This is a genomic window from Oscillospiraceae bacterium MB08-C2-2 (genome assembly GCA_035621215.1).
GTDB lineage: Bacteria > Bacillota > Clostridia > Oscillospirales > Ruminococcaceae > WRAV01.
Map to the genome: position 1 here is coordinate 2,306,485 of CP141729.1, position 115,343 is coordinate 2,421,827.

97 protein-coding genes, 4 tRNA genes, 1 other RNA gene and 3 pseudogenes (1 of these 105 running past the window's edge) are annotated in these 115,343 nt (G+C 51.9%); 66 read left to right on the forward strand and 39 right to left on the reverse strand.

What is annotated here, in order from left to right; translation table 11 throughout:
• The 5 genes and pseudogenes from U6B65_10330 to U6B65_10350 form a co-directional block, all read left to right on the forward strand.
• Positions 1–2,455, forward strand: the 3' portion of a protein-coding gene (locus U6B65_10330) for an ATP-dependent helicase (GenBank protein ID WRS26731.1). It extends 107 nt beyond the left edge of the window; 2,455 of the gene's 2,562 nt are visible here — the last part of the coding sequence; the start codon falls outside the window, past its left edge; the stop codon is at positions 2,453–2,455.
• 388 nt (positions 2,456–2,843) lie between these two features.
• Positions 2,844–3,035, forward strand: a pseudogene (locus U6B65_10335) (AAA family ATPase).
• Complete coding sequence (locus tag U6B65_10340; GenBank protein ID WRS26732.1) at positions 3,016–4,026, forward strand: ABC transporter substrate-binding protein; 1,011 nt, start codon at positions 3,016–3,018, stop codon at positions 4,024–4,026. Before U6B65_10335 ends, U6B65_10340 begins: the two are co-directional and overlap by 20 nt.
• Complete coding sequence (locus U6B65_10345) at positions 4,023–5,063, forward strand: iron ABC transporter permease (GenBank protein WRS26733.1); 1,041 nt, start codon at positions 4,023–4,025, stop codon at positions 5,061–5,063. The genes U6B65_10340 and U6B65_10345 overlap by 4 nt, the downstream gene beginning before the upstream one ends.
• A complete protein-coding gene (locus tag U6B65_10350) occupies positions 5,060–5,866 on the forward strand; it encodes an ABC transporter ATP-binding protein (GenBank protein WRS26734.1) in 807 nt (268 codons plus the stop codon). The genes U6B65_10345 and U6B65_10350 overlap by 4 nt, the downstream gene beginning before the upstream one ends.
• Before the next feature lie 250 nt (positions 5,867–6,116).
• Here U6B65_10350 and U6B65_10355 read toward each other — a convergent pair whose 3' ends face one another.
• The 3 genes from U6B65_10355 to rpsT form a co-directional block, all read right to left on the reverse strand.
• The gene (locus U6B65_10355; protein WRS26735.1) at positions 6,117–7,682 is read right to left on the reverse strand and encodes a diguanylate cyclase; all 1,566 of its coding nucleotides are present in this window, start codon (positions 7,680–7,682) and stop codon (positions 6,117–6,119) included.
• A gap of 269 nt (positions 7,683–7,951) precedes the next feature.
• Positions 7,952–8,155: a hypothetical protein gene (locus U6B65_10360; protein ID WRS26736.1), complete on the reverse strand. Its 204-nt coding sequence runs from the start codon at positions 8,153–8,155 to the stop codon at positions 7,952–7,954.
• A 104-nt stretch (positions 8,156–8,259) separates the two neighbouring features.
• Entirely contained in the window at positions 8,260–8,520 is a 261-nt protein-coding gene (gene rpsT / locus U6B65_10365; protein WRS26737.1) for a 30S ribosomal protein S20, read from the reverse strand.
• Positions 8,521–8,764: 244 nt separating this feature from the next.
• Between rpsT and gpr the strand changes: the two genes are divergently transcribed.
• The 5 genes from gpr (at position 8,765) to hemW (ending at position 14,750) form a co-directional block, all read left to right on the forward strand.
• Positions 8,765–9,652: a GPR endopeptidase gene (gpr, locus tag U6B65_10370; GenBank protein WRS26738.1), complete on the forward strand. Its 888-nt coding sequence runs from the start codon at positions 8,765–8,767 to the stop codon at positions 9,650–9,652.
• Positions 9,653–9,854: 202 nt separating this feature from the next.
• A complete protein-coding gene (locus tag U6B65_10375; GenBank protein ID WRS26739.1) occupies positions 9,855–11,027 on the forward strand; it encodes a stage II sporulation protein P in 1,173 nt (390 codons plus the stop codon).
• A gap of 194 nt (positions 11,028–11,221) precedes the next feature.
• Positions 11,222–11,608, forward strand: coding sequence for a hypothetical protein (locus U6B65_10380; GenBank protein WRS26740.1), 387 nt, complete (start codon positions 11,222–11,224; stop codon positions 11,606–11,608).
• A gap of 231 nt (positions 11,609–11,839) precedes the next feature.
• Positions 11,840–13,648: a translation elongation factor 4 gene (gene lepA, locus U6B65_10385; GenBank protein WRS26741.1), complete on the forward strand. Its 1,809-nt coding sequence runs from the start codon at positions 11,840–11,842 to the stop codon at positions 13,646–13,648.
• On the forward strand, positions 13,641–14,750 hold the full coding sequence (gene hemW, locus U6B65_10390; GenBank protein WRS26742.1) for a radical SAM family heme chaperone HemW: 1,110 nt from the start codon (positions 13,641–13,643) through the stop codon (positions 14,748–14,750). Before lepA ends, hemW begins: the two co-directional genes overlap by 8 nt.
• Positions 14,751–15,578: 828 nt before the next feature.
• On the opposite strand, the gene U6B65_10395 is transcribed toward hemW, so the two are convergent.
• Positions 15,579–16,067 carry a Chromate resistance protein ChrB gene (locus U6B65_10395; protein WRS26743.1) on the reverse strand — a complete coding sequence of 163 codons (489 nt, stop codon included), beginning with the start codon at positions 16,065–16,067 and terminating at the stop codon, positions 15,579–15,581.
• Between the two features lie 301 nt (positions 16,068–16,368).
• Here U6B65_10395 and asnA point away from each other — a divergent pair, with 301 nt between their 5' ends.
• Both asnA and U6B65_10405 read left to right on the forward strand, forming a co-directional pair.
• Positions 16,369–17,382, forward strand: a complete 1,014-nt coding sequence (gene asnA, locus U6B65_10400; protein ID WRS26744.1) for an aspartate--ammonia ligase — start codon at positions 16,369–16,371, stop codon at positions 17,380–17,382.
• Between the two features lie 484 nt (positions 17,383–17,866).
• The gene (locus tag U6B65_10405) at positions 17,867–19,948 is read left to right on the forward strand and encodes a glutamine synthetase III (GenBank protein ID WRS26745.1); all 2,082 of its coding nucleotides are present in this window, start codon (positions 17,867–17,869) and stop codon (positions 19,946–19,948) included.
• A gap of 380 nt (positions 19,949–20,328) precedes the next feature.
• On the opposite strand, the gene ptsP is transcribed toward U6B65_10405, so the two are convergent.
• From ptsP to U6B65_10450, 9 genes are all read right to left on the reverse strand, one after another.
• Positions 20,329–22,044: a phosphoenolpyruvate--protein phosphotransferase gene (gene ptsP, locus U6B65_10410; protein ID WRS26746.1), complete on the reverse strand. Its 1,716-nt coding sequence runs from the start codon at positions 22,042–22,044 to the stop codon at positions 20,329–20,331.
• A gap of 228 nt (positions 22,045–22,272) precedes the next feature.
• Entirely contained in the window at positions 22,273–23,193 is a 921-nt protein-coding gene (locus U6B65_10415; protein ID WRS26747.1) for a class II fructose-bisphosphate aldolase, read from the reverse strand.
• Between the two features lie 116 nt (positions 23,194–23,309).
• Entirely contained in the window at positions 23,310–24,398 is a 1,089-nt protein-coding gene (locus tag U6B65_10420; protein ID WRS26748.1) for a PTS fructose transporter subunit IIC, read from the reverse strand.
• Between the two features lie 77 nt (positions 24,399–24,475).
• Complete coding sequence (locus U6B65_10425) at positions 24,476–24,787, reverse strand: PTS fructose transporter subunit IIB (protein WRS28940.1); 312 nt, start codon at positions 24,785–24,787, stop codon at positions 24,476–24,478.
• Positions 24,788–24,805: 18 nt separating this feature from the next.
• Positions 24,806–25,258, reverse strand: a complete 453-nt coding sequence (locus U6B65_10430; GenBank protein WRS26749.1) for a PTS sugar transporter subunit IIA — start codon at positions 25,256–25,258, stop codon at positions 24,806–24,808.
• Between the two features lie 84 nt (positions 25,259–25,342).
• On the reverse strand, positions 25,343–25,603 hold the full coding sequence (locus U6B65_10435; GenBank protein WRS26750.1) for an HPr family phosphocarrier protein: 261 nt from the start codon (positions 25,601–25,603) through the stop codon (positions 25,343–25,345).
• Positions 25,600–27,618 (reverse strand): PTS sugar transporter subunit IIA, encoded by a 2,019-nt coding sequence (locus U6B65_10440; GenBank protein WRS26751.1) that lies wholly within the window; start codon positions 27,616–27,618, stop codon positions 25,600–25,602. Before U6B65_10440 ends, U6B65_10435 begins: the two co-directional genes overlap by 4 nt.
• A gap of 631 nt (positions 27,619–28,249) precedes the next feature.
• Positions 28,250–29,344 carry a hypothetical protein gene (locus U6B65_10445; protein ID WRS26752.1) on the reverse strand — a complete coding sequence of 365 codons (1,095 nt, stop codon included), beginning with the start codon at positions 29,342–29,344 and terminating at the stop codon, positions 28,250–28,252.
• 724 nt (positions 29,345–30,068) lie between these two features.
• Positions 30,069–30,926, reverse strand: coding sequence for a peptidylprolyl isomerase (locus tag U6B65_10450; protein ID WRS26753.1), 858 nt, complete (start codon positions 30,924–30,926; stop codon positions 30,069–30,071).
• A 239-nt stretch (positions 30,927–31,165) separates the two neighbouring features.
• Between U6B65_10450 and U6B65_10455 the strand changes: the two genes are divergently transcribed.
• The gene (locus U6B65_10455) at positions 31,166–31,345 is read left to right on the forward strand and encodes a hypothetical protein (protein WRS26754.1); all 180 of its coding nucleotides are present in this window, start codon (positions 31,166–31,168) and stop codon (positions 31,343–31,345) included.
• Positions 31,346–31,409: 64 nt separating this feature from the next.
• On the opposite strand, the gene U6B65_10460 is transcribed toward U6B65_10455, so the two are convergent.
• The 3 genes from U6B65_10460 to rlmB form a co-directional block, all read right to left on the reverse strand.
• Positions 31,410–32,252 (reverse strand): class II fructose-1,6-bisphosphate aldolase, encoded by an 843-nt coding sequence (locus U6B65_10460; protein ID WRS26755.1) that lies wholly within the window; start codon positions 32,250–32,252, stop codon positions 31,410–31,412.
• Positions 32,253–32,863: 611 nt separating this feature from the next.
• On the reverse strand, positions 32,864–35,149 hold the full coding sequence (locus tag U6B65_10465; GenBank protein ID WRS26756.1) for a hypothetical protein: 2,286 nt from the start codon (positions 35,147–35,149) through the stop codon (positions 32,864–32,866).
• Positions 35,150–35,165: 16 nt separating this feature from the next.
• Entirely contained in the window at positions 35,166–35,933 is a 768-nt protein-coding gene (rlmB, locus tag U6B65_10470) for a 23S rRNA (guanosine(2251)-2'-O)-methyltransferase RlmB (GenBank protein ID WRS26757.1), read from the reverse strand.
• Between the two features lie 357 nt (positions 35,934–36,290).
• Between rlmB and U6B65_10475 the strand changes: the two are divergent.
• Positions 36,291–36,701, forward strand: a pseudogene (locus U6B65_10475) (cupin domain-containing protein).
• 11 nt (positions 36,702–36,712) lie between these two features.
• Here the strand turns inward: U6B65_10475 and U6B65_10480 are convergent.
• From U6B65_10480 to dnaA, 10 genes are all read right to left on the reverse strand, one after another.
• Positions 36,713–36,973 (reverse strand): hypothetical protein, encoded by a 261-nt coding sequence (locus U6B65_10480; GenBank protein ID WRS26758.1) that lies wholly within the window; start codon positions 36,971–36,973, stop codon positions 36,713–36,715.
• Between the two features lie 770 nt (positions 36,974–37,743).
• Positions 37,744–38,976 (reverse strand): IS256 family transposase, encoded by a 1,233-nt coding sequence (locus tag U6B65_10485; protein WRS26759.1) that lies wholly within the window; start codon positions 38,974–38,976, stop codon positions 37,744–37,746.
• A 195-nt stretch (positions 38,977–39,171) separates the two neighbouring features.
• Positions 39,172–41,715 (reverse strand): DNA gyrase subunit A, encoded by a 2,544-nt coding sequence (gene gyrA, locus U6B65_10490; GenBank protein WRS26760.1) that lies wholly within the window; start codon positions 41,713–41,715, stop codon positions 39,172–39,174.
• Positions 41,716–41,720: 5 nt separating this feature from the next.
• The gene (locus tag U6B65_10495) at positions 41,721–42,323 is read right to left on the reverse strand and encodes a YcxB family protein (protein WRS26761.1); all 603 of its coding nucleotides are present in this window, start codon (positions 42,321–42,323) and stop codon (positions 41,721–41,723) included.
• A gap of 188 nt (positions 42,324–42,511) precedes the next feature.
• The gene (gyrB, locus tag U6B65_10500; GenBank protein ID WRS26762.1) at positions 42,512–44,443 is read right to left on the reverse strand and encodes a DNA topoisomerase (ATP-hydrolyzing) subunit B; all 1,932 of its coding nucleotides are present in this window, start codon (positions 44,441–44,443) and stop codon (positions 42,512–42,514) included.
• Between the two features lie 503 nt (positions 44,444–44,946).
• Positions 44,947–45,219: an extracellular matrix/biofilm biosynthesis regulator RemA family protein gene (locus tag U6B65_10505; protein ID WRS26763.1), complete on the reverse strand. Its 273-nt coding sequence runs from the start codon at positions 45,217–45,219 to the stop codon at positions 44,947–44,949.
• A gap of 3 nt (positions 45,220–45,222) precedes the next feature.
• Complete coding sequence (gene recF, locus U6B65_10510) at positions 45,223–46,326, reverse strand: DNA replication/repair protein RecF (GenBank protein WRS26764.1); 1,104 nt, start codon at positions 46,324–46,326, stop codon at positions 45,223–45,225.
• Positions 46,316–46,540, reverse strand: a complete 225-nt coding sequence (locus U6B65_10515; GenBank protein ID WRS26765.1) for an RNA-binding S4 domain-containing protein — start codon at positions 46,538–46,540, stop codon at positions 46,316–46,318. The genes recF and U6B65_10515 overlap by 11 nt, the downstream gene beginning before the upstream one ends.
• Complete coding sequence (gene dnaN / locus U6B65_10520; GenBank protein WRS26766.1) at positions 46,530–47,639, reverse strand: DNA polymerase III subunit beta; 1,110 nt, start codon at positions 47,637–47,639, stop codon at positions 46,530–46,532. The genes U6B65_10515 and dnaN overlap by 11 nt, the downstream gene beginning before the upstream one ends.
• A gap of 521 nt (positions 47,640–48,160) precedes the next feature.
• A complete protein-coding gene (dnaA, locus tag U6B65_10525) occupies positions 48,161–49,492 on the reverse strand; it encodes a chromosomal replication initiator protein DnaA (protein ID WRS26767.1) in 1,332 nt (443 codons plus the stop codon).
• A gap of 600 nt (positions 49,493–50,092) precedes the next feature.
• On the opposite strand from dnaA, the gene rpmH reads away from it, so the two are divergent.
• From rpmH to U6B65_10605, 16 genes are all read left to right on the forward strand, one after another.
• Positions 50,093–50,227: a 50S ribosomal protein L34 gene (rpmH, locus tag U6B65_10530; GenBank protein ID WRS26768.1), complete on the forward strand. Its 135-nt coding sequence runs from the start codon at positions 50,093–50,095 to the stop codon at positions 50,225–50,227.
• A gap of 237 nt (positions 50,228–50,464) precedes the next feature.
• Positions 50,465–50,830: a ribonuclease P protein component gene (gene rnpA / locus U6B65_10535; GenBank protein WRS26769.1), complete on the forward strand. Its 366-nt coding sequence runs from the start codon at positions 50,465–50,467 to the stop codon at positions 50,828–50,830.
• 8 nt (positions 50,831–50,838) lie between these two features.
• Positions 50,839–51,090 (forward strand): membrane protein insertion efficiency factor YidD, encoded by a 252-nt coding sequence (gene yidD / locus U6B65_10540; GenBank protein ID WRS26770.1) that lies wholly within the window; start codon positions 50,839–50,841, stop codon positions 51,088–51,090.
• Positions 51,087–52,169: a YidC/Oxa1 family membrane protein insertase gene (locus U6B65_10545; GenBank protein ID WRS26771.1), complete on the forward strand. Its 1,083-nt coding sequence runs from the start codon at positions 51,087–51,089 to the stop codon at positions 52,167–52,169. The genes yidD and U6B65_10545 overlap by 4 nt, the downstream gene beginning before the upstream one ends.
• 45 nt (positions 52,170–52,214) lie before the next feature.
• Positions 52,215–53,357: an RNA-binding cell elongation regulator Jag/EloR gene (jag, locus tag U6B65_10550; protein WRS26772.1), complete on the forward strand. Its 1,143-nt coding sequence runs from the start codon at positions 52,215–52,217 to the stop codon at positions 53,355–53,357.
• 218 nt (positions 53,358–53,575) lie between these two features.
• Positions 53,576–54,943, forward strand: a complete 1,368-nt coding sequence (gene mnmE, locus U6B65_10555) for a tRNA uridine-5-carboxymethylaminomethyl(34) synthesis GTPase MnmE (protein ID WRS26773.1) — start codon at positions 53,576–53,578, stop codon at positions 54,941–54,943.
• Positions 54,944–54,979: 36 nt separating this feature from the next.
• Positions 54,980–56,866, forward strand: a complete 1,887-nt coding sequence (gene mnmG, locus U6B65_10560) for a tRNA uridine-5-carboxymethylaminomethyl(34) synthesis enzyme MnmG (protein WRS26774.1) — start codon at positions 54,980–54,982, stop codon at positions 56,864–56,866.
• Positions 56,859–57,569 carry a 16S rRNA (guanine(527)-N(7))-methyltransferase RsmG gene (gene rsmG / locus U6B65_10565; GenBank protein WRS26775.1) on the forward strand — a complete coding sequence of 237 codons (711 nt, stop codon included), beginning with the start codon at positions 56,859–56,861 and terminating at the stop codon, positions 57,567–57,569. The genes mnmG and rsmG overlap by 8 nt, the downstream gene beginning before the upstream one ends.
• 121 nt (positions 57,570–57,690) lie before the next feature.
• Positions 57,691–58,545 carry a ParB/RepB/Spo0J family partition protein gene (locus U6B65_10570; GenBank protein ID WRS26776.1) on the forward strand — a complete coding sequence of 285 codons (855 nt, stop codon included), beginning with the start codon at positions 57,691–57,693 and terminating at the stop codon, positions 58,543–58,545.
• Between the two features lie 371 nt (positions 58,546–58,916).
• On the forward strand, positions 58,917–59,681 hold the full coding sequence (locus U6B65_10575) for a ParA family protein (protein ID WRS26777.1): 765 nt from the start codon (positions 58,917–58,919) through the stop codon (positions 59,679–59,681).
• A 15-nt stretch (positions 59,682–59,696) separates the two neighbouring features.
• Entirely contained in the window at positions 59,697–60,641 is a 945-nt protein-coding gene (locus U6B65_10580) for a ParB/RepB/Spo0J family partition protein (protein ID WRS26778.1), read from the forward strand.
• 75 nt (positions 60,642–60,716) lie between these two features.
• Positions 60,717–61,997, forward strand: a complete 1,281-nt coding sequence (gene serS, locus U6B65_10585) for a serine--tRNA ligase (protein WRS26779.1) — start codon at positions 60,717–60,719, stop codon at positions 61,995–61,997.
• A 65-nt stretch (positions 61,998–62,062) separates the two neighbouring features.
• On the forward strand, positions 62,063–62,773 hold the full coding sequence (locus U6B65_10590; GenBank protein ID WRS28941.1) for an acyl-ACP thioesterase domain-containing protein: 711 nt from the start codon (positions 62,063–62,065) through the stop codon (positions 62,771–62,773).
• Positions 62,774–63,527: 754 nt separating this feature from the next.
• Positions 63,528–65,003, forward strand: coding sequence for an IMP dehydrogenase (gene guaB / locus U6B65_10595; GenBank protein ID WRS26780.1), 1,476 nt, complete (start codon positions 63,528–63,530; stop codon positions 65,001–65,003).
• Positions 65,004–65,171: 168 nt separating this feature from the next.
• Positions 65,172–65,248, forward strand: a tRNA-Met gene (locus U6B65_10600).
• Positions 65,249–65,296: 48 nt separating this feature from the next.
• Positions 65,297–65,371 (forward strand) — tRNA-Glu (locus U6B65_10605).
• Between the two features lie 279 nt (positions 65,372–65,650).
• On the opposite strand, the gene U6B65_10610 is transcribed toward U6B65_10605, so the two are convergent.
• Positions 65,651–67,012: a DUF1015 domain-containing protein gene (locus tag U6B65_10610; protein ID WRS26781.1), complete on the reverse strand. Its 1,362-nt coding sequence runs from the start codon at positions 67,010–67,012 to the stop codon at positions 65,651–65,653.
• A 289-nt stretch (positions 67,013–67,301) separates the two neighbouring features.
• Between U6B65_10610 and U6B65_10615 the strand changes: the two genes are divergently transcribed.
• The 8 genes from U6B65_10615 to U6B65_10650 all read left to right on the forward strand — a co-directional run bounded on the left by U6B65_10615 (position 67,302) and on the right by U6B65_10650 (position 77,189).
• Positions 67,302–68,330, forward strand: coding sequence for an ATP-binding cassette domain-containing protein (locus U6B65_10615; GenBank protein ID WRS26782.1), 1,029 nt, complete (start codon positions 67,302–67,304; stop codon positions 68,328–68,330).
• Positions 68,327–69,031, forward strand: coding sequence for an ABC transporter permease (locus tag U6B65_10620; protein WRS26783.1), 705 nt, complete (start codon positions 68,327–68,329; stop codon positions 69,029–69,031). Before U6B65_10615 ends, U6B65_10620 begins: the two co-directional genes overlap by 4 nt.
• Positions 69,032–69,125: 94 nt before the next feature.
• Complete coding sequence (locus tag U6B65_10625; protein WRS26784.1) at positions 69,126–70,685, forward strand: GldG family protein; 1,560 nt, start codon at positions 69,126–69,128, stop codon at positions 70,683–70,685.
• Between the two features lie 3 nt (positions 70,686–70,688).
• Entirely contained in the window at positions 70,689–72,068 is a 1,380-nt protein-coding gene (locus U6B65_10630) for a DUF4340 domain-containing protein (GenBank protein WRS26785.1), read from the forward strand.
• Between the two features lie 404 nt (positions 72,069–72,472).
• Entirely contained in the window at positions 72,473–74,626 is a 2,154-nt protein-coding gene (locus tag U6B65_10635; GenBank protein WRS26786.1) for a Tex family protein, read from the forward strand.
• 60 nt (positions 74,627–74,686) lie between these two features.
• Positions 74,687–75,121: a PH domain-containing protein gene (locus tag U6B65_10640; protein WRS26787.1), complete on the forward strand. Its 435-nt coding sequence runs from the start codon at positions 74,687–74,689 to the stop codon at positions 75,119–75,121.
• A gap of 121 nt (positions 75,122–75,242) precedes the next feature.
• Positions 75,243–76,685, forward strand: a complete 1,443-nt coding sequence (locus tag U6B65_10645; protein WRS26788.1) for a PH domain-containing protein — start codon at positions 75,243–75,245, stop codon at positions 76,683–76,685.
• Positions 76,686–76,700: 15 nt separating this feature from the next.
• Positions 76,701–77,189, forward strand: a complete 489-nt coding sequence (locus U6B65_10650) for a prolyl-tRNA synthetase associated domain-containing protein (GenBank protein WRS26789.1) — start codon at positions 76,701–76,703, stop codon at positions 77,187–77,189.
• A gap of 64 nt (positions 77,190–77,253) precedes the next feature.
• On the opposite strand, the gene U6B65_10655 is transcribed toward U6B65_10650, so the two are convergent.
• Positions 77,254–78,456 (reverse strand): EpsG family protein, encoded by a 1,203-nt coding sequence (locus tag U6B65_10655; GenBank protein WRS26790.1) that lies wholly within the window; start codon positions 78,454–78,456, stop codon positions 77,254–77,256.
• Positions 78,457–78,608: 152 nt separating this feature from the next.
• Positions 78,609–78,854 carry a hypothetical protein gene (locus U6B65_10660; GenBank protein WRS26791.1) on the reverse strand — a complete coding sequence of 82 codons (246 nt, stop codon included), beginning with the start codon at positions 78,852–78,854 and terminating at the stop codon, positions 78,609–78,611.
• 714 nt (positions 78,855–79,568) lie between these two features.
• On the opposite strand from U6B65_10660, the gene rimI reads away from it, so the two are divergent.
• From rimI to U6B65_10695, 7 genes are all read left to right on the forward strand, one after another.
• Entirely contained in the window at positions 79,569–80,024 is a 456-nt protein-coding gene (rimI, locus tag U6B65_10665; protein WRS26792.1) for a ribosomal protein S18-alanine N-acetyltransferase, read from the forward strand.
• Between the two features lie 25 nt (positions 80,025–80,049).
• Positions 80,050–81,075: a tRNA (adenosine(37)-N6)-threonylcarbamoyltransferase complex transferase subunit TsaD gene (gene tsaD, locus U6B65_10670; GenBank protein WRS26793.1), complete on the forward strand. Its 1,026-nt coding sequence runs from the start codon at positions 80,050–80,052 to the stop codon at positions 81,073–81,075.
• A 419-nt stretch (positions 81,076–81,494) separates the two neighbouring features.
• Positions 81,495–83,264 carry a phosphoenolpyruvate carboxykinase (GTP) gene (locus tag U6B65_10675; GenBank protein ID WRS26794.1) on the forward strand — a complete coding sequence of 590 codons (1,770 nt, stop codon included), beginning with the start codon at positions 81,495–81,497 and terminating at the stop codon, positions 83,262–83,264.
• A gap of 246 nt (positions 83,265–83,510) precedes the next feature.
• Positions 83,511–83,855 (forward strand): hypothetical protein, encoded by a 345-nt coding sequence (locus tag U6B65_10680; GenBank protein ID WRS26795.1) that lies wholly within the window; start codon positions 83,511–83,513, stop codon positions 83,853–83,855.
• A 974-nt stretch (positions 83,856–84,829) separates the two neighbouring features.
• Positions 84,830–85,150, forward strand: coding sequence for a DUF1292 domain-containing protein (locus tag U6B65_10685; protein ID WRS26796.1), 321 nt, complete (start codon positions 84,830–84,832; stop codon positions 85,148–85,150).
• A gap of 48 nt (positions 85,151–85,198) precedes the next feature.
• A non-coding RNA gene (ssrS, locus tag U6B65_10690) (6S RNA) lies at positions 85,199–85,392 on the forward strand.
• Positions 85,393–85,696: 304 nt separating this feature from the next.
• On the forward strand, positions 85,697–86,173 hold the full coding sequence (locus U6B65_10695; GenBank protein WRS26797.1) for a restriction endonuclease: 477 nt from the start codon (positions 85,697–85,699) through the stop codon (positions 86,171–86,173).
• A gap of 138 nt (positions 86,174–86,311) precedes the next feature.
• On the opposite strand, the gene U6B65_10700 is transcribed toward U6B65_10695, so the two are convergent.
• Positions 86,312–87,910, reverse strand: coding sequence for an ATP-binding cassette domain-containing protein (locus tag U6B65_10700; GenBank protein ID WRS26798.1), 1,599 nt, complete (start codon positions 87,908–87,910; stop codon positions 86,312–86,314).
• A 410-nt stretch (positions 87,911–88,320) separates the two neighbouring features.
• Complete coding sequence (rsmA, locus tag U6B65_10705) at positions 88,321–89,184, reverse strand: 16S rRNA (adenine(1518)-N(6)/adenine(1519)-N(6))-dimethyltransferase RsmA (protein WRS26799.1); 864 nt, start codon at positions 89,182–89,184, stop codon at positions 88,321–88,323.
• A gap of 119 nt (positions 89,185–89,303) precedes the next feature.
• Between rsmA and U6B65_10710 the strand changes: the two genes are divergently transcribed.
• The 12 genes and pseudogenes from U6B65_10710 to U6B65_10765 all read left to right on the forward strand — a co-directional run bounded on the left by U6B65_10710 (position 89,304) and on the right by U6B65_10765 (position 101,672).
• A complete protein-coding gene (locus tag U6B65_10710) occupies positions 89,304–89,807 on the forward strand; it encodes a deaminase (GenBank protein ID WRS26800.1) in 504 nt (167 codons plus the stop codon).
• A 341-nt stretch (positions 89,808–90,148) separates the two neighbouring features.
• Positions 90,149–90,883, forward strand: a pseudogene (locus U6B65_10715) (ATP-dependent Clp protease proteolytic subunit).
• A 280-nt stretch (positions 90,884–91,163) separates the two neighbouring features.
• Positions 91,164–91,391, forward strand: coding sequence for a YlzJ-like family protein (locus U6B65_10720; GenBank protein WRS26801.1), 228 nt, complete (start codon positions 91,164–91,166; stop codon positions 91,389–91,391).
• Positions 91,392–91,878: 487 nt separating this feature from the next.
• A complete protein-coding gene (locus U6B65_10725; GenBank protein ID WRS26802.1) occupies positions 91,879–92,148 on the forward strand; it encodes a hypothetical protein in 270 nt (89 codons plus the stop codon).
• Between the two features lie 80 nt (positions 92,149–92,228).
• Complete coding sequence (locus U6B65_10730) at positions 92,229–93,104, forward strand: undecaprenyl-diphosphate phosphatase (GenBank protein WRS26803.1); 876 nt, start codon at positions 92,229–92,231, stop codon at positions 93,102–93,104.
• Between the two features lie 57 nt (positions 93,105–93,161).
• Positions 93,162–95,942 (forward strand): DNA translocase FtsK, encoded by a 2,781-nt coding sequence (locus U6B65_10735; GenBank protein WRS26804.1) that lies wholly within the window; start codon positions 93,162–93,164, stop codon positions 95,940–95,942.
• A 510-nt stretch (positions 95,943–96,452) separates the two neighbouring features.
• Positions 96,453–98,402 (forward strand): YgiQ family radical SAM protein, encoded by a 1,950-nt coding sequence (locus U6B65_10740; GenBank protein ID WRS28942.1) that lies wholly within the window; start codon positions 96,453–96,455, stop codon positions 98,400–98,402.
• 5 nt (positions 98,403–98,407) lie between these two features.
• Entirely contained in the window at positions 98,408–99,418 is a 1,011-nt protein-coding gene (locus tag U6B65_10745) for a ComEC/Rec2 family competence protein (GenBank protein WRS26805.1), read from the forward strand.
• 12 nt (positions 99,419–99,430) lie between these two features.
• On the forward strand, positions 99,431–99,658 hold the full coding sequence (locus U6B65_10750) for a DUF3006 family protein (protein ID WRS26806.1): 228 nt from the start codon (positions 99,431–99,433) through the stop codon (positions 99,656–99,658).
• Positions 99,659–100,037: 379 nt separating this feature from the next.
• Positions 100,038–100,113, forward strand: a tRNA-Thr gene (locus U6B65_10755).
• 91 nt (positions 100,114–100,204) lie between these two features.
• A tRNA-Tyr gene (locus U6B65_10760) sits at positions 100,205–100,289 on the forward strand.
• 219 nt (positions 100,290–100,508) lie between these two features.
• The gene (locus tag U6B65_10765; GenBank protein ID WRS26807.1) at positions 100,509–101,672 is read left to right on the forward strand and encodes an iron-containing alcohol dehydrogenase; all 1,164 of its coding nucleotides are present in this window, start codon (positions 100,509–100,511) and stop codon (positions 101,670–101,672) included.
• A gap of 114 nt (positions 101,673–101,786) precedes the next feature.
• On the opposite strand, the gene pyrE is transcribed toward U6B65_10765, so the two are convergent.
• From pyrE to U6B65_10785, 4 genes are read right to left on the reverse strand one after another with little or no spacing between them, the layout of a single operon-like run.
• Positions 101,787–102,371 carry an orotate phosphoribosyltransferase gene (pyrE, locus tag U6B65_10770; protein WRS26808.1) on the reverse strand — a complete coding sequence of 195 codons (585 nt, stop codon included), beginning with the start codon at positions 102,369–102,371 and terminating at the stop codon, positions 101,787–101,789.
• A gap of 21 nt (positions 102,372–102,392) precedes the next feature.
• On the reverse strand, positions 102,393–103,244 hold the full coding sequence (locus U6B65_10775) for a dihydroorotate dehydrogenase (protein ID WRS28943.1): 852 nt from the start codon (positions 103,242–103,244) through the stop codon (positions 102,393–102,395).
• 40 nt (positions 103,245–103,284) lie between these two features.
• Entirely contained in the window at positions 103,285–104,025 is a 741-nt protein-coding gene (locus U6B65_10780; protein ID WRS26809.1) for a dihydroorotate dehydrogenase electron transfer subunit, read from the reverse strand.
• Between the two features lie 40 nt (positions 104,026–104,065).
• Positions 104,066–104,824 (reverse strand): immunoglobulin-like domain-containing protein, encoded by a 759-nt coding sequence (locus tag U6B65_10785; GenBank protein ID WRS26810.1) that lies wholly within the window; start codon positions 104,822–104,824, stop codon positions 104,066–104,068.
• A 196-nt stretch (positions 104,825–105,020) separates the two neighbouring features.
• On the opposite strand from U6B65_10785, the gene U6B65_10790 reads away from it, so the two are divergent.
• On the forward strand, positions 105,021–105,188 hold the full coding sequence (locus U6B65_10790) for a hypothetical protein (GenBank protein ID WRS26811.1): 168 nt from the start codon (positions 105,021–105,023) through the stop codon (positions 105,186–105,188).
• A gap of 60 nt (positions 105,189–105,248) precedes the next feature.
• Here U6B65_10790 and pyrF read toward each other — a convergent pair whose 3' ends face one another.
• The 4 genes from pyrF to rpmB all read right to left on the reverse strand — a co-directional run bounded on the left by pyrF (position 105,249) and on the right by rpmB (position 108,592).
• Positions 105,249–106,106: an orotidine-5'-phosphate decarboxylase gene (gene pyrF, locus U6B65_10795; GenBank protein WRS26812.1), complete on the reverse strand. Its 858-nt coding sequence runs from the start codon at positions 106,104–106,106 to the stop codon at positions 105,249–105,251.
• On the reverse strand, positions 106,093–107,286 hold the full coding sequence (locus U6B65_10800) for a dihydroorotase (GenBank protein WRS26813.1): 1,194 nt from the start codon (positions 107,284–107,286) through the stop codon (positions 106,093–106,095). Before U6B65_10800 ends, pyrF begins: the two co-directional genes overlap by 14 nt.
• On the reverse strand, positions 107,234–108,232 hold the full coding sequence (gene pyrB, locus U6B65_10805) for an aspartate carbamoyltransferase (GenBank protein ID WRS26814.1): 999 nt from the start codon (positions 108,230–108,232) through the stop codon (positions 107,234–107,236). The genes U6B65_10800 and pyrB overlap by 53 nt, the downstream gene beginning before the upstream one ends.
• Positions 108,233–108,403: 171 nt before the next feature.
• Complete coding sequence (gene rpmB, locus U6B65_10810; GenBank protein WRS26815.1) at positions 108,404–108,592, reverse strand: 50S ribosomal protein L28; 189 nt, start codon at positions 108,590–108,592, stop codon at positions 108,404–108,406.
• A 501-nt stretch (positions 108,593–109,093) separates the two neighbouring features.
• Between rpmB and U6B65_10815 the strand changes: the two genes are divergently transcribed.
• The 8 genes from U6B65_10815 to U6B65_10850 all read left to right on the forward strand — a co-directional run bounded on the left by U6B65_10815 (position 109,094) and on the right by U6B65_10850 (position 115,328).
• Complete coding sequence (locus U6B65_10815) at positions 109,094–109,777, forward strand: site-2 protease family protein (GenBank protein ID WRS26816.1); 684 nt, start codon at positions 109,094–109,096, stop codon at positions 109,775–109,777.
• Complete coding sequence (locus U6B65_10820; GenBank protein ID WRS26817.1) at positions 109,777–110,490, forward strand: segregation/condensation protein A; 714 nt, start codon at positions 109,777–109,779, stop codon at positions 110,488–110,490. The genes U6B65_10815 and U6B65_10820 overlap by 1 nt, the downstream gene beginning before the upstream one ends.
• A 178-nt stretch (positions 110,491–110,668) precedes the next feature.
• A complete protein-coding gene (gene scpB, locus U6B65_10825; GenBank protein WRS26818.1) occupies positions 110,669–111,244 on the forward strand; it encodes an SMC-Scp complex subunit ScpB in 576 nt (191 codons plus the stop codon).
• 24 nt (positions 111,245–111,268) lie between these two features.
• The gene (locus U6B65_10830; protein WRS26819.1) at positions 111,269–111,943 is read left to right on the forward strand and encodes a hypothetical protein; all 675 of its coding nucleotides are present in this window, start codon (positions 111,269–111,271) and stop codon (positions 111,941–111,943) included.
• Entirely contained in the window at positions 111,912–112,313 is a 402-nt protein-coding gene (ytfJ, locus tag U6B65_10835) for a GerW family sporulation protein (protein WRS26820.1), read from the forward strand. Before U6B65_10830 ends, ytfJ begins: the two co-directional genes overlap by 32 nt.
• Before the next feature lie 151 nt (positions 112,314–112,464).
• Positions 112,465–113,631 (forward strand): D-alanyl-D-alanine carboxypeptidase family protein, encoded by a 1,167-nt coding sequence (locus U6B65_10840; protein WRS26821.1) that lies wholly within the window; start codon positions 112,465–112,467, stop codon positions 113,629–113,631.
• A 366-nt stretch (positions 113,632–113,997) separates the two neighbouring features.
• The gene (locus U6B65_10845) at positions 113,998–114,933 is read left to right on the forward strand and encodes a pseudouridine synthase (protein ID WRS26822.1); all 936 of its coding nucleotides are present in this window, start codon (positions 113,998–114,000) and stop codon (positions 114,931–114,933) included.
• Positions 114,934–114,947: 14 nt separating this feature from the next.
• Positions 114,948–115,328 carry a hypothetical protein gene (locus tag U6B65_10850; GenBank protein ID WRS26823.1) on the forward strand — a complete coding sequence of 127 codons (381 nt, stop codon included), beginning with the start codon at positions 114,948–114,950 and terminating at the stop codon, positions 115,326–115,328.
• Positions 115,329–115,343: the final 15 nt, after the last annotated feature.

Here is a 115,343-nt window from a genome sequence, read left to right on the forward strand (position 1 = left end):
TTCCGCCCGGATCGCCGCCATCATCGCCTCTGGGAAAGCGTTACCCGAGGAAATTCTTTGCCTAACCTTCACCAACCGGGCCTGCCGGGAAATGCTGGAACGGGTGGAATCGGTGGTCGGTGCCGCCGCTGCCGGAATAACGGTGCGCACCGTTCACAGCTTCTGCTACCATCTGCTGCTGGAATATGGCCCTCTAACCGGGGAAAAGCCCTCGGCCATGGGCATCTGCGACGAGGAGGATTCGGCGGAAATCATCGGTGAGGTGCTGGCCGGGGTGCCGGGGGTGGAAAAAATTGACCCGGCCCGGGTCCGCTCCATGATTCGGGCGCTGGCCTCCTTTATGGAAATGGTCAAGCACCAGATGTACCGGGAGAAAACCCGGGATATTCCCCTTGCCGCCGCTCAGGTGCTGGAACGGGAAGGGGAGTTCCTCAAGACCACCGTCTGCGTAGATAACTATACCCCAGACCCCAAGTTTTTCCGCTTTCTGGCAACCAAGGGTGCGGCTCTTATGGAGAGCTACCAGCGGCTTCTGCTGGAACGGAGCCTGTATGATTTCCACGACTTGGTCTTGCAGGCGGGGCTTTTGCTGGAGCATCCTGCTGTTTCCGCACTGGTGCACCAGCGATACCGCTACATACACATTGATGAGGTGCAGGATATCAGCGATATTGAGTATTCCATCCTAACCCGCATGGCCCCTGAGGCGGTTTTTCTCCTGTGCGGGGATGTGAACCAGACCATTTACAGCTGGCGTGGTTCGGTGCCTCAGCAGATTCTGCCCCGGTTTCAGCGGGATTTTTCCCCGCAGGAGGTGCGGCTGGAGGTCAATTACCGCAGCAGCCCCGGCCTTGTAAATCTGGGGGAGCGAATTGCCGCTCATGCTTTCAGCCATACCACATCGCCGCCTGTTTCTTATACCCGGCAGGAGGTAGCCGTTGCTGCTCTCAAAACCCAGCAGGAGCAAATTCAGTGGATGTTTGACCGGCTGATCACCTTGAATTTGCAGGGGGATTACTCCCGGGTGGCCATTCTTTGCCGAAGCAACGCCTTGTGCGCCGCCATTGCTAAGGGCTTTGCCCAGTGCCAAAAAAACCACACAGGGGAGCCGGTGCGCTTTATGCTGGCCGAGGAATTCCGCCTGTTCCGCACCAAGGAGGTCAAGGATTTGCTGGCCTTTATGCGGGCTGTGCTGATTCCGCAGGAGGATACCGCTCTTGGGCGGATTGTGCTGGAATACGCTCCCGGCATCGGCGGCACAACACTGGAGGCCATCCGACGTCAGCGGGAGGGGATGGGCATCCGCCTTTCGGATTATCTTTCCCCTGTGACCCATGCCCATGGCGATTATCTTGAGCCGCTGACACAGGCGCTGGATGCGGGGAATGTGGTGGTTTTTGATGTGGAATCCACCGGTGTGGATGTCTATCAAGATGAGATCATACAGTTTGCGGCGATTCGAACCAACAGCACCGCCCAAACGTTGGAATCACTTGAACGGTACCTCCGCCCGGAAAAGCCGGTGGGGGCATCTTTTGCGGTACACGGCCTCTCCGATGCTTTTCTGGCGAAAGAGGGCCTCTCTCCTAAGGAAGGGCTTGCAGAGCTGACCGCCTTTTTGCAGGGGAAAATTGTTGTGGGCCACAACGTGGGGTATGATCTTTCCATTCTGGAAGCTCAGCTCCGCCGCTATGGCCTGCCGCCGCTGGAAATCGCCGGGGTTTACGATACCTTGGAGTTGAGCCGCCGCTATCTGCCGGAGCTGCCCAACCACAAGTTGGCGACAGTTTCGGCCTATTTTGAAAGCGCCGCCAAGCCCTCCCACGATGCTATGGACGACATTCTGGCCACGGCACAGGTGCTGGCCGGGCTGGCAAGCCGGTTTATTCTGCCGCAAGAAACAGCCCGCCGGAGCGCTTTTGGGGAATACCTTGCCCGCTTTTTACCTCTGACCGATGCACTGATTCTTCTGCGGGAAGAAGCCACTCAAACGGATATTCCCGGCCTGTGTGCCTATGTGATGGAGACCTTTGATTTTGCGGGGAAGTACGCAAAGGAACCTTCCCGACTGGAAAATCTCGGGCGCTTCTGCCGCTTTATGGCCGACCCCATGTTTGATCAGGGCTGGTGGAAGCAAAGCCTTTCCCTTGTTTTGGAATACGCCACCCTTTCTTCCAGTGAGCTGGATCGGCTGAGCAAATCCTCCCGAAAGCTTTCCATTATCACCATTCATCAGGCCAAGGGCTGTGAGTTCGACACGGTCTTTCTCCCCTCTATGATGGAAAACCGCTTCCCTGGTGTGGTTGCTCTGCGCAGCGGCACGTTGGAGGAGGAAGCCCGGCTCTTTTATGTAGCGGCCACCCGGGCCAAAAAGCGGCTGTTCCTTTCGTGGTATAAAACCAACGAAAACAGCGGTGCTTCCATGAAGGCCAGCCGCTTTCTTGATCTGCTTTAGAAGGTTGCTATGGCAGTGGCATGCTCAATAGAAATTGCATATTTTACACCCGGCGGCACTGCCATAGCACAAATATTTTACAAGGCAGCTTGACTATATTGTGGCGATTTTCATCCCATATCTTGACAGCCTCAAGATGAGGTGGTATGCTAAAGCGGCAAAAGTTAAACGCGGGAAACATAACTGGATTTATACTTATTTACACGCAATGCGTGTTTGCGGGCGAGCCCGCAGCTTCAAAATCACGTAACAGTTTTGAAGCTATGTGAGTATATACCTTGAGAAGGCGAGAAATTGCCACCTTTGGTTTGCCCTATATGTTATCTTAAGAAAACATATAGGGCAATTGTTTATCCGGTACCAAAAAAGAAAGATCGTGAGGCTGAACATGTATAAAATCGCAATCTACGGCAAGGGCGGCATCGGTAAATCCACCACCACCTCCAATGTGGCGGCCGCTTTTTCCACCATGGGCTACAGGGTCATGCAGATCGGCTGTGACCCTAAGGCAGATTCCACCCAGAACCTGAGCGGCGGCCGCAAGGTTCCTACCGTTCTGGATGTTCTGCGGGAAAAAGGCCCCGGCGGAGGAATCTCCTTCGGAAGGTAAAATTGTCATCGAAGATCAGCTGGGCAGAACCATCGAATTTGATCAGGCACCCACCCGCACCGCCACCACCATTATGCCTTTCCCTTCCATTTACTTCACTGTGGCAGGCTCCGCCGAGCGGCTGGTGGGCATGAACCCTTCTTCTCTGGTGGCTTATAACAACAGCACCCTGAAATATCTCTCCCCCGAGATGGCTCAGGTCAGCACCGACTTTGTGGATACCAGCTTTATTGTCAATGTGGAAGAAGCCCTCAAGCTCAAACCCGATGTGGTGTTCCAGTGGACCTATATGCCCGAGGAAATCGAAAAGATGGAGGCCGCCGGCCTCAAGGTTATCGCCCTCAAATACGGCAGCCTTGAAGACCTGCAAACTTGGATTCGCATCATCGGCAAGCTGGTGGAGCGTGAAGAGCGTGCTGAGGAAATCATCACCCTCTTTAACGAAAACATCGCCGAAACCGATGCTATCATGGAAAAGCTCCCCAAGGAGGATTATGTTTCCATGATTCAACTCACCGCCGACCTGACTGTGGCAGGAACCGGCTTCTCCAACTTCTGGATCGATAAAAGCGGTTCGGTAAACCCCGGCAAGGATCTGGAAGGGGACGACCGCAAAATCGATATGGAGCAGGTTCTCCAGTGGAACCCTCAAGTCATTTACATCGGCAACTTTACCGATATTATGCCCGCGGACCTGCTGGAAAACAAGCTGGCCGGTCAAGATTGGTCATTGGTGGACGCTGTAAAAAACAAGCGTGTCTATAAAATCCCCATTGGCAGCTACCGCTGGGACCCTCCCTGTGTAGAAACACCCCTTATGGTCAAGTGGATGGCCCAGAAAAATCACCCCGAGCTGCTGGCCGATATGGATATGAAGCAGGAAGTACGGGATTTCTATAAGGAAATCTATGAGTTCGACATCACCGACGCCATGATCGATGAGATTCTGGGCAACCAATGAGAAGCCCGGCCGCCCTACAGCCAAAACCCAAGCTTTCCGGCCGGGCTGTCCTTTTGCTTCTGCTGGGAGCTCTTGGTGTGATCTTTGTTTTTTCCCTCTGCATCGGGCGCTATGCGGTGAGCCCTGCTGAGGTTGTGCGAATTCTCTTTTACTCCGCCACCGGCCGAAGCCATCTGCTTGACCCCACACAGGTCAGCGTTGTGCTTTCAGTGCGCCTGCCCCGCATTCTGCTGGGTATTGTCATCGGTATGGGCCTTTCAGCGGCGGGCGCTGCCTATCAGGGCATTTTCGGCAACCCATTGGTCAGCCCCCATGTGTTGGGGGTGGCCTCCGGGGCCGGATTCGGCGCTTCGCTGGGCATTCTCTTTTCCGGCTCTGTGATGCTTATTCAGGGAATGTCTCTGGCCTTTGGCCTGCTGGCTGTCATCACCGTGATGCTGCTTTCCCGAATCGGCAACAAAACCCAGCTTTTTGTGCTGGTGCTTTCCGGGGTGATTGTAACCGCCCTGTTTGATGCCCTAGTCTCCCTCATCAAATACACCGCCGACCCGCAGGATAAGCTGCCTGCCATTGTAATTTGGCTGATGGGCAGCCTTGCCAGCGCCTCTTACCGGGATTTGATGACGGGAGCGGTAACCATTCTCGTTTGTCTTGGGGTTCTTTTGGCTCTGCGCTGGAAAATGAACCTGCTCTCGTTGGATGAGGAGGAGGCACAGGCGCTTGGGGTTAATGTGGCACAGGTGCGGGGCATTGTGATTGTGGCCTCCACTTTGATCACCGCCAGCGCCGTTTCGGTTTGCGGCATTATTGGCTGGATTGGGCTGGTTATCCCTCATATGGGCCGCATTATGGTGGGCAACGATCATCGGATTTTGCTGCCGGTCTCTACGGTTCTGGGGGGAATCTATCTTGTCCTCATTGACAATCTGGCTCGAACCGCCACCACTGGGGAAATTCCCCTTTCCATCCTGACTGCTATTATAGGTGCGCCCTTTTTTGCCTATATGCTAAGAAAAAAAGGAGCGGAATCCGTATGAAGCTGGAAGTAAGACAGGGCAGCTTTGATTATAAGGATAAGGCTGTTTTAAAGGATATCAATCTGGTTGTGGAAAAGGATCAGATTCTGACCATTCTCGGCCCCAACGGGGTAGGCAAAACCACCCTGCTCAAGTGCCTTATGGGCTTTCTGAAATGGAAGCAGGGTGAAACCCTCATTGACGGCAGGCCCTTTGCTTCTCTTTCCCGCAAGGAGCTTTGGCAGAAGATCAGCTATGTGCCCCAAGCCAAAAAGAACGCCTTTGCCTATTCGGTGGAGGATATGATTGTCATGGGGCTCAATTCCCATCTGGGCTTCTTTGATTCCCCCGGCAAAAAGGACTACCAAAAGGCACAGGAAATTATGGAGCGGATTGGAATTTTCCACCTTGCCAAAAAATCCTTTGGAAAAATCAGCGGTGGTGAGCTGCAAATGGTTCTCATCGGCCGGGCGCTGATTTCTCAGCCGGAGGTTCTAATTCTGGATGAGCCGGAATCCAATCTGGATATGCGCAACCAGCTCAAGGTATTGGGGCTGATTGAGAGCATCAAGCGAGATTTTCACGCAAGCTGCATCATCAACACCCATTTCCCCAACCATGCTCTGAAAATTTCGGATAAAACCCTGATGCTGGGCTATGGCAACCTGCAGCAGGTGGGCGATACCCGGCAGGTGGCAACCGAACAAAACATCGAGCGGTTTTTCGGGGTTCGCTCCAAGATTCTGCCGGTGGATATTAACAGTGTCTGCTTTAGTGCGCTGTTCCCCTATGAAATCACCAATCTGGAACGGCACGGCGCCTGACAAAGCACCGCCTTGCTTTTGGCACATGAAAGGCCTTCCCTTTTTGTGGGAAGGCCTTTAGACTGTGGACAAATATAGAAATAGTTTAAGTGTACAGTCTTTGTGATTCGTAATTCTGACCCAGTCGAATTCATTTCGACGCAGGAATCCCACTTTTTGTGCCGAAGCGGCGCAATCCGGGGGGACTATGGGGGGCATTGGATGCCCCCCATAGAGGGTGTAGACTTTTGTCTACACCCTCAGGCCTTTTCTATATCTTCTTGTCTGTGTTGGCAGCAAGTGGCGTTTCAAAGGGGCGGCAGAAGGGGGCCTCCTTATGGCCTTTTTTCTTCCGGTACATGTTTTCATCCGCTTGGGTAAAGACCGCTTCAAAATCCCCGGCAGCATCCTCCAGAAGGGAATATCCCATGGAAATATGCAGCTCCCCATAGGGCCTTACCTGCTTTTGGGCACATGTCTGGTCTACTGCTTCTATAAATTGCTCCGCCTGTTCACGGCTGCTTCTTTTGATGCCCACAAAGAATTCGTCGCCGCCGATCCGGGCCAGAAAAGCCCCCTTGGGCAGGCACTCCCGGAGCACCTCTACGGCATCCACCAGCAATGTGTCTCCCACCAGATGCCCCAGCTTATCGTTGGCCGATTTCAGCCTGTCAATATCCCCCACAACCACCGCCAGGGGGAGGTTCTCTGCCGCCGAAAGTTCGGCAATGCTGTGCAGATAGGTGTTGCGGTTATAAACCCCGGTGAGCTGGTCATAGAGAGCGGTATTTTCAATCATACGCTGGAGAGTATATATTTTGGTGATATCTAAAATCTCGATGATATAGCCCTGAATGGACTGGCTTTTGGTGTAAATCTCATCGGTGATCATATTGTAATGGGTTTCCTGCCCCGCCCGAACCAGCGAAAGAATTTCCGGGTTATAGGGGGAGATTCGGCCGTTCTCCCGCTGAGTCCATCGGCGAATAAAGCCATCAAAACTCCCCCCGTATTGGGGCAAGCCCAGTTCCAGCAGCTTATCACGGCCATTGTCGTTGTTATCCAGTATTGTTCGGTTGGGGTCCAACACAAAAATCATGGAGGTCAGGCGCTTATAGATATAAGCCCGGGAGGTGATGACCACACTGGCCGAGGGGTTTTTTTGAAAGGCCCAGTAGTGAAACAAAAAAGTCAGCCCGCCTGATACAATGGATAAATCCAGCGGAACCCGGATCAGCTTTGTCGTTACCGGGATATTAACCAAAACAGTCAGCAGGCTGCCCAGCAGCATCAGCTGTATGCTCCCCCGCATATTGGGGGGCACAAGGAAAAATATTTTCAGCAGATAAATAATGGCCGCCAGAACAAATCCATAAGAAAACACCCAGTGGAAATAAAATCCCCCGGCCCAATCAAACTGCGCCCAACGCAGCGGATAATAGGGGAAATCGCCAGAGTGATAAAAAAGATGCAGCTTTTCATTGGTCACAATAAAAAAGCTGCTGATGAAGGCCGGAATGTAACACAAGAAAATGTGCAGCCGGCTGACTTCCTTTTGCGTAAACTGCTGCCAGATGTGCATAAACAGAGCCACCGGCATAAAGGCAACACCGATAAAACAAAACCGGGCATACCGCAGGGCCAATTGCGGATCGGGGATCACAAACTGCGCCATATCAAAAAAGGCCCACACAAAAAGAGCGGCACAAGCCTGCTGATAATAACGGACTTCGGCTCCGCTGTCATGGGAATGCCTGCGTGCAAGAAAAAACAGCACCACCAGCAATAGGCACACCGTTCCCGAAATTATTGTATAAAGTATATTATCAACCGCCATATGGCTCACCTTCTTTTCTGCTCATAAGGTTGAGTCTGCGTAACTTAATTATTTTACCATAAAATATGCCCATACTCAATGCGCTTTAAAACAGTCATGCTGATACACGGCATAATTTTGAGTATTTTGCTTCAAATCGCCGGGTAATGGCTCTTGTTCAGGTGTCCTCCGCAAAAAGTTTTCAAAATAAAAAAGCTGCTCCATTTCAGTTTAATTGAAATGGAGCAGCTCCTATTTCGTTTCTGTTAAAGCACGCCACACACCAGGCCTTACGCCCAGCCGCAGTCGTAATAATCTTTCCATTTTTCCCGATAGGCCCGATCGCTGGAGGTGCGGCTGACTACATAAACCCCCACCAGCACCAGCACAACAATGGCACCAATAAAGGCACTGGCCACGCCTGCATCCGCAGCGGCGGTTTTCTTGCTTCGAACAAAAGGGAAGGGCCGTGCACCGGAGATTGCTTCTTTCATGGCTATTGCCTCCTTCTTGTTAGTCCCAAGTCAAATATATGCCAAAAAGCAGCCCACTAACGGAAAGCGGACTGCTCATTCTGCTTTAGCGATTCAAAAGGGACTTAGCCTGCCTGATTCAGCTTGAGAGCAAGCCGGGATTTTTGACGGGCTGCATTGTTCTTGTGCAAAATTCCCTTGGTAACGGCGCTGTCAATCTTTTTGATTGCGGCACGCACAGCCAGGGCTTTATCTTCAGTTCCCTGCTCAAGAGCTACATCCGCTTTTTTAACAGCGGTTCTTAAGTCGGAACGGACAGACTTATTCTGCAGAGTTTTTGTTGCGATGACCTTTACTCTTTTCTTAGCCGATTTGATGTTGGGCATTGTTCCACCTCCTCACTCTGCGACAGTTTACCATGGTATGGTACCACGTTTTGTCCCTTAATGCAAGTGCTTTTGCGTTAATTTTTAACATTTACCTGCTTTTGGAAAGCATTGCCGAAAAAAATCTTCAATCATAGCTCTACGGGGCATAATTTCCGCCCAAAAAGCGGAAAATAAATTGAGCCGGCAGCAGTGCAAAACCTTTTTCAGCCGGTTCAAATTTACATTACAGGAGTGGAATGCCATGCCTTTTCGAACCGACCTTGCTATGGAGCAAACCGAGCCCCATAAAAACAATTTACCTGCGGGGGTTACTGTAGATGATTATACCACAGGAAATTTAAATATCAACCGGGTAACCATTGCCGATCAGGCCGGAGGCGATATAATTGGCAAACCGCCGGGGGATTATGTCACCATTGTGGCCCCGCCCTTTTCCAGTGCTTCGGTTCTTTCGGATGAGGATATCGAAAACGTAGCAAAGGAAATTGCCGCCATGCTTCCCAAGGAAGGCCTTGTGCTGGTGGTGGGCCTTGGCAACAACGATATCACCCCCGATGCCATCGGCCCCCGCACCGTGCGGCAGGTGCTGGCCACCCGCCACATCACCGGTGAGCTGGCCCGCCAGAGCGGCTTGGAAGGTCTGAGACCCGCCGCCGCCGTCACCCCCGGGGTGCTGGGTCAGACCGGCATTGAGACCTCCGAAATCATCCGCTCTATAGTCAAGGATATCCACCCCTCCGCCGTGATCGTGGTGGATGCACTGGCGGCCCGCAGCACCTCCCGGCTGGGGAACACTATACAGATTGCCAACTCCGGTATCTCGCCCGGCTCCGGTGTTATGAACAAGCGCAAGGAGCTGAGCCTCAAGACCTTAAAGGTTCCTGTGGTTTCCATCGGGATTCCCACTGTGGTGGATGCCACCACCTTGGCCTGCGATCTGCTGGAGGATGATCAAAATGCCGTGGATAGCCGCCGGGAGCAGTTTGAGCCAAGGGGAGAGGCGCTTATGATTACGCCCCGTGAAATTGATGTGCTCATCGGTCATGCCTGCAAGGCGCTTTCTATGGCCATTAACAAGGCACTCCAACCGGAGCTTTCGTTGGAGGATATCTCCTTCTTAGCCTCCTAGGGCCTTTTAAATCAGGCTTTTCAGGACAGACTCTCTCAGCAGGAAAAACCCCGTATATCTGAGAGGGCAGGCGAATATCTATAGAGGTAGAGGATTGTTGTCCATTTCATGTCCCACGGCTTTTTTGCTTTTGCGGGGCCTTGGCATGAAAAAGCGCTGCACCGCCCCCGGGCGGCTGCAATCTGCCTTTGGAGGTTACGCCTTGAAAAGTCGTTTGAAACAAACAGGAAGTTCTGCCATGCCGGTGATCATGGGCTTTTTGCTTTGCATTTCTATCTTAGCCGGCACACTGAGAATGCATGAATACTCTTTGAGTGATCTGGGGGAAAAGGCCGCCGTTTTTTCCGCCCTGCTTTCTATGTCCGAGGCTGGGCTGGATGTTCTGCGGGAGCGTTTTCAGGATCAGCTTCTGCCCACCGTGCCGGTACCGGATCACCCCTATACCGCCCGCCCGGCTCAGCCCCAGCCACAAGAGCCGGAGGCTTCCTCCTTGCCTAATGCATCGAATAGCGATTCGGCCACCGAATTCCTGCCTACGGAGGATAACCCGCCACCTGTTCCCACCCAATATGCTGATTTGCTTCTGGCGGAAGATTTTGGCGGCGGCCCGGATAAGGGGCTGGCTAAATATGGAAGCGCCTATATCAAAAATGAAACCAAGAATTCCGCCGAGGCGGTGGAGAAACTGCTGATGCAGGATTTCCCCATTGCTTTTGAGGATACCGAGGAGCCTCAGGTGCTGATCTTCCATACCCATGCAACCGAAAGCTTTGAACCCTATGACCGGGATGAGTATGACACCCGCAACACTTGGCGCTCCGTCAACGATGAGCGGAACATGGTGGCGGTGGGGAATGCCTTTGTGCAGGTGCTGGAAGAAAACGGCATCGGTGTGCTTCACGATACCACACAGCACGATTACCCCTCCTATAACGGCTCCTATGAGCGGAGCCGGGTGACCATCCAGCAGTATTTAGAGGAATACCCCTCTATTAAGGTGGTGCTGGATCTTCACCGGGATGCTATCCAGCGGGAGGGCGGCGAGATTGTCAAGCCGGTGGCGGAAATTGATGGCCAAAAGGCCGCTCAGATTATGATCATATCCGCCTGCGACGACGGCACTATGGATATCCCCGAGTGGAAGCAGAACTTCCGCTTTGCCGCCGAATACCAAAACTATATGGAATCGGCCTATCCGGGGCTGACCCGTCCGGTCTATTTCTGCTACCGAAAATACAATATGGATCTGTCAACCGGATCTTTGCTGTTAGAATTCGGTTCCAATGCCAATACTCTTGAGGAAGCGGTTTATTCCGCCCAGCTTTCCGCTCAGGCGCTGGCCGATTTAATCCATGACAACGTACTTTCTTTTTAGAGAAAAAGAAAGTACGCAAAGAAAAACCTACTTTCTTTTTAGAAGAAAAGAAAGTAGGCAAAGAAAAATCCATTCTCTTTGTTCTCTACGGCAGGCTTATCTTTTACCTAAGACAAAGTTTGATGAGCTTCACTGCCCTTACTCCTTCCAGCAAACACCTGTGGAATACTCCAAACAGAAACGGACGTGAAAATTTGAAGCAAAAGACAAGGCTTTTTGCTGCGGCCTTTTTAATTTCTCTTCTCATTATTGGTATGCTCTGCGGCTTTATGGCTGTGGATTTCAGCACCCAGCGCTACAGCGCTGAGGTTTTTGGGGAGCTGCTCCTTGTTTCCGCAGTGGGGGAGAAAGGGATCACCTTTTCCCTTTTGGGGCAGGAATATTTCCTTTCCCGGGAGCTTCCCCAAGCTGCAAAACAACCGCTGGAGGCCATTACCGGCTGGCTGCCGCCGCACCTGACCCTTTCCAGCCGCCTAACCCGGCTGGGCTTGGAGGCTTGGGAGCTTTACCGCCAGCAGCCGGAAGAAGACGCTTCCTTTCCTTCCACTTATTCAGCCCCGGAAGCAGGCAGCAGGCCCTGATCAATTTTTTACTCCCAGCCCTCACAGGCAGTATACCTGTGAGGGCTTTTTATGGTATAATATCTGCTAAAGTAGATATTATACCACTCGTTGATTAAAGATTTATTTATATGGTCATGGTTATGCCACAAAAAAAGTGATACCATTGAGTGAGAAGATAGAGAATTCTCGCTGGGCTGCGCCCGATGAAAGGGGCGAAGCCTCCGGCGACATTTTTAAGGAGTATACTGTATGTCAGACCGCAAAGAACACATTCGCAATTTTTGCATCATTGCCCACATCGACCACGGGAAAAGCACCCTGGCCGACCGTATTCTGGAAAAGACCTCCACAGTGGCTCTGCGGGATATGTCGGAACAGCTTTTGGATAACATGGATATCGAGCGGGAGCGGGGCATCACCATCAAGGCCCGGGCTGTCCGCCTGAAATACCATGCGCAGGACGGAAAGGATTACACCTTCAACCTGATCGATACCCCCGGACATGTGGATTTCAACTACGAGGTTTCCCGCTCGCTGGCTGCCTGCGAGGGGGCTATTCTTGTGGTGGATGCTTCACAGGGCATCGAGGCACAGACTCTGGCGAACACCTATCTGGCTATTGAGCACGATTTGGAGGTTGCACCGGTTATCAACAAAATCGATCTGCCTGCCGCCGACCCGGAGCGAGTTGCCCAAGAGGTGGAGGATATCATCGGCATCCCCTGTCTGGATGCACCCCGGATTTCCGCCAAAAACGGTGTGAACATTGAATCGGTGCTGGAGCTTGTGGTTCGGGATATCCCACCGCCGAAGGGCGATGAAGAGGCTCCTCTGCGGGGCCTGATTTTCGATTCTTACTACGATACCTACCGGGGAGTTATTGTTTATCTGCGGGTGCTGGATGGTTCTATCCGGGCGGGCATGACCATCCGTATGATGGCCACCGGTGCCGAATTTGATGTGGTGGAAGTGGGCTTCATGGGTGCTACCTCCCTGATTCCCTGCCCGGAGCTGCTGGCCGGAGACGTGGGCTATATTGCCGCCAGCATCAAGAATGTGCAGGATACCCAAGTGGGCGATACTGTCACCGATGCCGAGCACCCGGCCAAGGAGGCTCTGCCCGGCTACCGCAAGGCGGTTCCCATGGTGTTTGCCGGTATATACCCGGTGGATGGTGCCCGCTATGGCGACCTGCGTGAGGCTTTGGATCGCTTGCAGCTCAACGATGCCTCCCTTTCCTTTGAGCCGGAAACCTCGGTGGCACTGGGCTTCGGCTTCCGCTGCGGTTTTCTGGGGCTGCTGCATATGGAAATTATTCTGGAGCGGTTGGAGCGGGAATACAATCTGGATATGATTACAACCGCCCCCAGCGTTATTTATAAATTCCACATGACCAATGGGGAAACCATCTTCATCGATAACCCCACCAATTACCCCGACCCGGCCCACATTTTGAGCTCCGAGGAGCCCTATGTCAAGGCCAGCATTTTTACCCCCGCCAGCTACATCGGTGCCATTATGGAGCTGTGCCAGCAGCGCCGGGGCATTTATATGGATACCAAATATCTGGATGCCGACCGGGTAGAGCTGCATTATGAGCTGCCGCTGGGTGAAATTGTCTATGACTTTTTTGATGCGCTCAAATCCCGCACCAAGGGTTATGCTTCCTTTGACTACGAGCTGGCGGATTACCGCCCTGCCAAGCTGGTCAAGCTGGATATCCTGCTCAACGGCGACGTTGTGGATGCGCTGAGCTTTATTGTATTTTTGGACAATGCCTATGGCCGTGCCCGGCGCATGGCGGAAAAGCTTAAGGAGCACATTCCCCGGCAGATGTTTGAAATCCCCATTCAGGCGGCGGTAGGCGGCAAGATTATTGCCCGGGAAACGGTCAAGGCCATGCGCAAGGATGTGCTTGCCAAGTGCTATGGCGGCGATATCACCCGTAAAAAGAAGCTGCTGGAAAAACAAAAAGAGGGCAAAAAGAAAATGCGCCAGCTAGGATCGGTGGAAGTGCCGCAGGATGCCTTTATGGCGGTGCTCAAGCTGGATGAATAGGCCGGTTGGGCTTTACCTGCACATTCCCTTCTGCCTTTCCAAATGCCCCTACTGTGATTTTTATTCGGTACCCTTTACCCCGGAGCTGGCGGATGCCTATCTGGCGGCTGTGCTCCGGGCTATTGATGCATGGCCGGGGCAAGAGCGGGCGGATACCCTCTATCTGGGCGGCGGCACTCCCTCCCTTATGGGGCCGGAACGTCTGGGTGCGGTGGTGGAGGCTGTCTCCAAGCGGTTTGGCCTGCAAGAGCAGGATGAAATTACCTTGGAGGCCAACCCCGGCTCACTGGAGCTTGCAACCCTTAAAGCCTTTCGGCAAGCGGGCTTTAACCGTCTTTCGCTGGGGGTGCAGTCCCTCAATGACCGAGAGCTTGCCCTGCTGGGCCGCCGCCACTCTGCAAAAGAGGCACTGGAAGCCATTGACTGGGCATTGGAGGCAGGCTTTCCTCAAATTTCCGCTGATTTGATGCTGGGCATCCCGGAGCAGACCCCCTCCACGCTGGCCACCTCTATGGATGGGCTGGCTCGGTCGGGGGTTTGCCATATTTCGGCCTATCTGCTGAAAATCGAAGAGGGAACACCCTTTTTCAGCCAAAATAAAGCCGCCCTCTGCCCCGATGAGGATCAGACGGCACAGCTTTATCTGGATTGCTGTGAAGGCCTTGAAGCGCAGGGCTTTGGGCGGTATGAAATTTCCAACTTTGCCAGAAACGGTCTTGTGGCAAAGCATAATTTGAAATACTGGGAGTGTGTGCCCTATCTGGGAATCGGGCCGGGTGCTCATTCCTTTATGAATGGGCAGCGCTTTTATTTCGGGCGGGATTTGCAGGGCTTTTTGCAGGCACTCAATCCTTGGGCGCTCACCACAGCGGATGGCACCGGGGGCGACTGGGAAGAATATGCCATGCTGCGCCTGAGACTAGCCTCGGGCCTCGATTTAGCCGAGCTGGAACGGCTTTATGCCATGGATACACAACCTATCCTTAAGCGGGCGGAGCCTCTGATTCAGGCCGGACTTGTGACCTGCGAAAATAGGCGGCTGGCTCTAACTCATGCCGGGTGCTTGCTTTCCAATGCCATTACCACAAAGTTACTTTCTTGAGGCTTCGCCTCTTTCGTCGGGTATAGGCAGTGAAAATTCTTGCCCCTGTACACGATGGTTATAGTTTCGTAAACCTTGTTTGCAATTTAAGAAAACCCTTTTCTTTGAACCCTTTCTTTTTCTAAAAGAAAGGGGGCCCGTGCGGCACAAGCACGACCTAGGGTGAACATTTCCATCACTGTTGAATCTGGACAGGGGAGGGTTCCAAGGGAGGACGCACCTCCCTTGGCAATTCTTTGCATCCTTTCTCATTGCAGAGAAAGGATGTGCCAGTCCGCACGGCATGAGTGCGGAAGTGATGCGTTTCAACTTTGTAAGGCCAAGAAAAGAAATGCTTATAGCATAATAGCCCCATGGCGCTTGCATTGTTCTCGACAGGGGAATTTTGCTTCTACTATAGAAAAGCAAAAAAACGTATTTTTATTTTCTCGGCCTCTGGCGGGAATGGAGTAAAACGCTCCCAAACGCCAAAGAATGCTTTTTTCTTTTATGCTTTTTTTTCTTAGATATCAGCAAACAAAGCTTCAAAACTTGGCACTCATGCCGTGCCGGGCACACACTTTCTCCACGATGAGAAAGTGTGCAAAGAATCGCCAAGGGGCAAGCCCCTTGGTACCCCGCCGCCGAGATGTAGCAATGCTAAAAATGTTAAGCTTCGGTCGTGCTTATGCCGCACAGGCAGTGGCTTTCTTTTTGGCTGAAAAAGAAAGCCACCAAAGAAAAAAGCCTCCTCTGGCGGCAGGCAAACCATCGTTGCCCTTGGTTCTGTCATCGTGTGGAAGGGCAACGATTTTAAATCATCTAAGCCCGAAGCAAGAGGCACGGCCTCTATAATCCCAGCCGCTTGGCTGTATCCAAAATATCCGCTACCATTTCCTCCAGAGCCGTGGCCTCGGATTTAAAATAATCCCGCTGTTTGACCTTGGTATAGCGCTTGATCATCCGGCCAATATGATCGGGCAGAGCAGGGTCGGTGAGCAGATTATGGCGGATACTTTCCATCAGGTTGGCGCAATCCCGCATCAGTTCGCCGTATTCCCCTTCCGATTGAAGCCGGAAGCGGCTGACAAATTCCTGTTCATCCTCCGGGTCAAGAAAGGTGATCTCAATGAGGGAGGCCTCTCCCTTCATACTGCGTATCTTAGCGGCAAGAGCCCGAAAAGCGGCTATGCTCTTTTGGTTTTTGGGCAAAACAGCCACGCCCTGCTTGAAATAGGCAACACCCATTTCCTTGAGCTTTCGCCACACATACACCCGGTTTTTAGATGGGTTCACCGGCACATTATAGCCCAGCGCCACCCATTTTAGCTGTTGCATAGCATCCCCTTTTCCGGCAGGCGGCCTTTTGCCGCATTTTGCCCTTGGCTGTGATGATTCACAGGCCTCTATCTCTAATTGTAACAACTGTTAGCTTTTTGTCAACACCAAAGAGGGATTTTCCCGAGGAATCCTACTTTTTCATTGACATAACCACTCTCTTGGAAGTACTATTAGTATTGTGTATATAACCAATCCGCTTGGGCCAAGTTTGGGCATTTTGAATTGGGCTTTGCCCTTGCCTGAATGCCTGTTATTTTTATTGTTAAAACGGCGGATTTACCGCCAAGGAGGTTTTCATATGTCGTCATCCCCGCTGCAAATCCCAAAGGGCTATGCCTCTCCCTTAGGAGTAATCCAAACCGAAAAGGCCATCAAGCTAATCAAGGATACCTTTGAGCGCAATTTGGCAAAGGCTCTGCACCTGACCCGTGTTTCCGCCCCCTTGTTTGTGCGGCCCGAAACCGGCCTCAACGACAATCTCAACGGCACCGAGCGTCCGGTTCAGTTCGATGTGCTGGATATTGGCGCCGATGTGCAGGTTGTGCAGTCGCTGGCCAAGTGGAAGCGTCTGGCCCTCAAGCAGTATGGCTTTGAGCAGGGTCACGGCCTCTATACCGATATGAATGCCATCCGCCGGGATGAAGTTCTGGATAACCTGCATTCCGTTTATGTGGATCAGTGGGACTGGGAGGCTGTTATCTCCCGGGAATACCGCAATGAAACCTTTTTGCAGGATATTGTCCGCCGGATTGTTATGGCACTGCATATCACGCAGGATACCCTGCTTTTGCAGTTCCCCCAAGTGGCACCGGTGCTGGATGGCAGTGTAACCTTCCTTTCCACTCAGGAGCTGGAGGATGCTTATCCCGAGCTGACTCCCCAAGAGCGTGAAAACAAGGTGGCCAAGGAATATGGTGCCGTGTTCCTCACCCAAATCGGCGGCGCCCTGAAAAACGGCAAGCCCCACGATGGCCGTGCCCCCGATTACGATGACTGGAGCCTCAACGGTGATCTGCTGGTCTGGAACCCAGTTTTGGAGCGTTCCTTTGAGCTTTCCTCCATGGGTATTCGGGTGGATGCACAGTCCTTGGATGCACAGCTTCGCACCGCAGGCTGTGATGACCGCCGGAGTCTGCCCTTCCATAAGGCACTGCTGGCCGACCACCTTCCCCTGACCATCGGCGGGGGCATCGGCCAATCCCGTATGTGTATGCTGCTGCTGGGCAAGGCTCACATTGGTGAGGTACAATCCTCCGTTTGGCCGGAGCAGATGATTGCTGACTGCGAGGCCAATGGGATTCACCTACTGTAAGAGACATCGTCTCATTCGTCGGGCTTAGGTAGGCGAAAGAACCTTACCCTAATGCACGGTGGCATTGCAATTCAAGGGAAACCCTTTTCTTTGAACCCTTTCTTTTTCTAAAAGAAAGGGTGCCCGTGCGGCACAAGCACGGCCTAAGCTGAGCATCTTCGATGCTGCTGAATCTGGGCAGGGGAGGGTTCCAAGGGAGGACGCACCTCCCTTGGCGATTCTTTGCATCCTTTCTCATCGTGGAGAAAGGATGTGCCAGCCGCACGGCATGAGTGCGGGAGTGATGAATCTCAGCTCTGTAAAGCCATGAGAGATACCTTTACAGCATGATATTTCCTTGGCAATTCTTTACAACCTTTCTCATTGCTGAGAAAGGTTGTGCCAGTCTGTGCGGCATGCGCGCAGGCGCCAACATTTCAGGTTAAGTAAAAGTAAGAAAACAAACTGTTTTCTCTTTCAATAAGCGCAGAAAGGATCGGCATATATGAAAATTGGAGAAATTTTTGCCACACAGGTTTTTAATGATGCTGTTATGCGGGAACGACTCCCTAAAAAAATCTACCAAAGCCTGAAGGAGACCACCCGGCTGGGCGCACCCCTCAATCAGGAGATTGCCGATGTGGTGGCCGCCGCCATGAAGGATTGGGCCACCGGCCTTGGGGCTACCCATTATTCCCACTGGTTCCAGCCGCTCAACAACCTTTCCGCCGGAAAACACGATTCCTTTATTTCCACCACCCGGGATGGAAATGTTGTCACCGAGTTTTCTTCTTCCGCTTTGGTGAAAGGGGAGCCGGATGCTTCCTCCTTCCCCAGCGGCGGTCTGCGGGCCACCTTTGAGGCCCGTGGCTACACCACATGGGACCCCACCTCGCCTGCCTTTGTGCGGGATGGTACACTCTATATCCCCACCGCCTTCTGCTCCTATACCGGCGAAGCGCTGGATTCCAAAACACCGCTGCTGCGCTCCATGCAGGCTCTCAACAAGCAGGGACTGCGGCTTCTGCGTGCCTTGGGGCATAATGGTTCCCGCATGGTTTATGCCACCGTGGGAGCCGAGCAGGAATACTTCCTTATCGATAAGGAAAAGTATGAAAAGCGCCTTGACCTGAAGCTTTGCGGCCGCACCCTGCTGGGTGCCAAGCCCGCCAAGGGGCAGGAGCTGGAGGACCATTACTGCGGGCGCATTCGCCTGCGGGTTGCCAGCTACATGACCGAGCTGGATAATGCCCTGTGGGCGCTGGGTGTAACCTCCAAAACCAAACACAACGAGGCCGCTCCTGCCCAGCACGAGCTGGCCCCCATCTTTGAGCCGGTGAACACAGCGGTTGACCACAACCTGCTGACCATGGAGGTTATGCGGGTAACCGCCAAGCGCCACAACTTGGCCTGCCTGCTCCATGAAAAGCCCTTCGAGGGCATCAATGGTTCCGGTAAGCACAACAACTTTTCCATCTCCACCGACGATGGCCTGAACTTTCTGGACCCCGGCCAGCATCCGGAGGAAAACAAGCTGTTCCTCATTACTCTTTGCGCTCTGATCGAAGGGGTGGATACCTATGCCGACCTGATCCGCATGACCGCCGCTTCCCCCAGCAACGACCACCGCTTGGGTGGATACGAAGCGCCTCCCGCCATTATTTCCATCTTCCTTGGCGAAGCGCTTACCACCATGCTTTCCAACATTACAAAGGGCAGTACCGCCGGTGCCCACTCTTGCAGCAACCTTTACACCGATGTGGATGCCCTGCCCAATCTGGAGCGGGATGATTCCGACCGGAACCGTACCTCTCCCTTTGCCTTTACCAACAATAAGTTTGAATTCCGGATGGTGGGTTCTTCCCAGTCCATTGCTTTCTGCAACACGGTGCTGGATGCAGTGGCGGCGGATGTATTCTCCCGCTTTGCCGACCGTTTGGAAAAGGCGGAGGATTTGGAGCTGGAGATTTCCCACATTATTTCGGAAACCATCTGCAACCACGGGCGCATCCTTTACAATGGCAACAACTATACCCAGCAGTGGGTGGAGGAAGCCCAGAAGCGGGGATTGCCCATTATCAGCAATTCCGCACAGGCGGCCGAGGCCATCGTAAACCCCCGCAATGTGGAAATGCTGGAGAGCCTTGGCATTCTCAGCAGCACCGAATGCCATGCCCGGTATGAAATTCATCTGGAAAACATCGTCAAGGTGATCACCATGGAGGCAGAAACCATGCAGCAGATGGTTCGCCAGCAGATTCTGCCCTCTCTGACTCGCTTTATCGGGGATACAGCCGCCAGCTACAACGAGCTTGCCGGGGCTGGCTTTGAAAATGCTCAGCTTCATGGGCTTCTGGAAAAGCTTTCCGGTCTGCTTTCCGCCATTCATTGTGAATCGGTTGCTCTTGAAGCGCTGGAACATACCGATCATGCGGTATTCTCCCTCAAGGAACTGGCTAACTATATGACCGATACCATCCGCCCTCAAATGCATGCTCTGCGCACCGCCTGCGATGCAGCGGAAGCGCTGGTTGCCTCGGATGTGTGGCCCATTCCCACCTACACCGATCTGCTCCACCGTATCTGAGGCTTCGCCTCTTTCGTCGGGCTTAGAACAGTTAATTTCTTACCATTGTGCACGATGGCCTTACAATAAGGAGAATCCCTTTTCTTTGTTACCTTTCTTTTTCTAAAAGAAAGGGTGCCCGTGCGAAAGTGAGAAACGCTCACTTTGTTAAGCCAAGAAAAAGAAATGCTGTGGCATAATAGCCCCATGGCACTTGCACTTATTCTTGATGGCTTAGAAATCATTTATTTCCCCTCAAAAGGCCGGACATATAAAAACCCGCTTCTTACTCCCTTGTTCGGAGAAGTAGAAGCGGGTTTTTATTTTATATGCCAGCAACGCCATCGGGCGCAATCTTAAAATTTTTGTTTATCTAAGTCTGACAAGAGGGGATTTGTACCTTAGGCGCCAAACACCTTATGGCGAATGGCGGAAGCCATCTGGCGCACAGCATCGGGATCATCCATTTCCAAAGCCTTGTCAGCCAGCTCTTCCATTTCCTTGCGGCTTACGTTGCAAACCAAATAGCGCACTCTTTCCACAAGGCCGGAGGCGGCGCTCAGCTTGCTGACACCAAAACCAATCAGCAGGGGAACAAAATCCAGATCGCCTGCCAGCTCGCCGCAGACACCAACCTCGGTTCCCACCTTGGCCCCGGAACGGATGGTGTGGGCAATCAGCCGCAGCACAGCCGGGTTATAGGGGTTATAAAGATTCTGGATGTTGGGGTTGATGCGGTCGGTGCAGGTAACATACTGGGTCAGGTCGTTGGTGCCGATGCTGATAAAATCACAGTGGGGGGCAAATCGGTCGGCCATAACGGCGGAGGCAGGTGTTTCCACCATAATGCCCACAGGCACTTGCGAATCAAAGTCAATGTTCTTTTCAGCCAGCAAAGCCTTGGCTTTTTCCACAAGTTTCTTGCCTTCTGTTAATTCCCGCAGCTCAGTGATCATGGGGAACATGATGCGAACCTTGCCATGGGCGCTGGAGGCCAGTATGGCCATCAGCTGATCCAGGAACACTTCCTGCCGGTCAAGGCAGACACGGATAGCCCGATAGCCAAGGAATGGGTTTTCTTCTTTTTCCAGACCGAAATAAACCAGTGCCTTATCGCCGCCGATATCCAAGGTGCGGATGATAACCGGACGGCCCTTGGCTGCCTTAACCACAGCGGAGTAGGCCTCCCGCTGCTCCTCAAAGGTAGGGTAACGGGTAAAGGCGCTGTATACAAACTCGGTGCGGAAAAGGCCAATACCGTCGTATTCAATGGGCTCCAGAGGAACCATATCCTCGGCGTTGCCCACATTGGCGCAAATCTGAATCTGGAAACCATCGGTGGTAATACCTTTGGTCAGGTTGGCGGAACGGATTTTCTCCCGGACAGCCTGCTCACCCTTGATAACCGTCTGATAGCGCTTGATGGTTTCTTCATCGGGATTGATATAGATATCGCCGGTGCTGCCGTCCAGAATGGCCTGCTGGCCCTCCTCAAAGACATTGTAAATATCCTGCACGCCGATGATGGCGGGCTTGCCCAAGGTTTTGGCCAGAATAACAGTATGGGAGGTCACGCCGCCCAGCTGGGTGACCATACCGGCCAGATGGTTTTTATCCAGCTTGAGGGTATCCACGGGGGAAAGATCCTCTGCCACCAGCACACAGGGCTCATGGGGCAAAACCAGCTCGGTGACACCATGGATACGGTCGATCAGCATTTGGCCTACATGGCGGATATCATCAGCCCGCTGGCGCATATAATCGTTTTTCATACCGGCAAACATCTGTGCCAGCTTATCGGTCTGGCCCTGAATGGCGGCCGGGGCACTTTCGCCCTTTTCAATCTCTTTAAAAATGGGGGTGATGAGGGTTTTATCCTCCAGCATCATCAAATAAGCCTTGATGATTTTGGCATCCTCCTCGCCCAAACGCTCCAGCATTTCGCTGTGCAGGGCACGTGTTTGCTCCAGACACTGAGCCAGAGCCAGCTCCAGCTTGCTTTTTTCCTCTGCGGGGTCAACGGGGCCTGTTTGAGCCTCCACCTTTGCCTTTTTCAGCACAATGATTTTTCCCTGGGCTACACCAGGGGCGCCGGGCCTTCCTGTGAGATGTGTCATGTTTTTTTCCACTCCATTTCTTCGGCAAAAACACCGGGTAATTAATTTTAAAAATACAACAATATGTTTAGAATTCAAGATCAAAATCTATTCAAAACAGGCGGTTTCACCTGGAATTTTCACAAAAAAACCCGCCAGAACGGCAAAAGGCGAAAAGCCAATTTACCGTTCTGCGGGTGAAACGAACACCAAAAGGGGGCTTTATCTCAGCAAAAACAAGCAGGCGAATTATTCACCGGTCTTATCGTAAATAATTTCCTTATCCTTTTCACGGCAGGATTCCCATGTAAAGTTGCTGCCTTTGCCGCTGGTTTTAAGAACCCGCATAAAGTGCTGAGCGGATTCCTTAATGGCGTTTTCATATCCCTGAAGAAGGGGCATAAGATCGGTTTTGGGATTAGCGGCCAGAGTTTTGACCATATAGTCACGGCCAGCGGTCCAGATATCGGTGCAGATGTTCACCTTGTTGATACCGGCTTCAACAGCCTTGGTCATGTTCTCATCACCGGAACCGGAACCACCATGAAGAACCAAAGGCATATGGCCGGTAGCTTCCTTGATTTCACGAATCAGGTCAAAATGCAGGGTGGGAACAAAGCCATCGGGATATTTGCCGTGTGCGGAACCAACAGCAACAGCCAGCGCGTCAACGCCGGTCTTCTCTTTAAAGTAAACAGCATCGGCAGGCTTGGTGAAGAGGTCGGCAGTCTGGCCGTCACCGTCAGCAGCCTGTCCAACATGGCCGATTTCGCCTTCAACAGAAACACCCTGAGGATGGCACAGGTCAACTACTCTCTTGGTGCGGGCAATGTTTTCTTCCAGATCATAAACAGAAGCATCGATCATGATGGAGGAAAAGCCCCAGCGGAAGGTATGGGTGATGCGCTCCCAAGTTTTGCCGTGGTCCAGGTTCAGAGCAATGGGCACAGGTGCATTCTCGGCCAGGCTCTTGATCATGGGAGCCATAATATTGGCATGGCCGTGGCCGGACATCTGGCCCTCGCCGATGTTAAGGATCAAAGGCGCATTCTCAGCAATAGCGGCATTGATAACGCCACGGGCCAGCTCCATGCTGACGACATTAATTGCGGGAACACCGTAATAATTTTTACTAGCATCGTCCAGGAAAACTTTCATTGGTACATACATATTGCTTGACTCCTTCTCCAGGCTACAGCCTGCTTTTGAATTTACCCAATAAGGAACCCCCAAAGGGCCTTTGAGGCCCTTCGGGGAGGAGGGTCGAACTTGTGTTTTCTTTTTTCTTAGAAATCGAGATCCAAGGAATCCAGTTCAGACAGATCCTCTTTGCTGTTATCGATTTCTTTGGCGCCCATGCGCAGAATGAAGTAAAGAACAGCGGTTACAGCAGAACCGATGACAAGAGCCAGCAGGAAACCGCCGGGGTTATCCATAACGGGAACAACAAAGATACCGCCATGGGGAACGGGAGAGGCAACGCCCCAAATCTGGGTCAGACCACCAGCAACAGCTGCGCCGGCACAGGTGGAGATGATGACACGGATCGGGTCGGCAGCGGCAAAGGGAAGCACACCCTCGGTGATGAAGCAAAGGCCCAGAGGAACAGCAGCCTTGGCGGTTTCGATCTGTGCTTTATCCCATTTCTTTTTGCCTTGGATCAGAACGGTAGCGGCGATACCCAGAGCGGGAGTCATACCGCCAACGATCTTAGCAGCGGTGGGGGCAGTGATGCCCTCAGCCAGAAGGCCGTTGCAGAAGGCAGAAGCTGTCTTGTTGACAGGGCCGCCCAAGTCAAAGCCCATCATGCCGCCGATGATTGCGCCCAAACCGAACTTGGCGCCGCCGGCCTGCATGTTTTTCAGGCTGTTGGTAATGGCTTCAGTTGCCATGGCAACCGGCTTGCTGAGCCCCAAATAGAAGGCAAAGCCGATGACAAAGCAAGTCAGGAAGGGAATGATCATAACAGGCATCAGACCCTGAATGGATTTGCCAACCTTCCAGGTCTTCATCCAAAGGATAAAGTAACCAACAAGGAAACCGGCCAGAATGCCGCCCAGGAAGCCGGCCTTCAGGTTGTTGGCGATCAGGCCAAGAGTCAGGCCAGGAGCCAAACCGGGGCGATCGGCGATGGAATAGGCAATAAAGGCGGTCATTACAGGCACAACAAAAGTCATAGCCGCAGAACCAATGGAGTTGACCATCCAAGGAATGGTGCCCTCCATTTTGCTGATGTCGGGAATTTCAGCGGCAGAAAGACCCATCAAAAGTCCAAACACACGAGCCAGAGCCATACAAAGACCACCGGCGACGACTACAGGGATCATGTAAGAGATACCTGTCATCAGGTGCTTTTTAACAGTATTCAATTTCACCTCAAAAAACCTCCAACCTATAATTTTTCTAAACGTGGTTTTTCCAAAAAAGGTTCCTGAAAAGGCTGATTTTGTGCTTACTCATTGACCTTGGCTTCGATTTTCTGAATCAAAGCCTTGGGGGATTTCATAACCACAGAAACGGGGATTTCAACCAGCCGTTTGCCTTTGAAACGATCCTTGCCGCTTATCGCAATATCCGCAGCGATAATAACTACATCGGCCTGGGCAATTTCATCAGCAGTCAGCTCATCCTCAGTTCCGATGGTTCCCTGAGTCTCTATCTTAACCCAGTGCCCCAGCTCCTCGGCAGCGTTGACCAGCTTCTCCTTGGCAATGTATGTGTGGGCTATACCCGCAATACAAGCCGTGATTCCTACAATGCGCAAGTTCATCCACTCCTCTTTCTAGATATTCTGGAACAGTTCTAAAAGCTCGTCTTTATCCTTAGCGGACATAAGGGAGCTGCAAAACCCATCACGAGCCAGCATTCTGGCAACCTGTGACATCAGCTTGACAAAATAGTTGTTCTTGTCGTTGCCGTCCACAGCGAACAAAATAATAACCTGAACCGGCTTCCCGTCGATGGTTTCCCACTCGATGGGGTTTTTTAGCTTGGCAACAGCGATGCAGGTCTTTGCCACAACTTCCGATTTGCCGTGAGGGATGGCAACGCCGTTACCAATACCAGTTTTGCCTTCGCTTTCCCGCAGGTATACATCATCAATAAAAGCCTGTTTATCGGTGACGCTTCCATCCTCAAAAAGCAGCTGGGCCAGCGCATCCAGAACCTCGGCCTTGTTGGCAGCATCCAAATCGGTGACAACAGCATTTTGATTGATTACTTCACTGACCGACATATTCTATCTCCTCTTCATATAAACTGTGCATCCAAAAGCCGTGAGAACTTTTGGAGCGCCAGATGGGGGTATACTCCATCCGGATCAGGCGTTTTGCAGAACCTTCAGCAGAGCTTCTATAGCGGCCTCTTCATCCGCACCATCGGTGGTGATGATAATGGTTTCGCCTTTTACAGCGCCCATGCACAGGATGGAAATAATGCTCTTGGCCTCGAAGATATCGTCTTCGCCTTCCTTTTGCAGCTTGATATCACAGTCAAAGGTCATGGCTGTTTCGCAAAAATCGGTAGCCGGCCTTGCGTGAAGGCCCTCTTCGTTGTGTATAGTATAGCTGGCAGTTTTCATGGGTAGGTGTCTCCTCTTTTCACAATGGCATTGATATACCGGGCAAAGACCACCGGATCGGTCATCTTCCGGAGCTTATTCATCCCCTCACGATCCTCCAAAAGAGCAGCGAAAGCGGAATAGAATCTTAGAATATCCTTTTTCTCGGGGCTTGCGTCGGTCAGATTGAAAGCCAGCAGAAACACGGTATCCACAAGGCTTTCCTTAGACCACAAAATCGGCTCCCGCAGCACCGCCACCGCCACCATAGGCCGCAGCACATGCCGGGCGGCTCCGTGAGGGATGGCCACACCGGGCCCCACCTCGGTCGAAACAGCTTTTTCACGAGCCAGCACCGATTCCAGAAATTCCGGGGTGACATGCCCGGCCTTTTCAAGTGCCCGGCACATATCCTCCAACAGCTCCCATTTGGTGGCCGGCGGCCTTTGCAGAAAAATCAGTGCCGGTTCAAAGAGCTCCAGAACCTTTTCCTCCCGGGTTCCAATGGAATCCCGCTTGCCCCTGCGCAGGGCGTGCATTTTATTTTCCACTGCCTTCACATCGGAGGCAAGCAGAAAATTATCCACAACCACCACATCCTTGCCCCCAAAGGTTTTTTCCATGGGCAGGGTGGAGATGATAAAATCACAGTTGCTTCGCCGGGCCTTTGCCTCTTCGCTGGAGGAGATAACCCCTTCCACCGTGATGCCTGCCACAGCCTTTTCCAGCCGAATTTTCAGCAGACGATAAACGCTCATGCCGTAGTTGCACAAAATCAGCACCCGGCTGCGGAAGGTGATACGCTCCACTGCACCGCCAATGTGCAGAGCCAAAAAGCCCAGCTCGTTTTCATTGACATCCAGCCCCATGCGGCTTTCAAAAACCACACTGGCCGACCAGGCCGCGGTATAAATCTTGGGGTATTTTTCCTTGATCTGGCTCAACAGGGGGTTTGCAATATGCACACCCTGTGCCAGCCGGGCCACCGCCGAGCGGAGATACAAAAACAGGTGATTGGAAAGCACCACATCCACCGAAAGCTCCAACCCCAAAATGCGGCTGGTCATATCGATGATTTGGGCTGTCAGGCTGCAAAGAATCGGATATTGGAGCTGAAACACCTGGCGCAGGGCCGGTGTATTAAAGCCCTGTATCTCTGCCACACCCAGCTGGTTTCGCAGGTATTCCTGCTCGCCCCCGGGAAGGGAAAGCTCAAAACGAGCCTCCAACTGGCGGATCAGATGCTCGGCCAGCACCCCGTTGTGATGCATATCCAGATCGTTGCCGGTGAGGGGAGGGGGAAATACCGCCTTGCCCTTTCGGTTTCGGAGAATACACAGAGAGGTGTGAAAAAGCAACTGCTGCTTGGCCTGGTAGCTGAAATAAAAACCGTAGCTCTGCTCAAAACCAGTGATGATCTGCACAATGGGGGCAGCATCAAAGCCATCCAGAAACCAGCGCAAACCTGCAACGGTTTCTTCCAGATTGCCAAAGCTTGTGCCCCGCTGGGTGCCGCCATCCTCAATAAGGCCGCTCTGCTCCAGCGTACTGTACATATCCCACATGGCCATGCGCCAGCGGTATTCATCGCAGTCGATAGAAAAACCCAGCCCCCGGCGGCGAATAACCGAAATGCCCCGCAGGCTCAGCCAGCTTTCGCCCTCATCCAATGCCTTGGAAGCCATACTGCGGGAAAGATACATCTGTTCCCCCACCTGTGTGAGGGTAATAGAGGAAGCTTTTAGCAGCAGGCAGGCCGTGAGAAGGCCACGCTGGGATTTATAATCCATAGGAAGCTGCCAACGCAGAGGAGCGCCTGCAAGCTGATCCAGCTGCGCCTTGGTGCCGGTAAAGCAAACACCCCGATTGGGGCGGGTGATGAGCTGTTCCAGCCCGGGATACTCTTGGCGGATAGCCGCCAGATCGCCCCGTATGGTTCTGGAGGAAACCTCCAGCCGATTGGCAATTTGATCAATGGTGATAAAATCGCCGGCTTCGTATAAAATAGTTAGGATATCCCTCTGCCGATTGTTCATTTGTTTCACTCCCGCTCATTCTTTCTACGGAAGCTGCTATTTCATGAGAATTTCACAGCTTCAGAGGAAAAACACCAGCAGCGCTTTGTTGCCGCATTGGTATTTTTGATCGCAGAAATCATTCCAACTGAACAACTTGTTACTCATTATAACAGAGAGTTTCCCCCCATAAGATATCATAATTCTGTCACATTTGCAATTAATCCAATTTTACTTCTTCCGCATTCAGAATAATTGTCAAAAATAGGAACCCATTGCGGTAAAAATACCTGTTACCGCTTTTCTAGGCGATATTTTCAGCTATTTTCCTTTAGTATTCCAGAAAAAACAGGTCTTACCAATGAAAAATAAAGGCAAAATATCCGCCAATTTCCTTTAAATGCGGAAATTATACTGATTTGCTCAATCAAAGAAGCGGAACTTGTCCTCTTTTTGACCCGGCATAGCGGCAAAAATAAGGCAAATCCTTATCCTTTCTTCTCAGCTGTATGCTGCTTCTGTTCATTTGCCGGCAATGGAAACCACACTATGTAAAAAGCAGCAGCAAGGTTTTTGTTCCTGCTGCTGCCGGGAAAATACCTATTGCCATTACAGGCAGATTTTGAAAGGCTGGGGGTATCCTTCATGGCGTTTAAAAGGTTTGAATCTTTTTGATGGTTTTTTCGGTGAGAGACTCTGCCTTTTTAAAATCCATTGCGGCAATATAATAGCTTTCCAGCTCATCGTGGTGGGTTTTGGCTTCGGCCAGCAGATTCTGGGCCTGCTCCACCATCTGGGCCGCCACCTTACGGTTAAAGGAAATGCGCTTACGCTTTTGCTTGAAGCTGTGGTTATCGGTAAAGCGCTGGTAATTGATGATGCGGTAAGGGTCAAAAGCCTCTTCGTAGTTGTGAAAGCGGTTGGAGGTCATAAAGCCAATGCGCAGCTTGGGGATAAAAAGCTGCTCCAGCTTATCAAAGGGTGCCAGCGGGCAGTAGCAGGAAATCACATCATAGCCTGCTTCCAGCGCTTTAGAGCGCATGGCGGTGAGCATCAGGCGGGAAACAGCGCCATAATCATCGGTAATCAGATAAACACGATCGCACAGTTTTTTAGCTGTATCGGTAAAGGAAACCACTCCCTTATTGGTGACAGCGGTTAAAAACCGTACCCGCTCCTTGGGAACAGCGTTTTTTAAGGGTTTGAATTCTTTCAGTGCCAGCCTTGCGCAGTGACTGGCTAGCTTTTGCGTGTTGACACATTCCAGAGCCAATCGGTATGTATCGCTCATCAGAGAACCGGCAGCAGCCAAAAAACGGCAGCAGTGCTCGTGGCAGCGGGAGCATCTTTGCGCCAGCGGAATAATCTCATCCCGGCAGGCAAAAAGCTTGCTGTCATCCCAGCAGCTGGTCAGATCGATAATGGATTCGAACGCCCCCGGGTATTTTGGATCAATGACATGGGGGGAGGTTCCATCGGCGATACTGAATCGGCGGTTGTGATCGATAACAGCGTCCAGCGAATCCACATCTGAGGAGCAGTGAATCATTTCCAGCGGCTCGCCCTCTTGATCCAGATTTGCGGCAATGGTTTTCATCATAGTCGACTTTCCGCTGCCGGGGCCTCCTTTAATAATCAGCGAACGCCAGCCATCCCTTGTATCCGCCAACTGATCAAATCTTGAAACAAACCCCTGCGGAGTGTTGGCGCCTAAGAAAAAGTGCAGGGCTTTTTCATTTTGTTGCATGAACAGGCCTCCTTGAAAAAATAGTATCCTTCCCGGCCCTCCTTGGGATTGGGGAAGACTAATGGGAACGGGCTTGCGCCTTCCCGCTCCTGTTTGCTTTGCCGCCTTTTATGCCCGCCCCCTTACACTAAAAGAAAAAAGGAGCACTTGCCGGGACTCTCTGCCAAAAGCCTGAAACGCTTCGGGCTCACCAGCATGGTTAAAGGGTGGCTTTCGCTGGGTTTTTTGCACGGCTGTGCACAGAGCTTCAGTCGAATCCTATACCATTTTGAAGCAGCCGCTTAAGGAGGTTTTTCAACAGTCAAGAAGAAATATGTTTAAAGCTCAATGTATGTATACTTCTAGCCGATGAAAAGCGCTTCCGTAGGCTTTGGCGCAAACTGGGCTTGGAACCATAGGGGGCCATTCACATTGCCTGAAAATGATCCCTTACCTATTTTTATGGTATTCCAAAAGAGCAAAACATGTGCCAGCAATTGGCTGTTGGCAGCAAATATCTTCACTTAAAGGGAACAAAAAAGAAGACCAACACGTTTTCGCGGGGGATAAGCTGTATAGGCACAAAAAGAAAACCCGCCTCACCAATTTGGCAAGACGGGTTGAAAGCTCAATTACAGAGAAAAAGCAGAGTGCTTATTTAATAGCCGCTGAACAAACCAAAAAACAGTTCATTCAATGCCTTTGGGGCAACTGCGCTTCGCAAAGCGCGGTTGTTCAGTGGACATTATTTGGAAGCCTCGCTGGAAGCATCGGCCTGAGAAGAAGCTGCTGCGGAATAATCAGGGGCGTTTTCAATGGTGATGGTTTCGATGACAACCTTTTCTACAGGGCTGCCGGAATTGCCGTTCACCTCAACCGCTGCAATCTGATCCACAATATCCATGCCTTCAATAACCATACCGAAAACAGTGTGGGCGCCATCCAACCAAGGAGTGCCGCCAACTTCGGCGTATTTGTTGACAATTTTCTCAGGGCAGTTGATCTGCTTGAGCTGGTTCAGAAGATCAGCGCTGACAACAGGAGCCTGCACAATGAAGAATTGGCTGCCATTGGTATTGGCACCTGCATTGGCCATGGAAAGAGCGCCGCGGAAGTTCCAAAGATCAAGGCTGAATTCATCCTCAAAAGGAACTGCCTTGCCGGAGGCATCCTTGAAGATGCTTTCGCCGCCGGTGCCGTTGCCCAAAGGATCGCCGCCCTGAATCATAAAGTTCTCAATAATGCGGTGGAAGGTCAGGCCATTGTAATAGCCCTCCTGCGCATGGGTTACAAAGTTCTGCACTGTCTTGGGAGCCTGCTCGGGAAAGAGCATGATGCGGATAGTGCCCATACCGGTTTTCATCACAGCAATGGGCTGATCGGCAGCGGGCTTCTCAAATTGAACCAAGTTAATATCCTCCTCTTTAATGGTTTGGTTGTGTTCGGCGGCCTCACTGACAGTGGGGTCACCCTGCGAAACAGCAGGCGGCTCAGAACTGTTTTCAGCCTGAGAAGAAGAGGACTTGTCGTCCTGCTTGGAGCAGCCGCTGATCAAAGCAGCCGTAACCATTAATATGGAAAGAAGCCGAATGGGTTTTTTCACTGTTTTATCCAATCCTTTCACAAAAACGTTATATTTACCTTTTTGTCTCAATACAGGCATTATTCCCCTTTTCAGGAAGAAAAATCATATAATGAAACCGATACAAATCACATTATACTATAAAACTGAAAATTTGGCAAACCTTCTTTCTTTTGAAAAACTTACTTTCTTTTTAGAAAAAAAGAAAGTAAGCAAAGAAAAACCACATTATTTTCCCCGCCGGAGGCTGGAGAAGAACCATGAGGGAAACCAGCTCCACCATAAGGTGCCTACATTATTCACAAAAAATGCAAGCGCCTGAAAGAAGGCAAAGAAAAACTTCCTTTCTTTTTGATAAAAGAAAGGAAGCAAAGAAAAACCTTGTGCCTTTTCCAGCCTTAACTTCACAGACAATCAAAAGCAAGGATGGAGCAGCTTAAATTCTCGTGTGCAAAGGCAAGAATTCGTACCAGCCTAAGCCCGAAGTAAAGGAGGCAATGCCTCCTAGCGAATACCGTAGGTCTGGATTTTACCGGAAACAACCTTGGCTACATAGTCACGGCCGGTGCCGCACAGCTTGCGGGTATCGTATTCATCGGGCTTTGCCTTGATCACATCGTTGACGCCATCGGCAAAGGCCTGCCGCAGGTCGGTATCGATGTTGATCTTGTTAACGCCCAGAGAAACGGCCTTGCGGATATCACCCTCGGGGATACCGGAGGAACCGTGAAGAACGATAGGCATATTCAGCAGCTTTTTGATTTCAACCAGGCGGTCAAAATCCAGCTTGGGAACACCCTTGTATTTGCCGTGAGCAGTACCGATAGCAATGGCCAGAGAATCCACGCCGGTTTCATCAACAAAGCGCTTGGCTTCCTGCGGGTTGGTGTACATAGCGTCCTTTTCGCTGACCGAAACATGCTCTTCCACACCGGAAAGGCGGCCCAGCTCGGCTTCAACCGAAACACCGGCAGAATGAGCAATACGTACAACCTCTTTGGTAACGGCGATGTTTTCTTCCAAGGAATAGTGGGAGCCATCGATCATGACCGAAGTCCAGCCGTTGGCGATGCACTTAACCACAATATCCAAGTCAGAGCCGTGATCCAAATGCAGAGCGATGGGGACACTGGCTTCCCGAGCGGCAAAACGAACCATCTGAGAGAGAAATTTCAGTCCGGCGTATTTGATAGCGCCCTGTGAAGTCTGCAAGATAACGGGAGCGTTTTGCTCCTCAGCGGCGGCCACAACTGCCTGTAAAATCTCCATGTTGCTTACATTGAAGGCGCCTACGGCGTATCCCTTTTGATTGGCAAGATCCAGAATTTCCTTACCTGTTACTAACATAGTTCCATCCTCCTTTAAAATGTTGTTCCTTAGAGCCCCAAAACCTAAGCCCCCGAAAAACCCGGAAGCTATCAATTTATCTACTTCCTCATTATAACGAAAAAACACGTTAAACGCAATTGAAAAACCTAAAATTCCGCTTGCGGAAACACAAGTGAGCTCAGAAAAACGCAAATTCTAAAAGCAAGAAAGCTTTTCTATCCAGTGGAAGCGCAGGAAATTTAACCTTCTAAGCCTGAAGTGGTTTTTCTTTGCATCTTTTTTTGGTTTTATAAAGTTAAAATCCAACACTTCCGCACTCATGCCGTGCGGCTGACACACACTTTGAGGCGCTTACATTTTCTACGGAAAATGCAGAAGTGGCTTTCAGCCACGAAGCGCCTCATGGGGGAACTCGTTCCCCCATGGTCCCCCTCCAGCCTCCGGCGGAAATAAAACCACAGGTTGCCTTTCTTTTAAAAAACAAAGGCAACAAGGAAAGGGGGGTTCCCCTAATTAAAAACAGTGCTCACCAAACGAAAGCTTTCGGGCGCAAAGACTTGGAGTTCCGCTCTGCTTAACCCGAAGTGGTTTTTCTTTGCCTACTTTCTTTATTTCAAAAAGAAAGTAGGTTATGCCTGCTTGAGCTGCTGGAATAGGAAAATCACAAGGAACCAAATGAGCTGATACCCAATAAGCAGAGAAAAGCTGACAGAAGAAATCGAACCCACAAAAGCCAAGAAGGAAATAGCCCCATAGCCCACCACAATCTGCGCCAACTGAAGCACAGTGGCCGCCAGTATGGAGGAGCGGGCGTTGATACAAGCGATAATCGCTTTCAGCAGAACGCTGGCACGGCCGGTATAGGCAAGCTTGGCCATGACTTTTTCCTTGGGGGCACGCATCTCGTCAAATTCCCGGTAGCGGTCTCCCGACATGAGGAGAACATCCTCCTGCGGGTAACCATAAACCTCCCAGATTTTCTGGGGGTTGATGTTGGCATCGGTGGTGTGCAGAACGATTTTGGTACCTTTTCCGGCCAGAAGATCCATCTGCTCGGCCAGATCCTGCACACAGTGGTAGCTGACCACAAACATGGCGGAAATTTCCCCGCTGCAAGCCAGATACACAACCTCGTTTTCACCCACTGTATACTTTTGCTCATAATCCAGCGAAGGGGCCTTGACCCCATGGTTTTTCATCAGCTCCCGGTTGCCAATCAGCACCCGCTTGGAATCCACCCATGCGGAAAGCCCCATGCCGTTTTCGCAGACAATGTTATCCACCGGGCGCAAAAGCTTTTTATCTCCGCCGATCATCTGCATAAACACCGGGTGCAGGGCTCCCTGACAGGCACAGGCTACACTGGCCGCATCAATAATGGCCTGATCCACACGCCCCTCGGCAAAGCTTTTGATGCCGTGAAGCTTCACATAGCCATCGGGGAACAGATCGGTATCGGTGAGCACCACCGCTTTGGTGTCACAAAAATCCTCTACCGCTTTGGTGCCGGAAACCATCCCGCCCTCAGGAGCAAGGCGCTTGGTGAGCTTTCCAAGGGGAATGTTCTCAATAAAGGTGGAAGAAAAGGCCGCACTGACACACAAAACAGCGGCCAGGGCCGTTGTGGCCATCACAAGGCTTTTGGTGAGAAAATAGGTGACCACAGCCACCACCAACGCACCACCCAAGCAGACAGGAGCCACGGCTTTGTAAATGCCCACATCGTATTTATCGCTGTAAGAGAGAGCCAAAAAATCAGTAAAGAAGGTAGCAGGTGCACTGTAAACCACAGTGGGATGCCGCCGCACCGAATCCCGGACATACTCAGCCGAAAAGCTTTCGGATTCCACCAAAGCTGCTGTGCGCTTGGGCCGCTCGGAACCGATGATGCGGAAATTCCGCTGAATCCGGTTGATCATAGACATCTTGCCCAGCGCATTAAACAGCATGGACATAGCCGATGAACAGAAAAGGAGGCTTACACCGGTGGTGGTCATTTGCTCGGGATTGGCCACCAGCACCACGCCCTGTGCCACAGCAGCCAGCACCGCAAAGGCAGGCAGAGCATCCGAATTGGCACGGCCCCGGAAGAGATTAATCAGCCCGCCGCCCATAGCCGAGCTGTTAACCAACGCCAAAGCGGCAGTCAGCACCACGTTCACCAGCAAAAACACCTTCATATTTTCTTCTGGGAACATGAATACAGGCAGGGGAAGCTTTTGATTGTTCAGGGAAAAGGCCAAATACACCAAAATTCCGGTAAGGAGCAGGGTAATTGCCGCCCGCAGAACCAGCCAAAGCTTTACATTGGCAATATCCCGGGCCACGTCAATGCGGTCACCGGGGGAATTGTATTCGCTGTAATCCACCTTGCCGCCAGGCTCGTCCTCTAAGTATTCGTCCTCGTATTCATCCCGGTAATGGGGCTCCTCCTCGATGGGAAACTCCTCCGGGTCTAGGGGAGCGGTTTTTTCCAGCTTGGGCAAAACACGAGTCTGCCCATAGCCAAAATCCTCCTCCACATCGGGATCAAAGCCGCTCATAATAGGCCTCTGCTCATTTTTGCCGCTAAAAATCTGCACATCCTCCTCCGGCTCTTCCAAATTAAACTGAAAGCCGCCAGCGGAAGGGCCTTTGGGTATTGTGGTGCCTTCCTCCCTGCGCAGACGAGCCTTTTCGGTGATGGATTTGGAGCGCCTTCCGCTGGTCAGCGGGTTGGGATGAGGCAGCTCTTCCTGCTCATCCATAGGAAAAGGAAAGGCTTTTACGGGGGACTCTTGCCGCCGGGAGGAAGGAATGGGGAAATCCTCCGGCTCGGGAGCAGGCGGAGCCGCCGGTGCCTTGCCGGCCCGGGCCATGCTTTTGCGGCTCTTGATTTCGGATAGTATATCGTCTACGTTGTATTGTTTATCCATGGAATCTCACCTCATTCTATCGGCTGCTGAGCCCCAGACGCTGGCGGGCGATCTCATAGAGTACGATGCCGGCGGCTACCGAGGCATTCAGGGATGAAATTTTTCCCCGCAGGGGAAGGGATACCACAAAATCACTGCGCTGCTTTATCAGATGGCTGACCCCACTGCCCTCAGAGCCGACTACCAGCGCCACAGGCCCGGCAAAATCGGTCTGGCACCAGGGGGAGCCATCCATATCGGCGGCGTAAATCCACACGTTCCGTTTTTTCAGTTCCTCGATGGTGGTGGCCAGATTGCTGACCCGAACCACCGGCAAATGCTCCACTGCTCCCGCCGAAACCTTGGAAACAGCAAAGGTAAGCCCTGCACTGCGCCGTTTGGGGATGATGATTCCGTGGGCACCTGCGCCCTCGGCGGTGCGGATAATAGCCCCCAAATTGTGAGGGTCCTCAATGCCATCCGCAATGACGATAAAAACAGGCTCGTCCCCGGCACGGGCAAAAATATCCTCCAGCTCGCTGTATTGCGCCCCGGCGGTCATGGCGATGATACCCTGATGATTGCCATTCATGCAGAGGTTATCCAGCTTGATGGGGCTGACTTCCTTAACCGGTATACCCCGTTCCCGGGCCATGGCCGCAATTTTTGGCAGGCTGCCTTCGCCGCCGCCCTTGCGGATAAGAATGGTTTCAATCTCTCTCCCGGAACGCAGAAGTTCGGTTACGCCGTTTCGGCCGATTACAATATCCTCCCGCAGTGTCTGCTGGGTATCCTGGTCCCTCATAAATTCTCCTATATTCTGTGTTTAATCAAGTTTTGTTATTTCAATACAGAAAAAATCCGTACCCATTTATTAGGCCAGACTTTTCCACTTTTCTACAGTATAACATAGAATCACCCAGTTGTGTATCCCACAACTTTTCTTTTTAACAAAAAGAAAGGATGCAAAGAAAAACCCCTTTTAACAAAGGGGTACAACTCTTGCAAAAAACAGGCAAAGGGAAGGCACTTCCGGCGGCTTTTCATATTTCCTAGATGCAACAGCCACAATTTATATATCCTCTTTGCAAACAGCGCATAAACTGATAGTAACCAACATGAAAGGAGTCTAATCATGGATCAATGTCAATCGTCCTCCTGCTTATCGGACCACGGAGGAAAACCTTTCGCCGTTAATCTAACAGACATAACCCAGCAAAACAATACCTACCGCACTGCTCTTTGGACAGGGGAGCACCTCCAACTTACACTTATGTGTATTCCACCCTGCCAAGATATCGGGCTGGAGACACACCCTCATCTCGACCAATTTATCCGCATTGAAAGCGGACAGGGAATGGTAAAAATGGGAAACACAAAAGATAATCTGGATTTTTGCTGCCCGGTAAGAGGTGGCTTTGCCTTTATTATTCCGGCCGGAAAGTGGCACAATTTAATTAACACTGGCCCAGCTCCTATTAAGCTCTATTCCATCTATGCCCCTGTGCAGCATCCCTTCGGGACAGTTCATCGAACCCGTGAAATAGCTGCGGCTGCTGAGCATGACCACTAAAATCTGCTGTTTTACAGCTTCAGCAGAGCGGCTGTAATAGCGGCACCCACTGCCGCCGCAGAACCCAGCTTAATGGCGGCGATTCCCAGGCGAACCTTTGTATAGCCCTTGCGGCGGGGCTTAAGCCCAGACAAATAGGCCTGTGCTTCCTCTTTGAGCTGCGCAGGCTCTTTTTTGCCTAAATTCTCCCTGATAAACAAAATAGCCCGCTCAAAGCAGGGGTTATCGGTCTCCAAAACTTCTATGATGTTTTTATTCACACCCTTAATCATCTCAAGGTTCCCCCTATGTTTATTTTCCAAGGCTGCCCTTTTTCCTTGGTTATTGTTCCCATGGGGGATAAAACTATGCACCGGCCTATTTTTAAAATTATTCATTCCCCGTGTTTATTCATACACAAAATCCAATACTTGACACCTCTTCCTATACTTTATGTTGTAGTTTTACAGGAGTATTGCATTGTTTCCATTTTCAATTTTCTTTGAGTATACAGCCCTTTTCTGCATATTATACGGATTGTAAACCAAAATCCCGAGTATTCCAGACTGAGTTGTTGAAAAGTCTGTGGAAAATGTGGAAAAGACTGCTTGTCACGTTGGAAAAGAAAATTTTCTTCCACGCCCGGGGGTGTATGAGGCTTGTATATTGTGAAATTTTACGAAAAGTTAAACCGCCTTTACCAAGAGGCTTCGCCTGTAACTTTGAACTTTGGTGAGTGAAAAGCTTTTATAATACGCAAAATATTATCCTGCATAATTCAGGGAGAATGCCAACAGACATAGTCCCCAACCAAGCCTTAAATCCACGTTAAACCTAAGTTAGGCTCTGGGAGGGTACCAAGGGGGGAGCGCTCCCCTTGGCGATTCTTTGCACACTTTCTCATCGTGGAGAAAGTGTGTGCCCGGCACGGCATGAGTGCCAAGTTAACGGGTTTTGCTTGGTTCTGCCATCGTGTATAAAGATAAGGTTATGAATTAACCCGGTCTGAAGGTAGTGTCAAGAATTATGCGCAAATTAGTTTGCAGCCTGTAATGGAATAAGGTCAACCAGCCAATGATTCGTCGTCCATAGTCGCCTCCAGATGCTTCATGTTCATGTACTTCTTGTTGCCCCATTGGGTGCCGGCAACATGTCGCAGCCGTGCACAAACCAGCATAAGGGCAGAGTTTCCGTCAGGAAAAGCGCCCACTACGTGAGTGCGGCGGCGAATCTCACGGTTAAGGCGTTCGATGGCATTATTGGTGCGAATACGCGTCCAATGCTCAAAGGGAAACGCCATGTAGGTGAGCGTCTCTTCCACACTGTCCTCAACTTTTTTGGCGGCCTCCTTCAGTTTCAAGTCTTTCAAGGCGGCAATCACATCTTTGGCCTTTGTCAGTGCAGCAGCCTTGCTTTCCTGAGCATGGATGGCTTTGAGCATTTTGGCAACCAGCTTCCCCTTGGAACGGGGAACAACGGAGAAGATATTGCGGTAAAAATGGACGGTGCAGCGCTGGTATTTTGCATCGGGAAAGACTTCATACACAGCCTCCAGCATGCCAAGAGACTTGTCCCCGACAACGAGCTTCACACCCTCAAGTCCACGTCCCCTGAGCCACTGAAAGAAGCTCAGCCAGCTTGCTTTGTCCTCTTTCATTCCCTCAGCAGCGCCCAAAACTTCGCGGTAGCCGTCCGCGTTCACCGCAATCGCTACCAGGATGGCCACGTTCTCATATTCTCCGCCCCAGTTGCGACGCAGATAAATGCCGTCTACGTAGACATACGGGTATTTGCCGCCTTGCAAGGGACGGTTACGCCAGTCCTCAATGTGGACGTAGGCTTTCTTGTTCAGCTCACTGATGGTGGAGGGGGATACCTTACTGCCCCACAGAGCTTCCGTGATATCCTCCACACGGCGTACAGACACTCCCGCCAAATACATCTCGATCAGGGCTTCCTCCACACTGCTTTCTCGGCGGCGGTAGCGCTCAATGATAGCCGTCTCAAAGGTTACGCCTTTCAGTCGCGGTACATTCAAGGTTACTCCTCCGGAACTGGTGGTAAGGTTGCGCTGGTAGTGGCCACTCCGCCATGCCTGCCGCTCCTCGTTACGCTCATACCGGGCAGCCTGTGTCAGCTTTTGTGCCTCGGCCTCCAGCAGCCCATTGAGCGTTTCTTCCACGCTCTCTCGCACTAATTCCTTGATTTGCCCCTTGATTGCTTCCTCATTTAACTGTACAATTCTCTCAGACATGGTTTGCTGTCTCCTTTCAGAATGGTGGTGTGGTAACTTCATTCTATCAAAGACTGCAAACTATGTCTCTTTTTATCCCTTTTTAAATTTGCGCAACTTATTCTACCTTATCGGTCTGAAGGAAGAGGCATAGCTTCAATTGGTTTTTCTTTGCTTACTTTCTTTTTTCCTAAAAAGAAAGTAAGCCCCGGAGGTGTAAACACTTCCGGGGCCTGTATATATTGCTTGGGCTTTTGCTTATTCTTCCGTTTCTTCCTGAGCATCGGCAGGGGAGGCGGTTTCTTCCGCTTGGTTTACTTCAGGGTCTGCCTGTGATTCCTCAGCGGCATCCTCGGCATTTTCCCCAACAGTTTCTTCCACTTCCTCCTTGGGAGCACGAGCTAGGGTTACCACCTTGGCTTCCCCACCCACACGCATAACACGAACACCCACGCCATAACGGGACTGAATGTTAATCTCTGCGACAGAAATACGGATAATAACGCCATTATCGGCGATAATCACCACATCGTCATCCTCATCGACCATCTGAACACCGGCAACCAACGAGTTACGGTCCACATAGTAGTTGCGGATACCCTTGCCGCCACGGCTTTGGAGGCGGTATTCGCTCATGCGGCTGCGCCGGCCGGAGCCTGCCTCGGAAACGGTGAGCAAAGTGGCATCCTCTCGAACCTGCGCCATACCCACAACACGGTCATCATCCGAAAGGGTGATGGCCTTAACGCCGCGGGCGGTACGGCCCACACAGCGGACATCCTCTTCCTTAAAGCGGATGCTCATGCCATATTTGGTGGCAATGAGCAGCTCATCCTCGCCGCTGGTGAGACGGGCGGAGCAAAGCTCATCCCCTTCATCCAGAGAGATGGCGTTAAGGCCGCTTTGCCGCACATTGCGGTAGGCAGAAAGATGGGTGCGTTTGATGATGCCCTTTTTGGTCAGCATCACCAAGTAGTGGTCATCCTCATACTGGCTGACACGGATCATGGCGGAAATTTTCTCATCCGGGTCTACCTGAAGGAGATTTACAATATTGGTGCCCTTGGCTGTACGGCTGGATTCACCGATTTCATAAGCCTTTAGGCGATAGCATTTGCCCTTGTTGGTGAAGAACATGATGTAATCGTGGGTGGAAGCAATAAACAGCTCCTCCACAAAATCCTCTTCCCGGCGGGTCATGCCGCTGACACCACGGCCGCCACGGCGCTGGGTTTTATAAACATCGATGCTCTGGCTCTTGATGTAGCCAAAGTGGGTCATGGTGATGACGCAATCCTCAACGGGGATCAGGTCTTCAATATCCACTTCACCGCTGACAGTCTGAATCTCGGTGCGGCGGGCATCGTTGTATTTAGCCTTCATCTGGGCAATTTCTTCCTTGACGATGGAAAGCACCCGGTTGTGATCAGCCAAAATTTCCTGATATTCCTTGATTTTGGTTTCCAGCTCAGCAAATTCAGCCTCCAGCTTTTCACGCTCCAAGCCGGTGAGACGGCTCATGGTCATCATGGCAATGGCCTGAGACTGCTCTTCCGAAAGGCCAAAGCGCTCCATGAGCCTTTCCTTGGCGATGGCGGTGGTTTTGGAGGAACGGAAGATATTGACCACTTCATCCAGATTATCCTGGGCAATGATCAAGCCTTGCAGAATATGGGCCCGCTCCTGGGCCTTGCGCAGATCAAAACGGGTGCGCCGCTCGATGATTTCTGCCTGGAAATCGATGTAATGCTGCAGCATTTCCCGCAAAGACATGACCTTAGGCTGGCCGTTATGCAAAGCGATCATGATCACGCCTTCGGTGGATTGAAGCTGGCTGTAGGAATACAGCTGGTTCAAAGTAACCTGTGCGTTGGCATCCCGCTTGAGATCAATGACGATACGCATACCCGCCCGGTCAGAATGGTCGGCAATGTTGCTGATGGTCTCAATGCGCTTATCCTTGACCAAAACAGCGATGGATTCGATCAGCCGAGCCTTGTTTACCCCATAGGGCAGCTCGGTGACAATAATCTGCTGGCGGCCGTTTTTTGCCTCCTCGATTTCGCAGCAGCCCCGCAGAACAATTTTTCCACGTCCGGTGGCATAGGCGGAGCGAATGCCGCTGCGGCCCATGATAATTCCCCCGGTGGGGAAATCGGGGCCGGGGATGCATTCCATCAAATCCTCGAGATTGGCCTCGGGGTTATCGATGAGCAGGCAGACCGCATCAATCACTTCGCCCAAGTTGTGGGGCGGGATGTTGGTGGCCATACCAACGGCGATACCCATGCTTCCGTTGCAGAGCAGGTTGGGGAAGCGGGAGGGGAGCACCGAAGGCTCCATAAGGCGGTCATCGTAGTTGGGAGCGAAGTTAACGGTTTCCTTCTCGATATCGGTGAGGAGGGAAACGGAGATTTTGCTCATTTTGGCTTCGGTATACCGATAGGCGGCCGCTGGGTCACCATCCACCGAACCGAAGTTTCCGTGACCATCCACCAAGGGATAGCGCAGGGAAAAATCTTGAGCCAGACGCACCAAAGCGTCATAAACCGAGGCGTCACCGTGGGGATGATACCGCCCCAGCACGGAACCAACGGTATCGGCGCACTTGCGGTAAGCCTTTTCCGGGGTCAGGCCGTTTTCAAACAGGGTATAGAGAATCCGGCGGTGAACCGGCTTGAGCCCGTCCCGCACATCTGGGAGCGCCCGGGATACAATAACCGACATAGAATAATCGAGAAAGGATTTTTTCATCTCATCCTCAATATCAACGTGTATAATGCGTTCCTCTTGATTTTGCATTTCCATCATCCTCGCCTGTTTTTCTCAGAGCCTTCGATGTATGTGTAGGTCACCGATGCACGGGATTTCACAATAGCACGAAGCTCATCCAGCTGTTTTTCCTTAAAAAGCGCTTTGGGAACATAATAGCGCTCGCCTTTTTTCTGCTCGATATAAAAAAGCTGCTTATCCTCCAGCACGGTGGTTTCGTGATCAAAGTTGAGGCTGCTTTTTGTTTTGCCGCAAAAACTTTGGATTTCTTGGGGGGAAACCGTCAGGGTCATATTTTCGCCCTCTGCCAGAAGGACGCCCACCTCCCGCTTATTCCGCCAGATGGGCATAAAATAAACAAGAACCCCGGCCACCAGCATGACACCGGCAGAGGCCAGCTTTTCGTATTGATCCTTTGTCACCATCCAGCTCCAGAAGCTTTCCGCCAGAAACACGGCTATAAAGCAAAGAATCAGATCCCGCTTGCGAAAAGCCCCGGAATGCTTATCCAGCATCTGGCAGGCTTTGCCGTAAAGCTTTGCATCCACCGGGTAGCTAAGGGTAACCCCCAAAGCCTGCTGGGAATCCTCTGTGCCTTCCGGCGGCCTCTGCTCCATATCCTGCTGTTTATCGCTCATAAAACACTTTCCTTCCTTGCGGTTTTGCCTCTTTTCCGAGACATCACTATGGAAAATATGTCCCCTCACCACTCGATAGGTAAAGCTAAAGCCAGCGAGCGACAAAGAAAACGGTTATCTTTGATTTTGCCATCGAGCACAAGGGTAAGAGTTTTAATTAACCTAAGCCCGACGAAAGAGGCGAAGCCTCAAACATCCAAGTTGCGGACATATTTGGCATTTTGCTCGATAAATTCACGCCGAGGCTGCACCTTATCACCCATGAGAATGGTGAACACCTCATCGGCTGCAGCGGCATCCGAAAGCGTAACCTTGAGGATAATACGGTTTTCCGGGTCCATGGTAGTTTCCCACAGCTGCTCCGGGTCCATCTCACCAAGACCTTTGTAGCGCTGAATTTCCACCTTGCTTTTGCCAGCTTCGTTCATCTGGGCCATAATTTTATCCCGTTCCCGGTCGGAATAGGCATAGTGATGCTCCTTACCCCGGGAAAGCTTGTAAAGAGGCGGCTGGGCAATATAAATATGCTCCTCCGCCACCAGCTCCTTCATGAAACGGAAAAAGAAAGTGAGCAGAAGGGTGCGGATATGCGAGCCATCCACGTCGGCATCGGCCATAATAATGATTTTGCCATAGCGGAGCTTTTCCAGATCAAATTCTTCACCGATGCCGCAGCCCAAAGCGGTTACAACGGGCATTAGCTTATCGTTGCCATAAACCTTATCCAAACGGGCCTTTTCCACGTTGAGCATCTTGCCCCACAAAGGCAGAATGGCCTGAAACTGCCGGTCACGGCCCATTTTAGCCGAACCGCCGGCGCTGTCTCCCTCAACGATGTAGATTTCGGTGTTTTTGTTATCCCGATCAATGCAGTCGGCCAGCTTTCCGGGAAGGGAAGCCCCCTCCAGAGCAGTCTTGCGGCGGGTCAGCTCACGCGCCTTCCGGGCGGCCTCTCTTGCTCGGGCGGCATTGAGGGATTTTTCCAGAATAGACCGGGCTACAGCCGGGTTTTCCTCAAAATAGGTGGTGAGCTTTTCGCTGATCAGGCCTTCCACCAGTGTCCGAATCTCAGTATTGCCCAGCTTGCCCTTGGTCTGGCCTTCAAACTGAGCCTCTTGCAGCTTAACCGAAATAATGGCTGTAATGCCCTCCCGAACGTCATCGCCGCTCAGGTTGGAATCCTTTTCCTTGAGAATATTATTTTTCCGGGCATAGTCGTTCATAACCCGGGTTAAAGCCATTTTGAAGCCGATTTCATGGGTGCCGCCCTCGCCGGTATGGATGTTGTTGGCGAAGGAAAGGAGCAGCTCGTTGTAGCTGTCGTTATACTGAATGGCCACCTCGGCGCTGCTGGTGCCGCTCTGGCCGGTCAGGAAGATTACATCGTCATGAATAAGCTGGGCACCCTTGCGCTTGTGGATATGCTCCACAAAACTGATAATTCCGCCCTCATACTGCAAACGGCTAACCACCGGCTCCCGCTCTCTGGAATCGGTGATGGTAATGGCAATGCCAGCATTGAGGAAAGCCTGCTCCCGCAGACGATCCAACAGCACATTGTAATCAAAATCAACCGATTCAAATATTTCACTATCCGGGCGGAAAGCAATGGTGGTGCCTCGCTCTTCGGTATCCCCGGTCATTTTCAAATCCTCAACAGCCACACCCCGCTCAAAGCGCTGGTAATACCGGTGCTGGCCGTCGCAGACCTCCACCTCCAGCCACTGGGAAAGGGCGTTTACCACCGAAGCACCCACGCCATGCAAACCGCCGGAGACATTGTAGCCACCGCCGCCGAATTTGCCGCCAGCATGGAGCACAGTGAAAACAACGGTAACAGCGGGAATGCCCAGCTTGGGCTGAATGCCCACGGGGATGCCTCGGCCATTATCGCTGACCTTGATGATATTATCCGGCAGAATTTCCACGGTAATGTGATCGCAGAAGCCCGCCAGAGCCTCGTCTATGGAATTATCGACGATTTCATAAACCAAATGATGCAGACCCCGGGCTCCGGTGCTGCCAATATACATACCCGGGCGCTTGCGGACTGCCTCCAATCCTTCCAGCACCTGAATCTGGTTACCGTCGTAATGCTGTATATCCGGGGTATCGTTCATGCAAAAACATCCTCTCTTCGGGGGACTTCGTCCCTTTCGTCGGGCTTAGGTAAGCAAATAATGTTTCCTTCGTGCTCGATGGCAAGGAATTTCATCCCTTTTGTCGGGCTTAGGCCGATTAAAATTCTTACTTTACTGCACGATGGGGGCTTCGCCCCTTTCGTCAGGCTTAGGTAAGCAAATAATGTTTCCTTCGTGCTCGATGGCAAGGAATTTCATCCCTTTTGTCGGGCTTAGGCCGATTGAAATTCTTACCTTACTGCACGATGGGGGGACTTTACCCCTTTCGTCAAGCTTAAGTGGGTAAATATTATTTCCTTTGCGCTTGATGGTATAAAAATTGCCATCCAAAAGAGTATTGCACAGCAAAATAACGTTACTTTAAGGGGGCTTCGCCCCTTTCGCCGGGCTTGACTTTATCTATTTCATAACCTTCACTCGATGATAAATGCTTAATATTGGTTTTTCTTTGCCACCTCTCTTTTTTTCAAAAAGAAAGGTGGTCACAGGTTAGCCAGCTCCTGCACAAAGGAAGCACGCTTGCGCAGGGTGGAGGGGGATATCTGCGAAAGATAAACCTGATACCCCTTTTTTTTATGGCCGCAGACCACAAAGCTTTTGGGAAGCTCCTGGGAAACCTCAATTACCTGACCGGATTGCTGGGCTTGTTTCAGATAGGCCCGGGTAATCCGGGAAATGGAGGTATTATCCAAATCTAAAATGGAAATGATATCCTTTGTCTGCACAACTGTATCCTGCCCAAGATATAAATACATAAATCAGTTTTCCTCCAAGCGGCCGTTTTTGATATGAAAACTTTTGCCCTGTGCAAGCCCCGCCAGATACCCCCGGTCACAGCAGGTGATGAAAACCTGACGGCCGGTGAGATGGTTCAGCAGATATTCCCGGCGGCCGGTATCCAGCTCACTCATAACATCATCCAGCAAAACCACCGGACTGCTGCCGGTGCTCTGCTTGATCAAGCCGCATTCCGCCAGCTTGAGAGCCAATACACAGCTTCGCTGCTGCCCCTGTGAGCCAAAACCCCGGGCGCTTTTGCCGTCAATGAGAATTTCCAGATCATCACGGTGAGGGCCTTTTTGAGTATGGGCAAGGCGAATATCCTCGCCCCGGCTTTCTTCCAGTGCTTTTCTCATTCTGTGGCGGAGCTCCTCCGCCTTGACTCCCTGCACTTCCCCCACTGAGCTTTGATAGCCCATGGAAAAGCTTTCTTTTCCGGAGGAGATACCGCTGTAGATTTCCTTGGCTTCCCGCTCCAGCCCGGCGATATACCGAGACCTCATAAACATCATGTAACCGGCAATGCGGCAAAGCTCTTCATCCCATATATCTAAACTATCCAATAAGGAGGGGTGGCGGGCCACATCTTTGAGCAGAGCGTTGCGCTGACGCAGCACCCGACTGTAGCCTTCAAGCAGGCTGATGTATTTGGGATATACCTGACAAAGGCTTGTATCAATTAAGCGGCGGCGTTTTTCCGGCCCATCCTTGATAAGGGAAAGATGATCGGGGGAAAAAACAACACCCAGAAACTCTCCACTGAGCCGGGAAGCCCGTTCCAGCTTGATTTCGTTAAGAAAAGCCGTTTTTTTTCCTTCCGACAGCTGCAAGGAAGCGGATTGGCTGCGGCCCCGGGCATAAAAATCCAGTTCCAGCTTACCGGCCTCTTGCCCGAAGGCAATCAAATCCGATTCGCTGCTGCCCCGAAAGCTTCTGGCTCCGGTAAACATCCAGACCGATTCCAGCAGGTTGGTCTTTCCTTGGGCGTTATCGCCCCAAATCACGTTCACACCTGCATCCGGCAAAAGCTCCGCCTGCTCCACATTGCGGAAATGGCGGAGAAAAAGCCTTTCAACCCGCATGAGCACATACCTCAAGCTGGGTATCGCCGGCAGTGATTACATCCCCTGCCACGATTTTTTTGCCCCGCATAAGGCAGATCTCCCCATTCAGGGTAACCTCTCCGTTTTGAACCATTTCTTTGGCCATCCCGCCGGTTTCGGCGATTCCTGCAAATTTCAGGAGAGAATCCAGCTTGATAAAGGGGGTTTTGATTTCAATTTTTTCACACTTCATTTTTAAGCCTCACAGGCAGCACCAGGAAAAGGAAATCATCCCCCTCCATGGGAACCACCTTGATGGGTGAAAGGGGGCCGTTCAGCTCCAGCTTCACCTGATCCGAGCCGGAAGCCTTGAGAGCATCCAGCAGATATTTGTTATTAAAGCCCATCTCCACCTTTTGGCCGGTTAACGAACAGCCCAGCTCGTCATAAGCCTTGCCAATGGCAGTGGAGCAGGAAAGCTTGATGAGATTTTCTTCAAAGGTAACCCGCAGAGGGCTGCGGAGCCGGTCGGAAATCAGCAGAGAGGTGCGCTCCACACTGTCGATCAGCTCACGGGTGGAGACCACCACCGAGGTGGTATTGTCTTTGGGGATGGAAGCGTTGTAATCCAAAAATTCGCCTTCCAGCAGGCGGGTAATGATGGAATAGGGGCCGATGTCGCAAACCATATGCTTTTTGGATACAGTCAGGCGGGCAGGGTCTTCGTCTTCTTCATCCAGTAGCTTGCCGATTTCAGAGAGGGTTTTTCCCGGAACCACAAAGCTGATGTCCAAATCTCCTTCAACAGGCTCCTTCCGCAAGGCCAAACGGTAGCCGTCTACCGATACCACAGTCAAAAGGTTTTGTTCCCAGTTAAACAGGCTGCCCATATGGATGGGCTTATCGTTGCTGGTGGAAATAGCAAAGAGGGTTTGGTCGATCATGGATTTCAGCTTATCCTGCGGAATGGAAAGGGGAGAACCGTCTCCCACAGCGGGCAGCTCGGGGAACTCATCGGCCGGAGTGCCTAAAATGGTAAATTCTGTCATTCCACAGATAATCTTGGTCAGATATTTTTCATCGCACTCTATGCTGATTGTATCACCAGAGAGCTTCCGCAGCATGTCAGAAAATAGCCGGGCGGAAAGAACGATTTCACCGGCTGTCTGAATTTCAGCTTTTATGCTGGTGGTGATACCCATCTCCATATCGTAACCGCTGAGCTGGAGAGCACCGTCCAAGGTTTTCAGGTGGATGCCTTCCAAGGCAGGGAGGCTGCTTTTGGAGGGCACGGCTCTGCCTACATTCATAACAGCTTCACTGAGCAGCTGTTTTTGGCAAATAACATGCATTGGTTTTCAGCTCCTTGTGTTGTAGTTGGGGTTTCTCTTTCCACCGGGAAGGGCTCGCCCTCCTTTTTGGAAAGAATAGAACAGAATAGATATTATTATTTTAGTAGTAGTAGTAGGGGCGGTGGAAATGTCAATAGTATATCTCAAGCCTTCTCCCGAGCGGGTATGTGGCCTTTGAAATTTTTGAAAGCGCTGTGCAGTAAAATTGGAGAAGTTGAAATGCACTTTTTCTTCCACTTTTCTCCCAAATTTTTATTGGGGAAAGTTTAAGGGTTGTGGAGAAATTTGTGTAAAAAATCCCGCCAAAAATTTTCCTCAAAAAAACAGTGGAGACCGTTGAATGTTAAAATGTTGAAAGGCTTCGCCTTATACTTCGGGCTTAGGTTAAATAATTCGCTATTCTTAGTGCTCGATGGCTTTACTTTAGAGGTTTTGCCATTGAGTGAATAGTTTATGATTTCTGCTTATGAATGCCCAAAACGGTTTTTTTTGGGTACTTTCTTTTAGAAAAAAGAAAGTACCTACGTGTTTCTAATATTTTTGATGATATCCTGCACCATTTCCTTATAGCGGGTATCCTTAGCCATATTCTTTTCTACCTGCTGGAGGGCATAAACCATAGTGGAATGGTCTCGGCCGCCGAATTCTTCACCGATGGCGGAAAGGGACATTTGGGTAATTTCCCGGATGATATAAATGGAAATCTGCCGAGCGTTGGAGATATTGGCGTTGCGCTTGTTGGAGCGGATATCCTGAGCGGAAAGGCCGTAGGTGCGGCCAACCTCGGAGATAATGCGGCCCACTGTAACGGGTACCGGCTGGTTGTCGTTGAGGATATCCCGCACAGCATTCTGCGCAATCATAATGGAGGGAGGTGAATCGGCCAAAAGCTTATAAGCCTTGAGCTTTTTCACGGTGCCTTCCAGCTGGCGGATGTTGGTGCGCAGGCGGTTGGCGATGTATTCGCAAACCTCGGTGGGAATCTCCAGATCCAGAAGCTCTGCCTTGCGGCGGATAATGGCAATGCGGGTTTCAAAATCCGGGGGCTGGATATCGGCTAAAAGGCCCCATTCAAAGCGGGTGCGCAGCCGGTCTTCCAGGGTTTTAATCTCTTTGGGCGGCCGGTCGGAGGTGAGCACAATCTGCTTGTTATCCTGATATAAGGTATTAAAGGTATGGAAGAACTCCTCCTGGGTGCTTTCCTTACCGCCAATAAACTGGATGTCATCCACCAAAAGGATATCCGCCATGCGGTATTTATCGTGAAAAGCCTTGGTGGTTTCCCGCCCGATGGCGTCAATCAGCTCGTTGGTGAATTCCTCACCCTTAACGTATATGATTTTGCGGTCCGGCATATTTTTTGAAATTTCGGAGCAGATGGCGTAAAGAAGGTGGGTCTTACCCAGCCCCGAAGCGCCGTAGATAAACAAAGGGTTATAGGCTCCCGCCGGGTTGGAGGCCACGGCCAGAGAGGCTGCGTGAGCAAATTTGTTGGAAGAGCCTACAATAAAGGAGCCGAAGGTATATTCATATTCGCCGCCTTGATAAGGCACGTCCGCATCAAGGCTTGGAGCAGGCTCGCTGACAGGCGAAACCACTGCCTTGGCATCCTCACAATCCACCCGAATCACGCAGTCAAAGCCCAGAGTTGCTTCAAAAGCTCTCAGAAGCAAATCAAGGTATTTTTCTTCAATAATATTCTTTTTAAATTCGGATTTTACCTTTAAAAAGGCGGTGCTCCCATCGAATCTGATTGGCTCAATATCCTTAATCCATAAGGAATAAGCCACTTCGGACAGCTCCCGGGCGCAATAATCCTGAACCGCGCTGAATACTTGGCTAAAGGATTCCAAAGACTCCATCTCTCCCCGTTTCCTCTCAATTTTTGTGTTCTGATTTCATTTTTAAGGACGCCCTGGATGGGATCAGTTGTTTTGGCGCTGCTTTAAAGCAGATGAGGGTGTCTCCTCTTTGCCTGAAACTCCTTTTCGGGGGCGGAATTCAGCCGGGAAGAGCAGGCCTTGGTGAGGGCGTTTCTTCCAATGTTGAAAACCTGAAAAAAAAACCGAAAAAATCGGTTAATAAAAAATAAAATCAACAAACAGTTAACAATTTGATTTTACCATAAAAGGGGCTGATTTTCAAGAGGCGGCAATTTCCTTTGCTTTTCGCTTTCGGATACGGTGTTTGCGGGAAAATAAGGGTTGACATAAAGGCCAAAGTTACTATATAATACTGATTTGTAGTACTCTTTGTTTTTAAAGGGTTCGCTGCTTATTTCAAAAGCCATTTTTAAGTGGCGCAGCGGAAAACATTTTCGCTGAAATGTGTGGAGTTGATTCACCGGGGTGCCGGGGCCTTCCTTTCATTTGTGTTTAAGGGGGAAAGCGGGCCTTTGTTCACTTTCGGTCTGATCTGCAACAAGCACAGCCTTGAAAGGAGGTCTTGGGAGAATGAAAAGAACCTATCAGCCTAAAAAGCTTCATAGAAAAAAGGAACACGGTTTCCGCAAGAGAATGGCAAGCCGTAACGGCCGCAAGGTACTGGCTCGCAGAAGAGCAAAAGGCAGAGCTCGCCTGACCCACTAATAAAAGTAGGCCACACCAGTTGTGGTCTTATTTTTACGGGTACGCAGTGCAGGCAGTCTCTTTATTTAAAACAGGACAAGGTGGGGCAGTCCCCTGCTCCACTTTTTGTTTTAATTAATGAAGTTGGCAGTTTCTTTGCCGGGTGCATCCGGCCGGGAAGAACCATTAAGAAGCATTGCTTCTTAAAAGATGAGGCCATGTTTTGTCTGCATTCTCGAAAGGTTGTCTTTGATTTCTATGATTAACACCATTTCCCTGACCGAGAACCGGGATTTCAAGAGGGCATACTCCAAAGGCAAAACTGCTGTTCATCCCCTTATGGCAGTTTATGTCGTCAAAAACCGAAAGCCCCTGAACCGTCTCGGGATTACCACCAGCAAGAAAATCGGGAGCGCTGTGGAGCGCAACCGGGCTCGCCGGATTATCAGGGAAGCCTTCCGTCAGGTGGAAAGCCAACTGCCAACCGGCTTAGATATTGTTGTGGTGGCACGGCGCAAAACTGTTTTTGCCAAAACAGCCGGTGTAACGGGCGGGCTGCTGGCCTCCTGCAAAAAGCTCGGTCTTTTAGATGGGGGAAGGAAAGCGCCTTCCGAACCGCTATGAAAAAATGTATGCTTCTTTTGCTTCGGGGATATAAGCGATGGATTTCTCCACTGCTTCCGCCGAGCTGTCGATTTCACCCCACCTGTTCAGTTTACGCCTATGAGGCCATCGAGCGTTTTGGCGTATCTCGGGGTGGGTTTCTTGCCATAAAGCGGCTGCTTCGGTGCAATCCCTGGTTTCCCGGGGGGTGTGACCCTGTTCCCACCCAGTGGGAGCAAAGGCGCCGCTCTCAAAAATCCGCAGCGGAGGATACAAAATGAAATTTATCAATTCTCTGTTGGGTTACCCTTTGGGCTGGATTATGTGGCTTTGCTACAAAATCACCTCCAATTATGGAGTAGCCCTTTTTATCTTTACTCTGGTAACCCGCATATTTATGGTGCCCACTGCCATTAAGCAGCAGAAAACCTCGGCCAAAATGGCTATGCTGCGCCCGAAAATGACTGAAATCCAGACCAAATATGCCAATAACAAGGAAAAGCTCAACGAGGAACTGATGAACCTCTATCAGAAAGAGGGATACAGCCCCATGGCTGGATGCCTCCCCATGCTGATTCAGTTCCCTATCCTGTTTGGTCTCATTGATGTTATATATAAACCCATGACTCATATTCTGCGCCTGAGCAGTGAGGTCATTGAGATCGGTGCCAACATTGTCCGGGCAACGGTTGCCGATCCTGCCAAAATCGCAAATCATATTCAGCTGTATGTAATTAATGGGGTGAAGCATGATCCCAGTGTCTACAGCGCTATGGGTGATTCGGCGGTTTCTGCCATTCAGTCCCTTAATTTGAATTCTTTTGGCATTGACCTGACTACACAGCCCACTTGGGATATGTTTAAAACCATTTTTACCGATTTTAACCCTGTACTTCTCATTCCCATCTTCTCAGGGATTACTTCTTTGGTTATGTCCATTATTTCTCTGCGCACCACAGCCGCCACCACCGACCCTGCTGCCGGAGCCAGCATGAAGGGCATGATGCTCACTATGCCCATTATGTCTCTTGTGATTGCATTTCAGGTGCCCGCCGGTGTTGGCCTTTACTGGGCCTATTCCAACTTGATCGGCGCTGTTCAGAGCGTGATCATGAACAAAATCTACAATCCTAGGGAAATGGCTGCAAAGGCACAGGCTGAGTATGAGGCCCAGCAGGAAAAAGAGCGCCAAGAGCGCATTGAGGCTAAAAAGAAAGCAAAAGAGGGCAAGCTGGAGGATCAGACAAAGGCTATGACCCAAAAAGAGCTCAATCGCCGTAAGCTGGCAGAAGCCCGCCAGCGGGATGCAGAGCGCTATGGCGAGGAATACGCCGATGTTACCGACGAAGACCTCAAATAATCCGGCCTTGTCATGGCCCATTGTGAATAAAAAGGAGGCTAAACCTTGCTAAGGGAAATTATAGAAACCGGCAAGACAGTCGACGCTGCTATCGATTCAGCCTGTGAAAAATTGGGATGCCCTCGTGAAGATATTGAATGGGAAATTATCAGTTTGCCCAGAAAAAGCTTTTTAGGTCTTGTGAACACACCGGCTAAGGTTCGTGTCAGTGTTCCGGTTAAGGATGTCCCGGCCCCCAAGCCCAGAGCTGTTCGTGAACCGGCTCGTCAGGCAAGTCGCCCTGCTCCTGCTCCGGCAGCTGCACCGGTTAAGGCACCCGCTGCTCCTAAAAAGGAAGCTGCCCCTGCCCCCGTACAAGCGGAAGCGCCTGTGCAGACAGCGCCGAAAGCCCCCCGCCCTGTTGGCGATAAAGAAAAGCTGGCCACTGAGTATGTTTCGGATATGATCCGTGCGTTGGGTGTGGAGGCCGAGGTTACCACCGAGCTCCACGAGGAGGATATGGTGGTGAACGTAGCCGGAAACGGCTTAGGTGTTATGATTGGCCGCCGGGGTGAAACCTTGGATGCCATTCAGTATTTGGCAGGTCTTGTGGTTAATCGTTTGGAGGGTGATTATCTCCGGGTGACCATTGATTGCGGCAATTACCGCAACAAACGGCGGACAACTCTGGAAGCGCTGGCTAAGAAAATCGGCGCTCAGGTTGCCAAAACCGGCAAAAGCGTGACCTTGGAGCCTATGAATCCTTTCGAACGCCGTGTGATTCACGCCACTGTTTCAGAGATTCAAGGCGCTTCTTCCACTTCCATTGGTGAAGGTGCAGGGCGCCGTGTGGTTATTTCTTCCAGCGATGCACCAGCCCCGGCTCCTCATTCCTCCGGCGAGCGCCGTGAGCATAAGAGCGAGCCTCGGGATCGGGACCGCAGAAGAAGCCGCCGCGGCGGACCAAGCGTTCCCCGTCGGGATTATCTGGATATTAAGGATGGCGGTTTCCGCACCACCGGGTCTTCTGAAAAAGAAAATCGGCCTTTCCGTAAACCCGATCCAGAGCCGCCTGTTCGGCAGGAAGAAAAAACTTCCGCAGAAGGATTTGTTCCCAACCGGCCAGTTGCTGAAAAAGCTCCGGCTAAAACACAGCCTAAGATCGAGCTGGAAACAGCCCCTCTTTACGGCAAAATTGATCTGGAATAACCTTGACCACAGGATTTTCACAGCAATGTGGGAATCCTGTTTTTTCTCGTACTTTCTTTTTGAAAAAAAGAAGGTACGCAAAGAAAAACCACTTTGAGCATGGGGCAGCAAAAATTCTTGCCTTTGTACCCGATGGCTATCCTTCTATATTGTTTTTCTAAAAAATAGGTGATGTGCAAAATAAGCGACAAAGCCCCCTTGGAAAGGAGATGCAACCCATGGAAAACTCAACAATCGCCGCCATTTCCACCCCCTTTGGGCAGGGCGGAATCGGAATCGTGCGCGTCAGCGGCCCGGATGCTTTTCAGGTGGCTGAGGCGGTCTTTCGCCCCTTTGGCGGAAAATCTGCTGAGGAAATGGAAGGCTATACCGCCGCTTTGGGCCGGGTGTTTGATGAACAGGGGGATTTGGACGATTGTATCCTCACTGTTTTCCGGGCACCACGAAGCTATACCGGTGAGAATGTGGCGGAGCTGAGCTGCCATGGTGGCTCCTATAACCTCCAGCGGGTGCTGCGCCTGTGCTTGGAAAAGGGAGCGGCTCCTGCACAGCCGGGGGAGTTTACCCGCCGGGCTTTTTTAAACGGCAAGCTGGATTTGACACAGGCCGAAGCCGTGATGGATGTGATTGCTGCCCAGTCGGATGCGGCTCTGCGGGGGGCGCTTTCCATGCGGGATGGCGCTTTGACCAAAGCCATACAGGCTCTTTGCGGGGAGCTGCTGGAGCAGGCTTCTCATCTGGCGGCATGGGCTGATTACCCGGAAGAAGAAATTGAAGAGGTGGAAACACAGGCGCTCTCAGTTGCTCTTTCCACCACTCAGAAAAAAATAGATCGGCTTCTTGCAAGCTTTGATAAGGGAAAGATTTTGAGAGAGGGAATTTCTGCTGTCTTGGCAGGAAAACCCAATGTGGGAAAATCCACTCTGATGAATTTACTAGCCGGTGCGCGCCGCAGCATTGTAACGGCCATACCCGGTACCACACGGGATGTGGTGGAAGAAACCGTTCGGGTGGGGAAGGTCATCCTGCGCTTAGCGGATACAGCGGGGCTTCGCTCCACCAACGATCCGGTGGAAGCAGTGGGAGTGGAGCTTGCCCGGGATCGCTTGGAGGAAAGCGGCCTGATACTGGCGGTTTTTGATAGCTCGGTTCCTTTGGAACAGGAGGATTTGCTATTGCTGGAGCAGTGCCGTTCCCGGCCTGCTGTGGCGGTGGTTAACAAAAGCGATTTGCCCTCCAAGCTGGAATTGGAAAAGGTGCGGGAGGCCATTCCTTTAACGGTTATGGTGAGCGCCGCTACCGGTACCGGAGCTGCTGCGCTGGAACAGGCCATTGAACGGGCTGTGGGCATAGCCGGGTTGGATGCGGCGGCCCCCATGCTGTTTAGTGAGCGTCAGCGGAGCTGTATCAGCAAAGCACGAGAGCAGCTTGAGCAGGCAACTGAGGCTCTTGCTTTTGGCATGACCTTGGATGCGATCAGCGTTTGCTTGGATTGCGCTTTGGATTCTCTTTTGGTGCTGACCGGCCAAAAAGCCACCGAGCAGGTGGTGGAGCAAGTTTTCGCCCGCTTTTGCGTGGGTAAATAGATCGCAACTTTTAGAAATACAGGGGTGCAAGGATAGATGGAGTATAACGCTGGCAGCTATGATATAGCGGTAATTGGAGCGGGACATGCCGGGGTGGAGGCAGCTTTGGCGGCGGCACGGCTGGGAGCCACAGTGGCTCTCTTTTCCATATCGTTGGATGCGGTATCCAATATGCCCTGCAACCCTTCCATCGGAGGAACCGCCAAGGGGCATTTGGTGCGGGAGATCGATGCTTTGGGCGGTGAAATGGGTAAGGGTGCGGACGAGGTTTTCATTCAGAGCCGTATGCTGAACCGGGGGAAAGGCCCTGCTGTTCACAGCCTGCGGGTACAGGCTGACCGAACCGCCTACCGTCTGCGTATGAAGCGGGTGGTGGAGGAACAGCCTCGCCTTTCTCTCAAGCAGGCTGAGATTGTGGAGCTGCGATTGGATGAGCAGGGGAGAGTCTCTCAGGTGGTGACCCACTTGGGGGCTGTCTACCAAGTTAAGGCCGCTGTGATTGCAGCGGGAACCTTTCTCAACGCCCGGATTTATGTGGGAGATTATTCCTTTGAAAGCGGCCCGGATGGCCTCCACAGTGCCAGGGGACTTTCAGCATCGCTGGAAAATCTTGGAATTCCCCTGCGCCGCTTTAAGACCGGAACCCCCGCCCGGGTACACAAGGATTCCATTGACTTTTCCCAACTGGAAGAGCAGCAGGGGGATGAGCCGGTGGTTCCCTTTTCCTTTGGTACCACAAAGCCTCTTTACAATCAGGCGGTCTGCCATATCGCCTATACCAACGAGGCCACCCATGAGGTGATCAAGGCCAATCTCCACCGTTCGCCGCTCTATGGTGGAAAGATTCACGGCATTGGTGCTCGGTATTGCCCCAGCATCGAGGATAAAGTAGTCCGCTTTGCGGATAAGCCGCGCCATCAGGTTTTTGTGGAGCCTATGGGCCTTGATACCCGGGAGATGTATTTGCAGGGGCTTTCTTCCTCCTTGCCCGAGGATGTACAGATTGCCCTTTACCGCACCATCAAGGGCTTTGAGCACCTTGAAATTACCCGCAATGCCTATGCCATTGAATACGATTGCATTGACCCAACCCTTTTGGCACCTACGCTGGAATTTCTCAGCATTGAGGGGCTGTATGGGGCAGGGCAGTTTAACGGAACCTCCGGTTATGAGGAGGCAGCGGCCCAAGGCTTGATGGCGGGCATCAACGCCGCCTTGAAGGTATTGGGGCGGCCTGCCTTTACGCTGGATCGCTCCACTTCCTATATCGGAACATTGATCGATGATTTGATTACCAAAGGTTGTATGGATCCTTACCGCATGATGACCTCCCGTTCGGAGTTTCGCCTGCTTTTGCGGCAGGATAACGCCGATACCCGCCTAACCCCCTTGGGCCGGGAGCTAGGGCTCATTGATGACATCCGCTGGGAAATGTTTCATGTGAAACAAGCCCACAAGGAACAGGAAATCCGCAGACTGGAACAAACCACCGTTGCCCCCAGCCCGGAGCTGAACAAAATGCTGGAAGAAAGAGAAACCTCCCCTATATCCACTGGGGCAAAGCTGGCGGATTTACTGCGGCGGCCGCAGGTGAGCTATGAGGATTTGGAGCCCTTTGATAGGGAGCGAAAGTCTCTTGCACCGGGTGCCTCCGAGCAGGCAGAGATTGAAATTAAATATGCCGGGTACATCCAAAAGCAGAAGGCGCAGGTGGAGCAGATGCAGCGTCTGGAAAAGGTGCCTCTGCCCATAGGGCTGGATTACAGTCAGGTGGGTGGGATTCGGTTGGAGGCCAGAGAAAAGCTGGGCCGCATTCAGCCAGTCAGCTTGGGGCAAGCATCCCGGATTTCCGGTGTAACACCGGCCGATGTTGCCGTGCTGCACATTTACTTGACCCAACGAAAGGGGGAAGCCCATGCTTGATCGGGAGAAGCTGATTCACTGGGCGGGGGAGCTGGGCATTGAGCTGGCCCCTTCTATGGTGGAGCAAATGGATGAATACGCCTCCTTTCTGGTGGAATACAACCAAAAGGTGAACTTGACCGCTATCACCCAGCCGGTAGAAATTGCAGTCAAGCATTTTCTAGATAGCTTGCTTCTGCTGCGGGCAGGGGAGCTGAAACAGGGTGCTACGCTTTTGGATGTGGGAACCGGCGCAGGCTTTCCGGGGGTACCGCTGAAAATTGCCCGTCCGGATTTGCAGGTAACCCTTATGGATAGCCTGCAAAAGCGCATTGTCTTTTTGGAAGAGCTTTCCAGAAGGCTGGGGCAGGATACCCGCTGTATCCATGGCCGTGGTGAGGAATTGGGCAATAAGCCTGTTTATCGGGAAAGCTTTGATTGGGTAACCGCTCGGGCGGTGGCAGGCTTGCCGGTTCTTTGTGAATATTGCTTGCCTTTTGTCCGAGTAGGGGGAACCTTTGCGGCCCTAAAAGGCCCGGATGCCGCACAAGAGTTGGCCAAGGCAGAAAGGGCAATTGAGTTTTTAGGTGGAAAAGTGCAAAAACTTGTCCCCTTTGATTTGCCTTTGGATAACCACCGTGTGTTGGTGCTCATAAAAAAGATTAGGCAAACACCGCCAAAATACCCCAGAAACGCTGGGAAAATTACAAAAACGCCTCTGTAAAGGGGCGTTTTTTGCTGTGTTACGGCGTTTTCTGCGATGAAAACTTCTGGCATCCTTGGCGTGTCTTTGCTATACTGAGTATGGACAAGCTTCTGATTCGTTTAGGATGGCGGTGAAAAGCATGACTATACCAATGCTCACGAAACGAAACAAAGAGATCAACCGGGTTGTAATGCTGCCCTTGGAAAAGATTGTCTCCAACCGGGCACAGCCACGGAAATATTTTGAACAAGGAGCCATTGAGGAGCTGGCGGCCAGCATACAGAGTAACGGCCTGCTCCAGCCTGTAACAGTGCGAAAAACAGCCAGAGGCGATTATGAGCTGATTGCGGGCGAACGGCGAACACGGGCTTACCGCTTTTTGGGCCGTGAATCTATTCCTGCCATTGTCGAAGAGATGGATGACAGCCGATCAGCGGCTTTAGCGCTGGTAGAAAACCTCCAGCGTATGGATTTGCACTATTTGGAGGAAGCCGCAGGCATTGCGGCCCTTATGGAGCAAGAAGGGCTGACCCAGCAGCAGGTGGCCGCAAAGCTGGGGAAGGCACAATCCACCGTTGCCAACAAGCTGCGCCTGCTCAAGCTGGATAACACCGTTTGCCGCCAACTTTTGGAGGCCAATATGGGGGAGCGCCATGCCAGAGCACTGTTAAAGCTGGAAAACCCCGAGCTTCGGCAAAAGGCCGCCCGCCATATGGCGCGCAATGCGCTAACTGTGGAGCAGTCGGAAAAATACATAGAAGGGCTTATGGCGCAGGCCGCTAAGCCCAAGGGTACCCGGCTGTATATTGTGAAGGATATTCGCCTGTTTCTCAATACCATTGAAAAAGCAGTGGGCATTATGCGGCAGGCCGGTATTTCGGTGGATTCCCAAACCCGGGAGGAGAGCGGTTATCTAGAAATTGTGGTGCGTGTGCCCAGAGGGCAGGCTTATCAGAGGAAGGAGCCTCCCATGCAGCAGCTTTCTATCTTATAATGTATACTGGTGTTTTTCTGCCGCAGGTTGAAGTTATATTTGGCCTGCAGCTGAAATAAAAAGGATTCCTGCTGATTACAAAAAGGGCCGTCCCATTGGGGCGGCCCTTTTTGTGCATTTGGGGGAGGGGGAGAAGACTTTTCCACAACTTTATTGTTCCATGTGGAACAACTTGTCCGCCAAACCCCAGAATAGAGTGGAATTTTATGGCGAATGGTGTTATAATAACCTTATATTTACTACAAGTCTATCCTTTTCTGAACCATACAGGTGCTTTTTTAGAAGCAGAGAGCCAAAACCGCCTTTTGCCGGTCTGTTTTTCCCCCTAAAAGAAGAACCGGCCGAGAATCAGCAACACAAGGAGTGCGTCAATGGGTAAAATCGTAGCAATTGCCAATCAAAAGGGTGGTGTGGGCAAAACCACCACAGCCATCAATTTGGCGGCAGCGCTGGGTGAAATGGGACACACTGTTTTGCTCATTGATATTGATCCCCAAGGCAATGCCACCAGTGGAATGGGGGTAAAAAAGCGGGATATTCTGCAATCCACCTACAATCTGCTGATTGGCGATGCCACGGTGGAGGAAACCTTGGTGCGCACCGAGTTTAAGAATGTGGATTTGCTCCCCTCCAATATCAACTTGGCCGGTGTGGAAATTGAGCTGGTGGAACTGGATCAGCGGGTTTTTCGTCTGCGGCAGGCTATTGCGCCGGTCAAGGAGCAGTATGAATACATTTTCATCGACTGCCCGCCCTCTCTGGGGCTGATCACTCTCAACGCTTTGTGTGCCTCCAGTGGAATATTGGTGCCGATACAGTGCGAATACTATGCGCTGGAGGGGCTTTCTCAGCTGATGGCCACCGTCCGTCAGGTGCGGCGGATGTACAACGAGGATTTGGAGCTGGAAGGCGTTATCCTGACTATGTTTGATAGCCGCCTGAATCTGACCCTTCAGGTTGTGGCAGAGGTTAAGAAATATTTTCCGGGTAAGGTCTATAAATCGGTAATTCCCCGGAATGTGCGTCTGGCGGAGGCTCCCAGCTATGGCCAGCCGATTTTGTATTATGAGCGGAGCTCTAAGGGGACACAGGCCTACAATGATTTAGCGGCCGAATTTCTGACCAATCAAAAATAAAGGGGAGGGAGCTCCATGAAAAAACGAAGTGGCTTAGGCAAGGGTTTAGATGCCCTTTTTGTTGACAACAATACAGATAATGGCTCTATCACCACGCTGCGTGTATCCGAAATCGAGCCCAATAAGGATCAGCCCCGGCGCCAGTTTGATTCAGAGGCACTGCGGGAATTGGCCGATTCCATCCGGGATCACGGTGTTTTGCAGCCGCTGGTGGTTCGATCTTATAATGGAGCTTACCAAATTGTGGCAGGCGAGCGCCGGTGGCGGGCCGCCCGTATGGCGGGGCTTTCTCAGGTGCCGGTGGTAATCCGGGACTTGAGCGATACCGAAACCCTTGAAATTGCCATTATTGAGAACCTCCAGCGTGAGGATTTGAACTTGGTGGAGCTTGCCAAGGGCTATAAAGTACTGATGGATGAGCACGGCTATACTCAAGAGCAGGTGGCTGCACGGGTGGGGAAATCCCGGCCGGTGGTAGCCAACACAGTGCGTATCCTGAGCCTGCCGGAGGATGTTTTGGAGCATGTGGGCTCCGGGAAAATCTCCATGGGTCATGCAAAGGCCTTGTTGGCCTTGGAGGATACACAGCTGATCAAGCAGACGGCCTCCCGTGTGGTGGAGGATGGCCTGCTGGTGCGGGAGATTGAAAAGCTGGCCAAATCTCGCCGGATGCCGGAGCCAACCATTACCCCGAAGGCGCCCTCAGAGCCTTCTTCCCAAAAAGAAAGTGCATGGGGCAACAATTATTATAAAGAAGTGGAGCTGGCTCTCACTGAGGAGCTGGGCCGCAAGGTAACCATCACCGGTCAGGGAAGCAAATCGGTGATACAGGTGGAGTTTTATTCCAACGAGGAGTTGGCCAGTTTCGCTTTTCGCCTGAGCGGCGCTCAAGGGCAGAAGAATCCCTTTGCCGTCGAGGCCATCAAGGCTTCTGACCAAGAACCGTCTCAAGAAGACTAAGCCTCGCCCATTAATAAATGTGAAAACCAAAGGCTTTTTACCCTTTGGCTGCAAATAGAAAGGAAATGAGATCACATGCTGGATATTAAACGCATTCGTACCAACCCGCAGGAGGTTAAGGAGGCCGTTGGGCGCCGTGGAGCCGATGTCAGCGCTCAGGTTGATGAAATTATTGAGATTGATCGCCAGCGGCGTGAAATTTCTGCCAAGGCAGATGCCATCAAGGCGGAGCAGAATAAGGCCAGCAAAGAAATCCCCGCCATGAAAAAGGCAGGTCAGGATACCACAGAGCTGATGGCACGTATGAAAGAGCTTTCCGATGAGGTTAAGGTTCTGGATGAAGCACAGGCCGGGCTTTCCGCCAAGCAGGATGATATTCTTTACAGCATTCCCAATGCACCCCATTCCAGTGTACCCGATGGCTTGGATGACAGCCAGAACGTAGAGGTACGCCGGGTTGGAACCCCACGGGAATTTGATTTTGAAATTAAGGCGCACTGGGATATTGGTGCTGACCTGAATATATTGGACCCGGAGACAGCGGGGAAGGTGACCGGTGCCCGCTTCCATTTTTACCGGGGTCTGGGCGCCCGCTTGGAGCGTGCGGTCATCAATTTTTATCTGAACAGCCACAGCGACAATGGCTATACCGAGATTTTCCCGCCCTTTATGGCAAACCGTGCCTCTATGACCGGTACCGGCCAGCTCCCTAAATTCGGCGATGATATGTTCAAGCTGGAAGGGCTGGATTATTACCTGATTCCCACAGCGGAGGTTCCGGTTACCAACATGCACCGGGATGAGATTCTGGATGGAACAAAGCTGCCCATTAAATACTGTGCCTATTCCGCCTGCTTCCGCAAAGAGGGAGGAAGCGCCGGTCGGGATACCCGTGGCCTGATCCGCCAGCATCAGTTCAACAAGGTGGAGCTGGTGAAGTTTGCTTCCCCTGAGGATTCCTACAACCAGCTGGAGCAGCTGACTGCCGATGCAGAGGCCGTTCTCACTGCTTTGGGCCTGCCTTTCCGTACAGTGGCCCTCTGCGCTGGCGATCTGGGCTTTTCCTCCGCCAAAACCTACGACATCGAGGTCTGGATGCCCTCCTACGGCCGGTATCTGGAAATTTCCAGCTGCTCCAACTTTGAGGATTTCCAAGCCCGCCGGGCGGCCATCCGCTTTAAGAACACCCCCAAGGATAAGGCACAGCTTGTGCATACTCTCAATGGTTCCGGTGTGGCTGTTGGCCGTACTGTGGCCGCTATTCTTGAAAACTACCAGAACGACGATGGTTCTGTCACCATTCCCAAGGCATTGGTACCCTATATGGGAACCGAAGTGATTTCGGCCGCCCGGTAATAAAGGGCTGGCCTGCATTTTTAGAAAGGGGGAGAAAACCTCTGTTTTACACCAAGGATATTCAAATCAAATACCCGGAATGCGATGTCAATAACCAGCTTAAGCTTTCCGGGGTGATGCGGTATATGCAGCAGGCCGCAGGGGATCATATGGAATATCTCCAGCTCCCTTATGACATGCTTTATGAAAAGGGTATGGTTTTTCTTCTGACTAAGCTTTGCCTGAAAATTCACCGGATGCCCTCGGCTTATGAAACAATCCGGGTGGGAACGGCCCCGGTCAGCACACAGGGCCCCCGCATTTTCCGTGAGTTTGTTATGGAAACAGGGGAAGGGGAGCGGCTGATTTCCGGGCTTTCCGCTTGGGTGCTGTTTGATCCCGCCCGCCGCAAGCTTCTGCGCCCGGCCAAATTCCCTTATCCCATGCCCTTTGAGCCTTCTTCCCTGGAAGGGGCAGTCACCGATATCGAACTGCCCTCTCGGGAAGCGCTGACACAGGAGTTTTGCTCTAGTATTCGGGTAGGCTATTCCCATCTGGATTGCAACCAGCATGTGAACAACTGCGTTTATGGCGATTTTGTCTGCGATATGCTCCCCTTTGAGGAGCTGCGCACCCGTGGGCTGGATACCGTTGCCATCCATTTCCAGCATGAGGCCCGGTGGGGGGATACCATCTCCATGACCAGCGGCCCACTGGGGGAGGGGCGTTATCTTGTTTCCGGGGGCCATGAGCGGGGAACTTGCTTTGAGGCCCTAGCCTGCCTACTTTCTTTTTAGAAAAAAGAGGCTTCGCCCCTTGCTTCGGGCTTTAGTCAGCGAAAATCCATGCCCTTGTACTCGATGGCAATGCAATTGAGGGAAGCTCTTTTCTTTGAACCCTTTCTTTTGCTAAAAGAAAGGGTGCCCGTGCGGCATGAGCACGACCTAAGCTGAACGAACCGAACACTGTTAAATCTTGGCAGGGGAGGATTCCAAGGGAGGATGCACCTCCCTTGGCGATTCTTTGCAACCTTTCTCATCGTGGAGAAAGGTTGTGCCAGTCTGCGCGGCATGAGCGCAGAGAAGTGGCCTTTTACTTCGGGTTTAGAAAACTAGTGTCCCTGTGTTTTCCACTCGATGGCATAGCTTTCTTTCTCTTATTTGCTGAAAAGGAGAGTCATAAAAGAAAAAAGCATCCTGATCCTCATCTCGAGCGCAGGCTTGCAAGAGCCATGAGGTGTCAATTTGCCATAAGTTTTCACCCATATGTGTGCTCCGGTAGTGGACATTTACGAAGATGCTCAAAAGGCCTAAACAACGGTTGCACAGCGCCGGAGAACATGCTATTATAGGGGTTACCACCAAGCCGACCGTCGGCAGGGGAAGGAATTTCTCTGGCCGGAGTGTTTGTGGAATACCGGATTGATCCTGTGGCCAAGGCCACAGGTTTTCTTTAAACCCTTTTCGTCCTTTCGGGGTATTGAAAGGTCATAGCTAAAGGAAAAACCGCTGTAGGCCACAAGAGCCGCATAAAAAAAGGGAGGAGAAATTTATGCTCAATACCAATTTCAATGAAAAGTTTACCAAAGAGGGCTTAACCTTTGACGATGTCCTGCTGATACCCGCTGAATCGGATATCGTTCCCAGCCAGGTGGATCTAAAAACGATTTTGGTTAAGGACATTACCCTCAATACCCCGCTTATGACAGCGGCTATGGATACTGTCACCGAATCCAAAATGGCCATTGCCATTGCCAGAGAGGGCGGAATCGGTGTTATCCATAAAAATATGTCCATTGAGCGGCAGGCCGATGAGGTGGATAAGGTAAAGCGTTCCGAAAACGGTGTTATCGTAAATCCTTTCTTTTTGTCTCCCGAGCATTTTGTCTACGATGCGGATAAGCTGATGGGGAAATACAAAATTTCCGGCGTGCCGATCTGTGAGCAAGGCAAGCTGGTGGGCATTCTCACCAACCGTGATCTGCGCTTTATGGAGGATTACAACGTCCGCATTAAAGAGGTCATGACCACCGAGAATCTGGTGACCGCTCCGGTTGGCACCAATTTGAAGCAGGCGCAGGAGATTCTGCGCAAGCGCAAAATCGAGAAGCTCCCCATAGTGGATGAAAACGGCTATCTTAAAGGCCTGATCACCATTAAGGATATCGAAAAAGGCGTTCAGTATCCTCTTTCTGCCAGAGACAGCAGCGGCCGCCTTCTCTGCGCCGCCGCCATTGGTGTAACCGCTGATGTTCTGGAGCGTGTGGAAGCCTTGGTTAAGGCGCAGGTGGATGTGCTGGTATTGGATTCCGCTCACGGTCACAGCAAGAACATTATGGATGCTGTGCGCCGGGTAAAAGAAGCGTATCCCGACATTCCTCTCATTGCAGGTAATGTGGCTACAGCCGCCGCAACAGAGGCTCTGATTCTGGCAGGCGCTGACGCCGTTAAGGTGGGTATCGGCCCCGGTTCCATCTGCACCACTCGTGTGGTAGCCGGTATCGGCGTGCCCCAGATCACCGCTGTTTACGATGCGGCCTGCATGGCTGCTAAATACGGCAAGCCGGTCATTGCAGACGGCGGCATCAAGTATTCCGGTGACGTGGTTAAGGCGCTGGCCGCCGGAGCCAATGTGGTTATGCTGGGCTCTGTGCTGGCAGGCTGCGAGGAATCCCCGGGTGAATCCGAGATTTATCAGGGCCGCCGTTTCAAGGTATACCGTGGCATGGGCAGCTTGGCCGCTATGGCGGAGGGCAGCAAGGACCGCTACTTCCAGGAAGACAGCAAAAAGCTGGTACCAGAAGGCGTTGAAGGCCGGGTGCCTTATAAAGGAACGGTTTCGGAGAGTGTATACCAGCTCCTTGGCGGTGTCAAAGCGGGAATGGGCTACTGCGGCAGCAAGACCGTTGAAGAGCTGCAGGAAAAGGCGCAGTTTATTCGCATCACTGGTGCTGGTCTGAAAGAAAGCCACCCCCACGATATCTATATCACAAAAGAGGCTCCCAACTATTCTGTTAACGTGCAGTAAAGAGAAGCCTTATTTCCCTGAAAAGCGTTTCTTTAAGCCGCCAAAAACGGCTTAAAGAAACAGGCGGGGAAAAAACAGAAAAAAGGTTTGGATTCTTCAAAAAAACAGTTGACAAGTCCAAAAATGTGCGGTATAATTAATTTCGCTTGGTGAAAAAAGGCTATTTATGGCGGCATAGCTCAGTTGGCTAGAGCATTCGGTTCATACCCGGAGTGTCGTTGGTTCGAATCCAATTGCCGCTACCATAGTATCCGGCAGGATATTTCTTCTGAGCTGTATCCTGCCTTTCATATGGCCCGTTGGTCAAGCGGTTAAGACACCGCCCTTTCACGGCGGTATCACGAGTTCGATTCTCGTACGGGTCACCAGCAGAAAACGCTCTCACTTTTGTGAGGGCGTCTTTTCTTCGCTTATAAGGATGCAAAATAAACTGTCTTTGGTCACAAAAAGGCCCTCAACCTTTATCACCACCTTCGGACTTCTGGCGGAGATAAAAGTAAAGGGCCTTTTGCTATACAGGGAGCTTGTCATCAAGGAAGAAGTTCCCCAAAGAATAAAAGCGGTTTTTCTTTGCCTACTTTCTTTTTTTCGAAAAAGAAAGTAGGTTTTTCTTTGCCTATTTCCTTTTTTTCGAAAAAGAAAATAGGTTATAAAATCTTGTTCATCAAATGGCCGGTAATCAGCTTGGGATAAAAGTAGGTGGATTTCTGGGGCATCTTCTCACCGGCACCCGCAACCTGTGCAATCTCGGAAACCTTAGTGGGGTTCATGATCACGGCGCAGTTGGCTTCACCGGCATCCACAGCGGCCATAGCTTCTTCGGCATCCCGTGTATAGGAAAGGTTGATCTGGTTGGCCATGTTTTCTTTATCAATGCCCATCAGGCGCTCCAGCACCAGAATGTGCAAAACAGCCACATCCAGCCCCTGATAGCCCTCGGATTTATCGGGCAGGAAGGCCTTCATGGTGGAGGCATCCCGCAGAGCCAGCACAGCGGATTTTCTGCCGCCCAAATATAGTGCGAAGGCAGTTTTGCCCTGTGCTGCAAAAGTGTCCAGAGAGGGCTGTACATCGCCGCTGGTGAGGGTTACATCAAAGTATTCCTCGCAGCTTTTCAGAATCGCTTCTGCATCAAAGCTTTCCAGCCCACGAACAAGGCGGTGGATCGGCATGACCACCAGGCCCGGCTCCTCCATGGCAACCAGTGTCATCATCAGATAGTCACTGCCATGGTTCGGGTCGCCGCCCTGCTCCGCCATATGGTTGCGGTAGTTCAGGCCGGTTTCGTAGCGGTGGTGGCCGTCGGCAATGTAGAGCTTCTTATCGGCAAAGGAGGCGGCCAAATCGGCAATAGCCGCCGGGTCGGTAATTTCCCACACCCGGTGGATGATGCCGTCATCAGTGGTAAAGGTGACAGCAGGATTGCCCGAAGAAAAGGCATCCAACGGGTCGGCAATGCGGCGATCCTCATCAAAATAGAGGGAATAAACCGAGCTAAAATTGCAGCCTGTGGCGCACATCAGGTTGAAGCGGTCGGCCTTGGCCTTGGAAAGAGTCTCCTCGTGGGGGAGGACTACACCCTCAGAAAAGGGAACCAGCTTGACCAAGCAGCAAAGGCCCTTTACGGTTTTGCGCTGGCCCAGTACGGTGAATTCCTCCTGATAGATATACAGGGTAGGGGCGTTATCACAGGCAAGAAGGCCGTTATCCAGCCATTCCTGCAAGGTGCTGCCAGCCTGTGCATAAGGATCAGAGCCCTCCCGGGGCAGCTCCAGCCGGATCAAATTGTGGGGATTGCGGGCAAGATAGCCCTTGCGCTCCTCCTCGCTGATGATGTCATAGGGGGGGCACACAAGCTCGGAAAGCTTGCCTGCCTTGGGGGTGAAGCGCATAGCGCCAAAGGCTTTTATTTCTGCCACGTTGGAAACCTCTCCTTTTATTGGTTTTTCAGGTTCAAACAGATGCACCGGGCCATTTTGCAGGAAGCCCGGCTTTTGCTTTCTTTTCAAGAGTAAGCAACCTGCGGGGAAATGTCAAGCCCCGGGGAAGAATTTATCCCAATACAGGGGTACTCTGGTGAAACTTTTTCATTTTTTTTACAATTTCGCCGAATTCTTTGGTATAATAAGGAATGTACGGGCAAAAACCCATCGGGGAGGCCGTGGGAAGGGGCCCCGTTAACCCTTTCTCCAGCCTCATGCCCTTCTGCCAAGGCCTCGGATTCTTTTCCGGGGCCAAGCTGTCAACATAAGTTGCGGCCGGGCGTTTCTAACCGGCTCAAATGGAGGAAAATACACTATGATTGAAATAAAAAACCTCACCAAGCGGTATGGGGACAAGAAAGCGGTGGATAACATCAGCTTTACTGTTCAGGATGGTGAGATACTGGGCTTTCTGGGGCCAAACGGCGCCGGGAAATCCACCACTATGAACATCATCACCGGCTATCTTTCATCCACCGAAGGCACCGTTACAGTGGATGGAGATGAAATTCTGGAAAGCCCCCAAAAGGTAAAGGCCAAAATCGGCTATCTGCCCGAAATGCCCCCTCTGTATTTGGATATGACGGTTCGGGAGTATCTTACCTTTATGTTTGACCTGAAAAAGGTCAAGCTCCCTCGCCGCCAGCATCTGGAGGAAATCGCCGGAAAGGTGGGGATTACCGATGTGTTTAACCGCATGATCCGCAACCTTTCAAAAGGCTACCGCCAGCGTGTTGGCTTGGCGCAGGCTCTGCTGGGCAATCCACAGCTTTTGATTCTGGATGAGCCCACCGTGGGCCTTGATCCCAAGCAGATTATCGAAATTAGAGGCCTGATCAAGGAGCTGGGGGAAAAGCATACCATTATCCTTTCTTCCCACATTCTGCCGGAGGTGCAGGCCACCTGCCAGCGGGTTATTGTCATCAACAAGGGCCGCATCATGGCGGATGATACCCCCGATAACCTTTCCAAATCTATGAGCACCGATCACCGCCTCACTGTTCGCATTGCAGGCCCGGAGAAAAAGGTATACGCCCTGCTGACCGGCTTGCCCCACATGCTTCAAGTGGACAAGCTGGGCGAAAAGGAACCGGGTGCCTTTGAGTTCCTGCTGGAGTCGGAGAAGGAACAGGATGTGCGCCGGGAGCTGTTCACAAGGCTGGCTAAAGAAAACTGGCCTTTGCTGGGACTGCGCTCCAACGATATGAGCCTTGAGGATATCTTCCTCCAGCTTACAAAAGGGGAAGAGCCTTCTGCTTCGGAAGATGCCCCTGAAGCCGAGGAAGACATACAGGCAGACCTGCCCGAAGCTGATTCAGAAAACGATGGAGGTGAGGCTCAATGAGTGCCATACTGCGCCGGGAGCTAAGCTCCTATTTTCGTTCGCCCTTGGGCTATGTTTTTTTAGCCGTATTTTATGTCTTTTCCGGGTATTTTTTCTTTGCCGGAACCCTGTATCAAAATTCCACGGATATTTCGGTGGTTTTTTCCAGCATGTTCACCATTGTGCTGTTTATCATCCCGCTGTTGACCATGCGCCTGTTCAGCGAGGATAAGAAGTATAAAACCGATCAGGCCCTGCTGACTGCCCCGGTGAGCCTGCCGGGTATGGTTATGGGTAAATTTCTGGCCGCATTGATTGTATTCATCATGGGCCTTGCCATTACCATTGTGTTTGCCTTGGTGATCGCCTCCTTTGCCCGGCCGGATTGGGCCAAGATTGTGGGGAACTTCACCGGACTTTTGCTGATGGGCATGGCTCTGACCTCCATCGGCGCCTTTATTTCCGCTCTGACCGAGAACCAGATGATTGCCGCCATCGGCGGCTTTGCCAGCGGCCTTGTGCTGATTATTGTGGATTCCCTTGCCTCTGTGGTGCAGAATCCTGTGCTAAGCAAAATCATGGTGGCTCTTTCCTTTAACAACCGGTATACAGATTTTACCTCAGGCATTTTTGACCTTTCCAATGTGGTGTTTTTCCTGAGTGTTTGTGCGCTCTTTCTGTTTTTAACAGTCCGGGTTTTTGAGCGCCGCCGCTGGAGCTGATTTTCCAGCCAACCATTTTGTTTAGGAGAGCGCCGGAAAGGGTTGGCCGGCCAATTTCCCGGCGCAGGCCGGGACAAAGCGGGCGAAAGCCCGCTTGCCGCAGCAAAAAGCCTTTTGCTGCGGAATTGGCCTTGGGGGAAACCCCGCCGCCTTTTTCGGCCGCAATGAAAGCGAGGAAACAAAGCAGATGAATACAAGCCTGTTTAAAAGCCGCCGGTTCCGTCAGGGGATGCTTTCCTCTGCGGTGACACTCCTGTTTATTGCCGTTTTGGTAGCGGTAAACGGTGTCACCACCATTTTATCCGACCGGTATGCCCTTTATATGGATTTAACCCCCACCAAAATGTTCACTCTTTCCCAGCAGAGCAAGGAGTATATTTCCGACCTCGAGCAAGAGGTGCAGATATACGTTCTCAACACCGAGGAAAACTTTGCCGCTGTCAATGAATATTACACCCAAGCCAACGAGGTTCTGCGCAATTATCAGCGCCTGAACCCCGAAAAAATCAAGCTGCAATATGTGGATATCGTCCGGGAAGACCCCAACTTTGTCTCCAACTTCCCGGATTTGCAGATTGGCTCCAACAGCGTGATTGTGGCCTGTGAAGACCGCCGCCAGTCTCTTTCCCCTTATGATCTTTTCAATGTGGAATCTTCCTACTATGGCATGGGCGGCACCTACATCACAGCCTCTAAGGCCGAGCAGACGGTAACCTCTGCCATTTTGCGGGTAACCAGCGGCCAGACCGGAAAGGCTGTGCTGCTCACCGGCCACAACGAAACCGAGCTGGGTTCTCTGGAAAGCCTGCTGACCCTGAATAACTATACCGTTGCCCAGCAGAACCTGATCACAGAAGATTTGGCTGCCGATGCGGATATCGCCGTAATTGCAGGCCCCAAGCTGGATTATACCCCCGAGCAGCTCCAAAAGCTGGATGCCTTTTTGGAGGGCGGCACCGACCGGGATAAAACCCTTCTCTATTTTGCCAGCCCCGAGCAGCCTGAGCTGCCCAATCTGGAGGCCTTTCTGGCTGAGTGGGGGCTTCAGCTGGAGCCGGGTGTGGTTTATCAGACCGATGCGAACCGGGCCATTCAGTCCCCTTATTTCTCCTTTGTGGATTATATCAACGGCAAAGCCTCGGAGGAAGGGGCGGCCAGCAATATCTATGCCTCTGTTCCTTATGCACGCCCCATGAGCATTGCCTTTGAAAAGCAGAACAACATCGGCACACAGGTGCTGCTTGCCTTTGCCAATACAGCGGTTGCCCAGCCCTTGGATGCGGGTGCCGACTGGCAGCCACAGTCTGCCGCTACAGGCCGCTCGATTCCGGCTCTGGCCATGGGCCAGCGGGTGAGCTATCCCGGTGAAACGCCCCGGTATTCCACTGTGATGGTCTGCACTTCCACCGTGGCGGTGGATCAGGCATTGCTGGAGCAATCCTATTTCTCAAACTCCAGCTATTTCCTGAATGTGATCAATGAGCTGGCACGCCGTGAAACCACGTTGGTGCTGGAATCCAAATCCTTGGGTGGCCAGACCTTGGGCATCACCCTCTTGCAGGTGGTTCTGATTTCGCTGGTGCTGATTGTGGTCATCCCGCTGGGGCTTCTGATCACGGGCATCACCGTTTGGCTGCGCAGGAGGCATCGCTAAGCTATGAAGAAACAAATCCGAGCGCTTATTGCCGGTGTAATTCTGCTGGTGGCACTGGGGGGGCTGTGGCTGTTTTTGGCCCAGAATCCCCAGCCCGAGGAAGCCGCTGAGGAAACCCGGTATGTGGCGGGGAATGTTCAGGCCGACCAGATCAAAGCCATTACCATCCAGCAGGGGCAGGCCAGCTTTCGCCTTGCGGCTGACGCAGAGGGTGCCTTTACGCTGGAAAACTGGGGTGATATCCCACTCAACAACGATTTGCTGGGCCAATCCCGCACTGCGGCAGCGGCGATCCCGGTTAAGCTGGTAGTATCGGAGGAAGGCGGAGATCTGAGCAAATACGGCCTGCAAAATCCTCCTGTGCGTGTGGTTCTTTCTGTGGAAGGGCAAACGGATGTTACCCTCAACATCGGAAACGAAGCTCCGGCAAACGAAGGGGTCTATGTTTCAGTAGAGGGGCAATCCCCGGTGTATCTGGTGGCCGCTAACTCTCTTTCTTTTGCTAACCGTGCTCCCACCGATTATGTCAGTCTTGTGGCTTCTGCTGTAGAAGATCCCACCAATCCGCCTGCTTTTTCTGCTGCTGTACTGAGCGGGGAAGAGCGGGAAGCGACGGTGGAGGTTTCCACTCAGCTCGATGAAAGCGGAACCAGCACCTTCTTTATGACAGCACCGGTGCGCTATAAAATCAGTAGCACCGCCATTAATCTTTTGCAGTCCGCCACCTCCATTACCGCAGAAGGTGTTGCGGCGGTGCGGCCTTCCGAAACCCAGCTGGAAACCCTTGGCCTCAAGGAGCCTTACGCCACCCTGACTCTCAGCCTTGAGGATGGAACCTCTGTGGTGGTTAAGGCTTCTCGCCCCGCGGAATCCGGTGCACTTTACTTCATGCTGGAGGGTAGACCTGTAATCTATATGGGCAGCACAGAGCTATTGTCTTGGGTGCAGATGCCCTACAGCAGCCTGCTGAGCACCATCCCGGTGAGTATGCCGCTGACCGAGCTGGATTCCATTCAGGTCACGATACCCCAAAAGCAGTGGAGCTTTGCCGTTACAGGTGAAGGCGATGCGCTGAAAGCCACATTGGATGGCAAAGAGGTGGATGCCGACCAGTTCCGCCGCCTGTATCAGGGCATTCATTCTGCTTCCTTCGGGGAGCATACCGACCTTCGCCCCGAAGGGGAGCCGGTGATGACCTTTGCCTATAAAGCCAAGGATGGGCGTACCCGTGAGGTGCGCTTTTATGAAGGCCCGGTGCGTAAGCTCTTTATCACCGCCGGTGATCTGGAGCCCCAGTTCTTTACCGGCACCACCTATATGGATCAGATATTGGCAAATCTGGAGCGCATTGCCGCCGGTGAAGCGGTGCAGGCCGTTAATTGAGACTTCGTCAATATCACGAAGTGAGATCTTAAGACTATGGCGCTCATGCCGCGCCGGGGCACACACTTTCTCCACGATGAGAAAGTGTGCAAAGAATCGCCAAGGGGGCGTGTCCCCCCTTGGAATCCTCCCCTGCCCGGATGCAGCGGAGTGTGGGCGGTGAAGCTTAGACCGTGCTTGTGCCGCACGGGCACCCTTTCTTTTAAAAAAAGAAAGGTAACAAAGAAAAGGGTTTCCCCTAATTGTAAACAGAGCTCACGAAATAATAACTATCGGGCGCAAGGGCAAAGATTTTCACAGCCTTAGTCCGACAAAAGAGGCGAAGCCTCGCTTTCTTTTTGTGCAGAGAAGAAAGAATGCAAAGAAAAACAGTTTAATACCCTTTATCCCTAGGAGGTTTTGAAATGAATATTGCCCAGCAGCTGACAAAGGAATTTTCTCTACAGGGCTGGCAAGTCGATAACACCATGGCTCTGATTGAAGAGGGCGCTACTATCCCGTTTATTGCCCGGTACCGCAAGGAGCAGACCGGCAGTCTGGATGATAATGTATTGCGGGAGCTCTCCACCCGCCTGACCTACCTGCAAAATCTGGAAAAGCGCAAAGGGGAGGTGCTGGCCTCCATCGAGGGGCAGGAAAAGCTGACCCCTGAGCTGGAAAAGGCCATCTCTGCCTGTTCCACGCTGGTGGAGGTGGAGGACCTTTACCGTCCCTATAAGCAAAAACGGCGTACCCGTGCCTCCATGGCCAGAGAAAAGGGGCTGGAGCCTTTGGCACAGCTTCTGCTGGAGCAGAAAAAAGAGCCTGACCCCGCTTTGGCGGCGCAGGCTTATGTAAGTGAAGAAAAAGGGGTGGAAACCCCGGAACAGGCCTTAGCCGGGGCCATGGATATCATCGCCGAAGGTCTTTCGGACGATGCCGAGCTGCGCAAGCGCCTGAGGGCCTTGTTTTTCCGGGAGGGCATTCTATCCACCAAAGCCGCCAAAGAGGCGCAGGACAGCGTTTATACCATGTACTATGAATACAGCGAGCCGGTCAATAAATTGCCGGGGCATCGGATTCTGGCCATCAACCGGGGCGAGAAGGATAGTTTCCTCAAGGTGAGCCTTGAGGTGGATAAGGAAAAATGCCTTGCCCAGATGATCCCCCAGCTTATTAAAGGCGAATCCCCCTGCCGCCCGTATCTGCTGGCCGCCTGTGAGGATGCCTTTGCCCGCCTGATTTTCCCTTCGCTGGAAAACGAGGTGCGGGGCCAGCTCACTGAAAAAGCCGCAGAAGCTGCCATCAAGGTGTTTGCCGCCAACCTCCACCAGCTGCTCATGCAGCCTCCGGTGAAGGATCGGGTGGTGCTGGGTCTTGACCCGGCGTATCGCACCGGCTGTAAAATTGCCGTAGTGGATGGCACCGGCAAGGTGCTGGATACCACAGTGGTCTATCCCACACCTCCCCAGAATAAAAAAGAAGAGGCCACTCGAGTTCTCACCGGACTGATTCAAAAGCACGGTGTTAGCCTGATCTCCATCGGCAATGGCACAGCCTCCCGGGAATCCGAGCTGTTTGTGGTGGAACTAATTGGAAAAATTGGCGGCGAGCTTTCTTACATTGTAGTCAGCGAGGCGGGTGCCTCGGTGTATTCCGCCTCTAAGCTGGCGGCGGAAGAGTTCCCCGAATTTGATGTTTCTTTGCGGAGTGCCGTTTCCATTGCCCGCCGCATTCAAGACCCGCTGGCCGAGCTGGTTAAGATTGACCCCAAGGCCATCGGTGTAGGCCAATATCAGCACGATATGCCCCCCGCACGGCTGGATGATTCCTTGGGTGGTGTGGTGGAGGCCTGCGTAAACAGCGTGGGGGTCGATCTCAACACTGCTTCTCACTCGCTGCTTGCCTATGTAGCGGGCATCAATGCAGGCGTAGCCAAAAACATCGTGGGCTATCGGGAGGAAAACGGCCGCTTTACCGACCGCAAGCTGCTGCTCAAGGTGCCCAAGCTGGGCAAAAAGGCTTTTGAGCAGTGCGCCGGGTTCCTGCGGGTGAAGGAAAGCCCCAACATACTGGATAACACCGCTGTGCATCCCGAAAGCTATAAGGCGGCAAAGCTTCTGTTGGAAAAGTGCGGCTATACACTGGAGAGTGTCCGGGCGGGCAGCCTCACAGGGCTCACCGGCAAGGCCAAGGCCTTGGGACTGGAAAAGCTGGCCGAAGAAATGGGAGTAGGTGTTCCCACTCTGGAGGATATTATCAGCGAGCTGCAAAAGCCGGGGCGTGACCCTCGTGACCAGCTCCCGCCGCCTCTTCTGCGCTCCGATGTGCTGGAAATTGCCGATTTGCAGCCGGAAATGATTCTCAGCGGCACAGTGCGGAATATCGTGGATTTCGGCGCCTTTGTGGATATCGGCGTGCATCAGGATGGCTTGGTGCACATTTCCCAGCTGGCGGATAAGTTTGTGAAGCATCCGCTGGATGCAGTCAGCGTGGGGGATATTGTGAAGGTGAAGGTTATGGGCGTGGATGCAAAAAAAGGCCGCATTTCCTTAACCATGAAGGGCTTGCCCTCCTGACAAGGCACAAACACATCATGCTCATTTAAATGGCCCGCACCTGAAAGGAGGAACTGGATTATGAAGCGTCCTCACCCGGCAATGCTCACCATTTGGCGGCTGTATCTTCTGCTGCCGGGGTTTGTGGCGGCCTTTCTTTCGGCGCTGTTTTTCCAGCCTCGTTCAGTGCCATGGCTGCTGGTGACCGGCCTTTGGGTAGCAGGCTTCTTGTTTATGTACTTTTTTTATCTGCCCGCCAAATACCACCGGCTTTCTTATACCATAGCGGAGGGGCAGCTGGTGAAGCACAGCGGGGTTTTCTACCGCCGGGTTTTGCGCATGCCTTTGCGCAGTGTCCGGTATACCTCCCTGTATATGAATCCCTTGGGCAGCTTTTGGAAGATCGGCTCGGTGTTGGTGGTGGCGGCGGGGGGCAGAATGATGCTTCCCGGCCTGCGGCTGGAGGAAATTGAAAGCCTCAACCGGGCTCTGTTCCCTTCATCTCAGGCAAGGTAGGCGGGCGTATCCCGAAGATGCTTTGCATCTTCGGGATCGGCGGGCTTTGCCCGCTGCTGCGCAAGGCGCAGACGCCCGCCGCCCTCAGCCACCAACCAAACCACAAGCGGAGGTGATTTCTTTGACCTTTCGGGCGCATCCCATCACCATTGTGGTGAATCTGCGGCGATTCCTATATCTGATCATCATCTCAGTGATTCGTGGGTTGCTGGCCGCCTTTCAAGGGGGCCTTACCGGATGGCTGCGGGGCGCTTGGGTGGATGTGCTGGTGGTGTTGGTTATGGTGGGGCTTTCGGTGCTGCAATGGAGAGCGCTGGTGTATCGCTATGAGGGGGAACACTTGGAAATCGATTCCGGTGCGCTGGTGCGCAAAAGGGTGCTGGTTCCCTTGGGCAGTATCGTCACCCTTTCAGCCATCCATTCCTTTTACCTGCGGCCATTCCGGGCTGTGCGGCTGCGGATGGATACACTGGGCGGCGGCAGCCGGGAGGCGGACTTTATCGTTTTGGTTCACCGGGATACCGCCGAAAGGGCCATGGCTCTGCACGCAGGGGAGGAACAGGCCATGGTGCGCCGCTATACTCCTCGCACCACCTCGGTTCTGGCACTGGCTTTTTTGACCTCCAATTCGCTGGCAGGCATTGTGTTCATTGCCACGCTTATCTCCCAGTCAGGCAAACTGGTGGGAGCGGAGTTTTCCCAGCAGCTGGTGGATACGTGGGAAACCACCGCCCGAACCTTGGCCTTTGGCATTCCGCCTGCCGCCGCCGCTGTGGCCTACGCTCTTCTTTTCGGGTGGGTGGTGGGGTTTGCCATCACTTTTCTGCGGTATAAAAACTTCAACGTGCGCCGCAGCGGGGAGCTGCTGAAAATTGCCGGGGGCGAGTTTACCCACCGGGAATATGCCTTTTCCACCCGGCGTATCAATTTTCTGGATATTCGGCAAAGTCTGACCAGCAAGTTTTTGAAGATTTACTCTTTGTATATTTATTCGATAGGATACGGAAAGTACAAGGATGATATTGCCTGCCTGATGCCCGCTGAAAACAAAAAAGACTTTGCCGCCAACCTGAAGCTGCTTTTGTGGGAGATGGAGCCGATACCCCGCCAGCTCGCTCCGGCCAAGGGAGGCATCCTCCGCTTCTTGGCTTTGCCGCTGGCTTTGGGGATTGGTATCCCGGCGGTGATGGGGTTGGCAAGGCTGCTGTTCCCCGATTGGTGGGAGTTTGTTCTGTTTCTCGGCCTGATGGGGCTGGTGCCGGTTCTGTATTTCTTTATCATCCGGGTCATGGATTACAGAACGGGCGGCCTTGCTTTTGATGGAGAAAATTATACTATACGTTATTCAGCGGGGATGTATCTACACACTGTAGTAATTCCAGCCCGCCGAGTGATCCTGATTGAAAACCGCCAAAGCCTGATGCAGCGGCGAAAGGATCGGTGCGACTGCCACATCTTTACAGTAGCAGAAGGGCGGATGTGCCACATCTTGCGGGGCCTTGACCGGAAAAAAGCGGAGGAATTCCTAAACAAATCGTATAATATTTATAAATCATCCAAATAGGAGTGGAAAAGCGAGTTGAATAAGGGCGAGTTTTACGCTTTGCTGGAGCAGCGGGGCATTCCCCATGAAAGCTATGAGCATCCTGCGGTTTTCACCATGGAGGAGCTGGCAGGCTGTAATATTCCCCACACCGAGAGAATTGTAAAAAACCTTTTCCTGCGGGATGACAAAAAAAGGAACTACTACCTTGTTACAGTGGCGGGGGAGCATACGGTGAATCTGGCCCAGCTGAGCCAGCGCATTCCCAGCCGAAAGCTGAGCTTTGCCAGTGAAGAAAAGCTGTGGGAGCTTCTGGCCTTGAAAAAGGGGCATGTTACCCCGGTGGGCATCCTGAACAACGGGGAGAAAAATGTTACGCTGGTGTTGGATCAAAAGCTGGTGGGGCAAACCATCGGCATTCATCCCATGGAAAACACGGCAACGGTTTTTCTTGCTTTTGAGGAGTTGCTCAAGCTGGTGGAGGAGCATGGGAACACCACCGTGATCTGTAGGCTTGACGGATAGACGTTACAATAAGCCGGCAATCAAAAAGGCCAAGAAGCAAGACAGCTTCTTGGCCTTTATCTGTTTAGTTGAAGGGTGTAGGCGCTCCGTTGCCGCCCAGCCAATCCAGCACCGATTGATAGGGAAACACATTGTGGAACCCGTTGACATGGGAGCCAAACTCATTGTAACACAGCGTGAGAAAGACCAGAGCCACCACAGCGCTCCAATAATACTTTTGGTGATCGCTGATGGATTGGTTAAGCTTTTTCAGCTTGGCCAAAGCCTCTTTACCCGGCTTTTTATCGGTTCCTTGGCGCAGCTCATCCCGCAGGGCATATTCCTCGGGGGAGGCCAGCAGGCAGCTCAAAGCAGCGGGTGCCGCTACCAGTGCAAAGATATATACATACATGGAAAGCCGCTCCAAAATAAAGTGGCGGGTGATAAACAGCCAGATTATGGCGCTGTACAACATCAGGTTCATAAGCACAGTACTATCCGGGTCACGCTTCTGCCAGATCGGCCACAGCGCCAGGCAGGCCCCGAAGATGGTGAAAGGAATCAGCAAAAAGACAGGGCTGAAAGCTGTTACATAAACCGAATCCTTATAATAAGTGAAAACAAAGCGGGTGACCAGCTGCAAAATGGTTTCAGAAAAGATGTAAAGCAGCACGGTCATGCTTCCATACAGGATGCCCAGTTTTTTGCCCAGCTTCAAATGGCAGACAAAATAAACCGGAATCATAATCAGTGCTGTTTTGTGAAAGGTTGCCGCCAGCAGAATCATGGCAAAATAGGGAATGGGCTTTTTGCTGCGGAGAAAGCCGTAGGAAAGGGCTACAATGCTGCAAGCAAGGCTTTGCCGAATAAAATTCATACTGGTATAGAAAAAAGTAAGGGTTACAAAGAGCCAAGTGGAAAGCCACTTGTTGTCACACCAGAGATAAATAAAAACAGCAATGGGAATCAAAATCAAGGCGGCATAAATGCCGTACATCACCAGAGAATTGGGTACAAAAAAGGCCATTGCCTTGGTCAGCAGTGTAAAGCCCAGCTCAGGCCCTTGGTTCAGCAGACCCGAGAAGCCCTCGGCGGCCTTGATATCTTGGAAGATTTTAATGTAGGATTCATAGTCAAAGCCGATCCCATAGCGAAAGGTGGCAATAAACCACATGTAGGCAAAATTCACTGCCAAGTAGATACCCGATTTCACCCGGCTGGGCTTATAGATGCAAAGAGGCCAGGCCAGTCCCAGAATCAGCAGCAGATTGATATAATAAACTGTCATAATTACCTCATTCTCATGCGTTTTATTCGATCTTTTTCATTTTACACCATTTTCTCTTTATTATCAACTTGCTTTCTTTTTGAAAAAAGCAAAGTACACAAAGAAAAACGTACTTTCTTTTTGATAAAAGAAAGTACGCAAAGAAAAACCACTTAAGAGATTTCCAATGAGTGCTGTCCTCCGCCATCGAGTGCAAAGGCTGAATGTTTCAGCAAGCTAAGCCCGACGAAAAAGGCGAAGTCTCCGCCATTGAGTGCAAAGGTTGGATTTTTCAGCAGGCTAAGCCTGACAAAAGAGGCAAAGCCTCCGCCATCGAGTGCAAAGGCTGAATTTTTCAGCAAGCTAGGCCCGACGAAAGAGGCGAAGCCTCCAAAAATACGCCGCCGGTGAAGCGGCATAAAATCCAATTCACCGGCGGGAAAGTGTGTGCTTTATGCTTTTTTGGTGCAGCCTTGGCCGCAAGAGGGTTATTCCTCTTCTTCGAGCTCTTCCTTTTGAGATTCTATAAAGAGGGAAAGAGGCATACAGGGAGAGCAAGGGGGTTTAGGCGGACAAGGCGGTTTGGGCGGAGGACATGGCGGAGGAGGGCAGGGCGGAGGACACGGCCGAGGTCTGCAGCAAGGCTTACAACAAGGCTTGCAGCAGCCACCTCCGCGATGACAGGTTTCAAATACATCGCTGAGAATACCGCCCTGACGGGCAATATCTTCTATAATTTGAGAATAGGTCATGGGTGCAGCTCCTTTCTAAAGACTCTCTTTATTCTATGCATTACAGGTGCGGATGTTGAAAGGCCCCAACCCCTGCATTCCTTGGCCGTTTAGCGAAAGGACCAACTGGGAGGGGGAAGGGATTCCTCTATTGAATTTTCGCTCAAATGTGATACAATAAAAACAATCATCTCGAAAATACATATAATTTTTTAGGATGCGGCGATGCTGCTCTCATGCTTTTGGTGTCTGCATGATTCCCAATAGGGAGCAACCCCCAGAGTGTTTGAGCACCCCCATTAGAAAGCCCCAAATGTATACATAAGCTTTTTATGGGTGAAAAAGTAAAACACACAAAGGCCCTCAAAGGGCATACAGAGATTTTAACGAAGGAGAGGACAAATGGATACACCCGAACCCCGAATACGCATTTCTGCGATGTCGGTGGAAAATGTTGAGAAAGTGGAAGAGCTGGAAAAAGCCTGCTTTTCCGCCCCATGGAGTTTAGATTCGCTGGTGGAGGAGCTCTCCAACCCGATGGCCGTGTTTCGTGTGGCTTATCTGGGAGAGGAGCTGGCCGGTTATATGGGGATGCATCATATTATCGATGAGGGGTATATTACCAATATAGGCGTTTTCCCCCAGCTGCGCCGCCAGGGAGTGGCCCGGGCTTTGCTGGAGGATATGCTGTGCTATGGTGAGGAAAATGACCTGAATTTTCTCACGTTGGAGGTGCGGCCTTCCAACGAAGCGGCCATTGCCCTTTATAAGGCCTATGGCTTTGAAGAGGCAGGGCGGCGCACCGGTTATTACCAGAACCCGGTGGAGGATGCTCTGCTCCTGACCCGTAAATTGTGAATGAATATGCAAGGAGGCAGCAGCTTTGAAGATACTTGCCATTGAAAGCTCCTGTGATGAAACGGCCGCCGCTGTGGTGGAGGATGGCCGGCGGGTTCTTTCCAGTGTAATCAACTCTCAGATTCCCGAGCATCGGCTCTATGGCGGAGTGGTTCCAGAAATCGCCTCCCGCCGCCATGCAGAAGCCATTGTGGATGTTACCGGGGCCGCCCTTTCACAGGCGGCCCTTTCTCTGCGCCAAATTGATGCGGTGGCGGTGACCTGTGCCCCCGGCCTCATCGGTGCTTTGCTGGTGGGGGTGAATTTTGCCAAGGGCCTTTGCCTTTCCGCCGGCAAGCCCCTGATTCCGGTGCACCATATCCGGGGGCATATTGCCGCCAATTATCTGGCTTTCCCAGAGCTGAAACCGCCCTTTTTGTGTCTGGTGGTTTCGGGGGGGCACAGCCACATTATTATGGTGGAGGATTACACCCGCTTTCGGGTTATCGGCAGAACCCGGGATGATGCAGCGGGGGAGGCCTTTGATAAATCCGCCCGGGCCATGGGCCTGCCTTATCCCGGCGGGGTTCATCTGGACAAGCTTTCTCTCACCGGCGATCCTGAAAAATACAGCCTGCCCCGTCCTCATGTAGAGGGCAGCCCTTATGACTTCAGCTTTTCGGGGCTGAAAACAGCGGTTATTAACCTGCTGCACCGGGCTGAGCAGAGGGGAGAGCAGCTGGATACCCCTTCACTGGCGGCTTCTTTCCAGAAGACGGTTTCGGAGATTCTCACCGGCACCTTTATAGCGGCGGCTAAGGAGGTGGGGGCCACCACTTTGGTGGCGGCCGGGGGAGTATGTGCCAACTCCGGTTTGCGGGCCAGCCTGACCCGTGCCTGCAAGCAGGAGGGCTTTTCTCTGTATTTTCCGCCCCTTTCTCTTTGCGGAGATAACGCCGCCATGATCGGCGCACAGGCCTTTTATGAGGCTCAGGCTGGCGTTGTGGGGGATATGTCTCTCAACGGCACTGCCAGCCAGTCGGTGGATCAACCGGTGGCAGCTCAACAGTGAAAGATGGAAGCTATCTAAAAAATTGCAAAAATCATATAAAAATCATATCCAAAAGCTCTTGAAATGCAGGATTTGTTCAGGTATAATGTTATAAGTGGGGGAATTCGATTTTAAGAGTGGGTCACAGCACCCATAGCTTATATCAGACAGTTGGTGTTCTGAGATGTGCTGAAAATGCTGGTTCTATTGCCTTTTTATATAGGATATCATATATTTCTGGGCATAAAATTTCGTGCAGCAAAGCCTATTTAGCAGGAAAGAAGCGGTTGTTTGGCGCTTTTTTTAAATATGCAGGAATTTATGTATTTTAATGCAAAATTTGCTTAAAGGGAAAAACATGATGTCTTGTCATGATGTTTTTTAAGAACCCGCCTAAACCGTTGTATTATGTTTTGCCAAATAGAAAGGAGCGTCTCTTAATGACCAAAAATCAGAATGTCCTTAATTGGGTTGAGGAAATGAAAGCGCTGGTCAAGCCGGATCATGTAGTGTGGATCGATGGCAGTGAAAGCCAGCTTACCGAATTGCGTCAGCAGTCATTGGATTCGGGCGAGCTTCACCTTTTGAATCAGGATGAGCTTCCGGGCTGTACTCTGCACCGCACCGCCCTCAACGATGTGGCTCGTGTTGAACACCGCACCTTTATCTGCTCCCGCAGCAAAGAGGATGCAGGCCCCACCAACAACTGGGAAGATCCTCAGGTTATGTACAACAAATTGACCCCTCTTTTTGATGGTGTCATGAAGGGCCGCACCATGTATGTGATCCCTTACAGCATGGGCCCTATCGGTTCTGAATTTTCCAAGGTTGGCGTTGAACTGACCGATTCCATCTATGTTGTGCTCAACATGGATATCATGACCCGTATGGGCCAGAAGGCATTTGACCAGCTGGGCGATACCTCCAACGATTTTGTCCGGGGTCTTCACTCCAAGGCTGATATCGATGAAGAAAACCGCTACATCTGCCACTTCCCCGAGGATAACACCATTTGGTCCATCAACTCCGGTTACGGCGGCAACGTTCTGTTGGGCAAAAAGTGCTTTGCTCTGCGTATTGCTTCCTATCAGGGCAAGAACGAGGGCTGGATGGCTGAACATATGCTGATTCTGGGCATTGAAAATCCCCAGGGTGAAGTGAAGTATGTTTGCGCTGCTTTCCCTTCTGCCTGCGGCAAAACCAATTTGGCCATGCTCATTCCGCCCGAAGTTTACAAGAAAAAGGGCTACAAGGTCTGGTGTGTTGGCGATGATATCGCTTGGCTGCGTGTTGGCCCTGATGGTCGTTTGTGGGCAATCAACCCCGAAGCCGGCTTCTTTGGCGTGGCTCCCGGAACCAACGTGAAATCCAATCCCAATGCATTGGAATCCACCAAGAAGAACACCATCTTCACCAACGTGGTCCTCAATGAGGATAACAACACTGTCTGGTGGGAAGGTCTTGATAAGAATCCTCCCGAAAACGCCATTGACTGGAAGGGCAACCCCTGGAACGGCAAAACTGCCACAACTCCCGGCGCTCACCCCAACAGCCGCTTTACCGCTCCTGCGATCAACTGCCCCTGTGTCAGCTCTGAATTCAACAATCCCGCCGGTGTTCCGATTTCCGCTATCGTATTCGGCGGACGCCGCGCAAAGACCGCTCCGCTGGTTTATGAAGCAAGAAGCTGGCAGCACGGTGTTTTCGTAGGCTCCATCATGGCCTCTGAGACCACTGCCGCCGCTTCCGGCGCTGTGGGCGTGGTTCGCCGTGATCCTATGGCAATGCTTCCTTTCTGCGGCTACCACATGGGCGATTATTTTGCTCATTGGCTGGAGATGGGCGAGAAGCTGGGCGACAAGGCTCCCAAAATCTTCAACGTCAACTGGTTCCGCACCGATGACGAAGGCCACTTTATCTGGCCTGGATTTGGCGACAACATGCGCGTGCTTTCTTGGATCATCGATCGCTGCGAAGGCAAGGCTGAGCCTGTTGAAACCCCCATCGGCTTTGAGCCTAAGGCTGAGGATATCAACCTCGAAGGCCTTGAGGGAATCGATCTGGATACCGTTAAGGGTCTGCTGAACGTTGACCGTGCCCTTTGGAAAGAGGATGTGGCCGGTATCAAGGAATTCTATGGCAAGTTTGGCGATCGTTTGCCCAAGGCTCTCAACGATGAGCTGAACACTCTGGAGAAGAACCTGGATTAGTTTTTAACCAATAAAGTGAAGGCTGTGGAATGTTAAAGCATTCCCAGCCTTCCTTCTTTTTGTAGCATAAATTTTATTATATAATTGAATGCTTAAATAGTATGTGTTACGATATTAATAACCGCGAAGCGTTTATTATATGTTCCATTTTTATGGCCCGCCTCACGGCGATGGCCAATTATATCATTCACTGCGCTCATGATATAATGTATAGTGTTTAAAGCCAAAAGAGAGGTGTGGATTTTTATGCTGAAAAGTGACAGGATCATACTGTGCATAGTGTTGCTGGTTTTTACTTTGCTGGTCGCCAGTGTGGTCATCCGCAATAACATGCCTTTTGAACCATGGGGCTATACAAAGAAAATAATCAGCGATGAGCCTGTATATGAATATCTAATAACGTATAATCAAGGTGGGAATGCTTTTTCAAGAAAAATACCACCTCTTCCTGCGGGACACCCAATTTTGAAAGATATCAATGAATATGCCTACGAGTTGGTAAAGAACCAGATAGGGTCGGATTTGCCAGAAGACTATAAAGACTACGTTCAGATTACTTCCTATTTAGTGAGTGAAATGAAAGCACAATAAAAAGCTGGATATTCAGGTAGTGCTGAGAGCATAAAACAGAAAAATTGAAGCAGGGTGTACCCATAAAACGGGTACACCCTGTAAAATGTTATTTCCTTTCTTTCAGTGTGTGTCTACACAAAAATGTCAGAATAACGGTAAACGAAGTCATGTCTGAAACCATGAGACCTTTTTTTACAAGTCCGGGCTTACAGTTAATGCATCTTTCACGAATTTTTACTAGCTTTGCATAGAGCGCAAAATAAGTGGAACAGATATACCGGAGTTCCTCAGAGACTGGCTCATTCGCAGGGGACAGGCATTCTCCCATCCACAAGACGAGGGTTGACAAACGATATATAGGTTTCCTGGTTTTGCTGCTTAAGCGAGGTATACAGCCAGTGGCTGCATCTTTAAAACAAACGTGAAACTGCGCTGTCATGAAATCGATATATTTCGCCAATTCACCCGGTCAGCCCGTTTTCAATACAGCCAAAACTGCTGTCCGTTCCAGAAGCATCCTTTTTAAAAAACAAATCAATTTAAGGAGTGAATTCTGCCTTTACGAGGGCTTACCCGAGCTGAGGGGCTTGGCGCACAGGCCCCAAATCTTACAGGGAACTTCTTCTGCGTACATCGGACCCACCGCCTTTCTTTTCACACAGTTGTGGGAAGCTCTTTTTGAATCCCTTCCCTTTTGCATCTTTAGTATACCCTACAGCTGGGTATTTGTCAATAAAAAAATAGTCACATCGTTTAATTTTATGTTAATAATAAATAACGAATCGCTGAACGAATAAAATAATATTCTTTTTGGATAATAGTTGAAAAAAAGCTCTTGGAAACTGGCTGTTTAAGAGGGATGGGCAGATTTTCAAGAAAAAAACCCACAGAATAAATAAAAAGGGTTCCTTGACTTCGGGAAAGCTTTAGGATACAATAACAATTGTCAAAAGCAAAAGACCTGCCGTCGGCAGGCAGATAGTGAGGGTAATATGGACGAAAATATGGAACTGGATCTGGAGCAGGAAGAAGAAGAGGTTGATCTTCTGACCCTCATCGCCGAGGATGGCACTGAGCTGGAATTTGAAATTGCCGATACCGCCGAATTCGAAGGTGTGCGTTACATGGCGCTGATCCCTGTCTTGAATCAGGCTGAGGAGATTCTGGAGGATAGCGGTGAGCTGGTGATTTTGCGTGTTTCAGAAGGCGAAGGGGAAGAATTCCTCGAATCCATTGAGGATGAGGATGAATTCAACCGTGTGGGCGATTTCTTTATGAAGCGCCTTGAGGATACCTTTGATTTTGAGGACTGAGTTTTAGCATAGTCTCGTTTTTTCTTTGCGTTTATTCCAATAGAGCTTACTCCCCTGCTGGGTGCGTGTATATGCTGCTTTAATATAATCCAACACTTATATTAAAGGGAGTCCTGATCTTCGTGGATATGATTGCAGACCTCCCGGCCTTGGCCGGACGAAGGGAGCAGGAGCCCCACGGGGGGACACCCACCTGTCTTTGACGGGTTTTATTGGGCGACATACGGCTTGGTGGGGTTTTATTTTGCATTTTTAATTGTTTCCTGCTTCGTGGATGCGGAGTTTAGCGGAAAAATTGGAGCGAACGGCTGCGGCTGTTCGCTTTTCTTTATTTAGCGTCTGCTAAACAATTCAAAAATGCAACAACAGCAGTACTTTTCAGGCCGTCAATCCATGTATCTGAAACGGTAAAACAGACCTGTTTTGCCGTCAAACAGAGCGAATATTGCTTTGTTTGCAAATGCGTTTTGCAAAGCGCATTTATTCATTGGACATTATTTAAACCCTGCCTTGGGGTAACCGGAAGATTCGGATTGGGGTGATTTTATGGAGGGCTCTATGCCTCTCTTTGCCAACTGGCAAACCCAGCATTATGTTTGGGGTGGTATAACAGCAGGGGCATTGTTCCTGTTTTTTGTCTTAATTCCCATTGTGAAATACTGGCGCAAAAAACACAGAAACACCGAGCTGGATTGTGTAGGAGATGGCTACCAGTTTGAAGCCTACATAGCCCAGCTGCTCAGGCGCAACGGATTTATCAACGTGGATGTAACCAAAGCCTCCAGCGACTATGGCGTGGATGTTACAGCGGAAAAGGATGACATCACCTACGCCATTCAGTGCAAGTTTTACAACCAGCCTGTGGGGGTAAAGGCCGTTCAGGAGGTGCTGGCTGGGAAGCTCTACTACGACTGCCATGTTGCTGTGGTTGCCACAAACAGCACCTTTACCAGAAACGCTGTTGAGCTGGCGAAAAAGACCAAGGTGCTCCTGTGGGATGAAGATAAACTGGCACGCCTGTAATGGCTTTGGCAGGCATCATTTTGTGGTGCGGCGTTGGATTGTTTCCAGCTGCATTGCCTCTTATAAAAGAAAAAGCGTAACGGAAAGGCAATTCCCGTTACGCTTTATTGTTTTATGCTTGGCCGAAAAGGGCGGGGCCTATTTTCCTATACTGCTTTTCCATTCCAGATATTCATCAAAGCTGGTCTGGCGATCGGTCACACCCTCAGGGGTGATCTCGATGATCCGGTTGGCAATGGTCTGGATAAACTGGTGATCGTGGGAGGCGAAAAACACAATGCCCTTAAAATCAGTCAGCCCGTTGTTGAGGGCGGTGATGGATTCCAAATCCAAATGGTTGGTGGGCTGATCCAGCACCAGCACATTGGCACCGGAAAGCATCATGCGGGAAAGCATGCACCGAACCTTTTCACCACCGGAAAGCACCTTGACAGACTTGAGCACATCGTCCCCGGAAAAGAGCATCCGGCCCAAAAACTGGCGCAGATAGCTTTCGTGATGATCGGGGGAATAGGGCTCCAGCCACTGGAGCAGGTTTTCATCCCGGTCGTTGAAAAAGGAGGAGTTATCCCGGGGGAAGAAGGCCTGTGAAGTGCTGACACCCCATTTGAAGGAGCCGCTGTCCGGCTTGATCTCCTCAGCCAGAATCTTGAACAGGGTGGTGTGAGCCAGCTCGTTATCCCCTACAAAGGCGATTTTATCCTCACGGCCCGCTGTAAAGGTCAGGTTATCCAGCACCTTGACACCGTCAATGGTTTTGGTAAGACCTTCCACAAACAAAACATCCTTGCCTACCTCACGGTCAGGCTTAAAGCCCACCCAGGGGTAACGCCGGGAAGAAGCGGGAATCTGCTGTATATCCAGATTATCCAGCAGCTTGCGCCGGGAGGTTGCCTGCTTGGCCTTGGATTTGTTGGCAGAAAAACGGGCGATAAAGTCTTGCAGTTCCTTGGCCTTTTCCTCGGCCTTTTTGTTTTGATCCCGGAGCATTTGCTGCATCAGCTTGCTGGCATCGTACCAGAAATCGTAGTTGCCCACATACAGCTTGATCTTGCCGTAATCGATATCCACGATGTGGGAGCAGACAGCGTTGAGAAAATGCCGGTCATGGGAGACCAGAATAACGGTGCCCAGGAAATCCATAAGAAAATCCTCCAGCCAAGTGATGGAGGCATAATCCAAGTTGTTGGTAGGCTCATCCAAGAGGATGATATCCGGCTGGCCGAACAGCGCCTGTGCCAGCAGCACCTTAACCTTTTGGCGGCCATCCAGCTCGCTCATCAGGCTGGCGTGAAAAGCAGTTTCAATTCCCAAACCCTGCAATATGCGGGAAGCATCCGATTCGGCTTCCCAGCCGCCCATTTCGGCAAAATCGGCTTCCAGCTCAGAGGCACGAACGCCGTCTTCCTCGGTGAAATCTTCTTTTTCGTAAAGGGCATCTTTTTCTTTCAAGTTGGCATAAAGCTTATGGTTGCCCATAATCACCGTTTCAATAACCGGAAAAGCATCGTATTTGTTCTGATCCTGCCGCAGGATGGACATGCGGACTTTAGAATCCACAAACACGCTGCCGCTGCTGGGTTCCAGCTCACCGGAAAGCACCTTGAGAAAGGTGGATTTGCCCGCACCGTTGGCTCCGATGATGCCATAGCAGTTGCCGGGAACAAATTGCAGGTCTACATGGGAAAAGAGCTTGGTTACACCCATGTTGAGGCTTACATCGCTGACTGTTATCATAGTATTGCATAAACTCCTTCTTAAAAACTGGATAAAACAGCTTGTTATTCTTTATTATAACACAAAACAGGAACGGCCGCAGGTTTCTCTGCTTTTTGCGGCATCTCATTCATCACTCCCGCACTCATGCCGTGCGGCTGGCACATCCTTTCAGGCGCTTACATTTTCTGCGGAAAATGTAGAGGTGGCCTTCAGCCACGAAGCGCCTCATGGGGGAACTAGTTCCCCCATGTTCCCCCTCCAGCCTTCGGCGGGAATTAAACCACAGTTTGGCTTTCCTTAAAAAAAGGAAGGTTCAAGGAAAAGGGTTTACCCTAATTGTAAACAGGCCTCACAAAACGATAGCTATTGGGCGCAAAGACGTGGAGTTATGCCTTGCCTAAGCCCGAAATAAGAGGCTAAGCCCTCCATCAAGCAACCAGGGCAGACATGGCGGTGGTGAGCCGGGCAAAATCTTCTATGGAAAGCTGCTCCGCCCGGGTGGAGGGGGCGATGCCTGCCTGCTCCATAGCGGAGGTTATTGCGCTTTTCTCCAACCGGAAATGAGCAGCCATGCAGTTGAGCAAGGTCTTGCGCCGCTGGGAAAAAGCACCTTTTACCACCGAGAAGAACAGGGCCTCATCGATTCCCTGCACCGGCGGCTCTGGGCGAACCTCCAAGCGGATGACACTGGAATCCACATTGGGGGCGGGCATAAAGGAGCCCTTGGAAACCCCAAACAGAATTTCGGGCTTGGCGTAGTAGTGCACTGCCACTGTGACAGCACCGGCCTCCCGGCTGGGGAGCGGCGCACAGATGCGGGTAGCCGCCTCCTTCTGCACCATAACGGTGATGGTATCCACCGGGAGCCGTTCCTCCAGCAGGCGCATCAGAATGGGGGAGGTGACATAATAGGGCAGGTTGGCGCAAACCACCACCCGCAACCCGGCAAATTCCTCTGCAATCAGCTTGTGGAGGTCCACCTTGAGAGCATCCCCGTGGATAACCTTGGTGTTGGGGCAGTCGGCCAGGGTTTCTTCCAGCACCGGCAGCAGACGAGCATCCAGCTCAATGCTGACCACCTTGGTGGCAAGCCGGGCCAGCTGTGTGGTGAGCACCCCAAGGCCGGGACCGATTTCCAGAACACCTACCCCTTCATCCGCTCCCGAGGCTTCGGCCATGTGGGGGCAAATGCCGGGGTTAATGATAAAGTTTTGCCCCAGCGCTTTGGAAAACCGAAAGCCATGGCGATCCAGCAGCTCCCGGATTGTTTTTATATTTGTAAGATTTTCCATATATCGGCTCCTGTCCGTTCAAAGAATCGCACAACAAAACTCCCCATAAAAAGGAAATTAAGTTGATTTTCTGTAAAAAATAGAGTATTATAATAAGAATTAATGAGAGGAATACAGCCATGGAAGAACAAAAAGACAGACGAGATAAAATCAACTATTATTTGGATATAGCCGAAACAGTGCTGGAGCGGGGAACCTGCTTGCGGCGTAATTTTGGCGCCATTATCGTAAAAAACGATCAGATTATCTCCACTGGCTATGTGGGAGCACCCCGCGGGCGGCAGAACTGCAGCGATTTGGGCTACTGCACCCGGCAAAAGCTCCAGATTCCCCGGGGCGAGCGCTATGAGATGTGCCGCTCTGTCCATGCGGAGGCCAATGCCATTATTCACGCTTCCCGTGCGGATATGCTGAACAGCACCTTGTATCTGGTGGGTCGGGAATACGATACAGACGAATACGTTCGGGATGCAAACCCCTGCTCTATGTGCAAGCGGCTGATCATTAACGCCGGTATTACCAATGTGATCATTCGGGATGATAAAAATACATACCGCAGTGTGCCTGTCCGGGATGAATGGATCAGCAACGATGAATCCCTCAGCGGAGCCATGGGTTACTAAGCTTTTACTTAAAAGAAAAAATCACTTTTGCAGCCTGCATAATTTGCGGGCTGTTTTTGTCTTTTATCAGGATTCGACCCGATAGATGGGGTATGATACCATTAGAACACATTATATTTGTTCTATTGCGGCAGCGGTTCACTGATGCTGGGAAAGGTTATCCCGTAATTTATAAAAAGACACAAGCTTAATCCATGGTACAGCATTTACACCTTAAATGCAAGACTGGGCTTTAGCGTGCGGTGGGTATATTTTATCCCCATAGGCGAAGACTAAAAGCAACCAAACCCATCGAAAGGTGTTGACCTATGGATAACAACAAACGCAAAGCCGATTCTGCCGTGGGAGAGGAAAATCCGCTTCCCACCGATGCGGCCACTTCTGAGGAAGAAGAGGAACAGGCCGAAATCGATAACGCCCAATCCCAGCAGACCCAGCAGATTGTCCAAACCGGCTCCATCACCCCTGCCAAGGGGCGGCATGTCATTCACTGCCTGACCATTGTGGGGCAGGTGGAGGGGCATTATATTCTGCCGCCGCAAAACAAAACCACAAAATACGAGCACGTGATTCCCCAGCTGGTGGCCATTCAGGAGGACCCTCAAATTGAGGGGCTGATTATCATACTCAATACGGTTGGCGGCGATGTGGAGGCTGGCCTTGCCATTGCGGAGCTGGTTTCCGGTATGCGTAAGCCCACGGTTTCCATCGTATTAGGTGGTGGGCATTCCATCGGCGTGCCGCTGGCAGTCAGCGCCCAGCAATCTTTTATTGTACCCTCTGCTACTATGACCCTGCACCCGGTGCGTATGAACGGGGTGGTGCTGGGTGTTCCACAGACCCTTTCTTATTTTGATAAGATGCAGGAGCGAATCGTTCGGTTCGTAACCGAGAATTCCAAGGTATCGGCGGATACCTTCCGGAATATGATTATGAATACAGGGGAGCTTGTCATGGATGTGGGCACCGTGCTGGATGGCCAGCAGGCCGTGGAAATCGGCCTGATTGACCACTTGGGCGGGCTGGCGGATGCCATCACCTGCCTGTATTCCATGATTGACGAACAGAAAGCTAAAAAAGAGCAGGAAACGGCATCGGATACCGCCGAAGAAAAAGAAACTTCTGCCAAGGCTCCGTCACGCCCCAAGGCCAGCCGGGTGGAGGTTTATCAGCCGGTGATGCGCCGCAGATTGGTTAAAAACCGCAGGCGGGAACCCTTTCGTAGTGCGGCCGCAGTCAAGAACGACAGCGCAGTGGCAGGTGTTTGGCCGCCTCACCGCTTATCCGGTCCGCTGACAGGGCAAAATATCCGCTCGGGTCAGGAACGCCGCTCATGGGATGGAGGTGCCAAAAGCTATGTTAATCCATTCGGTGACGCCGGCCCAGTTTCTGACTGACCCATGGCCGGAAAGTGCCGCAGTATCTGGGGTGGCCGCACCCCAAACCGAATACAAGGCAATACCCTTCGGCTACGTGGAGGGGATTTCTACCCCAGAAGGGTTTCGGATGAACCGGCTGCTTTCCACCGACCCCAGCCAGTATCTGGATGTTAACTTCACCCCCGGCGGCATTTGCAGGCTTTAACCGCCTGCCCCGGGTACATAAAGACAGCCCGGCCCCGGGAACAATTGTTTGCAGACCTTTACACTGTACGCCCAATCGTGGTACAATAAACCTACTTTCTTTTTAGAAAAAAAGAAAGTAGGCAAAGAAAAATCACTATGGGTTTAGGTGAGCAGAAGCCCTTGTCCTTGAGCTGGATGAATGACGATGGGCGATGCACTTAAAACCTAAGTGGTCTCAGAGAAACTGCGACCACGGCCTATGAAAAAGCTTATATTTCGACCAAAAGGCCTTGCCTGACGGCAGTGTCGCTCATTTTTCTTTGTATTCTTTCTTTTTCTGCGTAAAAAGAAAGAATATGCCTGCACGGCATGAGTGCGGAAGTGAGAAATGCTCACTTTGTTAAGCCGTGCGAGATACCTTTACAGCATAAGTGCTAACCTATAGGGTATAGTTCCAGATTGAACGGTGGATATACGCCGAATATGATTTTGGTGGGTGATCATAATTGGGGCTTCTTTTATCCAAGTGGAAAGAGATATACTGTGGAACATCACAGGAAAGCTTTTTAAGGGCAATTGAAATTCTTAAGCTTAACAGCATAAAATATAAGCATTTGCAAGTAAAGCATGATGCTTCACCCCCATTTCGTGGCTTTGCCAGAAAAGCTTTGGGCAGGGTCGGAGAGATAACCGAAAGCTCTATTTTGTATTATATTTATGTCAATAAACATGATTTTGAAAAGGCTAGAGATATTTTGGCAGGGGAGATGCCTTAAAATCAGAAAAACCTTTAATGTGCATAGCCAGATATTCCGCCATTAGAATAACAAATCAATTTACATATGGAGGCCTTGGAATGGGTATATTTGACGCAGTTTTACAGGGGATCGTGCAGGGACTTTCTGAGTTTCTGCCCATTTCCAGCTCGGGGCATTTATCGGTGGTGCAGTATTTTACCGGGCAGGGGGGAGAAAGCGGAGCGGCTTTTTCCATTCTTCTGCATCTGGGGACCCTGCTGGCGGTCTGCCTTGCCTTTCATAAAACCATTCTGGAGCTGATTGTGGAGTTCTTCGGCGCAGTGGGGGATATTTTCAAAGGGCGGTTTTCTATCAAAAACGCCAGCCCGCAAAGGCGGATGCTGTTCCTTTTAATTGTTTCGCTGGTTCCGCTGGGTGCGGTGGTTTTTCTCAAGGATTTTTACACCTCTTTTTCTGCGGATAACAGCATTATTATGGAGGGGGTTTGCTTCCTTTTCACCAGCCTTCTGCTGTTCCTTTCCGAAAGGGTCAAGGAGGGCAATAAAAAGGCCGCCACCATGCAGTATAAGGATGCGGTGCTCATCGGCTGTATGCAGGCTGTTGCACCCCTGCCCGGCCTTTCACGTTCCGGCTCTACCATAGCGGCGGGCATATTTGTAGGGCTCAACCGCAAATATGCCGTGGCTTTCTCCTTTATTATGGGTATCCCGGCTGTGCTGGGGGCAAATCTTTTGGAGATCAAGGATATTGCAGGGCAAAAGCTGGATACCTCCCTGCCTGTTTTGCTGGTGGGGCTGGTCACTTCACTGATTTTCGGCCTGCTGGCCATTAAAATGGTAAACTGGCTGGTGACCTCCAACAAGTTTAAGATTTTTGCATGGTATACGCTGGTTTTGGGCATTCTGGTGCTGGGTACCGGTATTTTTGAGGCAGTCAGCGGCCACGCTTTGCAAAACATGATTTTAGGGGCCTGATTGTGGCCCTATAGACTGATTTAAGTGAAACAAGTATAGCCGGAGGTCGAAGTGTTTATGGCAAGCACAACCAACAGAAAAACCACAAAAAAGAGAGCAGCGCCTTCCCGGCAGACTGCGGCTCAGCGCAACGCCAAAAAGCAGATGGGTGCGGTGATTATGTTCTCCGCCGGGCTGTTGCTGGGCGCACTGACCTATATTCCCGGGGAAAGCGGCTGGTTCTTTGTACATAGGTTTATTTACGGCATGTTCAGCTGGAGCTCCTTCTTTTTGGCGCCCCTGCTGATTTATATCGCTGTTATGACTGCGCTGGACAAGCCCATTGGTTCTCTCCAAGCCAAGCTTTGGCAGGTCAGTGTGCTCATTACATTGATTTCCGGGGCGATCCAGATTTTTGGGCCGGGGATACCTACAGAAGAAAACTTGGTGGAAAACATTGCGGCTTTGTATAACGGCGGTGTTAGCCTAAAGGGCGGCGGCCTCACCGGGGCTATTTTCGGCCTGCCGCTGTTGGCGTTGTGCGGCAAGACTGCCGCTTCCATTGTGATTCTGCTGGCGATTTTTGTTTTTACCATGCTGATTACCGGCACCACTTTGTTGCACCTTTTCCGGGCGGCTACACGCCCCGCCCGCATCTTGGAGGATGTCTATACCGCCAAGGTGGAGGAGCAGGAGCGGGAAGAACCGGTGTCCGCCGGTGGGCGGTTTGACATTAATGTAAACTTGGATGACGATATGCCCGCTCACCTGGTGCACTCGAGCCCCAAGGCAGTTCGCCGCTTGACCCCGAAAGAGCGGCTTCTCGGTGTGGTAAATGTGGACAGCCCTGCGGAACATGTCCCCGCCGGCGAGCTTGAATCGAGGACGCAGGAGCAGGAGGCACTGCCTGAACCGGCAGCTGTGATACCCTCTGCTTTAGAGGAGGATATCGAAGCGCTGACCCATTCCGAGCCTCTCCACTTTGCCCAGCCTCAAGAAGATGAAGAGGATGACTTGGGCATTGACAATCTCATTGACCGCTACCGGGAGGCCCCGGCATCCGCCGATCCCCGGGCACCCCTTGAACAGCTCCCATGGGATGAGCCGGTTTCCTTTGATGAGCCGGAGCCTCTGCGTTTTCCCGGTGTTCGTGCCGGGGGGGAGGCGATCCCTTTTCCCGGAACCAAGGCCCGGGAGAGCCGCTCCTATGAGCCTTTTACCTTTGATCAGCCCAAGGAGCCGGAGCCTTTGCCCAACGATAAGGATCTTTACAAGCTGGAGCACCAGCGGGTGAAATTCTCTCCCGAGGAGTTGGAGTTTGCCTTTTTGGAGGATGTGAAACCCAAAGTCCCAGTGGTGCGGGAATATGCGTTCCCATCGCCCACTCTTTTGCAGGAGGGCAAACCCCCGGCCAACGAAAAGGTCAGCGAAGAGCTGAAAGCCAACGCTCAAACCTTGGTGGATACACTGAAAAGCTTTGGTGTGCAAACCCGGATCACCGATATCTGCCGGGGCCCGGCGGTTACCCGGTATGAGCTCCAGCCTTCCGCCGGGGTGAAGATCAGCAAAATCACCGGCTTGGCCGATGATATCGCCCTGAATCTGGCCGCCTCCGGCATCCGCATTGAAGCGCCCATTCCCAACAAGCCAGCGGTGGGTATCGAGATTCCCAACAAGGTTGTCAGCATGGTTAAAATCCGGGAGATACTGGATTCCAAGGAGTTCATCGCCGCCCCCAGCAAGCTTTCAGCCGCTTTGGGCCGGGATATTGCAGGCAACATCATGATTGCCAACATCGCCAAAATGCCTCATGTTCTCATAGCAGGCTCCACCGGCTCGGGTAAATCGGTGTGCATCAACTCCATTATTATGAGCCTGCTGTATAAAGCCTCCCCCGATGAGGTCAAACTCTTGATGGTAGACCCAAAGGTGGTGGAGCTGGGTGTTTACAACGGGATTCCCCATCTGCTGGTGCCGGTGGTGACCGACCCCAAAAAGGCGGCGGGTGCTCTTTCGTGGGCTGTGAGTGAAATGCTCAACCGCTATAAAGCCTTCGCAGAGAATGGTGTCCGGGATTTGGAGGGCTACAACCGGCTGGCTAAAGCCAGCGATACCATGCCCACCATGCCCCAAATTGTGATTATCATCGATGAGCTGGCCGACTTGATGATGGCCGCCCCCAATGAGGTGGAGGATTCCATTTGCCGCTTGGCTCAGATGGCCCGGGCCGCCGGTATGCATTTGGTCATCGCCACACAGCGCCCCTCGGTGGATATCATCACCGGTGTGATCAAGGCCAACATCCCCTCCCGCATTGCCTTTGCCGTTTCCTCTCAGGTGGATAGCCGCACCATTCTGGATATGGGCGGCGCCGAAAAGCTGCTGGGCCGGGGCGATATGCTGTTTTACCCTGTGGGTGCGGCCAAGCCCATCCGGGTGCAGGGCTGCTTTGTCACCGACGATGAGGTTGAAAAGGTGGTTTCCTTTATTAAGCAAGGGCAGGACAGCGATTATGACCAAGCTGTCGCCGAGGAAATTGACCGCCATGTGGTGGTGGGCAAGGCCTCTAAGGATAAGGATAAAGACACTGGAGGCGGCTTTGAGGATGAGGATGATATGCTCCCCGCCGCCATTGAATGCGTTGTTGAAGTGGGGCAGGCTTCCACCTCTCTGCTCCAGAGGCGGCTCAAGCTAGGCTATGCCCGGGCGGCCCGTATTGTGGATCAGATGGAGCAGAAAGGCATTGTAGGCCCCTTTGAAGGCAGTAAGCCTCGTGCGGTGCTGATTTCGAAGGAGCGCTGGCTGGAAATGAAGCTCAGCGGCGCCGAAGAATCCATGATGAATGCCTCTCGTGACTAACTTCCTTTTCTTTTTGAAAAAAAAGGAAGCAAAAGAAAAACCACTTGAGGCTTCGCCTCTTTCGTCGGGCTTAAGCTGATTAAAATCGTTCGCTTGGCGCACGATGGCAGAATGAAGAGCAAAAAGCCTTATCTGCCGCCAGAGACGGCTTTTTTCTTTGATGGCTTTCTTTTTCAGCCAAAAAGAAAGCCATTGCCTGTGCGGCATAAGCACGACCGAAGCTTCATGGGTTTTATACGGCTATATCTAGGCGGTGGGGTAACAAGGGGCTTGCCCCTTGGCGATTCTTTGCACACTTTCTCATCGTGGAGAAAGTGTGTGCCCGGCACGGCATGAGTGCCAAGTGTCAAACTGCACTTGGTGAAATCTAAGAAAAATAAGATCCCCAGAGAAAAGGCCTTACAAACGAGAATATACAGTTGGCTTTTGATAGGAAAGAAAAGCCAAGAACGCCAAGTAAAGGCATAACAATTTTACCGGGCCTATGCCCGAAGGAAGGAGCGGAGCTCCCTGTCTGATTTTTTGCCCGTATCCAAAGTCGACCTGCAAGCCCGTGGATGGGAGCAGGCGGATATTATATGCATAACGGGGGATGCCCTTGTGGATCATCCCTCTTTTGGAATTGCCATTGTGGGCAGGCTTCTGGAAGCCATGGGCCTGCGGGTGGGGATCATCTCCCAGCCCAAGAGCGAAAAAGATTACCGCAAGTTAGGCACACCTGCTCTTGGCTTTTTTGTCACCAGCGGCAACATCGATTCCATGGTTTCCCACTATACAGCGGCCAAGCGCCGCCGTTCCGATGATCCTTACACCCCCGGCAACAAGGCTGGTTCCCGGCCCGACCGGGCGGTGATTGTTTACAGCCAGAAGCTGCGGGAGCTGTTTGGGGAAATCCCCATTATCATCGGAGGACTTGAGGCCTCCTTTCGCCGCTTTGCCCACTATGATTACTGGGACGATGCGGTTCGCCCTTCCATTCTGCCGGATAGCGGCGCTGATTTGCTGGTTTATGGCATGGGCGAATACCAAACCCGGGAGATTGCCCGCCGCCTGCGTGCGGGGGAACCGATCTCCACCATGACCGATATCCGGGGAACCTGCTTCTTGACTGAGAACCCTGCTCTTTTGCCTGCCGGCGCTGTTAGCTGTGCCTCCTTTGATAAGGTGCGGGAGGATAAGAAAACCTACGCCCGGGCCTATGCCATGCAGATGGAGGAGCAGGATCACATCACCGGGCGGGCTATTGTTCAAAAGCACGGCAGAGCTTTTTTGGTGCAGAATCCCCCTATGGAGCCTGTTGAAGGGGAGGAGCTGGACGATGTGTTCCGCCTGCCCTTTACCCGCAGTGTCTACCCCATGCATGAAAGCAAGGGCGAAGTGAAGGCCATTGAGGAAATTGAGTTTTCCATCCAGCACAACCGGGGGTGCTTTGGAAACTGCAACTTCTGCTCCATCGCCTTCCATCAGGGGCGGGTAGTTTCTGCCCGCAGCCGCCAGTCGGTTCTGGAAGAAGCCAAGCGGATGATCAAAAGCCCCCGATTCAAGGGCTATATTCACGATGTGGGAGGAGCCACCGCCAATTTCCGGGGGCCTTCCTGCGATAAGCAGAGAAAGCACGGCATGTGCAAAAACCGCAAATGCTTGGCCCCTACCCCTTGCCCCAACCTGAAGGTGGATCACACCGAATACCGGGAGATGCTGGAGGAGCTGCGCCATTTGCCGGGGGTGAAGCGGGTGTTTGTTCGCTCAGGGCTGCGGTTTGACTACATCAATGCGGATCCTGACGAACGGTTTTTTACCCAGCTGGTCAAGCATCACATCAGCGGGCAGCTCAAGGTTGCTCCCGAGCATTGCAGTGCGGCTGTGCTGGATAAAATGGGCAAGCCCCACATTAGCGCCTATGAAAAGTTTTCGAAAACCTTTTATTCCACCACCAAAAAGGTGGGCAAGGAGCAGTACCTAGTGCCCTATCTCATGTCCTCCCATCCGGGGAGCACCCTGCGGGATGCGGTGGAGCTGGCGGTGTTCCTAAAACGAAACAACATCCGCCCGGAACAGGTGCAGGATTTTTACCCCACGCCGGGGACCGCCTCCACCTGTATGTTTTATACCGGGCTTGATCCTTTCACCATGGAGCCTGTCTATGTCCCCCGCACACCCGAGGAAAAGGCCATGCAGCGGGCGCTGCTGCAATACTATAGGCCAGAAAACCGCTCGGTGATCATCAAGGCGCTGATTAAAGCAGGCCGGGCCGATTTGGTGGGAACCGGCAAAAACTGCTTGGTGCCGCCGGATAAAAGCTTTCGAGAGCGCCAAAATCGGCAGGAGCAGGCTCACTCTGGCCGCAGAGGTGGCCAAACAGGCGGCAAGGGGGCAAATTCGTTTGCACATACCCGAGGCTCCTCGGGTGCCAACCCCCGTAATAAAGGGGCGAAAGCTCCTAAAAGGAAAGGCAGATAAGAAGGGTGGCAAAAGGCAGAAATAAAAGACAGCTGCGCCGCAGTTGGATTGTCATACTGCTGGTATCGGTGGTGGTGGGCTTTTGTGTGCTTTCCACCATGCAAAACCGGGACAATCTGGAAATCGGCCTGCCGGAGCTGGAAAGCAAGGCGGCAGCCCGAGTGAGCAGCTTTTTCAGCTATTTTATCGATACCTCCCAAGCCCCGCAGACAGAAAAAGAAAGCCCTCTGGCGGTGTTTTCCTCCAAAGGGAATCTGAGCGTGCATTTTATCGATGTGGGGCAGGGCAAGGCGATTTTGATACAGGCACCGGACAAAACGGTGCTCATTGATGGCGGGGATAATGCCACCGCCAAAGAGCTGGTGCGCTATCTCAAGGATGCGGGGGCAGGCAGCATTGATCTGTGCATTCCCACCCATGCCCATGCCGATCACATCGGCGGATTGGATGTGGTGATGGATGATCTCAAGGTGAAATCGGTGGTGATGACCGATCTGCCCCACGAGCTGGTTCCCACCTCGGCCTCCTATACAGATTTTTTGCTGGCCATTGCGAAAAACTCGGTGACTGTCGAGGAATTCAAAGCGGGCAAAAGCTACGATCTGGGCGGGGGTGCAACCCTGACTCTGCTGGCTCCCTTGGGGGAATACAGCGATCTCAACGATATGTCCATCGTCAGTCGGCTGGATTATCGAGATACATCCTTTTTGTTTACAGGAGATGCCTCCGGGCCATCGGAGCTGGATTTGATCGAGAGCCGGGCTGATCTTTCAGCGGATGTGCTGGATGTGGGGCACCACGGCAGCAGAAGCTCCACCACACAGGCTTTTCTGGATCAGGTGAATCCTTCCATCGCTGTCCTTTCCTGTGGGCTGGACAATTCCTATAAGCACCCCCACAAGGAGGTGCTGGAACGTCTTGGTGGGCAGGGTGCCCAGATATACCGCACCGATTTGCAGGGAACCATTGTGATGCGCTCCGATGGCTCACAGCTTTCGGTTTCAGCGGCAGCATAAGGAGGGTGAGCAATGAAGGGCTACTGTATTTTGCGCCTGACTCCCGAAACGGTCTTGCTGGAGGATGCCCAGCGGCAGAGGCTGGAGATTACCCCGGATCGCCTCCCCTCAGGGAGCAGGGAAGGCGATTGGATTCTGCTGGGAGAGGATGGCAGCGTTTCCCCTGACCCGGAGGAGACACAGCGCAGGCGCAGCCTCAACAGACGGCTGCTGGATGGACTGCTGGGAAAGAATAAATAAGAAAAGCGAAAGATTTTCTGCGGGTGGCAAGGTGTTCCGGCAGCTTTTGCGGCTTATCATCACACAGAAGCCGTGCTTGGTGGGATACCCGATAAAGTAGGGTGTAACTTTTAGAGTTCTTATCATAGAAACTGCCTGTATCTTGTCTGCATGGCTGCCACGCTTCTCCTCACTGATGTGTAATCGCCCAAATAATACGACATAAAGAGGGAACACAGCTATAAAACCTGTGTAAAATCAAGGTCAAACCTTATGAAAATCAGGATGTTGCTATGCCGCCCGCAGGCTTTTATAAAAAGGTAAAAGGTTTTTGAAAAGGGTGTTGACTCAGCATAACGGATATGCTATAATATCAAAGTCACCTGACTGGAGGACATATGCTGGTGTAGCTCAGTTGGTAGAGCAGCTGATTTGTAATCAGCAGGTCGGGGGTTCAAATCCGTCCACCAGCTCCACTTTTTATTTGGCTTAAAATGAGGATGGAACTTGAGCGGACAAGCGCTGTGTAAGACCCATTAAGCGTTTAGGCTGAAAAAAACTGAATATGGGAGATTTCCCGAGTGGCCAAAGGGATCAGACTGTAAATCTGACGGCTCCGCCTTCGGTGGTTCGAATCCACCATCTCCCACCAAAACAGGACTAACTTTATGTTTGTCCTGTTTTTTTGTTTTTTAATATACGGATATTTCGGTGTAGGGGGAACCTACGGCAGAGCCGACACCCTTGACTTTTAAAAGGTTATTCTATATGCTGAAACAGAAAATACAATTGCTTATTCGTATGTTCTTGTTTGATGCATTATCCGAGTGGTTCGCTCTTAATTAACAGCATAAGAAAGGAAGAAAGCAACATGCAGAATTTTGAGTTTCAAAATGCAACCAAGCTTGTTTTCGGCCGCAATGCCGAAGAAGAGGCCGGAGCTTGCTCCAAGGAGTTTGGCACCCGGGTGCTGCTGCATTATGGCGGCGGCTCCATCAAAAGGAGCGGGCTTTATGACCGTGTTCTTGCTTCTCTCAAGGCCGAGGGGCTGGAGGTTCTGGAGCTGGGCGGCGTAGCGGCCAATCCTTTGCTTTCTAAGGTTGAGGAGGGAATCGCCCTCTGTAAAAAGGAGAAGATTGACTTTATTCTGGCGGTAGGCGGCGGCAGTGTAATCGATTCGGCCAAGGGAATCGCTGCTGGTGCTATGCTGGATGAGCCTATCTGGGATTACTACATAGAGGGCAAGCCGGTTAGCAAGGCGCTGCCCATCGGTGTGGTGCTGACCATTCCTGCCGCTGGCTCCGAATCCTCCAACGGCTCGGTGATTACCCACGATGAAACCCAGTATAAGCGCTACATCAGCTACCCGGTTCTGAAAGCCAAATTTGCCCTGATGAACCCGGAGCTGACCTTTACTTTAAGCCCTTACCAGACCGCCTGCGGCTGTGCGGATATTTTTGCCCACCTGCTGGAGCGGTATTTTGCCCCCGAGGATCATGTGGAGCTCACCGACCGGTATATTGAATCCACCATGAAGGTGGTGCTGGGCAACCTGCCGGTGGTGCTGGAACAGCCGGAAAACTACGATGCCCGGGCCGAGCTGATGTTTGCAGGCACCCTGGCCCACAACGGCCTGCTCAACTGCGGGCGCACCGGCGACTGGGGCAGCCACGACATTGAGCACGAGCTGAGCGGCCTTTATAACATCGCCCATGGAGCGGGGCTTTCTATCATCTTTCCGGCATGGATGAAGTATATGGTGAAGGAAGCACCGGAGAAATTTGCCCAGTTTGCCCGGCGTGTATTTGGCATTGACGATGCCGGCAGCAACGAGGAGATCGCCCACAAAGGAATTGCAAAGCTGGAGGATTTCTTCCGCAGCGTGGGGCTTCCTGTTCGATTCTCTGAGGCTGACCTTCCTGCCGATCAGCTTGAATTGATGGCTGAAAAGGCCGTATTCAACCGGGGAACTGTCGGGAATTTGAAACCTCTTGGCAAAGAGGATATTGTGGCCATCTATAAGCTGGCTCTGTAGCATCAAGTCTTTTACACAGCAAACCGATATCTATAAGACAAGAGCCGTTCCCTTATCCACAAGCGTGGAGGGAACGGCTCTTGTTTTATGTGGGAAGGGCTTCTGGGAACTTGCCTATTTGGGCATGGGGAGCTTGCGGCTGCCGGGCTTGACAATGGGGGTTCCCTTTTCGCAGATGGGGCAGGCATCTGCCTCAAAGGTCTGCACCGAAAGGGTGGTGGCCGCATAAACGGGGAAGGGCAGCTGGATATCGGGCGTGCGGCGGTCCACTAAGGCGGTGAGGCCGATCACCTTGGCTCCGGCGGCTTCGATAACCGCCACGGTTTCAAGGGTAGATTTGCCGGTGGTGATGACATCCTCGCTGATGAGCACACGATCCTCGGGGCTGAGGTGGAAGCCCCTGCGCAGGGTCATTTCACCGTTTTCACGCTCAGTGAAGATACCGTTTACCCCAAGCTGGCGTGCCAGCTCATAGGCTACCACAACGCCGCCCATGGCCGGGCCCACCACAACAGTGGGGGCAAGATCCTTGACCTGATCGGCGATTTCCTTGACCACCACAGCGGCCTTATCGGGGTGCTGGAGCAAAAGGGCGCACTGGCAATAGCGGTCACTGTGCTTGCCGCTGGTCAGCAAGAAATGCCCCTCCAGCAGACTGCCGCATTCCTTGAATATTTCTAAAACAGCTTTGTTTTCCATAAATTGTTGCCTCCTCGTTTTTCAGTGGGCCGCTCCCCGGATTTCTTCCAGCGACTCGATTCCCAACTTATCCATCAAAGAGCTAAGCTCCTCTAAAATAACAGCCGACATATCCGGCCGAATAAAATTAGCCGTTCCAACCTGAACAGCGGTAGCACCAGCCATAATGAATTCCAGCACATCCCGCCCGGAGGCAATGCCACCCAAGCCAACGACCGGGATTTTAACTGCACCGCATACATCATAAACCATCCGTAGGGCGATGGGCCGAACAGCAGGCCCCGAAAGCCCCGCCACCACATTGCGGAAAACCGGCTTGCGCCTGTTTATATCAATGGCCATCCCTTTAAGGGTGTTGATCAGGGAGAGGCAATCCGCTCCTGCGGCTTCGCAGGCCAGCGCCATTTCCACAATATCCTCTGCATTGGGGGAAAGTTTGACCATAAGAGGCTTACTGGTAGCCTTGCGCACAGCGGCAACCACCTCGTGGGCCACAGCGGCCTTGGTTCCGAAAGCAGCTCCGCCGTGCTTAACATTGGGGCAGGATATGTTCAGTTCAATAAAATCCACTTGGGTTGCATCCAGCAGGCAGGCGCCCTCCAGATATTCTTCTAACGTGTTGCCGCCCAGATTGGCCAGCACAGCCGGCCCCAGCCCCAGCATAGCGGGCAGCTCATGCTCTATAAAATGCGGTACCCCCGGGTTTTGCAGGCCCACGCTGTTGAGCATACCGGAGGGGGTTTCCCACATACGGTGGCCGCCATTGCCTGCCTTGGGGTGCAGTGTCAGGCCCTTGGAGGAAATGCCGCCCAGACAGCTTATATCCATATAAGGGGCGAATTCTTCGCCAAAGCCGAAGGTACCCGAAGCCATAATCAAAGGGTTTTTCAGGGGAACCCCGCACAAATCTACGTTAAGCCTCAAAGTCGACTTCCTCCCCTAAAAACACCGGGCCATCCTTGCAGACCCGGCGGTATTTTCCATCCTTGGTTCCGCAGGTGCAGGCAAGGCAGGCCCCCACACCGCAGGCCATTTTGTTTTCCAGCGAGACATAAACGGGAACGCCAGACTTTTGCCCCAAAGCATTGACTGCTTTCATCATGGGGGTGGGGCCGCAGCAAAGAATCGCCTCATAATCAGCTGGATCAAACAGAGCGGTTACAAAGCCCTTGGTTCCGGCTTCACCTGTTTCGGTGGCAATGGCTATCCGGCGGGTAAAAGGCTCAAACTGCTCTGTGAAGTAGGGGGTATCCCGGTAGCCCAGAAAGGCATCAGCGGTGATTCCGGCTTCCTTGAGGCGGCGGCTGAGATACACCAGCGGCGCTGTGCCGATGCCGCCTCCCACCAAAGCCACAGGCCGGGAGAAATCTATAGGAAAGGTGCCGCCGATGGGCCCCAGCATGCCAAGAGGCTCACCGGCCTGCATTTGAGAAAGCTGGATGGTTCCTTCACCCACCAACTGATAAAGGAGGGTGGCCACCCCATCTGCCCAATCGCAGACACTAATGGCTCGGGGCAAAAGCACCCGGCTCTGGGCGGGGCGCAGCATATAAAACTGACCAGGAAGCGGCATCTCTGGGGCGGGGAGCTCCATTTTGAAAATCCCCGGGGCAAGCTGCCGGTTGGATATAATTTTTACCTGCGAATAGCTCATTGGTTGTGGCTTCCTTCCTAAAGGGGATGCAGTCTTTCTGTCATTCCAGAGTGAACTGGGCGGATGCACCGCCTAGCCCATCCGAAAGCACAATGTGGTAAGTGCCGGGCTGGTAGTCATATTGCTCCTGAAACAGACTAAACTCTTCTGTGTTGGTTTGGCCAGCTGGCAAAGTCACGAAAATTTCAATAACGTTGAAATCGAGGGGGATTGCTTGCCAGCTGCCGTTTACCTCCCGCTCAATGCGGTACATGTAGCCATAACCGCCCTCAACCTGAGAGGTGTTGGTGATCTTTACAGTAATGGATGGGGCATCCACGGCATAGCTGGCGGGGGAGGCCTCAACTCTATAAGCTGGCTTGGAGGATTGGGCTTGGCTGTTTGAAACAGCACTGCTGGGAGAAGCCGGCTCACTGGTTTCTTTTGGGGGCTCTGGCTCGGATTGGGAGATAGGCTCTTCATCCGGTTCCGCCTTCAAAAAAGCCTGCACATCCTCCACACGGATATCAATGCTTTCGCCCGTGCTGCGGAGCAGCACAATATGCTCGGGCGGATCGTCCATATTCTCTCCTTCAATGAACAAGGAGTATTCCGCTTCTGCCATAGGGAATTCCCAACGGTGTTTTTCGGCGCTGGCATCCTTATGGGAAAATGCCTCAAAATCCTCCCACGACAGAGCGAGAGTCATTTCAGAAAGGGAAAGAACATCCTCAAGAGCTAAGGTCTTGGATTCTGCCTTGGGGGTGCAGGAAGTCAAAGCTAAAGTCAGAACAAGAATGAGGCACAAAATACGTTGCATATAAAAACCTCCTTGGTTATAGTGATGTATAAAAGAAGCATCCTTTATAAAGGTGTCCCAAAAGAGGGTTTTCCTTGCATCCTTTCTTTTTCAAAAAACAATGCGATTTAATTCCTCGGTCTTATCAAGCGCAGTTTCTTCACTCCCGCGCTCATGCCGCGCGGACTGGCACATCCTTTCTCCGCAATGAGAAAGGATGCAAAGAATTGCCAAGGGGCACGCCCCTTGGTACCCCCGCAGCCAAGATTCAGCAAAGCACAGTTCGTTCGGCTTCGGTCGTGCTCATGCCGCACAGGCAATTTCTTTCTTTTTGACTGAAAAAGAAAGAAATCAAAGAAAAAAATCACCTCTGGCGCTGGGCTAAGGCCTCCCCTTCGAGTGAAGAGTTTCCATTTTGGGCTGGGCCTAAGCCCCCTTTCTTTTATCAAAAAAAAAGTATGTCGTCTCGCATGGCGATGGCTTCATCCCGGGCAGCGGCGGCAAAGCTCTTGCCTGCATGCTCGGGCTTTTTCCAGCTCATGAGAATCCCACGGGAGGAATTAACCACCCCACCGCTGCCCTTGTGGAGATAGTGGGCGATTTCGGAAGCGGTGCCGCCTTGTGCCCCATAGCCGGGAATCAGGAAGAACATCCCGGGAAGCCGCTGGCGGATGCGCTGGGTATCTTGGGAGTTGGTGCAGCCCACCACGCCGCCAATGGCGCTGTAGCCGCATTCTCCGGCAAACTGTTCTCCAAGCTTGGCCGTTTTTTCGCCGACAGTGAGATAAACCGGCTGGTCATCGGCAATCAGCCCTTCAATGTCCGGGGCGCCGGGGTTGGAGGTGGCAACCAGCACAAAGAGGCCCTTTTCCCCGGTGGCCAGATAGGGGAAGTAAGGCTCTAAGGTATCCATGCCCATATAGGGGCTGACCGTGATGAAATCTGCCTCAAAATCCCCGGTGAAATGGGCGGCGGCATACATCTCGGCGGTTTTGGCAATATCGCCCCGCTTGACATCGGCTATGATGATGGCCTGCTTTTCCCGCAGATAGGCAAGGGTTTTGGCGTAGGTCTCCATACCGGCAAGGCCCATGGCCTCGTAGTAGGCAATCTGCACCTTATAAACAGCCACAATATCGTGGGTGGAATCGATGATTTCCTTATTAAAGGCCAGCACAGCGGCGGCATCGCTCTCAAATCCCTTGCGGAAATCCTCCGGGAGGTAGGCGGCGTCGGTATCCAAGCCGAGGCAGACATGTCCTTTTTCCATTACACGCTGGTGCAGCCGATCAATGAGCTTCATATACAATTTCTCCTTGCTTCATAGTCATGAGTATCCTGCCATAAAAGGTTTGCCCGTCAAAAGGGGTGTTATGCCCCTTGGAGGAGCAATCCGATGCATTAAAAACAAAGGGTGATTCCACATCCACCAGAACCAGATCGGCGGGAACCCCCGGCTCGATGACCCCGCCCTCAAAGCCCAGTATCCGGGCCGGATTGCGGGACATCAGTGCAGAAAGCTGGGAAAGGGTAATTTCACCGGTGCGCACCAGATGGGTATAGCAGGCGGCAAAGGCACATTCTAACCCCACCATGCCGTTAACGCCTTTTTCCTTATCTTCCTGTGTATGGGGGGCGTGGTCGGTGGCAATGGCATCGATGTAGCCGTTGCGCAGGCATTCCACCAAATAGCGGCGGTGGCTTTCATCCCGCAGAGGTGGAGCCACGGCATACTCGGTGGTATCATTCAGGCAAAGGTGATGGGGGGTTACCTCGCAGGTGATGTTGTCGCACATGAGCTTGCCGCTGATGATATCCCCCAGCGAATCGATGGTGCTCACATGGCAGAAGTGGGTCTTGCAGCCGGTGTGCACAGCCAGCTTCACATCCCGGGTGGTCATGAGATCCTCCGCCAGATAAAGGTTGCGGTGGGTGAGCGCCGGGTCTTCTTCGTGGAGCATCAGCCCCAGCCCCAGCTGGTTGGCTTTATCCATGGCCGCCAGCATCACGCCGGTATCGGCCACGCCTACGCCGTCATCCGAAAGCCAGCGCACCTTGGCGGTGTCAAGGGCATCCAGATGGGAAAGGGTTTTTCCGTCAAAGCCCTCGGTGATGGAAACCGTCTGGTGCAGGCGGCAAAGGCCGGCCTGCTTGCCTTTTTCCAGCACATACTCCACTGTATCCATACTGCTGCACACCGGCTTTGTGTTGGCCATAAGGCTCACATTCACATAGCCGCCCCGCACCGCTGACCGGCACCCGGAAAGGATGTCTTCCTTGTGGGTAAGGCCGGGATCGCGGAAATGAGCGTGGAGATCGGTAAAGGCGGGGAGCAGAACCTTGCCGCCGCCATCCAAAACCGTTTCAAAATCCCCTTCAATGTGCTCGGCAATTTGAGCTATGAGGCCATTTTCAATCAGCAGCTCTAGGTTACGCTCCTTGCTGGAGTCGACCGCTTTTATATTCCTGATAAGGGTGGACATAGATGTAATCCTCCGTCATAAGATCGTTGAGTTCCAGCAGCTTGATAATCAGAGCCATCCGGGCAAAGACACCCATCTGCGCCTGTTTGAAATACCATGCCCGAGGGTCATTGTCCACATCCTCGGTGATTTCATCCACCCGGGGTAGGGGGTGCAGCACAATCATATCCGCTTTGGCGTGCTCCATCTTTTCGCTATCCAGAATGTAGCAGCCCTTGAGCCGCTGGTATTGCTCCGGATCAGAAAAGCGCTCCCGCTGGATGCGGGTCATATACAGGATATCCAGCTCCGGCAAAGCGGCAGTCAGATTGCTGTTTTCGGTGATATCCATGCCCTGGGCTGTCAATTCCTCCACAATCTCGGTGGGCATGGGCAGCTCGGGGGGGCTGATCAGCACAAACCGGTTGCCCGGATACCGGGAGAGCATCCGAATCAGGGAATGAACGGTGCGGCCGTATTTAAGATCCCCGCACAGGCCGATGGTCAGGTGATCCACCCGGCCGAAGCGCCGGTAAATGGTGACCAGATCGGTGAGGGTTTGGGTGGGGTGCTCGTTGGCGCCATCCCCGGCGTTGATGACCGGAACCCCGGCGGCGGCCGCCATTTTGTGGGGGGAAAGGGGCACCGGGTGGCGCACAGCCATCAGATCGCTGTAGCAGCTGACGGTGCGGGCGGTATCCTCCAGTGTTTCCCCTTTGGAAGCAGAGGTGGTGGACATATCTGAGAACCCGATGACATTTCCGCCTAAGCGAAGCATGGCGCTTTCAAAAGAAAGGCGGGTGCGGGTGCTGGGCTCAAAAAAAAGAGTAGCCAATATTTTGCCTTTTGCAACCTCAGCATAACGCTTGGGATTACGGGCAATAGTATCGGCTACTGAAATAATATAATCCAAATCTTTTTGACGGAAATCTGATATTCCGAGAATGTGTTGTAAGTTTGGCTTCATGTGGCAACTCCTCTCGCACAGTTAAGCAGGCTGTTTCACTCCAAATTGTCGTAAGTCTATCACAGGCGCCGACAAATGTCAAGGGGAGAGTTGCTTTTTTATAAAAATCAAAAAACCCGCCGGGAATATCCCGACGGGTTCTTCAAACAAATTGAGAAAATTCCGCAAGCCTTAGACCGCTCTGACAACCTTGTCGGAACGGAGGCACCGGGTGCAGGCGTGGATGTGACAAGGTGAACCGTTCACAACTGCTTTGACACGTTTCACATTGGGTTTCCAAGTCCGATTACTCCTGCGGTGAGAGTGAGAAACTTTAATTCCAAAAGAAACACCTTTTCCGCAAATATCGCATTTAGCCATTATCTGCACCTCCTTTAGCATAAGCGGCTCCACCGAAAAAACATCCGAAGGCCGCAGATTCATTCGAGATCAAAATAAGTCCTTTGCCAGCTTAATCAGCACGGACAAAAGGTCAACAGAGCTATTCTAGCAAACTTTTTGAAAAAATGCAAGCAGTTTCTTTTGATTTCCGCAAAAAATCCCCCAAAATATCTGAAAAATCTTCTTTGAATGACCTGTTCCACGTCTCGAAGCCTTGTTTTTTAGGGGCTTTCCCTTTATAATGAGGGTGTAGAAAAAAGCCTGCACCCTCTATGGGGGGCGTTGGATGCCACTATATTTTCCCTAGATTGTGCCTTTCGGTACAAAAAATGGTATTCCTGTGTCCAAATCAATTGGACTTCGGAAGAATTACCCATTAAAACTACAACAGTTTTATGCCAAAGGCCAGTTTGTCTTCAGACTGGTATGCTATGCAACAACTGGCATATGCCAACCATAAAAAGAAAGGGGCGTGAAAACATGCTGCTGGGCGGTAATATGCAGGATCAGCTTTTTACAACCTTTGTTCGTGTGCTGGTGATTTTCACGGCGCTGCCGGTGCATGAATTTGCCCATGGCTTTGTAGCCGACCGGCTGGGCGACCCCACACCCCGCTGTCAGGGCCGCCTGACCCTGAATCCCTTTGCCCATCTGGACCCAATGGGCAGCATTGCCCTTTTGCTTTTCGGCTTCGGCTGGGCAAAACCGGTGAGCATTGATGCCCGCAATTTTAAAAAGCCCAAATGGGGGATGGCCTTATCCTCTTTGGCCGGGCCGGGAGCCAATGTGCTCATGTCCTTTATCGCTTTGGTTTGCTTTAAGCTGCTCCTTGCCTTTGAGGGTTCTTTTGACCCCCGGTTTTATCGGGCCGCCGCTGGCCTTGGGAGTGTGCTGAGCCTTGTGATCAGCATCAACCTGTATCTGGCGGTGTTCAATCTGCTGCCCATTCCGCCGCTGGATGGCTCCCGGATTTTTTCGGCGGTTCTGCCTTCCAAGCTTTATTGGAGCCTGATGCGCTATGAGCGGGTGATTTATGTCATACTGATTCTTCTGATGATGACCGGAATTCTGAGCATTCCATTGCGGATTCTTTCCGGCTACATTTTAGACCTGCTTAATTGGCTGACTCTGCCTCTCGATCTGCTGGTGGGGAGACTGCGCTGATGCCCGGCCCCATGGAAGAGCTGCAATTCCGGGTGGCGGAGTTTGAAGGCCCGCTGGATTTGCTTCTGGTGCTGATCACCCGCCATAAGATGGATATTTTTAATATTGAGATATCCGCCCTGCTGGCCCAGTATCTGGCGGCCATCGAGCAGATGAAGGAACAGGATCTGGATGTTGCCAGTGAATTTCTGGAAATGGCCAGCCGCCTTGTTTATATGAAAACCGTTTCTCTTCTGCCTCGCCATGAGGAAGAAAACCAGCGCTTGCAGCAGGAGCTGACCGGCCAGCTGTTGGAGCTTCGCCTGTGCAAGGCGGTGGCCCGGCTGTTGGGGGAGAGGAACCTTGCCTCTGACCTGTTTGTTCGGGAGCCTATGCCGCTGCCGGTGGATCAGACCTATACGCTGGTGCATCCGCGGGGGGTGCTGTTTGATGCCTATGCCGATGCGGTAGGCCGTGAGGCCCGCCGCCGCCCGCCGCCGGAGGAAACCTTCCGCCCGTTGGTGGCACACCCCATGGTCAGCGTTACCTCCAAAATCTTTACCGTTCTGCGGGCCTTGCGCCGCCGGGAAAAGGTGCCTATGGGGGAGCTTTTTGAGAAAAGCGGCGGCCGCAGCGGCATGGTGGCCACCTTTTTGGCTCTGCTGGAGCTGGTGCATTCCCAGCGCATTGTGGTACGGGAGGGAGAGGTTCTCTCCAAGCCTCGCCGCCGCTGAGCCGCCTGCCTTTTCCACAGAGCACACTAGGCTCTGTGGAAAACTCCGCAAAGGCCAAAGGTCTTGCGGAGCGCCGGCTTTGCCGGCGGGGCAGGCGGCCTTCGCAGGAGGGCACTGTGCCAATGGCTGTGCATTCGCTCAAAAATTCAACCAACCATAAAAAGATGAGGGACAAGCTTTGCAGATTGAACGGATGGAACGCAACGTGGAAGCCATTCTTTTCGCCGCCGGTGATCCGCTGGAAGGGGAAAAAATTGCGCTTGCACTGGATATTGAGGAAAAAACAGTCAAAAATTTAGTCAATAGGATTGCCGACCGCTATGACCGGGAGGAAAGCCCCTTCGATATTGTTTTTATGGATGGCGCTTACCAATTGTGCACCCGGCCGGATTTTGCGCCTGTGATCCGGGCGGCGCTGGAAATTCGCCGGAGTGCACCTCTTTCTCAGGCGGCGCTGGAGGTTCTGGCCATTGTGGCCTATAACCAGCCGGTAACCCGGGCCTTTGTGGATCAGGTTCGAGGGGTGGATTGCTCTTCGGTTATGCGCTCGCTGGTGGAGAAGGGCCTGATTATGGAGGCCGGGCGATTGCAGATTCCGGGCAAGCCGCTGGCCTATAAAACCACGCCCAACTTTTTACGAAGCTTTGGCATGGAATCACTGGAGCAGCTTCCCACGGTTCCCAGCCTGCCCGATGAGGAGCCGGAGGATGAGGCTCAGCTTCCGGGGCAGATCGATTTTTTTGAGATTGAATAGAAAAAGCGGGGGAGGAGCCGGGAAATGACAGCGCTGGTTATCCTGTTGGGAATTGTTGCCCTGTTTGCCTTTCTGCTGCTTTCTCCCATTCAGGTGAGCCTCTGGTACCGGGAACAGGAAGCAGGGGGGCTGGCCCAGTATCTTTTCATCCGCTTTGATTTTTCGCCGGAGGGTCTTGCCAAACGGGAGCAGCGCCGCCTCAAGCGCACCCTGCGCCGGGATTACAAAAAAGAGGAAAAGGCTGAGCCTGAGAAAAAGCCCAAATCCGAAAAAAAGCTTTCGGCCCTGTGGGATACCATTCAAAAAATATGGGGTGTGGTGCGCTGCTCCAAACAGGCCATGGCTATTTTCTGGAGTGGACTGCGCCTTGAGCGCTTTGCGCTGGAGGTGATCGCCGGCGGGGAGGATGCTCACCAGATTGGGGAGGCCTATGGCCGGTGGTGTGCCGCACTCAGCGCCGCTTTGCCCCTGCTGGATCGCCTGCTTTCCCCTCGGGAGCCGGAGATTACCGTTGAAGTGGATTTTTTCGCTCCCGAAACTGCTGTGGATTTTGCCGCCCGCATCAAGATCACGCCCTTGGTTCTGCTGAGAGCGGCGGCTTCCTTTTTAATCACATACATCCGGGAGGAAGGCCTCCCGAAAAAATCAAAAGGTGGTGCCAAAAAACATGAGCCAGCAACAACCGCATCCAATCAATGATTTTACCGCCAGCGCTCTGCAGAACCTCCGAACTCTGGTGGATGTCAACACCATTGTGGGCGACCCCATCACAACAGCTGAGGGTATCGTCATCATTCCCATCTCCAAGGTTTCCTTCGGGTATGGAACCGGCGGCTCCGATCTTCCCTTTAAAACCTCCGAGGGCTTCGGTGCAGGAACCGGCGGCGGGGTTACCATCCAGCCTCTGGCCTTTCTGGTCATCAGCGGCGGCCGGGTGGAGCTGTTGCAGATGCAGACCGCCGATAACACAGCCGACCGCATTGTCAACTCGGTTCCCGGCCTTATTGATAAGGTAACTGACCTGTTCAAAAAAGAGAAGCCCTCCGATAAAAAGGATTCCCAAGCCTAGAAGCCCCATGGCCTGTCTGTTTTTGGCATGGAAAAGCCGTTTTTGCGCCGGGATAGTCTAAGCCGGCTCACCCATTAATATACTTCAATTATATAGGGCCGTGATTTGTGGCCTTTTTGAGGAAATGCATTGAAGCATAGGGGAGCTGACTATGGGAAAAAAACGCACTCTCTTTGCCTGTTTGACGGCGGCATTAATATGGTGGGCCGGTGTTTTCCCGGCCTCAGCGGCGGAGCCTATGGAAAGCCCTGTCAGTACAGGCTTTTCGGTGGGGGCCAAGGCCGCAGTGGTGATGGAGGCCCAAACAGGACGGGTTCTCTTTGACCAGAATGCGCAGGAAAAGCTGCCCATTGCCAGCACCACCAAAATTATGACCGCTTTGATTGCGCTGGAGCAATCCAACACAGAGGTTTATTTTAAGGTGGATTCCACCGCTATTTTGGTGGAGGGTTCCTCCATGGGGCTGCAGGAAGGGGATATGGTTTCTCTTGAATCGCTGGCCGTGGGCATGCTGCTGGCCTCGGGTAACGATGCCGCCAACGCAGCAGCCGTGCGGATCGCCGGTTCGGTTCCTGCCTTTGTGGAAATGATGAACCAGCGGGCCACTGAGCTGGGAATGACCAATACCCATTTTGACACCCCCTCCGGTTTGGATGGTGCAACCCATTATTCCACAGCCTACGATATGGCACTTTTAGCCCGGGAGGCATTGCGCAACGAGACCTTTTCGGCCATTTGCTCCCAATATCGTATGCGCACCCAGTATGGCAACCCGCCCTATGACCGCTGGTTGACCAACCACAATAAGATGCTCAACTATTATGAAGGTGCCATGGGGGTTAAGACCGGCTTTACCAAAAAATCCGGCCGATGCCTTGTTTCGGCGGCGGAGCGTAACGGTGTGGAGCTGATCACAGTCACCCTCAACTGTCCCGATGATTGGAACACCCACAGGCATTTGTTTGATACCTATTTTGAAAAGCTGCAAGTGGAGGATTTATCCGCAGGGATTCCGCGGGCCCGGCTTTATGTGGCCGGTGGTGCCCAGAATCAAGTGACCTCCGCCCCAACACAGCCCATTCAGGTTCCGGTTAATGCCGACGGCAGCAGCCGGATTGAATATAAGGTGACTACTACCCAGCCTTTTTTGTATGCGCCTGTAACCAAGGGGCAGACAGTGGGCTATGCCACGGTTACGCTGGATGGAACCGAAATCTGCACCATCACTCTTACGGCTTCTCAGGATGTTCCACTGCTTCATCCTTATAAAGAAAAGCGCAGCCTCTGGGAACGCTTCAAATCTAACTTTTCTTTTTGAAAAAAAGAGAAGTTAGCAAAAGAAAAACCAATAATAGTTCCTCTAAAAGAGGCTTCGCCTCTTTCGTCGGGCGCAACTTAGAAAAATAGGGGCCTTTAATCTCGATGGCGTGGGCTGAGTTGTCATCAGAGAAGTTTTTTCTTTGATAATTTTCTTTTTTAGATAAAAAGAAAGTGTGTGTCCGGCACGGCATGAGCACCAAGTTTCAAAGCTTCGCTTGGTGGAATCTAGAAAAAAGAGTTTTGATTAAAAACGGAAGCACTTTTTACTGTCTAAATCCGCCGTATGAGATAAAATCTCCGGTGGATATCAAGATAAATAGAAAATACAAAACAAATTACTCTTAGGAAAAGGAAGTACAAAACTATGGATAAAGGCGGAATCCGCATACAAAAGGTTCTGTCCGAAAACGGCATTATGTCTCGTCGCGCTGCGGAGGATGCCATCACCAAGGGGCGCATTACCGTTAATGGGCACCCCTGCACCTTAGGCCAGAAAATCAACACCCGCAAGGATATTGTGGCGCTGGATGGGGTTAACCTCAAGCTGGCCAAGGCGGGTCAGGAAGAAAAATTATACATTATGCTCAACAAGCCCCGTGGCTATGTAACCACCACCAGCGATGAACTGGGGCGGCGGTGTGTCACCGATTTGCTCACCGGGGTTAACCAGCGTGTATACCCTGTGGGCAGGCTGGATAAAATCAGCGAAGGACTTTTGCTGTTCACCAATGACGGTGCTTTGGCCAATGCAGTGATGCATCCGGGCAGCGGCATCGCCAAAACCTATCGGGTTACCATTCGGCCTTCCATCACAGAAGAGCAGATTATTCATCTTTCTACCGGTGTGGAGATCGATGGGAAAAAGACTCTGCCCGCTCAGGTGCATGTGCTTTCCAATGAGCCGGGCCGTGTGGTCATGCTCATGACCATCTATGAAGGACGCAACCGCCAGATTCGCAAAATGTGCGAGGCTGTGGGTGTTGAGGTTGCCCGCCTGAAGCGCATTTCTGTGGGGCCTCTTCAGCTGGGAATGCTACAGCCCGGCCAATGGCGGGAGCTGAAACCCTCCGAGCTGACTGCTCTGCGCAATTCCCTGACCAAGGCAAGCAACCGGGCCGAAGCCCGCCGCAATGAAGAGAAGCTGGCCATTGCCAGAGAAAGTGACCCCGCCAGCCGCACAGGGAGCTGGGGCAAGGCCAAGCCTGCCAAAAGGGCTTTTGACGAAAGAAGCGGCCGGAGCACCGGTTATCGATCCGGGGAGCGCTCCAGCAGCCGGAGCCGGACACCCCGGGAAAAGTAAGGGGAGGAAAAAACATGCTGGAAATCAAACCCTGTCTGGAGGTTCAGCCTGTGGCGGCGTTCTGCCGGGCAAGCGGACGTGTTTACAGCGGCGCCTTCTTTATTTATCAGGCAATGAACCGGGGAGAGGAGCTTGGCGCTGCTCTTTTTGAAATGCAGGGCGACCGCATTGAGGCGGTGGCTTATCGCACCACCCAGCCGGAGGATCATTGGCTGCTGGATGGGGTGCTGCGGGCAGGGCTTAATTATGCCGCCGAGCATGGAATTATCAACGGTGTGTTGGGTGTTGGCTTTTTGGAAAGCGCTTATTCCTTATTGGAGAAGCTTAATCTTCCTCGTTCCAGCGTTTTTAATATTCATAATTTTTTCAGCAAATACAAAAACTGTGAGCTGTAAAAAGAGAAGGCAAGC

What these genes read in the sequence shown, in the direction of transcription:
- U6B65_10340 (WRS26732.1), top strand. Translation starts at nt 3,016, where the DNA reads ATGTTCTGCGGGAAAAAGGCCCCGGCGGAGGAATCTCCTTCGGAAGGT.
- U6B65_10345 (WRS26733.1), top strand. Translation starts at nt 4,023, where the DNA reads ATGAGAAGCCCGGCCGCCCTACAGCCAAAACCCAAGCTTTCCGGCCGG.
- U6B65_10350 (WRS26734.1), top strand. Translation starts at nt 5,060, where the DNA reads ATGAAGCTGGAAGTAAGACAGGGCAGCTTTGATTATAAGGATAAGGCT.
- U6B65_10355 (WRS26735.1), bottom strand. Translation starts at nt 7,682, where the DNA reads ATGGCGGTTGATAATATACTTTATACAATAATTTCGGGAACGGTGTGC.
- U6B65_10360 (WRS26736.1), bottom strand. Translation starts at nt 8,155, where the DNA reads ATGAAAGAAGCAATCTCCGGTGCACGGCCCTTCCCTTTTGTTCGAAGC.
- rpsT (WRS26737.1), bottom strand. Translation starts at nt 8,520, where the DNA reads ATGCCCAACATCAAATCGGCTAAGAAAAGAGTAAAGGTCATCGCAACA.
- gpr (WRS26738.1), top strand. Translation starts at nt 8,765, where the DNA reads ATGCCTTTTCGAACCGACCTTGCTATGGAGCAAACCGAGCCCCATAAA.
- lepA (WRS26741.1), top strand. Translation starts at nt 11,840, where the DNA reads ATGTCAGACCGCAAAGAACACATTCGCAATTTTTGCATCATTGCCCAC.
- hemW (WRS26742.1), top strand. Translation starts at nt 13,641, where the DNA reads ATGAATAGGCCGGTTGGGCTTTACCTGCACATTCCCTTCTGCCTTTCC.
- U6B65_10395 (WRS26743.1), bottom strand. Translation starts at nt 16,067, where the DNA reads ATGCAACAGCTAAAATGGGTGGCGCTGGGCTATAATGTGCCGGTGAAC.
- asnA (WRS26744.1), top strand. Translation starts at nt 16,369, where the DNA reads ATGTCGTCATCCCCGCTGCAAATCCCAAAGGGCTATGCCTCTCCCTTA.
- U6B65_10405 (WRS26745.1), top strand. Translation starts at nt 17,867, where the DNA reads ATGAAAATTGGAGAAATTTTTGCCACACAGGTTTTTAATGATGCTGTT.
- ptsP (WRS26746.1), bottom strand. Translation starts at nt 22,044, where the DNA reads ATGACACATCTCACAGGAAGGCCCGGCGCCCCTGGTGTAGCCCAGGGA.
- U6B65_10415 (WRS26747.1), bottom strand. Translation starts at nt 23,193, where the DNA reads ATGTATGTACCAATGAAAGTTTTCCTGGACGATGCTAGTAAAAATTAT.
- U6B65_10430 (WRS26749.1), bottom strand. Translation starts at nt 25,258, where the DNA reads ATGTCGGTCAGTGAAGTAATCAATCAAAATGCTGTTGTCACCGATTTG.
- U6B65_10435 (WRS26750.1), bottom strand. Translation starts at nt 25,603, where the DNA reads ATGAAAACTGCCAGCTATACTATACACAACGAAGAGGGCCTTCACGCA.
- U6B65_10440 (WRS26751.1), bottom strand. Translation starts at nt 27,618, where the DNA reads ATGAACAATCGGCAGAGGGATATCCTAACTATTTTATACGAAGCCGGC.
- U6B65_10445 (WRS26752.1), bottom strand. Translation starts at nt 29,344, where the DNA reads ATGCAACAAAATGAAAAAGCCCTGCACTTTTTCTTAGGCGCCAACACT.
- U6B65_10455 (WRS26754.1), top strand. Translation starts at nt 31,166, where the DNA reads ATGAGGGAAACCAGCTCCACCATAAGGTGCCTACATTATTCACAAAAA.
- U6B65_10460 (WRS26755.1), bottom strand. Translation starts at nt 32,252, where the DNA reads ATGTTAGTAACAGGTAAGGAAATTCTGGATCTTGCCAATCAAAAGGGA.
- U6B65_10465 (WRS26756.1), bottom strand. Translation starts at nt 35,149, where the DNA reads ATGGATAAACAATACAACGTAGACGATATACTATCCGAAATCAAGAGC.
- rlmB (WRS26757.1), bottom strand. Translation starts at nt 35,933, where the DNA reads ATGAGGGACCAGGATACCCAGCAGACACTGCGGGAGGATATTGTAATC.
- U6B65_10480 (WRS26758.1), bottom strand. Translation starts at nt 36,973, where the DNA reads ATGATTAAGGGTGTGAATAAAAACATCATAGAAGTTTTGGAGACCGAT.
- U6B65_10485 (WRS26759.1), bottom strand. Translation starts at nt 38,976, where the DNA reads ATGAAGTTACCACACCACCATTCTGAAAGGAGACAGCAAACCATGTCT.
- gyrA (WRS26760.1), bottom strand. Translation starts at nt 41,715, where the DNA reads ATGCAAAATCAAGAGGAACGCATTATACACGTTGATATTGAGGATGAG.
- U6B65_10495 (WRS26761.1), bottom strand. Translation starts at nt 42,323, where the DNA reads ATGAGCGATAAACAGCAGGATATGGAGCAGAGGCCGCCGGAAGGCACA.
- gyrB (WRS26762.1), bottom strand. Translation starts at nt 44,443, where the DNA reads ATGAACGATACCCCGGATATACAGCATTACGACGGTAACCAGATTCAG.
- U6B65_10505 (WRS26763.1), bottom strand. Translation starts at nt 45,219, where the DNA reads ATGTATTTATATCTTGGGCAGGATACAGTTGTGCAGACAAAGGATATC.
- recF (WRS26764.1), bottom strand. Translation starts at nt 46,326, where the DNA reads ATGCGGGTTGAAAGGCTTTTTCTCCGCCATTTCCGCAATGTGGAGCAG.
- U6B65_10515 (WRS26765.1), bottom strand. Translation starts at nt 46,540, where the DNA reads ATGAAGTGTGAAAAAATTGAAATCAAAACCCCCTTTATCAAGCTGGAT.
- dnaN (WRS26766.1), bottom strand. Translation starts at nt 47,639, where the DNA reads ATGCATGTTATTTGCCAAAAACAGCTGCTCAGTGAAGCTGTTATGAAT.
- rpmH (WRS26768.1), top strand. Translation starts at nt 50,093, where the DNA reads ATGAAAAGAACCTATCAGCCTAAAAAGCTTCATAGAAAAAAGGAACAC.
- rnpA (WRS26769.1), top strand. Translation starts at nt 50,465, where the DNA reads ATGATTAACACCATTTCCCTGACCGAGAACCGGGATTTCAAGAGGGCA.
- yidD (WRS26770.1), top strand. Translation starts at nt 50,839, where the DNA reads ATGCTTCTTTTGCTTCGGGGATATAAGCGATGGATTTCTCCACTGCTT.
- U6B65_10545 (WRS26771.1), top strand. Translation starts at nt 51,087, where the DNA reads ATGAAATTTATCAATTCTCTGTTGGGTTACCCTTTGGGCTGGATTATG.
- mnmE (WRS26773.1), top strand. Translation starts at nt 53,576, where the DNA reads ATGGAAAACTCAACAATCGCCGCCATTTCCACCCCCTTTGGGCAGGGC.
- mnmG (WRS26774.1), top strand. Translation starts at nt 54,980, where the DNA reads ATGGAGTATAACGCTGGCAGCTATGATATAGCGGTAATTGGAGCGGGA.
- rsmG (WRS26775.1), top strand. Translation starts at nt 56,859, where the DNA reads ATGCTTGATCGGGAGAAGCTGATTCACTGGGCGGGGGAGCTGGGCATT.
- U6B65_10570 (WRS26776.1), top strand. Translation starts at nt 57,691, where the DNA reads ATGACTATACCAATGCTCACGAAACGAAACAAAGAGATCAACCGGGTT.
- U6B65_10575 (WRS26777.1), top strand. Translation starts at nt 58,917, where the DNA reads ATGGGTAAAATCGTAGCAATTGCCAATCAAAAGGGTGGTGTGGGCAAA.
- U6B65_10580 (WRS26778.1), top strand. Translation starts at nt 59,697, where the DNA reads ATGAAAAAACGAAGTGGCTTAGGCAAGGGTTTAGATGCCCTTTTTGTT.
- serS (WRS26779.1), top strand. Translation starts at nt 60,717, where the DNA reads ATGCTGGATATTAAACGCATTCGTACCAACCCGCAGGAGGTTAAGGAG.
- guaB (WRS26780.1), top strand. Translation starts at nt 63,528, where the DNA reads ATGCTCAATACCAATTTCAATGAAAAGTTTACCAAAGAGGGCTTAACC.
- U6B65_10615 (WRS26782.1), top strand. Translation starts at nt 67,302, where the DNA reads ATGATTGAAATAAAAAACCTCACCAAGCGGTATGGGGACAAGAAAGCG.
- U6B65_10620 (WRS26783.1), top strand. Translation starts at nt 68,327, where the DNA reads ATGAGTGCCATACTGCGCCGGGAGCTAAGCTCCTATTTTCGTTCGCCC.
- U6B65_10630 (WRS26785.1), top strand. Translation starts at nt 70,689, where the DNA reads ATGAAGAAACAAATCCGAGCGCTTATTGCCGGTGTAATTCTGCTGGTG.
- U6B65_10635 (WRS26786.1), top strand. Translation starts at nt 72,473, where the DNA reads ATGAATATTGCCCAGCAGCTGACAAAGGAATTTTCTCTACAGGGCTGG.
- U6B65_10640 (WRS26787.1), top strand. Translation starts at nt 74,687, where the DNA reads ATGAAGCGTCCTCACCCGGCAATGCTCACCATTTGGCGGCTGTATCTT.
- U6B65_10655 (WRS26790.1), bottom strand. Translation starts at nt 78,456, where the DNA reads ATGACAGTTTATTATATCAATCTGCTGCTGATTCTGGGACTGGCCTGG.
- U6B65_10660 (WRS26791.1), bottom strand. Translation starts at nt 78,854, where the DNA reads ATGCCGCTTCACCGGCGGCGTATTTTTGGAGGCTTCGCCTCTTTCGTC.
- rimI (WRS26792.1), top strand. Translation starts at nt 79,569, where the DNA reads ATGGATACACCCGAACCCCGAATACGCATTTCTGCGATGTCGGTGGAA.
- U6B65_10675 (WRS26794.1), top strand. Translation starts at nt 81,495, where the DNA reads ATGACCAAAAATCAGAATGTCCTTAATTGGGTTGAGGAAATGAAAGCG.
- U6B65_10680 (WRS26795.1), top strand. Translation starts at nt 83,511, where the DNA reads ATGCTGAAAAGTGACAGGATCATACTGTGCATAGTGTTGCTGGTTTTT.
- U6B65_10685 (WRS26796.1), top strand. Translation starts at nt 84,830, where the DNA reads ATGGACGAAAATATGGAACTGGATCTGGAGCAGGAAGAAGAAGAGGTT.
- U6B65_10695 (WRS26797.1), top strand. Translation starts at nt 85,697, where the DNA reads ATGGAGGGCTCTATGCCTCTCTTTGCCAACTGGCAAACCCAGCATTAT.
- U6B65_10700 (WRS26798.1), bottom strand. Translation starts at nt 87,910, where the DNA reads ATGATAACAGTCAGCGATGTAAGCCTCAACATGGGTGTAACCAAGCTC.
- rsmA (WRS26799.1), bottom strand. Translation starts at nt 89,184, where the DNA reads ATGGAAAATCTTACAAATATAAAAACAATCCGGGAGCTGCTGGATCGC.
- U6B65_10710 (WRS26800.1), top strand. Translation starts at nt 89,304, where the DNA reads ATGGAAGAACAAAAAGACAGACGAGATAAAATCAACTATTATTTGGAT.
- U6B65_10720 (WRS26801.1), top strand. Translation starts at nt 91,164, where the DNA reads ATGTTAATCCATTCGGTGACGCCGGCCCAGTTTCTGACTGACCCATGG.
- U6B65_10730 (WRS26803.1), top strand. Translation starts at nt 92,229, where the DNA reads ATGGGTATATTTGACGCAGTTTTACAGGGGATCGTGCAGGGACTTTCT.
- U6B65_10735 (WRS26804.1), top strand. Translation starts at nt 93,162, where the DNA reads ATGGCAAGCACAACCAACAGAAAAACCACAAAAAAGAGAGCAGCGCCT.
- U6B65_10750 (WRS26806.1), top strand. Translation starts at nt 99,431, where the DNA reads ATGAAGGGCTACTGTATTTTGCGCCTGACTCCCGAAACGGTCTTGCTG.
- U6B65_10765 (WRS26807.1), top strand. Translation starts at nt 100,509, where the DNA reads ATGCAGAATTTTGAGTTTCAAAATGCAACCAAGCTTGTTTTCGGCCGC.
- pyrE (WRS26808.1), bottom strand. Translation starts at nt 102,371, where the DNA reads ATGGAAAACAAAGCTGTTTTAGAAATATTCAAGGAATGCGGCAGTCTG.
- U6B65_10775 (WRS28943.1), bottom strand. Translation starts at nt 103,244, where the DNA reads ATGGCTTCGGGTACCTTCGGCTTTGGCGAAGAATTCGCCCCTTATATG.
- U6B65_10780 (WRS26809.1), bottom strand. Translation starts at nt 104,025, where the DNA reads ATGAGCTATTCGCAGGTAAAAATTATATCCAACCGGCAGCTTGCCCCG.
- U6B65_10785 (WRS26810.1), bottom strand. Translation starts at nt 104,824, where the DNA reads ATGCAACGTATTTTGTGCCTCATTCTTGTTCTGACTTTAGCTTTGACT.
- U6B65_10790 (WRS26811.1), top strand. Translation starts at nt 105,021, where the DNA reads ATGCAAAGAATTGCCAAGGGGCACGCCCCTTGGTACCCCCGCAGCCAA.
- pyrF (WRS26812.1), bottom strand. Translation starts at nt 106,106, where the DNA reads ATGAAGCTCATTGATCGGCTGCACCAGCGTGTAATGGAAAAAGGACAT.
- U6B65_10800 (WRS26813.1), bottom strand. Translation starts at nt 107,286, where the DNA reads ATGTCCACCCTTATCAGGAATATAAAAGCGGTCGACTCCAGCAAGGAG.
- pyrB (WRS26814.1), bottom strand. Translation starts at nt 108,232, where the DNA reads ATGAAGCCAAACTTACAACACATTCTCGGAATATCAGATTTCCGTCAA.
- rpmB (WRS26815.1), bottom strand. Translation starts at nt 108,592, where the DNA reads ATGGCTAAATGCGATATTTGCGGAAAAGGTGTTTCTTTTGGAATTAAA.
- U6B65_10815 (WRS26816.1), top strand. Translation starts at nt 109,094, where the DNA reads ATGCTGCTGGGCGGTAATATGCAGGATCAGCTTTTTACAACCTTTGTT.
- U6B65_10820 (WRS26817.1), top strand. Translation starts at nt 109,777, where the DNA reads ATGCCCGGCCCCATGGAAGAGCTGCAATTCCGGGTGGCGGAGTTTGAA.
- U6B65_10830 (WRS26819.1), top strand. Translation starts at nt 111,269, where the DNA reads ATGACAGCGCTGGTTATCCTGTTGGGAATTGTTGCCCTGTTTGCCTTT.
- ytfJ (WRS26820.1), top strand. Translation starts at nt 111,912, where the DNA reads ATGAGCCAGCAACAACCGCATCCAATCAATGATTTTACCGCCAGCGCT.
- U6B65_10840 (WRS26821.1), top strand. Translation starts at nt 112,465, where the DNA reads ATGGGAAAAAAACGCACTCTCTTTGCCTGTTTGACGGCGGCATTAATA.
- U6B65_10845 (WRS26822.1), top strand. Translation starts at nt 113,998, where the DNA reads ATGGATAAAGGCGGAATCCGCATACAAAAGGTTCTGTCCGAAAACGGC.
- U6B65_10850 (WRS26823.1), top strand. Translation starts at nt 114,948, where the DNA reads ATGCTGGAAATCAAACCCTGTCTGGAGGTTCAGCCTGTGGCGGCGTTC.